This is a genomic window from Agrobacterium sp. ST15.13.015, from assembly GCF_027871645.1.
Taxonomy (GTDB): domain Bacteria; phylum Pseudomonadota; class Alphaproteobacteria; order Rhizobiales; family Rhizobiaceae; genus Agrobacterium; species Agrobacterium leguminum.
The window spans coordinates 114,747-213,799 of sequence record NZ_JAQAHF010000011.1; the positions used below are offsets into that span (position 1 = coordinate 114,747).

A 99,053-nucleotide genomic window follows, 5' to 3' on the forward strand; every position below is an offset into this window, starting at 1 on the left:
GTGCGGAATATTCGAAAGCCTTCGCGCCTTCCCAGGAGCGGCCCATCTTCTTCAGGCCGTCCTGAAGGTCGCGGCGGGTCATGTCTATGCCGACGGCGTAACCCCAGACATGGTCCAGCGCCTCGGAAGCCGGGATATCGGCACCGCCGCTTTTCAGAACCACGACACACTCGACTTCGTAGTGCACATTCGACGACAGCGGCGGGTAGGGGAAATCCTGACCGGCGGGCAGCAGATTGTCCGGGTTTTTCTGGAAATAAAAGGGCGGCTCGCGCGAGGGATCGTGGCCCATCTCAATGGCGTGATCGGCATAATTGCGGCCGACGCAATAGACCCGCCGTACGGGGAAGAGGTCGTCCGTGCCTTCAACGGGCAGCAGAACGGGTTTCGGAGCGGGGATGACGGTGGCGGCCATGTCGATTTCCTGTCGTCTTTTTCGGTGCAATTCTTGTCCCGCGATTCCGGGCCGATTTCCAGTTCAAAATGACCCTGGCTGCAAAACTGGCTTTTTACGGTCCTTTGCTGTAGAAGCCGGCGCAAAGAGGTAAATCCATGTACAGACAAGCGCTTGCAAGCGGCGAAAAAATCTTCGCCGTGGCCCCCATGATCGACTGGTCCCGCGAACGGAAATAACGTAGCAATCGCACTGGCTTGTCCTTCTCGCAAAATCGCGCGTAGCAAAAATGTAGCAATAAGCACCTCACCTGTTTCGATTGTGCAAACACTTTTGGCTGCGCTATCATGGCTCCCGAGGCTGAAACGTCGGCCTCAAATCCCTCCAGTGAACGGGCTCTGATCCACGGCAAAGTGGCTGCACCAGCGGCCAGCCAGACACCCCGGCGCTGTTTCCATATCCGAGGAAACAGCAATGATCCTAAACGGCCCGAAACAAGATAAAACCGGCATATTGCGAGCTGATTCAATGGCTTGCTACAAATCCACCATGGATATTGCAGCAGGTGACTATGAATGAGTTGGCTCTTTTCGCGGGCGCTGGTGGAGGAATTCTTGCAGGGCATCTGCTTGGATGGCGGACAGTGTGCGCAGTTGAGCGCGACATCGACGCAGCGCTTGTTTTGGCGCAAAGACAAACCGATCGAATTCTGCCGCCTTTCCCGATCTGGTCAGACGTTGAAACTTTTGACGGGCGCCCATGGCGAGGCCTTGTTGACGTGGTATCGGGCGGCTTCCCCTGCACGAACATCGCAATCTGTGGAGATGGCGCCGGCCTTGACGGCCTGGACAGCCGATTGTGGGTGGAGCAGCGAAGAATCATCGATGAAGTACGACCCCGTTTCGCGTACATGGAAAACTCGCCAATGCTTACTTCACGGGGGCTTGGACGAATTCTCGGGGACTTGGCCGAAATGGGGTTCGATGCACGATGGGGAGTGCTTGGAGCATACGACGCCGGCTTGGATCACCAGCGAGATCGCATCTGGATTGTGGCCGACTCCAACGGCTTCGGACGAAAAGGGCAGCGTCTCACCGGAGACCGCCAAACGGCGAGCAGAAAAGTCATCTCGCGGAGTTCGTCTCCCAGAGTATCTGACCCTGAAGGGATTGCTGCCTGGCGGGCGTCACAACCCGGAATTCAGCGAGTGGTTGATGGGGTGGCCGCAGCAATGGACCGCCACAGAGCCATTGGGAATGGACAAGTTCCTAGAGTGGCAGCAACAGCATTCCGCATTCTCTCTCGCTCAGAATGATAACTCGCCTGACGCCAAGGCCATTACTGCTTGAATTCTTTCGCCTATCCTCGACTCTTCTTCCCTCATTTGCTACATGACCGGTCAAAATCCCACCAAACCGCTCATGTAGCAAAATTTGTAGCAGCGCCGCCGACAAAAGGCGTCGGTACAATTATCCTCTAATATAAAATGGCGTCTAAGTGACTGAATTCAAGAAGGTTTTTGCAGTAGCGCCGATGATCGACTGGACCGACACGAGGTGCAGATTTCTGCACCGGCAATTGTCGAAGCGCGCGCTGCTTTATACCGAAATGATCGTTGCCGACGCCATCATCCATGGCCAGCGAGACAGACTGCTCGGTTATCACCCTGACGAACATCCCGTCGCGCTGCAGCTTGGCGGGTCTGATCCGACCAAACTTGCCGAGGCGGTGCGGATCGCTAGCGATTACGGATATGACGAGATCAACCTCAATGTCGGCTGTCCGTCGGATCGGGTGCAGTCCGGCACCTTCGGCGCTTGCCTGATGCGCGAGCCGGAGGTGGTGGCGCAATGTATCACCGCAATGAAGGCTGTCAGCAGCGTGCCGGTTACGGTAAAGTGCCGGATCGGGGTGGACGATCAGCAGCCGGAAGCGGTCCTGCCGGACTTTCTGAAGCGGGTTGTTGCGGCAGGCGCGGACGCCGTCTGGGTTCATGCGCGAAAAGCCTGGCTGCAGGGGCTTTCGCCGAAGGAAAACCGCGAAGTGCCGCCGCTCGATTACGATCTCGTCTATCGCATGAAGCGGGAAAACCCTGATGTCTTTATCGGCATCAATGGCGGTATCGCCGATCTCGATCAGGCGAGCGAACATCTCCAGCATATGGATGGTGTGATGCTCGGCCGTGCCGCCTATCACAACACGTCCATTCTTGCCGATGTCGACCATCGCATCTATGGCGAAGAGGCTCACCAGCCAGACTGGATGGCGCTGCGCGACGCGATGATGGCCTATGCCGCCGACTATATCGCCGCAGGCGGACGTCTCAACCACGTCACCCGCCACATGGTCGGGCTGTTTCAGGGCATGCCCGGCGCGCGCCGTTTTCGGCAAATCCTCTCCAGCGACGCCACCCGGCCGGGCGCAGGCCCGGAGGTGATCGAGGCCGCTTTCGCGGCCATCGATTTCAGCCCGACGAAAGAAATGGCGGGCTGAAAGCGCTCAGACCACCTTTTGCAGTTCCTGTGCACCAACAGGCGCATTCACCTTGCCGCCGGTGATGAAGAAGGCAAAGACATCGCGCGGTGTCTTTTCGACCTTCCGATCCGGCGCTATCAGCGGCAGATCGTCCGGCACGCCGCCCTTTGCATAGGTCTTTACCCGCTCGGCCCAGTGGTCGATCTCTTTTTTCGGGTAACAGGTCTTGATATCGCCCTCGCCCTTCTGCAGGCGGCAATAGACGAAATCGGCGGTCACGTCAGGCAGCATCGGATAATCGTGATGATCGGCGCAGACGACGGCGACCTTGTGCCTGGCGAGAAGATCGATGAATTCCGGAACCTGAAATGTCTCGTTGCGTACCTCAACGACATGGCGAAGACGGATGCCGTCCTGCTTCTCGGGCAACAGGGACAGAAATGCGCCAAAATCCTCCGCGTCGAATTTTTTCGTCGGCGCGAATTGCCAGAGGATCGGACCGAGGTGGGACCCGAGTTCCGTCAGCCCCTGCGTCAGAAACTTCGTCATCGATTCACCAGCCTCGGCCAGAACCCTGCGGTTGGTGACGAAACGGCTCGCCTTTAGCGAGAAGATGAAATCCTCGGGCACTTCGGAAGCCCATTTTGCAAAAGTTTCCGGCTTCTGGCTGCTGTAATAGGTGCCGTTCACCTCGATGGCCGTGAGCTGCCGGCTCGCATGCTCCAACTGGCGCTTCTTCGGCAATTTTTCGGGATAAAACGTGCCTTCCCATGGCTCAAAGGTCCAGCCGCCGATACCGGTGCGGATCGTGCCTGATGTCGACATATGCTGTTCCTCCTCCGGCCTTTGGCCTATCGAACCCTTGCGACGAAAGCTGCGGATTACTCCGCAGCCTCCCGTTTTCCAGCCGGCCGGCGCTCCAGAAGCTCCTTCAGGAAGTGACCGGTATAGGAACGCTCGACCTTCACGATGTCCTCCGGTGTGCCGGTCGCCACCACTTCACCGCCGCCCGTGCCGCCTTCAGGCCCGATATCGATGATCCAGTCAGCCGTCTTGATGACTTCGAGATTATGCTCGATCACCACGACGGAATTGCCCTGCTCGACCAGCGCATGCAGCATTTCCAGGAGCTTGTTGACGTCGTGGAAATGCAGGCCGGTCGTCGGTTCGTCGAGAATATAGAGCGTGCGACCCGTCGAGCGTTTCGACAGTTCCTTGGCGAGCTTGACGCGCTGCGCTTCGCCGCCGGAGAGCGTATTGGCCTGCTGGCCGACCTTGATATAACCGAGGCCGACATCGAACAGCGATTGCAGCTTGTCGCGCACGGCCGGGACGGCGGCGAAGAACTCCACGCCTTCCTCCACCGTCATATCCAGCACATCGGCAATGGATTTGCCCTTGAAGGTGACATCGAGCGTCTCTCGATTGTAACGCTTGCCGTGACAGACATCGCAGGTGACGTAAACATCAGGCAGGAAGTGCATCTCGATCTTGATGACGCCATCACCCTGGCAGGCCTCGCAGCGGCCGCCCTTGACGTTGAAGGAGAAACGGCCCGGCGCATAACCGCGCGCCTTCGCTTCCGGCAAGCCGGCGAACCAGTCGCGGATCGGCGTGAAGGCGCCGGTATAGGTGGCCGGGTTGGAACGCGGCGTGCGGCCAATCGGCGACTGGTCGATATCGATGACCTTGTCGATGAATTCGAAACCGTCGATGCGGTCGTGTTCGGCCGGGATTTCGCGCGCACCCATCACCCGACGCGCCGCCGACTTGTAGAGCGTCTCGATCAGGAAGGTGGATTTGCCGCCGCCCGATACGCCGGTTACGGCAGTAAAGACACCGAGCGGCACAGCCGCGGTGACATTCTTCAGATTGTTGCCGCGTGCGCCAAAAACCTTGATCTCGCGACCCTTCTTGGGCTTGCGGCGCTCCGCCGGCACGGCGACGCCGAGTTCGCCGGAGAGATATTTGCCGGTCAGCGATTTCGGATTGGCCATCACCTCCTGCGGTGAGCCTTCAGCGATCACCTGACCGCCATGAATGCCGGCGGCTGGGCCGATATCGACCACATAATCCGCCGTCAGAATGGCGTCCTCGTCATGTTCGACCACGATGACGGTATTGCCGATATCGCGCAGATGTTTCAGCGTATCCAGCAGGCGGGCATTGTCGCGCTGGTGCAGGCCGATCGACGGTTCGTCGAGAACATAGAGAACGCCGGTGAGGCCCGAACCGATCTGCGAGGCCAGCCGGATGCGCTGGCTTTCACCGCCGGAAAGCGTGCCGGAATTGCGCGACAGGCTGAGATAATCCAGCCCGACATCGTTGAGGAAGCGCAGGCGTTCGCGGATTTCCTTGAGGATGCGGACTGCGATCTCGTTCTGCTTGGCGTTGAGGCTTTCCGGCAGTACCTCGAACCAGTCGCGCGCGGTGCGGATCGACATTTCGGTGACTTCACCGATATGCAGCTTGTTGATCTTCACGGCGAGCGCTTCCGGCTTCAGGCGATAACCGGCGCAGGCCGGGCAGGGGGCCGCCGACATGTAGCGTTCGATTTCCTCGCGCGCCCAGGCGCTGTCGGTCTCTTTCCAGCGACGCTCCAGATTGGGCACGATGCCTTCGAAATTCTTCACTGTCTTGTAGGAGCGGGCGCCGTCCTGATAGTTGAATTCGATCTTGTCATCGGTGCCCTGCAGGATGGCGTGCTGCGCCTCTTTCGAAAGATCCGACCACTTGCTCGACAGCTTGAAACCGAAAGCTTTGCCGAGTGCTTCCAGCGTCTGGTTGTAATAGGGCGAGGAGGATTTGGCCCAGGGAGCGATGGCGCCGTCACGCAGGGTGCGGGCTGGCTCCGGTACGATCAGGTTTTCATCCACCTTCTGCTGCGAGCCGAGGCCATCGCAGCTTGGGCAGGCGCCGAAGGGATTGTTGAAAGAGAACAGCCGCGGCTCGATTTCCGGAATGGTGAAACCGGAAACGGGGCAGGCGAATTTTTCCGAAAACAGCACCCGCTCATGGGTCTCGTTGAGCGACTTGTTGGCCGAACCGCCAGCGGCGGTTTCTTCCGGCGGCAGAGGCTTGTCGGCAAATTCGGCGATTGCCAAGCCATCGGCAAGCTTGAGGCAGGTCTCGAGACTGTCGGCCAGGCGTGCGGCCATATCCGGGCGCACGACGGCGCGGTCAACGACCACGTCGATATCGTGTTTGTATTTCTTGTCGAGGGCGGGCACGTCGGCGATTTCGTAGAACTGGCCATCCACCTTGACGCGCTGGAAGCCCTTCTTCATCAGCTCGGCAAGTTCCTTCTTGTATTCGCCTTTGCGGCCGCGCACCATCGGCGCGAGGATGTAAAGACGCGTGCCTTCCTCAAAAGCGAGGATGCGGTCGACCATCTGGCTCACCGTCTGGCTTTCGATCGGCAGGCCCGTGGCCGGCGAATAGGGCACGCCGACACGCGCGAAGAGGAGGCGCATATAGTCGTAGATTTCGGTGACCGTGCCGACCGTGGAACGCGGATTGCGCGATGTGGTCTTCTGCTCGATGGAGATCGCCGGCGAGAGGCCGTCGATCTGGTCGACATCCGGTTTCTGCATCATTTCCAGGAACTGGCGCGCATAGGCCGACAGGCTCTCGACATAACGGCGCTGGCCTTCGGCATAGATCGTATCGAAGGCAAGCGAGGACTTGCCCGAACCGGAAAGGCCGGTCATGACGATCAGCTTGTTGCGCGGCAGGTCCAGATCGATGCCCTTGAGGTTGTGCTCGCGGGCGCCACGGATGGAAATCGTCTTCAGTTCACTCATGACAAGGCTCGGACAAAAATAACAGGCTTGATGGCAGCGCGTCCTTATGTAGTGACGCAGCCGGATGTGTCGAGGTCTATTCCCACTCGGTCGCAGCTTTTCGGAATGCTTGACTCGAAATCTGCGATTTAATAGAACAAAAAAGGAACGAATTGCAAGCGCGAATGTCTGCTCCCGCAGCTTAAGATTATTCTTTGTGGATAGTTCCATGCTTGCGGTGCCCTTTGCGGGCGGCGGCAGCTATTGTGTGTCGAATTTTTTGAAATGCAATTGCCGGTCATGATGGCCGGCGGACAGGATGACGAGATGGCTGGTAGCGTAAACAAGGTAATTCTGATCGGGAACGTGGGCGCCGATCCCGAAATCCGCCGGACGCAGGACGGCCGCCCCATCGCCAATCTGCGCATTGCCACCTCGGAGACCTGGCGGGACCGCAACAGCGGCGAGCGCCGCGAGAAGACCGAATGGCACACCGTCGTCGTCTTCAACGAAGGCCTGTGCAAGGTCGTCGAGCAATATGTCAAGAAGGGCGCCAAGCTCTATATTGAAGGCCAGCTGCAGACGCGCAAATGGCAGGACCAGACCGGTAACGACCGTTATTCAACTGAAATCGTGCTGCAGGGCTTCAACTCCACGCTGACGATGCTCGATGGTCGCGGTGAGGGCGGTGGCCGCAGCAGCGGCGATTTCGGCGGCGGCAACGATTATGGCAGTGGCGGCGGCTCCAGCTATGGCGGCGGTTACGACCAGCAGTCCTCGTCGCGCGGCGGCTCTTCCCGTGGCGGCGGCCAGCCTTCCGGCGGCTTCTCCAACGATATGGATGACGATATTCCGTTCTGAGCGGCTGGCGAATTCGGGAAAGCGTAACGGGAGACAGGTATGAGTGATGCGCCCGCACCGAAACAGCCGGCAACCTGGCGCATCGTTCTTGCCTTCTTCCTCGATTTCTGGACGGCGTTTTTCGCCGCCGGATTTCTCGTGGCGGCGGTTGCAGGCGGGCGCACGCCACAGGGGTTTGCCTTGAACGGTGTGCCTGCCTTTATCGCCTTTGTGCTTATCATCGCATATTTTGTCGTGCTCGGCCGGTTCTTCGGCGGCACGCTATGGCAGCGTCTTCTGAAGGCGAGGCGCTAACATCCGGCTTTGCCGGTTCCAGGGGCGTCGCGGCAGACTATGCCGCCACCTTGTCCGCCAGCATCGCCACCATGACATCGGATTGCGACACGATTCCCACCATCTTGCCTCTGGCGTCGATGACCGGCAGGTAGTGCAGTCCTTCTTCGGCAAAGCGGATGATGGCCTCCTCGATTGCCGTTTCAGGCCGTACGGTTCTGACCGGCGATGTCATGATGTCCTTGACGGTATCGTTGGGGGCGCTTGCGCCGGAGAGGATGAGGCGCAGCCGCTGCAGGAAACCAATGGAGGGGCGGCCGTTTCTCCAGCTCGCCTTTTCCAGAAAATCCGTCTGGGTGACGATGCCGACGATCTCCGCTTTATCGTTGGTGACCGGCAATGCCTTGAAATGGTGGCTGTGCATCAGCGCGTGGGCATGACGCAGACTGTCATCAGGCGCAACACCGACGACATCGCGCGACATGACGCTGGCGCAATCGAGATGCAGCGCACGGCGACGCCAGGAGCGCAGTTCGGTCTTGCGTAAAATGGTTTCGAGCTCGTCACGGTCGATATCCAGTACCTGGTCATATTCCTTCAGCACCTCGTCGAGGTCGTTGGAGGAAAAGCCGATTTTCTGGATGGGGGTCGGATCGGTGGTGCCGTGGGCGGCCTTGCCGAGCTTCAGGCCGTGTGGGTAGGCGCGGCCGGTGGCATTGTTATAGGCGAGGGCCAAGGCAAGAAGGATCAGCGAATTTCCGGCGACGGGCCAAAGCAGGAAACCATAACCGAGGCTGTGAACGGCAGGGCCGCCGAGAACGGCGGTGAGCGCCACCGCTCCGCTTGGCGGGTGCAGGCAGCGCAAGGCCATCATCGCGGCAATGGCGAGGCTGATGGCGAGCGCGCTGGCAAGGAATAGATCCGGAACCAGCAGCGCCACCGTCACGCCCACGAAGGCCGAAACGAGGTTGCCGCAGAGGATCGACCAGGGCTGCGCCAGCGGGCTGGAGGGCACGGCGAACAAAAGCACCGCGGAAGCGCCCATCGGCGCGATCATGGCGGGCAGGGTGGGATCGAAACGCAGAGCGAGACTTCCCAGAAGGCCGGTCAGCAGAATGCCGACAAAGGCGCCGGTTGCGGAGCGCAGCCTTTCCCTGTTGCTGACGGGTGCGGCATCCGGGATGAGGCGACGCAGCGTGGAACGCATGGAGATAACTTTCGAATCCGAAAAAACATGCGTCTTTTAGCCGAAGCGGCGGTCGGATTTAAAGGGAGGATTTTCCGGCATTTCAGCGGTTGGCGGGAATTTATTGCGCAGGCACCGCCAAGGGTTGGCCTTTCAAAATGCGAAGGCCGATTTTATGCCATCGACCACGAACTGTACGGAAAGGGCGGCAAGCAGCACGCCGAGCAGTCGGGTCAGGATCGCGCGGCCCGTATTGCCGAGAAAACGGTCCATCCGTTCCGAGACGATCAGCGCGGCATAAACGAGGGCCATGGCGAAAGCGAGGATCAGGATGAGCACCAGCATCTCGACGGTGGTTTTCATCGAGCCGGCAAGTAGCACGGTTGCGGAAATGGCGCCCGGCCCGGCGATCAGGGGCAGCGCCAGCGGAAAGACCGCCAGATTGTGAAGGTGGTCCTTGGTGATGGCGATCTCAGAGGTCTTTTCCTTGCGCTCCTGGCGCTTTTCGAAAATCATCTCGAACGAAATCCAGAACAGCAACAGGCCGCCGGCGATGCGGAAAGCGCCGAGCGAGATGCCGAGAAGATTGAGGATGGCGAGGCCGAAGAGCGCGAAGACGGCGAGAATGCCAAAGGCGATGATGGAGCCGCGCAGCGCCACCTGGCTGCGCTGGTCGCGCGTCATGCCGGCGGTCAGCGCCAGAAAGACGGGGGCAAGGCCCGGCGGATCGAGCGTGACCAGAAGTGTGGTAAGCGCGTTGATGAGCGTTTCGCTGCTGGCCATTCTTTCCCCGTCTTATCTGTTTTTAGGGCGGAGCCTACGCAAGTCGCCGGCACTTTGAAAGGGAGCGGCGGCGCTTTTGCCGGGCTAAATCGTGAAAAGCGGCGTTCGTCTTGCAAATGACGCAAAAGCCTGTTCAAAACTCGCCGGGAAATTGGCTTAACGTGGCTGTTTCCGCTATAAAAATCCATCCGATTCTTAACAGAGAATGTGATCCGTTTTGACTGACCAGAGCCCCCCCGGCGGCGGAAAACTTCCGCCAGGCATTGAACCGATTTCCATCATGGAGGAAATGCAGCGGTCGTATCTCGATTACGCCATGAGCGTCATCGTGTCCCGCGCGCTTCCCGATGTGCGAGACGGCCTGAAGCCGGTTCATCGCCGTATTCTTTACGGCATGTCCGAACTCGGCATCGACTGGAACAAGAAATACGTCAAATGCGCCCGCGTTACCGGGGACGTGATGGGTAAATTCCATCCGCACGGCAATGCGGCGATCTATGACGCTTTGGCACGTATGGCGCAGGACTGGTCGCTCCGCCTGCCGCTGATCGACGGGCAGGGCAATTTCGGCTCCATCGACGGCGATCCGCCGGCGGCAGAACGTTATACCGAATGCCGTCTGGAAAAGGCCGCCCATTCGCTGCTCGACGATCTCGACAAGGAAACGGTCGATTTCCGCGACAACTATGACGGCACCCTGCAGGAGCCGGTCGTCATTCCGGCGAAGTTCCCGAACCTTCTGGTCAACGGGGCAGGCGGCATCGCGGTCGGCATGGCCACCAATATTCCGCCGCACAATCTCTCGGAAGTCATCGACGGCTGTATCGCCATGATCGACAATCCGGCGATCGAGCTGCCGGAGCTGATGCAGATCATTCCCGGCCCGGATTTCCCGACCGGCGCGCTGATCATGGGCCGTTCCGGCATCCGTTCGGCCTATGAGACCGGCCGCGGCTCGGTTATCATGCGCGGCCGCGCCACCATCGAGCCGATGCGCGGCGACCGCGAGCAGATCATCATCACCGAGGTTCCCTATCAGGTGAACAAGGCGAACATGATCGAAAAGATGGCCGAACTGGTCAAGGAAAAGCGCATCGAGGGTATTTCCGACCTGCGCGACGAATCCGACCGTCAGGGCTATCGCGTCGTCATCGAATTGAAGCGCGACGCCAATGCCGAAGTCATCCTGAACCAGCTTTACCGCTATACGCCGCTGCAGACCTCCTTCGGCTGCAACATGGTGGCGCTGAACGGCGGCAAGCCGGAGCAGATGACGCTCATCGACATGCTGCGCGCCTTTGTGGCCTTCCGTGAAGATGTCGTCAGCCGTCGTACGAAATATCTGCTGCGCAAGGCGCGCGAGCGTGCGCATGTGTTGGTTGGTCTGGCGATTGCGGTTGCCAATATCGACGAGGTCATCCGGGTTATCCGTCATGCGCCCGATCCCGCTTCGGCCCGCGAAGAGCTGATGACGCGGCGCTGGCCGGCGCAGGATGTGGAAAGCCTGATCCGTCTGATCGACGATCCGCGCCACCGCATCAATGAAGATGGCACCTATAACCTCTCGGAAGAGCAGGCCCGCGCCATTCTCGAACTGCGCCTTGCCCGCCTCACGGCGCTTGGCCGCGATGAAATCGGCGACGAGCTGAACAAGATCGGCGCGGAAATTTCCGAGTACCTCGAAATCCTGTCGTCGCGCCTGCGCATCCAGCAGATCGTCAAGGACGAGCTTGTCGCCATCCGCGACGAGTTCGGCACGCCGCGCCGGTCCGAGATCGTCGAGGGCGGTCCCGATATGGACGATGAAGACCTCATCGCCCGCGAGGACATGGTCGTCACCGTTTCGCATCTCGGCTATATCAAGCGCGTGCCGCTGACCACCTACCGGGCGCAGCGCCGCGGCGGCAAGGGCCGTTCCGGCATGGCGACGCGCGACGAGGATTTCGTCAACCGTCTCTTCGTCGCCAATACCCATACGCCGGTGCTGTTCTTCTCCTCGCGTGGCATCGTCTACAAGGAAAAGGTCTGGCGTCTGCCGATCGGTACGCCGCAGTCCAAGGGCAAGGCCCTCATTAACATGCTGCCGCTGGAGCCCGGCGAGCGCATCACCACCATCATGCCGTTGCCCGAGGACGAAACGACCTGGGAAACGCTGGATGTGATGTTCTCGACGACGCGCGGCACGGTTCGCCGCAACAAGCTCGGCGATTTCGTGCAGGTCAACCGCAATGGCAAGATCGCCATGAAGCTGGACGAGGAGGGCGATGAAATCCTCTCCGTCGAAACCTGTACGGACCGCGACGACGTGTTGCTGACGACCGCGCTCGGCCAGTGCATCCGCTTCCCCGTGGACGATGTGCGCGTCTTTGCCGGCCGCAACTCCGTCGGTGTACGCGGCATAAACATGGCCGAGGGCGACCGCATCATCTCCATGACCATTGTGGGCCATGTGGAAGCTGAACCGTGGGAGCGTGCGGCCTATCTGAAGCGCTCGGCTACCGAACGGCGTGCCGCAGGCGTGGATGAGGACGATATAGCGCTCGTCGGCGAGGAAGTGACGGAAGAGGGCGAACTCAGTGAAGAGCGCTATCAGGAACTGAAGGCACGCGAAGAGTTCGTGCTGACGGTTTCCGTGAAGGGCTTCGGCAAGCGTTCCTCTTCTTACGACTTCCGCACCTCTGGTCGCGGCGGCAAGGGCATCCGCGCCACCGATACCTCGAAGACCAACGAGATCGGCGAACTCGTCGCGGCCTTCCCCGTGGAAGAAGGCGACCAGATCATGCTGGTTTCCGATGGCGGTCAGCTCATCCGCGTGCCGGTCAACGGCATCCGCATCGCCAGCCGCGCCACCAAGGGTGTGACGATCTTCTCGACCGCCAAGGATGAGAAGGTGGTTTCCGTGGAGCGCATCAACGAGCCGGAAGGCGACGACGAAGCAGAGAACGGCAATGGCGAAGATGCCGCCGACGATCTGCCGGATACGCCGGAGGCACCGGACAGCGAGGCGTAAGCCGCCTCGTTATCTTCGGTTACCAATCAAGAAAAACCCCGCGGCGCTCAGGCTCCGCGGGGTTTTTGTTTTTGTCTTGTCGACTGCGTTTGATTTTCAGCGAATGCGAATATGGACCGGAGCGCGACCCGAGCGGCTCGCGACATGAAGGTGGATGTTCGCTTCCGGCTGGTTGGAGCGCCAGGCGCGGGCGCCATGCGACAGAAGCAGCGCCACGAGATCGCGTGTCTTCGCCTTGGAACGATTAAGACCGAGATCGGCGATACGCATCGCCGCCTCGTGAATGGGATGCAGAACCGACAGGCTGCCATGCCCGTTGCCAGACGCAATGTCCGAATAATTCTCGTTGACTGCCATCTTGGAAAGCCTCGCTACACATTACAAACTTCGAGGAGACAGGCGATGTTTCGACCATGAACCACCGCCTGCGGAAACGTCTGTTACTGGAGTGACGCCCAGCAGCTGACGCCTTTCTTTTTCAATGCATTGCATGCATTCACCGCGGCGTTCTGGCCATCGAAGCCGCCGAAACGGGCGCGGTAGATCTGGGAGCCGTCCTTGCTGAAGGCGACCGTGAAGGGTTTTGCGGAGCGCAGTGCCGCGCCGCCCTTTTCCTGCGCGTTCTGCAACAGGCCGCGCGCAGAATTCTCATCGGGAGATGCACCGATCTGGATCACCCAGCCACCCTGCGGAGCCTCGGACCTGGCCGAAACCGAAGGGGCGGAGAGGACAGGCGCCGTGGTGGAGGCGGTAACGATATTGTCCACCTTGGTCGAGTTGGTGATCAACTTGCGGTCCGGTGCAGCGGGCGCCTGATTGATTGGATCCTTGCCCTTCTGCCAGGTGGCGGCTTCCATGGCCTTGACGGCTGCATTGGAAGAGGAGCCTGCAAAGGCAGTGACCGGGGCTTCTTCGTAACGGGTCTGCGGCACCGGACCGGAATTGGGCAGGCCGGCTGCGGTTGCTGCAACTGCGACGGACGGAACAGCAGCCGCTACGGCGACGGGCTCTTCGACTGGCGCTGAGCGGGTCTGCGCGATCAGGTTGCTGTTGCCGCCACGCGATGCCTGCGGCAGGTAGGTTGCAACAAGCTTGCGCATGGTGGCGTCACGGGCAGCGCTGGAGCGGCCGCCGAGAACGACGGCGACGATGGAGCGACCGTCCAGCTGAGCCGATGTAGCAAGGTTGCTGCCGGCTGCACGGGTATAACCGGTCTTGATGCCATCCACACCCTTCACGGTTCCGACGAGGCGGTTATGGTTGCCGATAACCTGCTTGCCGAAATTGAAGGTGCGGGTGGAGAAATAGCCGTAATATTGCGGGAAATGCTGGCGAAGCGCGACGCCGAGACGGGCCTGGTCGCGTGCCGTCGTCATCTGCGCCGTGTTGGGCAGGCCGTTGGCGTTGCGATAGGTCGTGCGGGTCATGCCGAGTGCGCGGGCCTTGGCGGTCATCATTCTGGCGAAACGGTCTTCCGAGCCGCCGAGATATTCGCCGAGCGCGGTTGCCATGTCATTTGCGGACCGGGTGACGAGTGCAAGGATAGCCTGTTCCACAGTGATGCTGCCGCCGGCGCGCACGCCGAGCTTGGATGGCGGCTCCTTGGCGGCGTTGGCTGACACCGGCACCTTGGAATCGAGTGAGATACGTCCGGTATTGAGCGCTTCGAATGTCAGATAAAGCGTCATCATCTTCGTCAGCGAAGCCGGATAACGCAGCCCGTCCGGATCCTCTCCATAGAGGACCTTGCCGGTCTTGGCATCGATGACGATACCCGCATATTTCGGATCGGCCTTTGCGGTCTGAACGGATGTTGCGGTTATGAACGCCGCAGCAAGGGTTAGCGCAATAAACCTTACGAAAGACGTCGCACCCGCTTTGCGCGAATGTGCCCCAGATAGACTTTTCAACACTGCTGAACTCTTCAATCGCATATTTCTGTTCCGCTCGGACACGCCCCGCCCGATGCTCCGGGAAGAAACTTTATCGGGATGGCGTTACCAAGTGGTTTATGAAAGGTATCTGCCTTCCATAAAATGCGACTTTTCGCACGCAATCTGTGCCGTGCTGTTTCACCGATTTCCGTCTTTTACGAGGCGGCGCTCGATATAGTTTTTTACATCCGCGTCGAGCTTTTGCCATTGTGGCAGCAGGGCGGAGGAGAAACGGTAGAACAGGCTGAGGTCCTGTCCGGCGTGAATATCCCTCTGGCAATCGCTGCCGGTGGCCGCCTGCGGCGTTTGCGGCAGCAGGCAGCGCACCACATAGGCGCTTTGGCCTTCGCGCTCGCCGGTCAATATCACTTCCTTGCCGTAACCGGAATCGGCGCGCAGGCGGTGCAGCAGCAAGCCGTGCTTCAGCGGCACGGGCTCTCCCTCCGTCAGCCTCGAATAGATCGGCCCGAAACGACCGGACATGTCCTCGGACATGGTGCTTTGCGAAAGCTGGATGAAGATCAGCCCTGCCGCCTGCGCCGGATCGTCGAAGACGGCGCGATTCGCCTCCTCATAACCCTTGAGGTCAGGCCAGCTCAGATAAAGGTCGACGCGCTCGCGCTCTCCGCCGAGTCGCTCCGAAGGCGCCCGCAGGGTGTTTTTTGCAAGCTTCAGCCGGTCGTTGCCGATGACGATCTCAACCTCCTCGGTGGCCGTCGTATGGCCCGCCTGAAGAATCCGCTCGCCATACCATTTGATGCCGACATTGAGGGCGCCGAGAAAGACGAGAAGAATTCCGGCGATGAGAGCGGCCCGGAGCATGAGTGACGATGAAAGCAGGGGTTTCTGGTCGTTCATGGGCTTCCATATTCATTCCGGCCGCCGGATGGGTTTCCGGCCGGGAAATAGCCGTGCAAAGCTTTAACCCGGGGCGATCGGCATTGAAATGATGTTTTGCCGCTGCTACCTGATAACCACCAAGCAAAGGACGGCATATGGCAGCGCGCGACAGATATTCCCGGAAGCTCGAATGTTCCAGATGTGGTCATCAGGGTTTTGCCGAAGCGTCGGAATCGGATGACAAGAGCCGCCGGGACGTCGATTTTCGCATCGATGAAATGCCGCGCGGATTTCGCGCCGAGCGCGCCTCGGGCGATCCGACGGATTTCATGATCCGCTGCGCCCAGTGCGGCAATATATTCCGTTTCCTGCAGAAAACCGCCTATGCGCCCGGAGGCGAGCCGCGCGTGAAGGCCTGAAGGGAAGGTGCCAGCATGACTTTACCGCAACAACCAAACGGAGCGCCGCAAAGGCGCAAGCCGATCTGGCCGTGGATCGTGCTTCTGGTGCTGACGCTCTCAGCCATCTACTCCTATAATCGCGCCAACGAAATCATCGCCGAATTGTCCGAGACCTTGCCGCCGGCGCTGCTGAACCTGTTCGAAGATATCCTCAGGGGTGACGGCCGGCATGGCAATGGCGGGCCGAGCATCGGCGTCTGAGGCGAGGGCGGTATGGAGAACCGCTGGCCTTTTTGGCCGCGATTCTTCTTCTGGCCAAAAAAGAAAAAAGCCCCGCAAAGAGGCGGGGCAGGTTGATCGCTCGGGGAAAGTTGGGCAATGCCCGGGAGCGATGGGTTGATATAAGTGACAACAGTGCTGACGCGATAGGCCATTTCCGTCCCAAACAGTACGCCTATGCATAAATTTCGCTCAATCAGCAGATTTTTAAACGATGAGTTCGTAAAATCTGTAAGACAACTTGACAGACTTTCGCTTTATTCTTCGCATTGCCTCGAATTGCACATATTCGCCTTTAACATAACGTGACATGAGCAGACGCATGGATAAATCGGGAATCCTTTTCGTGGCGCTTTTGTTGGTGCTTGTCGCAATCGTTTTGAGCCTGACGCTATTCGATACGGCTCAGCAGGTGCCCTCGATACCTTCAGGCGACGGATCCCTGCTGCCGCCGGCAACGACCCCGGGGCAATGATCTGCCAACCGCAAGAGAAGGGCGACACGGCTCGCCCGGGCGGGATTGACGGCCTTTTTCAAACCGCTATAAAGCCTCACCACCGATGGATGGGTGTCCGAGTGGTTTAAGGAACCGGTCTTGAAAACCGGCGTGCGTGAGAGCGTACCGTGGGTTCGAATCCCACCCCATCTGCCATTTCTCAACAAAATCATATATTTGCAGAGAAAATTCTCCGCTTGCCATAACTTGACGGTTTGTTGGTCTTTCTTTTGCATAGAATGGTTCAGGGCATTATAGAACCCCGGTGACTATGCGCTCAAATTTCAAAATCGATTCATGAGGATGGCGATGCCGATTCCGTTAGAGAAAATCGTAGAGGCTGCCGAAAAAGCAGGATTTGCAACGGAGTTGAGAGCCGCGTCCGCTTTGGCTAACGCCAACTGGAAATCCTTTCAGAGTGTTTATTTCATCGATAAGGATGAAGGAAAGGGACGTGAGCTAGACATTCGAGCCCATAGGATATTCGGAAGTTTGGATGTGAAGCCCGAAGTGACGTGTATGATCACGCTTTGTATCGAGGTCAAAAAGACGGCTGATCCATTCATTTTTTACACCAACAAAAAAGGCAAGCTTGATGGCTCAGCAGGATATGGAATTTTTCATTGGAAGAACAAGGTAAATCGATATGTTCTAAGCTACGAAGACATTGAGCGAAAACGTCCAATGGCAAGGGTAGAACGTCTTGCAAGATCATATTCTTGTTTCAAGACTGGACAGACCCAGCATATCCAATCCGGCATAATTTCAGCGTTCAAAGCTGCCATACATCAGCGGGACAACTGCAACGAAATTTACTCTGACACGTCGGGAGATGTTTGTTTTTTTGTACCCATGATGGTGGTGGATGGGCCTATTTATGAATGTTACTTTGAGGAAGGTGATCAAAACCTAACCGCTCGTGAGATTAACGAGGTTGTTTATTGTCAAAACTATCATTCGGGTAAATACGGGCGGGTATCGAACAATGTTTACGTGATGAACTTGAAAACATTCGAACAGAGGCTACCAGATTTTTCCGCATGGGGGGAAGATATGTTGGTAACAATGGCAAAGAAGCGGGCCGCCGTAGAGACGGCTGATACAATCGAATGAACTAGTAAGTGGAAAAGCCCCACGGGGTCAACCGTGGGGCTCTGGTTAGGCCGCCTTATAGAGCGCCTTGAGTTCTTCCAAGTCTTCAGCAAGCATGGCGCTGTAAGCTGTTGCTGCTGCTTCCGTCAGACCTTTGGCAAAAGGCGAGTTTCGCACCCATTGGAGCGTTGACTGCCCTTCTTTGGGTTTGACGTGCGCCACAGCGAACCCGTGTTCGTGGTCGTGCGTCAAGACTACATCGCGGATCGTCATCTGCATGTCGGGAAGGAAGAACTGCACCTTCGCCAGCTTGCGGAAACCCGTTTCCCGGTCATGGCCCTTACTGATAGGCTCAATGCTGATAGTCTTTACCTTCACGGCTTTCCCTCCTCTGCTCGAAATGTAATGAAATCCCCTTTCTCTGAAGGCGTCATTAGCTTGATGTTGTATCTGCGGTTATCGCGGGTATCGCGCATGAACCATGTTGTGTTAACCGTCTTTGACTTCGGCTGCATTCTGATCGTGACTTCCACCATCCTTGTGCCGCTCACCACGCCGTTAAGGTAAATCTCGTCACCATTCAGGACGCGGAACCGGCCAGCCGTGGTGAATTGCAAAGCTGGCGGGCCAGCGCCGGGAATGACGGTCCCGAAACCGTCATTCGAGTCAGTTGGTTTCCAGAAGCCGAAGGAACGGCGAAGATCGCCGCCCCCGGTCACTGCTGCACCTCCGATGCCTGGGCATTTTGTGACACGCCTAGACGGGCCATGTTCAACGGCTCCATGTACGTATCACCGCCCGAAACCTTGCTCATGTTTTCAAAGCCGCGAATCTCATCCACCGACAGGAATCCAGCTTCACGGCCAATCTTATAAGCCGCGTAGCGGGTAGCCAAATCACCACGAAGCAGGCCGGAAAGATCGTGCTCGATGTAGTGCGTCTTTCGAGCCTCCGGCGAAAGCAGCGTGACGTTGTAGACGCTTTCGATTCGCTTGGCCCACGGCGCAAGGACTCGAGTCACAAGGGCGCGACTTTCCTCGCCAATGTTGCTGTAGGTCGCATCGTCGGTGATGCCCACGGCAGACGGCGGAACGCCATAGACGCGGCAGATATCCAGATTTGACAGCTTGCGGCTTTCGAGAAATTCGGAGTCTCGGCTGTTGAACTGGAAAGTTTCGAACTTCGCCCCACCATCCAGCACCATGACTTCGTTCGCCTTGAGTTGCCCGACAAATCGATCCTTGAATTTCTTGATTGCCTCGTCTTTACCAGCGCCGCCGAGCTTTTCAGGAAACACCAGAGCGCCAGCCGGTCGAAATGCATTCTCAGCCGCTGTGCCTGCCGTGTCCTGTTGAGCCAAGGCAAGGCCGAAGGTGGCGCTTGCGATCTGGATAGGCGACAGACCTAGAACGCCGTCTTTCGTCCGGTAGCGCACGTGCAAGATTTCGTCTTGCGTGTAGGTTTCCGTTCCGCCGTTCGCCAAAGCGACCTTATAGCGAAGGCGTCCGGTTGACAGTCGTTCCACCGTGACCGAAGGCGACGGAATTGGATGCAGCGCGGTAATCTGGCTGCGGCCATTCCGTTCAATCCGGGCGTAAGCATTGCCGTACATTAGCGCCGAAACATTCATCCATTCCCGGCCTTCAAAGGCCGTCAGGAGTGGCGAGAACGTATCTTTCAGCACTGGGTATAGCGCATGATCAGAGGCCGCTTCCCGGCCACCGTCATCCGTTCTCCGGTAGACCTTCAGCGGCACGGCTGCCAGTTGTTCCGCGATTAGCTGAATACACCGATGGGCGACGGCATGGCCGCTGGCCTTCTCAATGTCGGCACGGGCCTGCCAGCGCGCACGAAGGAATTCGCCTAGGAACGGATCGCTTGAAGAGACAGCGCGCGTTTCCTTTGCCTTAAACGGCCACATATGCACCTCCTTCCAATTCCAAGATTCGAATGCGGCGCTGTGCGTCGGTCATTGGCTTGCGCGACCGGACGGCAAGAGACGTGCCAGAATATGCCGGGAACGCCTGCACAACGCTGATTTCGCGAAGGTCAACGGCCTTCAGGGTCCGCTTTTCGCCGTGCCATTCGTCGCCGCCTTCCGGGACGTTGAAACCGAACGACATGCCGCCGATATCATGGCGGGCAGCAAGTGAAGCGATATCGCGGCCCAGCTGTGTGTCTGGCAAATCTAGTTCGAAACGGAGTCCTTTCTGATCCTCTTCGAGGATCAGGCTGCCCGACGCGCTATCAGCCATTCCTCCAACTCCTTCAGGCCGCCTTTTTCCGCCGTAGGTATCTGGATTTGGAAATCCAGCGCATCGGTGAATGATTCCGCGCCTTCGATTTCCTGCTTTCCCAAGCGGTCCTGAAGGCGAATGAATCCGTCTTCCAGCGCCAAATAAAGAACGTCACCTTGTTCGGTTCGATGCCCCATGAACGGGATTCCGGCTTCCACGCAACGGGCCAATTGTAGAGAGAGCCAAGATTTCCCTTGCTTCGGAGGACCCACAAGAAGAAGGCAACCGGCAGGGAACAAGCCCTCCACAATCTGGCGCGGCCTCTCAAATCTCCGCCGCATCAACTGCCTTGCTGTCAGTCTGACTTCTTCAGCCTCGTCTTCCGGTTCCGGCTTTGGCTTTGATTTCCGCGCTGGCGCGCTAAAGGCTGCCCGCCGTCTACCAATCTTCTCAAAATTGAACTTTCCGCCCCAACCGGGGGAGTCGTCTTCTGCATGCGGTTCCATCTTTAATGCGTGGTGCGCGATGCAATGCGCTCATCAAGCCAAGCCGTCACTTCGGAACGAACGTAAGCGATGCGGCGCGCCGATAGTTGGACTGGCTTCGGGAAGTGGCCCGTAGCGCTCAAAATGCCAAGCTGCATCGCGGAAAATGTGGTTTCGGCGGCAGCCTCCTTTGGCGACATGAGGCGAGGTAGAGATTTTTCGGACATGGATGCTCCTCTGCTGTTTCGTAAGACATTCCTTTCGTCAGCGATGACAGTGCGGGCAGCTGCAAGCCCGTGAGGGCGCGCAGAAATCCAGCCGGTCAAGCCGTGACAAGGTTCAAATTGTTAGGATTTGTTAGGGTCGGCGCATAATGCAGGCAACGTTCTCGACGTGCAGGGCTTCCGCGCTTCAGGTAACAATCAGTCTCCTACACGCAAGATTATTACGCGTCAACTCCCTTTTTGCACATTTTACGAAAAGGGGCCTCGTCGCGATATTAATCAAGATAAGCACTCCAATCGTCCATTAACTTGCGCCGCTTCGCCAGCGCGTCGGACCGACGATAAGCGGCCTCCGTCTTGTCTTTGAGCGTGTGCGCCAAAGCTGTTTCAATGACCTCGCGGGGGTGATGTGTCTCGTCACCGGCCCAGTCTCGGAACGAGGATCGCAAGCCGTGCAACGTCTCCGTGCCGCCCGTAGCTGCGCGCAACGCCTTAACCATGGCCGTGTCTGATATCGCCTTGCCTTCGCTCTCACCTTCGAAAACAAGCGCCCCTGTGGCCATTTCCTGCCGCTCTTTAAGGATTTCCAAGGCACGGGCCGACAGCGGGACTCTGTGTTCCTTGCCTGCCTTCATCCGTTCCGCTGGAATGATCCATAGCGCGTTGTCTAGATCGATTTCAGACCAAACCGCGCCCCGTGCCTCGCCAGAGCGGGCCGCAGTCAAACATGCGAATTCTGCTGCGAAAGACGACACGCCTTTAGCCGCCCGAAGCTTCTTGATGACAGCGGGCAAGGCCTTATAGTCGATGGCCTCATGATGACCGCGATACAGCTTTTGGCGGGCAGGGAGCAATTCCTTGAGGCCACCGCGCCAGTCGGCAGGATTGTCTCCGGTATATAGACCGCGCGCCTTGGCATGGTCGATAACGGCTGCAATGCGCATGCGGGTCCGGTCGGCGGTTTCGGGCTTCTCTGTCCAGATAGGTTTGAGCGTCTCAACCACGTCATCACGTGTAATGTCGGCCACGGCCTTCTTGTGCAGCGGTGCGGCGTACTTGTCGAGCGTCATGCGCCATGCAGCTTTATGGCCCTTGCTCTTGGACTCGGTCATCTTCTTTTGGATCACGTCTTCCATAATCGCAGCGAAGGTCGGTCGCACCGCCAGTTCCTCACCACGCGCCAGACGCTGCCGGATGCCTTCGGCTTTCTCTCTGGCAAGATCAAGAGAAACGGGCGCAGTCCCTTGGCCGTATCCGCCAAGTCCTATCTCGGTACGCTTGCCGTCTCTCTTATAAATGAAGAACCATTGCTTTGAGCCGCCCGCCCTGACACGTAAATACAGACCGTCACCGTCGCTATAAATGCCAGCGGTGGAAAGCTTCTTGATCTTCGTTTCCGTGAGCTTGTTCCGCGCCATCGTCATTTCCCGTTGCCATAACCTAGGCATGGAAAATACGCAAAATACGACGATTTACAAGGCTAATGAACACGTAATTTCAATGTGTTACGAGGATCGGCGGACACCCCATCTGCCATAAAGCGCAAAAATCATTCAAACAACGCTGCGACGAGGGATGCCTCGATCGCGTTAATCAGCTTTGGAATGGCTTGAATTCAGCGCAAATGAGAAACCCGCCTTGCGGCGGGTTCCATGTGTTCATTCAATCAGATTTCAGGGCAGCCCCGTTCGTTGGCGAAGGTGATGCGATCCGGTCCCCGGCGCGTGAAGCCTTCAACGACGACACGACCAGGCGTGACGCGCACGACCTCGGGATCGCGCAGACCTGCCTCACGGGCGGCGGCGCGGGCTTCGCGTTCGCTGCAGCCGCGCATGCGGGGCGGGCCGCGGCGGTCTGCGTCCCGGTCACGATCGCGGATGACGGGGCGAACGCCGTCGGGGCCGATTCTGAGTTCCATGTCCTGCGCACCTGCGGGGATCGGCGCGGCGAAGGATACCAGGGCGATGCCCATCGCAAGAGCTGTGGTTTTCATAAGCTTGATCATGTTTCCTCCCTCAGCCGAAACCGGCGGAAAGCTCGTTTGTTTGCGGGGAGAGAACGCGGTTGCCGTCCGTTTGTTCCTTGCAGACGCGGTGAGCGGGAGATGTTGAGGCGGGCAAATCCGGCCCGATGGGTGGGCTCAAAAGATAGAAATCATTAACCACGTTCGTTACAATTTTATCGAATTTGCAGAAGTCGTTCGCATTTTCGCCACGTTATGCACAAGATTAAGCGACTGTTAGGTGCTTCGATGGCAGGGGCAAATAATCGAGGCAAGTGAGGGTGCGGTTCTCCGAGCCAATAGCAGCGTGGGGCAGACGATTTGAATTCTACGGTCAAGAAACTCGGCATCAACGCCAGGTCGGGCGTGAAGTGGCTTGCAATTTCCGTGCTTTGCGCCGCAACCGCATCGTGTTCCACGACATCCGAGACCAAGCCTAAGCCCAAGCGCAGCAAGGAATATTTTTCCGAATCCGAATATGGCGTCAAAGCCAGCCCGCGTGTGGCCGATGGCAAGGCCATTCCCAAGGGCGGCGGGCGAGAGCTGATCGGCAATGCCTATACCGTCAAGGGCCGCCGCTATTTCCCGAAGGAAGAGCCGGGTTACAACAAGACCGGCCTTGCTTCCTGGTACGGTTCCGCCTTCCATGGCCGCCTGACCGCCAATGGCGAAGTCTACGACAAAGAACATCTTTCTGCCGCACATCCGACATTTCCCCTGCCGAGCTACGCGCGCATCACCAACATGGAAAATGGCGCTTCGGTTCTGGTGCGCGTCAACGATCGCGGACCGTTCCACGAAGGCCGCCTGATCGACGTTTCCAGCAAAACGGCCGATCTTCTCGACATGAAGGCCACCGGCACGGCCAATGTGCGGGTGCAATATGCCGGTCGCGCACCGCTCGATGGTCACGACATGCCTTATCTGATGGCATCCTATATTCCGAAGGGTTCGCGTTCGCCGGGTGTAGCACCCGAAGGGCAGATCGCGACGGGCGTGATGGTGGCTTCGGCCTCGCCGAATTTCGTTCCGGCTCCTGCGTCCAACCCGAATTATGGTGGCTCCGCACAGACGGCGCTCGTCGGTTCCAAGAAGAATGCGGCGCTTCAGGCCATGCCGCTGGTCAACGGCCCGGCGCCGGCTTTCGAGCAGTTCGCGATCCTGCCGGAAATCGGTCCTATCCTGGCGGAGCGCCCGGAAGGCAATTTCATGCGTGAGCCGGCGGCGCCTGGCGGCAATTATCTGCGCGTGCCGACGCCTTCCTCCAAATTTGCCGCGGCCTATTCCGAAGAATCGGCTACGGTCTCCAGGACCGCGAGCGCCTTCGATAGCGTTCTCGTCGACCGTGGCGCGCTCAACGAGCAATCGATACTCGCCCATGTGAAGCGTCAGCAGGCGAAGTCGCGCTGACGGGTTGAAGGATACGGCTGGCCTCTCGCCTTTATCGCGGGCAGCCGGTTACGGCAGGCAGGACTGGGCGGTTTCATGCGCAAGGCCATTCATCGCTCCTATTGTTCGGTCGCCGTAGCGGCAGCGTTTGCGTTTTTCAGTGCAGGCCCGGTGCAATCGCAGACCGGCCCCTTCATCGCAAAGGCTGAACAGGCTTACATGATCGATGCCGAAACCGGCACGGTGCTTCTTTCGCAAAACGAGAATCAACCTTTTCCGCCCGCGTCGCTTGCCAAGCTGATGACGGTGGAAGTGGTGCTGGATGCGTTGTCAAAGGGGCAGGTGACGGCAGAGACGGCTTATCCGGTCTCCGAATATGCCTGGCGCACGGGCGGCGCGCCCTCGCGCACCTCGACCATGTTCGCGGCGCTGAAATCCTCCGTCAGCATCAACGATCTTTTGACCGGCATCATTGTGCAGAACGCCAATGACGGCTGCATCGTCGTTGCCGAAGGCATGGCGGGTTCGGATGCCGCTTTCGCCAAGCGCATGACGGCGCGGGCGGGCGAACTGGGCATGAGCAGCAGCACCTTCACCAATTCGACCGGGCTTCCCGACCCCGGCAACCGGACGACCGCGAGGGACATGGTGCGTCTCGCGCAGCATCTGCGCGATACCTATCCGGAGCGTTACGGGCTTTTCACCAAACCGGATTTCGAATGGAACCGGATTTTCCAGCGCAACAAGAATACGCTGCTGATGCCCGGCAGCGGTATCGACGGTCTCGGTCTCGGTTTTGCGGAAGGCAGCGGTTTTGCCGCTGTCGTTTCGGCCGAGCGGGACGGCCGCCGGGTCTATCTGGCGCTTGCCGGCATCGTGGACGACAAGACGCGGCAGGAGGAGGCCCGCCGGGTGGTGGACTGGGGCCTGACCGCCTTTGAAAAACGCCATCTCTTCAGCAAGGACGAAGCCGTCGGGTCTGTCAGCGTTTATGGCGGCGATGTTTCGCATATCGATCTTTCGCCGAAGGAAGATGTCAGCGTGCTTGTACCGGTCAATAATCCGGATCGTATTTCCGGCCGCATCGTCTATCGCTGGCCCCTGAATGCACCGCTGGACGTCGGGGCGAATGCCGGAACGCTTAAGATTTTTTCGGGCGAGCGCCTGTTGCGGGAAGTACCGCTTTATACGAAGGCGGCAGTCGGCAAGGGGTCGCTCACCCAGAATGCGACAGGCGCGCTGAAGGAACTGCTGCTGTTCTGGCTCTGAAAGCCTGTTCCACGGCAGCCTTGTTCCTATGCTTTTGTTCAGCCACCGGATTTTCTGAAAAGCGCTTCACACTTTTCCGTTCGATGCTGTAAACAGGCATTTCAACATTGACGTGAATTCCTCGCAGGACGTGACATTGGCCGAAAAGACCGGATTGTTCATCAGCTTCGAAGGCGGCGAAGGCGCCGGCAAGTCGACGCAGATTCGCACGCTTGCCGAGGCGCTTCTCGGCCGTGGTTTCGAGGTGGTCGTGACGCGTGAGCCGGGCGGCTCTCCGGGTGCGGAGGCCGTTCGGCATGTTCTGCTCTCGGGTGCTGCCGAATCCTTTGGGGTGCGCATGGAAGCGATCCTGTTTGCGGCGGCGCGCAACGACCATGTCGAAGAGGTCATTCGCCCGGCGCTCGCTCGCGGTGAGATCGTGCTCTGCGACCGGTTCCTCGATTCGTCCCGCGTCTATCAGGGCACGACCGGCAATCTGGAGCCGGATTTCATCGAGACGTTGCAACGCATCGCGATTGACGGTGTCGTGCCGGAACTGACGTTGATTTTCGATATTGCCGCCGAAAAGGGCCTCGCCCGCGCCAGAAAGCGTGCGGATGAAGGCGCTGCGCCGGACCGGTTCGAAAAAGAGGAAATCGAGACCCACGAGAAGCGGCGTGAGGCCTATCTCGACATCGCGCTCGCCGAGCCGCGTCGTTGCCGGATCGTCAACGCCGACCAGCCGGAAGAAAAAGTGGCGGAGGATGTCATGTCCTTTGTCGAACCCTTGCTCGAACAGCTGAAAACAGCAGCGGGCGCGGCGCATGAGTGAGGTCCAGGGCGTTCTCGACGGTGCGATTGCGCCGCAGCAGAACACGAGGCTTTTCGGGCATGAGGAAGCGGAAGCCTTCCTCGCGCAGTCCTATCGCTCCGGCAAGGGCCATCATGCCATTCTGATCGAAGGGCCGGAGGGGATTGGCAAGGCGACGCTTGCCTTCCGTTTCGCCAATCACGTGCTCAACCATCCCGATCCCTCGCTGGCGCCGGATTTTCTCGCCGATCCCGATCCGCAATCTCTCGTCAGCCGGCAGATCACGGCGGGCGCTTCGCATAATCTGCTGCATCTGACCCGTCCTGTAGATGAAAAGACCGGCCGCGTGAAATCCGCCATTACGGTGGACGAGGTGCGGCGGGCAGGGCACTTCTTTTCGCAGACCTCCGGCACCAGCAACTGGCGTATCGTCATCATCGATCCCGCCGACGATCTCAATCGCAACGCCGCGAATGCGATCCTCAAAATACTGGAGGAGCCGCCGAAACGGGCGATGTTCCTCGTTCTCTCCCATGCGCCGGGAAAATTGCTGCCGACCATCCGTTCGCGCTGCATGCCGTTGAGGCTCCTGCCGCTTTCCGATGCGGCCATGGTGCAGTCCCTCGATCATCTCGGCATCAGCCCGGAAGGCGAAAAGCGCGACGCCCTGCTTGCCGCCTCCAAGGGCAGCGTGGCGCAGGCGTTGAAGCTGATGAATTACGGCGGCTCCGACATTGTCGAGGTCTTTGCGCAGGTCATGGCTTCCGAAGGGCCCGGCGTGCGCAAGCAGATGCACAAGCTTGCCGAGGTTCTGGCACAGAAGGACGGCGACATCGTTCTCGGCTTCTTCATGGAGCATGTGACGGAAGAGCTCATGAAGCGCGCAAGGGCGGCGGCGATGGCGGGCGATATAGCGGCGGCGGAAAAACATGCACGGCTTTCCTCGACGCTCTCCGAACGCATTACTGTGGCGCAGGCCTATAATCTCGACAAGAAGCAGATGGTGCTTTCCATTCTGGAGGATATTCGCGGCGTTTGAAGACGAGGGATCGTACGGAATGTACGATTCGACGGTGCATAAATTCTGTTCCGTCATGCCGGACTGGATCCGGCATCCAGCCACGGCGCGTCCGCGCCGTGAAGAGAGTCTTTTGCGATCAAGGACTTGATCGCCCTGGACCTCGGATCCAGTCCGGGGTGACGGAATGCGGAGCCAAGCGCTCGCCAAATCCGCTTTGTCTGCAAGCGGTCGTACAAAACTTACGCTCTGCCTTTCGCTGCTGCGAACAATGGTTTAAGAGCGGTCTATCAAAAAAACAGCCTGTAAAGTCGATAGACCGTCATGACAGACAAGACACCATTCTACATCACCACCGCGATCTCCTATCCTAACGGCAAGCCGCATATCGGCCATGCCTATGAGTTGATTGCGACGGACGCCATGGCACGCTTTCAGCGCCTGGATGGAATGGATGTGTTCTTCCTGACGGGCACCGATGAACACGGCCAGAAGATGCAGCAGACGGCGCGGGCGGAAGGCATTTCGCCGGAAGAACTGGCTGCGCGCAATTCCGACCAGTTCCGCGCGATGGGTAAGCTGCTCAACGCCTCGAACGACGATTTCATCCGCACCACGGAAGAGCGTCACCACGAGACCTCGCGCAATATCTGGAACCTGATGGCCGACAGCGGCGACATCTACAAGGACAGCTATGCCGGCTGGTATTCCGTGCGCGACGAGGCCTATTACGCCGAGGACGAGACGGAAGTGCGCGCTGACGGCGTTCGTTACGGGCCGCAGGGCACGCCGGTCGAATGGGTGGAGGAGGAAAGCTACTTCTTCAAGCTCTCCGAATATCAGGACAAGCTGCTGAAGCTCTATCAGGAGAACCCGGAGTTCATCGGCCCGGCAGAACGCCGCAACGAAATCATCTCCTTCGTCAAATCCGGCCTCAAGGACCTGTCGATTTCGCGCACCACCTTCGACTGGGGCATCAAGGTTCCGAACGATCCGAAACACGTCATGTATGTCTGGGTCGATGCGCTGACCAACTACATAACCGCGACTGGTTACATCGAGGATAAAAACGGCCCGCGTGCGAAATATTGGCCGGCCGACGTGCATATCATCGGCAAGGACATTATCCGCTTCCACGCGGTCTATTGGCCGGCTTTCCTGATGAGCGCGAAGCTGCCGCTGCCCAAGCGGGTCTATGCGCATGGCTTCCTGCTCAACAAGGGCGAGAAGATGTCGAAGTCGCTCGGCAATGTCGTCGATCCGGCCAATCTGGTGAACCATTTCGGTCTCGATCAGGTCCGTTATTTCTTCCTGCGCGAAGTCTCCTTCGGCCAGGACGGCAGCTATAGCGAAGAGGGCATCGCCACCCGCATCAATGCCGATCTTGCCAATGGTATCGGCAATCTCGCCAGCCGTTCGCTGTCGATGATCGTCAAGAATTGCGACGGCCAGATTCCGACGCCCGGTGAGTTCACCGAAGAAGACAAGGCGATGCTGGCTTCCGCCGATGGGCTGCTGGCGCTCTGCCGCGAGGAAATGGGCAAGCAGCTCATCCACCGCGCGCTTGCGGCCATCATCGCCGTCGTCTCGGAGACCGACCGCTATTTTGCCTCTCAGGAGCCGTGGGCACTGAAGAAGACCGATCCCGAGCGCATGGGCACCGTGCTTTACGTCACGGCAGAAGTGGTGCGCCAGATCGGCATTCTTCTGCAGCCGTTCATGCCGGAATCCTGCGAGAAGCTGCTGGATCTCGTTGCTGCCCCTGCCGACAAACGTGATTTTGCAGCACTCGGCAAAGCGGGCCGTCTGGTTCCGGGCACGCCGCTGGAAGCACCGAAGCCGGTCTTCCCGCGTTACGTCGCACCGGAAGCGTGAAGGCCAGACCCATGCTGATCGATACACATTGCCATCTGGATTTTCCCGATTTCGAGGCTGAGCGCGACGATATCATCGCCCGCGCCCATGCTTCTGGTGTGAGCCAGATGGTGACGATCTCGACCCGGGTGCGCCGGCTGCCCGAACTCTTGAAGATCACGGAAAAATATCCGTCGGTCTTCTGTTCGGTTGGCACGCATCCGAACAATGCCGATGAGGAACTGGATATTTCCGCCGATGAGCTCGTGCGGCTGGCGGAGAGCCGTGACAAGATCGTGGCAATCGGCGAGGCGGGTCTGGATTATTTCTACGATACGCAGAAGCCGGAAGACCAGAAGACCGGCCTCATTCGCCACATCGAGGCCGCAAGACGAACGAAGCTTCCGCTTGTCATCCACAGCCGTAGCGCCGATGACGATATGGCCGCTATTTTGCGCGCCGAAAGCGACAAGGGACCATTCCCCTTCATTCTCCACTGCTTTTCCGCTGGTCCCGAGCTGGCGAAAACCGGTGTCGAGCTTGGCGGTTATGTGTCCTTTTCCGGCATTCTGACCTTCCCGAAATCGCAGGACATCCGCGATATCGCCGCCACCGTGCCGCTGGACCGGCTGCTGGTGGAAACGGATGCGCCCTATCTTGCGCCGAAGCGCTGGCGGGGAAAGCGCAACGAGCCGTCCTACGTGGTCAATACCGCTGAGGTTCTGGCCGAGGTGCATGGCATTTCCTATGAGCGCATGGCCGAAATCACCACCGAAAACGCCTTCCGCTGCTTTTCCAAGATGACAAGGGTGTAGGTGTGGCAATCTACCGTCGTCGCTTTACGGTTCTCGGTTGCGCGTCGTCGCCCGGCGTGCCGCGCATCAACGGCGACTGGGGCGCCTGCGATCCCGAAAACCCGAAGAACCGACGCACGCGAACGGCCTTCATGGTTGAGCAGATCGGCCCGGATGGCGGCAGGACGACTGTCGTCATAGACACCGGTCCGGATTTTCGCGAACAGATGATCGCGGCCAAGGTGGAGGCGGTGGATGCGGTGCTTTACACCCACGCTCATGCCGACCATCTGCACGGTATCGACGATCTGCGCATCTATTTCGCCCTTCAGCAAAACCGCATTCCGATCTATGCCGATCCCATTACCATGGCGCGGATAAAGGACGGTTTCGCCTATTGCCTGGAGACCCCGCCGGGCAGCAGCTATCCGCCCATCGTCGAACCGCGGATCATCGCCGATATCGACGCGGCGCTGGTCATCGATGGGGCAGGCGGGCCGATCCCGTTCAACGTGCACATGCAGCAGCATGGCGATGTGCATTCGCTGGGCTTCCGCATTGGTGACGTCGCCTATTGCACCGATGTCAGCGATTTTCCGGCAGAAAGCCTGCCGAAGCTTGCCGGTCTCGATGTCCTCGTCATCGACGCGCTGCAGCACCGTTATCACCCCAGCCATCTTTCACTGGAACAGGCGCTTGGCTGGATCGAGAGATTCGCACCCAAAAGGGCGATCTTGACCCACATGCATATTCCGCTCGATTATGAGACGGTGATGCGGGAAACGCCTGATCATGTCGAACCGGCCTATGACCAGATGCGTTTCGAGATCGAGATCGAAGCAGCCTGACGCCGCCTGAAAAGGAACAGCATGTCGACCAAGCCTTTCCGTGCACCCAGTATGGCGAGCTTCTTCGACAATCTGCGCGCCAGTCGGCTGCGCGCGATGTTTCGGCGGGGCGAGCTGGGACTGGTGCTCCTTGCCGTCTTCATCGGCATTGCGGCAGGCCTTCTGGTGGCGCTGATCGGCGCCTTGAGCACGGCGTTGCATCTGCTGGTTTTCGGCGTCGAGCGGCTGAGCAGCAGCGATCTTTCCGGACGGATCGTGCTTGTCGGCCCGATCATCGGCGGCATCGTGCTCGGGCTGATCATCTTCATCCTTTCGAAGACCCGCAAGAAACCCATGGTCGACCCCATCGAGGCGAATGCGCTGCATGGCGGCCGGCTGTCGCTGACGGACAGCATCATCGTCTGCGTGCAGAATATCGTCTCCAACGGTTTTGGCGCGTCCGTTGGGCTGGAGGCCGGTTACACCCAGATCGCCAGCGGCGTCGCCTCGAAGATCGGCATCAAGCTGAAGCTGCGGCGAGGGGACATGCGTATCCTTGTCGGCTGCGGCGCTGCGGGCGCGATTGCTGCTGCCTTCAATGCGCCTCTGACCGGGGCGTTCTACGCCATCGAACTCATCATCGGCACCTATACCGTGGTGACGCTTGCGCCGCTCATCGTCTCGGCACTGGTGGCGACGACGGTCATAGGGATTATCGGCGGCCATGGTATCTCGATCGATATTGTCGATGCCAGCCGTGTAACACCGGCGGATTATGTGCCCGCCGTCTTTCTCGGCGTCGTGTGTGCGGCCATCGGCATCGTGCTGATGCAGGCGGTGTCCTTCATCGAAGAAACCGCACGCAAAAGCGCCATTCCGGGCTGGCTGCGTCCTGCCATCGGCGGCGTGGCGGTGGGCGGGCTCGCGCTGATTTCACCGCAGGTGCTGTCGAGCGGCCATGGGGCGCTGCATCTCAATATCGATGCGGAACTGACGATATACGGGGTGGCCGGGCTGTTCCTGCTGAAGGCGGCGGCGAGCGCCATTTCCATCGGTTCGAATTTCCGTGGCGGCCTGTTTTTCGCGTCGCTGTTCATGGGCTCGCTGCTGGGCAAGATTTTCGCGCTCTGCGCACCCTATATCGGCTATGGCTCGACGGCGCCCATCGTCTATGCCGTGATCGGCATGAGCGCCTTTGCCGCAGCCATCATCGGCGGTCCGCTGACGATGACGTTTCTGGCGCTGGAACTGACAGGCGACTTCCAGATCACGGCGCTGGTGCTTGCCGCCGTCATCACCACTTCGCTGGTGGTGCGCACGACCTTCGGTTACTCCTTCGCCACCTGGCGTTTTCACCTGCGGGGCGAGAGCATTCGCAGCGCCCATGATATTGGCTGGATCCGCGACCTGACGGTCGGCAGGATGATGCGCGCCGATATCCGCAAGGCCAATGTCAGCATGGGCCTCCCGGCCTTCAAGGAGAAGTTCCCGCTCGGTTCGACGCAACGGGTAATCATGACCCATGATGACGGGCGTTATGCGGGCATCGTCCTCGTGCCGGAAATTTACGCGGACCCGATGGATCGCGACCCCAGCAAGATCAGCCTCGAAACCTATCTGCAATACAAGAACGATGTGCTGCTGCCGACCATGAATGCCCGCCAGGCGGCGGCAGCCTTCGATGCGGCGGAGAGCGAAGCGCTGGTTGTCGTCAATGACAAGATCGAAAATCGGCCTGTCGGATTGCTTACCGAAAGCCATACGCTGAGGCGCTATAGCGAAGAACTGGACTTAAGACGCCGGGAGGCATCAGGTGAGTTTTGATGTTACATTAGATTGTCAGTTTTAATTATTGATATAATTATTTTTTTTATATCTAAATTCACCTCAGTTATTTGCGGAAAAGAGTTTTGTCCACGCAAACACGCCTCGGCTAAATCCCTGTGACAAGCACGGAAACGAGGGTCGAGGGCTGGCTCCGGCCCGGGGAGCCAATTTGTCGCGTATGGGCGCAGAAAAAGCTGCCCCAATGTCCAGTCTTCACCCATCGCCTGACATCGCCTGCACATGCGACCCCAAACGACATTTCCCGTCACCCTGTCATTTTCTCGAGCCCCGCTTGACAAAAAAACATTCGCCATAATAAATAGACTGACTACTTAATTAATGAAATGAATGGCTGAGATGAGCCGGGCAGGCGAGGTGTGAGGATCGTTCATACGCGTCCGCTTCGGGAACCTGTGCGGCCGGATATTTACCGCCTTCATCCTTACCGGCAGCGCCGGGAGCCGATGAAACTTGGAGAGTGCGATGCCTTCAGACAGCAGCACGGTTGAGACGATGCCTCTTGCGATGTCCTGTGGTGAACTCGAAACGGTTTCGGGGGCCGGGTTTCGCGGGCTTAGTCTTCCGCGTCGTCGTGCGCCGCTTTATGGCGTCATCCTTGCCGGAGGCCTGTCGCTTTTCGGCAATGCGGTGGCGGCCGCTGCGTTGCCGTGGATCGTGCTGTCCCTGACCGGCAATGCCGCCTGGACGGGAATAGCGGCGGCGGCGGGCATGATACCGCTGGTTATCGGCGCTTTCTGCGGCGGCCCCATCGTCGACCGTTTCGGTTCGCGCATCGTTGCGGTTACCGCCGATCTTGCCAGCGCCCTGAGTGTCGCCGCCATTCCCTTTCTCATGATGGCGGGGCAGATGGATATCGGCTTTCTGCTCGGCCTGATCGTGGTCGGGGCGCTGCTCGACGGCCCGGGCATGATCGCCCATGATGCAAGGGTGCCGGAACTTGCCCGCATCGCCCGGATGCCGATCGAGCGGGTCACCTCGATAGATGAATTGCTCGAAAATGCGGCGATGATTTTCGGCCCGCCGGTCGCGGGCATCGCCATTGCCGCTTTCGGGATGGAATATGCCTTGATGATCACGGCGGCCTGTTCGCTGCTCGCCGCCATGATCGGCGCGATCTGTTTGCCGCGTCATAGGCGCAAGTCCGCCGGTGCGGAGAGCGGCGATGCGACATTTGCGGGTCTGCGCTTTCTGCTGACGGAGCCGCTTCTGCGTCTTCTGCTTATCGTCGCCATGGTGATGCTGGCGGTTTTCGGGGCGCTCAACGCCGTTGTCCTGCCGGTGCTGTTCAAGGCCAGCGGCGCGGATGTCCTCGATCTCGGGCTGTTTCTTTCGGTCTCCGGGGCAGGGGCGGCTTTGTCGGCGGTGGTTTTCGCCATTCGCGGTCATTCCTGGAACGGACGGGCCGTGCTGCTCGCCGGCATATCAGGCGCGACGTTTTCCATCGGTCTCATCGCTTTCCTTCAGAGCGGTCCCTTGCTGCTCATCGCGGCCGCCATGATCGGCCTTTCCACCGGGGCGCTCGGCCCGCTCGCCAATGCGATGTTTCTGAAGCGCGCGCCGGCCGCGATCCGCGGCAGCGTGCTTGGAACCACGGCGGCGATTGCGATGATGGCGACCCCTCTTGCCGTGCTGATCGCCGGTTTCGGCCTCGAAGCCGCCGGCGCCGCCTGGTTCTTGTGGGGGCTCAGCGCCACGCTCTGCCTGCTGCTGCTCTGGGTTTTACTCAGCCCGGCCGCACGCGCACTGGCGAAATCGCCACCATGAGCGGGCGGCCACCTGTTCCTTCGAGATGCAATCAAGCCACCCGTGCGCCGCAGCTTTTGCCGCACCCGATGTTCAAATCCGGACCCGTCCTGCCATGAACGAGCTGAATTCCTCTTTCCCAAATCCCCAGCCTGCAAACCCTCGACCACTACCCGGCGAAACGACAGGACGACGGCCTTCCAGACGCCTGCTCTGGTGGGCGCTGCTCGCCATTGGACTTGCGGGCGGCGTTGTCTGGATGATGCTGCCGGTTGAGGAGGCGCCCGCAGAGGCGCAGACCGTGGCGCCCGTCAAGGTGCGGCCGCATGTGTCCGTCGTCACCTCAGCGCCTTATGGTTTCAACGCCGGTCAGGATGTTGCCGGCCTTCTCGCCGCCCGCAACGATATTTCCATCGGTACGGCCGTGACCGGCCAGCGCATCGTCGAGGTTTTCGTCGATGTCGGCGACACGGTTGCGGCCGGGCAACTGCTGGCGCGGCTGGAAAGCAAGACACTCGCGGCCCAGGTCGAACAGACGGAGGCGACCGTCGCCCGCGCCCGTGCCACACTCGCCGAGGCCGAGGCGGCGGAGATAGAGGCGAGCGAGAATCTGCGCCGCGCCGAAGGGCTTTCCGGCTCCAGCGTCAGCAAGGAACAGCTTGGCCAGCGCCGCGCCGCAGCGGCCATGGCGCAGGCAAAGATAGAGGGCGCCCGTGCCGAACTGGCGGGCGCGCAGGCGCAATTGACCCAGCACCGTCTCGAACTGGAGCGGACCGAGATCCTTTCGCCGAAACCCGGCCTCATCACGAAGCGCCATGCCCGTATCGGCGCGATGCCGGACAGCACGGAGCCGCTGTTTCGCCTGTTGCAGGATGGCGAACTGGAATTTCTGGCCGAAGCGCCGGAACGGGTGCTGCCGTCGCTGCAGACCGGTCAATCCGTAGCGATCGCGGTCAATGGCGTCGGCCGGGCCATTCAGGGGACCATCCGTGTCGTCGAACCGGCGGTTAATACCCAGAACCGTCTCGGCATCGTGCGCATCGCCGTTCAACCGGCCGCCGATCTGAGGGCAGGCGCCTTCGCGCGCGGCAAGGTCGATCTCGGCGAGCGCCGTTTTCTCGTTTCTGTTCCCGAAGCCGCGCTGCGGCTGCGCCGCGAAGGTGCGGCCCAGCTTGTGGTGGTCGATGGTGAGAACAGGGTGGCGCGCCGCGCCGTTCGTGTGGGGCAGGCGCAAAACGGCATCGTTGAAATCCTCGAAGGGTTGAGCGCGGGCGAGCGCGTCGTGGAAAGCGCCAGCGCCTTCCTGCGCGACGGCGATGAGATCGTCGGCGTCAGCGAAGTCGCGCAGAAGGAGGCGGATAGCCGATGACCAATATTTCCTCATGGGCCATCCGCCGCCCCATTCCCACCATCGTCCTGTTCCTGCTTTTGACGCTTATCGGCATCCAGTCCTTCATGAAGCTGCCGGTCAACGCCAATCCGCGCGTCGATTTTCCGATTGTCACGGTTTCCGTCGTTCAGGCGGGCGCGGCCCCGGCGGAGCTTGAAACGCAGGTAACGCGGCGTGTCGAAGGTGCGATTTCGGGTCTTGCCGGCATAAGACACATACAGTCGACTATCGGCGACGGACTTTCCACCACGACGGTCGAGTTCCAGCTCGGCATCGATACGGCTCGCGCCACCAACGATGTGCGCCAGGCCGTTTCGCAGATACGCTCCGAAATGCCGCGCGATATCGAGGAACCGATTATCGCCAGCGTCGATGTCGAGGGTGGGGCGATCCTCTATTTCGCGGTTCGCGCCCCGCAAATGTCGCCCGTCGATCTCTCCTGGTTCGTCGACGAGACCATCGGCCGCGAATTGCTGACGACCAAGGGTGTGCAGCGGGTGCAGCGCATCGGCGGCGTCAGCCGGGAAATCACCGTCCAGCTCGATCCGGACCAGCTGATCGCCTTCGGCATCAATGCCGAGGATATCAACAATCAGGTTCAGGCCTTCAACACCAATGTGCCCGGCGGCAGAAGCCGGCTCAACGAGAAGGAACAGTCGATCCGCGCGGTTGGCGGCGCGATTACCGCCGGCGAGCTGGCGGAACGGCCGATCAGCCTGCCGAACGGTCAATGGACGACGCTCGCCACGCTCGGCAAGGTGGCGGATGGCGCGGCCGAACCGCGAGAACTGTCGCGCCTCGATGGCGAACCGGTGGTCGGCTTTTCGGTGTTCCGCGCCAAGGGGTCGAGCGACACGGCGGTTGAAGACGCCGTCAATGCCACGATTGCGCGGTTGGTCGACATCTATCCGGGTGTCGAGATCGACCGGGTGCTCTCGACCGTCGACTATACCCGGGCGAGCTATCAGGTCGCCATGGAGACGCTGATCGAAGGTGCTGCGCTGACCGTCGTTGTCGTCTTCCTCTTCCTGCGCGACTGGCGGGCGACGTTGATCGCGGCCGTCGCCATGCCGTTTTCGATCCTGCCCACCTTCGCGGTGATGTTGTGGTTCGATTTCACCCTCAACAGCATCACCCTTCTGGCGCTGACGCTGGTGATCGGCATTCTCGTGGATGACGCCATTGTCGAGGTGGAGAATATCGACCGGCATCTGCATATGGGCAAGCGCCCGTTTCAGGCGTCTATCGATGCGGCGGACCAGATCGGTTTTGCGGTTCTCGCCATCACCGCCACTATCGTCGCGGTGTTCCTGCCGGTCAGCTTCATCGGCGGCGTCATCGGCCAATATTTCAAGCAGTTCGGACTGACCGTCTCCGTCGCCGTGCTTGCCAGCATGCTGGTGGCGCGTCTCGTGACGCCGTTGATGGCCGCCTATATTCTCGTGCCGAAGGGGGTGAAGCATGAAGATCACGGCGCGCCGAAATCCCGTATGGGTCGGAGTTATGTGGCGCTTCTGGAGCTTGCGCTTCGCCATCGGCTGAAAACCTGCGGCATCGGCGCTCTGGTGCTCGTCGGCTCCTTCCTGCTGGTGCCGCTTCTGCCCTCGGGCTTTCTGCCGAGCGATGATCGCAGCCTGTCGCGTATTTTGATCGAGCTGCCGCCGGATTCGACGCTGCGCGATACCGACAATGCCGTGCAGTCCGTTACCACGGCGCTCCGGGAAAGGCCGGAAGTCAAAAGCGTCTTCGCTTCCATCGGCAGGACGGATGACGGCCCCGATGTCGCGCGCGCCTCGCTGCTGGTCACTCTCGTGCCGGCTTCGGAGCGTACGCTTTCCCAACGTCAGTTCGAGCTCGGCGCCGCAAGCCTCATCGCCCGCACACCCAATATCCGCTTCGCCTTCCAGAATGAAAATGCGGCGCGCGATATTTCCATCATCCTCGTGGGTGATGAGCCGGAGAAGCTCGCCGCTGCGGCTCTTGCCGTGGAAACCGGCATGCGCGGCATCGAGGGCATCGCCAATGTGCAGACCACTGAACCCCTGCCGCGGGCGGAATTGCAGATCCGGCCGCGCTTTGACGAGGCGGCCCGGCTCGGCGTTTCCACGCAATCCATCGCCGCCGTCACGCGTGTCGCCACGACGGGCGATACGGACGCCAATTCCGCCAAGTTCAACATCGGCGACCGGCAGGTGCCGATCCGTGTCATGATCGACCGGGGGGCGCAGAGCAATCTCGATACGCTCGGCATGCTCCGGGTGTCGGTGGCAAATGGCAGCCTGCCGCTGATGTCGGTCGCCGATCTTTCGGTTTCGGAGGGGCCGGGGCAGCTCAACCGCTTCGACCGCCAGCGCCGGGTGACCGTCAGCGCCGATCTCGCAGGCATTCCGCTTGGCGTCGCGCTGGAGCGTATCAATGCGCTCGAAGCCGTGGCCTCGCTTCCGGCCGGCGTGCGGCAGGTGCAATATGGCGATGCCGAATATATCGGCGAGATGTTCCAGAGCTTCAGTGCCGCCATGCTGTTCGGCCTGATGATGGTTCTGGCCGTGCTGATCGTTCTCTTCAAGGATTTTCTGCAGCCGATCACCATCCTCGTGGCACTGCCGCTTTCGGTGGGGGGCGCGATCGTCGGCCTGCTGCTTTATGGCGGCGCGCTCGATCTGCCGGCGGTTATCGGCCTGCTGATGCTGATGGGTATCGTCACCAAGAACTCCATTCTGCTGGTGGAATTCGCCATCGAGAAGCGCAATGGCGGGCTGAGCCGCCAACGGGCGCTGGTGGAGTCCGGCGTCGAGCGCGCCCGTCCGATCATGATGACCACGCTTGCCATGGTTGCCGGCATGATGCCGGCGGCGCTGGGGGTGGGGGCGGATGCCGGTTTCCGCGCGCCCATGGCGATTGCCGTGATCGGCGGCCTGATTACATCCACCCTGCTGAGCCTCGTTTTCGTGCCCGTGGTCTTCACCTATATGGACGATCTGCGCGGCTGGCTCGGCCGCAGGTTGCAGAATCTCACTTCCGTGACCGCCGCAGACCGGGCAGGGGCGGAGCGTCAGATAGCCGCCGGCGAGGCCGCAACGGTGCAGGGGCAGGGATGATGGCGGATTATCCGGTCTCAGGCCTGAAGACGCCCGCCATGCACGAGCATATCGCCGCCGCCGTCGGGCGATCCGAGGGTTTCCTCTCTGGTCCAGTTTTTCTCGATACCGGATCGGAAAACGTCATCGCGCTCGAGGTGCAATATCACCTGCCGTTCTACAGGACGGCCCTGTTCGACCGGCTGGACGTGGCGATGCCGAAGCTGCTGGCGGAAGCGGTTCCCAAGCGGCAGGCCGAGTTTCTCGCGGGCCGTTTTCTGGGGCAGGCGGCGCTCGCGCTTTTCGGGCATGACCCTCAGCCGATCGGCATCGGCAACAAGCGCGAGCCGGTATGGCCTTCAGGCATAAGCGGCTCGATCAGCCATTCCCACGGCATCTGCGTCTGCATGGTAACGCAGGACTGCGATGTGAGGGTCGGTGTCGATATCGAAAAAATCGAGCCGGGAGCGGTAACGGAGGTCATCCTGAAGCGCGCCCTCGAACCGCTGGAGCGCCGGCTGATTGCCGACCGGGAGGAATGTGACGCAGGCATACTGCCTTTTCTGGTGTTTTCCGCCAAGGAGACGCTGTTCAAGGCGCTTTATCCGGTGGTTGGACGCCATTTCGATTTCCAGGCGGCGCGTCTTTTCGAGAAACCCGGCCGCGATGAATTGCGGCTGGAACTGACGCGCCCGCTGCATCGCTCGCTTCCGGCGGGACGCCGTTTTTCCATCCGCTTTTCGGTGACGGGCAGTTTTGTCCGCACCTGGCTTGTTTGTCGTTAAACCCATATTTTCAGGGAGATATTGATGAGTGACAAGGATCTTCGCGTAACGCTCGTGCAGGCCGATCTGGCCTGGGAAAATATCGAGCGGAATTTGCAGCAATTCGACCGGCACCTCGATGGGATCGAGGCGACGGATCTGATCGTCCTGCCGGAGATGTTCACCACGGGTTTCAGCATGAACCCGAAGGCCGTGGCGGAACCCATGGATGGGCAGGCAGTAAACTGGCTGCTGGAGACCGCGCGCCGACATGACGCGGATATCGTCGGCAGCGTGGCGATTGCCGAAGACGGCCGTTATTTCAATCGGCTGATCTGGGCGCGTCCGGACGGCACGCTCATTCATTACGACAAGCGGCATCTGTTCACCTATGCGGGCGAGCACGAGCATTATACGCCGGGGCAGGCGCAGCAGTTGATCGAGCTGAAGGGCTGGAGCATCGCTCCCTTCATCTGCTTCGATCTGCGCTTTCCGGTCTGGTCGCGCAATCGCGGCCAATATGATGCGGCGATCTATATAGCGAGCTGGCCCGCCCGCCGGGCTTCCCACTGGAAAACGCTGCTGCCGGCCCGGGCCATCGAAAACCAGTCCTATGTCATCGGCGTCAACCGCATCGGTATCGATGGCAACGATCTCTCCTATGACGGCGACAGCATGGTCATCGACCCCTTGGGCGAGATATGTTTTCACGCCAATGTGAAGGCAACCGTGCATCAGCAGCGACTCTCCCGCCAATTGCTGGATGAAACGCGGGCAAAACTGCCTTTTCTTCGCGAATGCGAGCGGTTTGAATTGACCGCCTGATACCTCTGCCAGCCGAAAATCCGGCCGGGGCGGGTGCTTCTCCGCCCCCCCTTCGCCTTTTACGGGTAAGGGCGGGTTGACAGGCGGCCGCGATATAATTAATGGACTAAGTGCTCAATTAATTTATGGGAGCAATCATGGCCCGCAAGCTGGATCCAGCCAAGCATGAAGCCAAGCGGCAGCAGATTCTCGAAGCCGCCATTACCTGCTTCGCGCAAAACGGCTTTCACCAGACCACCACGGCGCAGATTTGCGCAGCGGTCGGCATGAGCTCCGGCAATCTCTTCCATTATTTCGATAGCAAGGAAGCGATCATCGAAACGATCGTTGCCGAAGAGCGACGGGAAACCGCCGACTATTTCGCCGAACTCGGCGCGGCGGACGATCAGTTCGGTGCGATTTTGGGTTTCGTCGACGCCTCGCTGGAGCTTGCGACCGATCCGACCTATGCCCGGCTGGTACTGGAAATCGCTTCCGAAGCCATTCGAAATCCAGCCATTCATGCGCTTGTACGCACCGCCGACCAGGAAATTCGCGCAGGCATCGCCGATCTCGTGCGCAAGGGAATGGAGCGGGGACAGATCGACGCCAATCTCGACGCCGAGCGCGCCGCCACCTGGATCGCCGCATTGATAGACGGTGTTTTCTCGCGTCTGGCGGTCGATCCCGATTTCCAGCCCCTGAATGAGGCCGAGATGATGCATCTGATCATCGGCCGATTCCTGTCGGCGCGGCAATATTCCAATGCAGCGGATGAAGCCGGACGATGTCCGACGCCGGCAACGGCTGGGGCATAGGCCCGTACCGAATAGTCCCGGAAAACCGGACTGCGGTCTCAAGGACGGTCGTGTCGCGGCTTTACGACGCGAAGCTGGTTTAAGCGCGTTCAGAGGCAGGGCGAGGGGAATTCCTTCGCCCGGCCTGTCGACCATGACGATATCCGGTACTTGACACACCCAATATATCCATTATTCTGGATATATGGATAACAGTAGTGCAATAACCGCGCTCGGCGCGCTCGCCCAATCTACCCGACTGGAGACCTTCCGGCTTCTCGTGCGCCACGAGCCGGATGGCATTCCGGCCGGTGAGCTTGCGCGTCTTCTTGACGTTCCCCAGAACACGATGTCGGCACATCTCGCCACGCTTTCCCGGGCCGGTCTGGTCAAGAGTGAGCGGCAGAGCCGGTCTATCATCTATCGCGCCGATCTTGACGGGTTGCGTCTGCTGACCCTGTTTCTGCTGAAGGATTGCTGCGGTGGTTCGACCGAGCTTTGCGCGCCTTTGATTGCCGAGCTGACACCCTGCTGCAGCCCGCAGGCAAAGCCGTCTTGAACGCCGCCGGGCTGGTGTCCACCATCTCTTCTGCTTCGATCGCGGGGCTTGCGAGACCACCGATCTAACCACGGAACGAAACCATGACCGACAAGATCTATAACGTGCTCTTTTTGTGCACGGGCAATTCCGCTCGCTCCATTCTTGCCGAATCCATTCTCGCCAAGGAAGGTGAGGGGAGGTTCAATGCCTATTCGGCCGGCAGCCGGCCGAAGGGAGAAGTAAATCCTCACGCCCTGAAGGAACTGGCGGTGCTGGGGTATCCCACCAGCGGGCTCACCTCGAAAAGCTGGGACGTGTTTGCCGGACCTGATGCGCCAGGGATGGATTTCATCTTCACGGTTTGCGACAGCGCCGCCGGCGAAGCCTGTCCGGTCTGGATCGGCCATCCGATGACGGCCCATTGGGGGATAGAGGATCCCGCCGCTGCGGTCGGCTCGGAGATCGAGGTTCAGCGCGCTTTCGCGCAGGCTGCGCGTTTCCTCAAGAACAGGATTGCGGCTTTCGTCAGCCTGCCCCTGCAATCCATCGATCGAATGGCGCTGGAAACGCAGCTTCGGCAGATCGGTGCATTGGATGGAACCACCAATCCTGAAGGAAAGTCGGCCTGATGTCTGCCTTCGAACGATATCTGACCGTCTGGGTGTTTCTGTGCATCGTCGCCGGTGTCGCGCTCGGTCATTTGATGCCCGGCGTCTTTCAGCTCATCGCTACGGCCGAGATCGCCAAAGTGAATATTCCGGTCGCGATCCTGATCTGGCTGATGATCATTCCGATGCTGCTCAAGATCGATTTCCGGTCTCTTTCGCAGGTCGGCATGTTCTGGCGCGGCATTGGCGTGACGTTGTTCATCAACTGGGCCGTCAAGCCGTTCTCGATGGCGCTGCTCGGCTGGTTTTTCATCGGCTGGCTGTTCCGCCCTTATCTTCCGGCTGGTGAGATCGATTCCTATATCGCCGGGTTGATCATTCTTGCCGCTGCTCCATGCACCGCCATGGTCTTCGTCTGGAGCAACCTTACACGCGGCGAGCCGCTGTTTACGCTGTCGCAGGTCGCGCTCAACGATGCGATCATGGTCGTGGCCTTTGCTCCCGTGGTCGGCCTGCTGCTCGGCCTTTCCGCCATTACCGTGCCCTGGGATACGCTTGTTCTCTCCGTTGCGCTCTATATTGTCGTTCCGGTCATCCTTGCGCAGCTGATCAGGCATCGGCTCATGACTGACGGCACCTCACGGATGCTGGATTGCGTTCTCGCAAAGCTGCAGCCGGTTTCTCTCGTGGCGCTGCTCGCGACACTCATTCTTCTCTTTGCCTTCCAGGGCGAGCAAATCATCGCCCAGCCCGCCATCATCGGCCTGCTCGCCATTCCCATCCTCATCCAGGTCTATCTGAATTCGGGGCTTGCCTACCTCCTGAACCGCATGACGGGTGAGCGCCATTGCGTCGCCGGGCCTTCCGCACTCATTGGCGCCAGCAACTTCTTCGAGCTCGCGGTCGCGGCGGCCATCAGCCTGTTCGGCTTTCAGTCAGGTGCTGCGCTGGCAACCGTTGTCGGCGTCCTCATCGAAGTTCCGGTCATGCTTTCGGTCGTCTGGATCGTGAACCGCTCAAAGGGCTGGTATGAGGCCGCACCCGCCGTTTCCCGAACCACAATGACCGAAAGGCAGTGACCATGGACGCCACCATCTATCACAACCCGTCCTGCGGGACGTCGCGCAACACGCTGGCGCTGATCCGCGCGGCAGGAATCGAGCCGACCGTAATCGAATATCTGCGGGAACCGCCGACACGCGAGAATCTCGCAAGAATGATTGCGGATGCGGGCCTGTCGGTGCGCGAGGCCATGCGCGGGAAGGGGACGCCCTATACCCAGCTCGGTCTCGATAATCCGGACCTGACTGACGACCAGTTGCTCGATGCGATGATGGAAACGCCGATCCTCATCAATCGCCCCTTTGTCGTAACACCGCTCGGCACCAGGCTCGCCCGTCCTTCAGAGGTCGTGCTGGATATTCTGCCGGACGCTTTCAAAGGGCCATTCTTCAAGGAGGATGGCGAGCAGGTTCTCGATAATGAAGGAAAGCGCATTGTCTGACAGATTTCCCGCGTTACAGGCGCATCACCTGCACAGCATTGACCCGGAGGCTCTGCGTCCGGCGTTTTCGACCCATAAACCACGCATCCTGATCCTTTATGGCTCGCTGCGCGAGGTGTCCTATAGCCGTCTGCTGGCATTCGAGGCTGGGCGGCTGCTCGAACGGCTCGGTTGCGAGGTTCGAATATTCGATCCGAAGGGCCTGCCTTTGCCCGATGAAGCGCCGGCCAGCCATGCCAAGGTGCAGGAACTGCGTGAACTTTCAGAATGGTCGGAAGGACAGGTCTGGGTAAGCCCGGAACGTCATGGCGCAATGACCGGCATCATGAAGTCGCAGATCGACTGGATTCCTCTTGCAATCGGTTCTGTACGGCCGACACAGGGCAAGACGCTCGCCGTCATGGAAGTGTCCGGCGGCAGCCAGTCCTTCAACGCCGTGAACCAGATGCGAATTCTCGGCCGATGGATGCGGATGATCACCATTCCCAACCAGTCCTCGGTGGCAAGGGCGTATCAGGAGTTCGACGCGGAAGGCCGGATGAAGCCGTCATCCTATTATGACCGTGTCGTGGATGTCTGTGAGGAACTGGTAAAATTCACGCTGCTGACGCGTGACGCTTCCAGCTATCTCACAGATCGATATAGCGAACGCAAAGAGTTGGCAGATGAACTTGAGAAACGTGTTTCGCTAAAATCAATCTGACAGGGTGAGTTCAGTTCAACGTTTCGTGCTTTTCAATTCCGGAACCATATGATCAGTTCGATTGTGGTGGGAAAAGATATACGCAGGGTTTCGAGGCGTTGAACCAGCCATGGCTCGATTTTTCGGCGACATATGTAATGAGCAAGAGCCGTAAAAATCCGGTACTACATCATCGAATAAGTTCCATAATCTATCTTATGCGATCTAAATGGGGAATTTCGTGAACATCTGAAAGGGATCGTTCATGAAAGGTATCGTTTCCGTTCTCGTGAAACCGATTGGAGCGCGTCTTGGCGCTCTCGCCGCTGGCGCGGTTTCCGGCCTTGCAATCACTGACCCGGTGATTGCTTCCCGCGTTGAAGCGTGGGTTTTGGCCGGTGTCCTGTTGGCTGCTGATCTCGTTGGCAGCTATTTCAGGTCCAAGACACAGGAGGGTCGTTAATTCATTTCAGCGCTTATTGGCGGCGCGTTATCTCTTTTCGGCGCTAGCTCGAAAAAGAAAGCCGCTCAGCGTCAAGCGCAGCAGCAGTTCGAGAACGAAATTGCTGCAATGGAGCTTCAACGAAAATGGGATTTGGAAGATCGCGATGAAGCGCGGGAGTATTCCCGTGATGTCTACAAAAATCTCGTGATCGATGCGGAGGAAGCAGGGTTTAACCCCCTGACGGCTCTCCGCAATGGCGGCGGCGCAAATTACAATGCTGCTGCTGCCTTCGCTCCCCTCTCCCGCAAGGCTCCTGTCAAGCAAGCCGTTGGCGGCTCTGTTGCGGGTGACGCGTTTGACGCGCTCGGGGACTTCATCACCGACTTTGATCCGTTCAAGGATCAGAAACGCGAGCAGGAATATCGGCTGATTGAAAGCCAGATTTCCGCGCTCAATGCGTCGGCGCTCTCTGGCGCTCCCCGTGGTACCGCCTCGTATGCAACGGGCGGTCTTGAGCGGCGTGTGTCCGGTCAAGGCGGTGCTCTTGCGCAACGCAAGGGTAATGCCCCGGGTGAAGGCACCATTGTTGGTGGTGATGATCCTTCTGTTTCATCGTTCGGTTGGAACGATGGAAAGTATGGCTATTTCCATGCGCCATGGATGCCAGACGCGGAAGTGAATGAGAAGATTAACGGCGATAACGAAGCGGTATCGCTGCTCTATTCAGTCGGGAAAGTCGCGAACGATTGGGGGTATTCCCTCTATCGCAATGCCAAGTCTGGTTGGGGTGACGCGTCTGATGCTTGGCAAAGAGCCAAGCGGAAAGCGGAGCGTACTGCGGCACCGCAGACGCGGCATCAGGCGGACCCCGGTTCGTGGATGGATTTCGCGCCTAAGGCGCCGAAAGTCAGGTGGTGAGAATGCCGCCTATTATTCCGGTGAGTAGGCTTACCGCGAAAATCGTTCCGACAATCCGCACTGTCCAGATGAAGAGCCATGCGGCGAGGTCAAGTGCCTTCGACTGAATAGGGGTCATTTAATGCCTTCTCCAAAGAAACGTTGTCGCACCTGTAGGCGTGCGGCGGTGACGGTAAAGAAAGTTTTCAAAAGGTTCAAGAAAGGAACCCGGAAATGACAGGACCAAATTCTATTGCGAATAACCGGACGCGGACGCAACCGCTTGTTGCTCCCCGCACTATGCGCCGTCAGGGCGCTCCGGTTCTGACGTCCCTCCCCGCTGGCAAGATGGTGCCGATTTCGGCCTATCCGATCCTGCGCGAAGATGCGATCCGTTCCGGTCGCCTCCGCTTTTCCTTCGAACAGATGGAAACAGCGGAAGTCCTCATGAACGCGACGAAAGTCCGGGTCATGGCCTATTTTGTCCCGATGCTGGCGCTCGACCGGTTCAACGGGTCGATTGACCAGCTCAACCTTTCCTATGAAGGAAAACCGCCGTTGGACGGCGCGCCGCTCGTCCCCTATATCGAGCGGCAGGCCTTTGGCGCCCATGGCGCCAATCAGGTTTACAAGTATCTCGGCCTGCATGGTCAGCCGACGCAACTGGTGAACACGGCCTATCTTGAGGCCTATAACCAAATCTGGAATTTCCGGGCGAAGAACCGGTCGCCGGATTTGACGTTGCGCAACCGTCTGGATACGTCCCTCGCCCCGGCCTTCTGGGCGCATGAGCGGTTTTCGCACATGGTGCCGGACTTCGATCAGGCCGTCATTGACGGCGAAGTGCCGCTCAATATCGTTGCGTCCCACCTCCCCCTCGTGACCGGCCAGCCTGGCAACAATGTCCCGGTTGGCGCTTATGGCGTTCCGAAGGTTCAGCTTCGGATGAACGGCGGTGCGAACCATGACCTCGTGACGACGCCGACAAACGATTTCCTCTTGGCTGGTGGCGCTGGCCCCGGTCAGACGGTGGTCGATTTCGTCGGCCTCAAGGCCAGCCTCGCCGGTGTCTTTGCGGAGATGCAGGAAAACGGCGTTACGGTGTCGCTCTCGAATATCGAGATGGCCCGCAAAACACAGGCCTTTGCGAAACTGCGACAGCAGTACAACCAGCATGAGGAATGGGTCGTCAATCTTCTGATGGACGCGATTTCCATTCCCGATCAGGCGTTTAAGCAACCCATGCTTCTGGCGGATCGGCAGACGATCTTCGGGCAGTCTAAACGCTATGCGTCGGACGCCGGCAACCTTACGGAGAGCGTCGTCAACGGTATGACCGGTGTCGATATGTCGATCCAGCTTCCGCGTGTCGGTGTCGGCGGTATCGTCATGATCGTGGCGGAAATTACGCCCGATCAGCTTTTCGAGCGGCAGGAGGACCCCTTCCTGTCTGCGGCGTCGGTGGATGATCTGCCGCAGTACCTGCGCGACACACTCGATCCTGAAAAGGTCGATGTTGTTAAGAACAGCCGTATCGATGCGTCGCACGCAAACCCGAATGGTACGTTTGCGTATGAGCCGCTCAACGCCAAGTGGAATATCGATGCGCCGCGCGTCGGCGGCGATTTTTATCGCCCCACGGTGAATACCGGCTTCGATGAAAAGCGTCAGCGTATTTGGGCCGTCGAAACGCTCAACCCGACGCTTTCGACGGACTTCTATCTGTGCACGAACATGCACACGAAGCCGTTCGTTATGACCAATCAGGACCCCTTCGAAGTCGTCCAGCAGGGCGATCTTTATATCGAGGGCAACACTGTGTTGGGCGGCCATCTCATCGAGGCCACGGACGATTACGAAAAAGTCATGGCCGTTGCTCCGCAAGGCCGCATTGAGAAGGGCGCATAATATGGTTGTGAAACTCAACAGTCTTTCGCGTTGGTTGTCGCTGGACAGCACGAAAGCCATTCTTTTCAGCGGCACGGCGGATGCCGAAAGGTGTGTGCGCATTCAGTTTAATCTGGAGGCCGTCACGACCTTTTACATCGGCAAAGATGAGGCAGATGCGGACCTGCTCTGCACCATCGGGCCGGGACAGGAGACGGTGGAGTTCTACGCCCGTGGCGATTTCTACGTGTTCGCGGAGAAGGACGCCGGAATGGTCAAGTACCAGTCGGCGGATCTCGAACCCACCTTCTCTGAGGTGGTCGATCCGGTGATTTTCACCAAGATCGCCAACCGCCGCCATCGCAATCCGGAACTTGAAGAAATGATGTTCCGAATGAACCAGAACCTCGAACGTCGCCTTGCTGCGCAGGCGCACGAGTTCGAAGCCGCGCTGGAGCGTCGGCGTATGGAGGAAGAAAATGGCAGACCTGCAGAAACCGTCATCTCCAACGCTCCGGGAGCGGCTTCTAGCGCTGCTAGCGGAGAAGTACCAGCACAAGGCGCAGGCGGTGAAAAATCCGGCGAAACTGCCCCTGGCCCGGATGCAGGCGAACAGTCGAGCGGTTCCACAGGTGGACAGGCCGGAGTTAACGCCGCATCTTGAGAGCGGCGGTTTCGCCACTGAACTGAGGGGGATGGTCGACAGACCATTCCTTTCCTCGGAACGGTACAAGGAACAACAGGCCCGCGCTGTTCGCAAGGGTGCTGACGTTGATATCCTTGAGTTTGAGCGGAAGCTTATATTGCGTTTCGCCAAGCTTGGCGTTCCTCTGTTCGCGCATGGTGTTATGCGGGACGACGCTGAGCAAAACCGGCTTTTTGTCAAAGGCTTGAGCAAGGCGAAAGCGGGTCAAAGTCCTCATGGCTTCGGTTATGCTGTGGACATTATCCACAGCACGAAGGCTTGGGACCTTACCCGTAAGCAATGGGAGCTTATCGCGCACGTAGCCGATGAAGTGGCTCGTGCGATGGGTATCATGCTCAAATGGGGCGGTGAATGGGATGGCGACGTTGAAACGTCCGCCGACCGATGGGACCCCGCCCATTTTGAAATAATGAACTGGAAGGCCCGTAGGGTCTGCGAACATTCATATGTTCGTTACAACCGCGAGGTTGACGGGACTGTTAACCCCGTCACAACCAAACGGTGTGTTCATTGTGGGTTTCAGGGCTTTCAGTCCTGAGCGTTTAAGCCTCTTTGGCGTTTGAAAAGCGTGTCCGCCGCTAGCTCGGCGGGCGCGTAGCCGTGCCTACCTACCTCCCGGAATGGGTCAATGCTTGGAGGGAGGTAGGTAGGCGCGGCGTTTCACCTTCCCTTGGTAATAGGTGCATTTAGTGACAGGACACGAAAACTCATGTGTTTGAACCCCGTAAAAATCAGCGATGTCGGCGTCGTGGCCTGTCGCGAATGCTGGCAATGCCGGGAGACCAAAGTTGATGATTGGGTCGGACGGAACATTGCCGAAAGTAAGACTGCAACAGCCTCGCATGTCGTAACCCTGACCTATGGGCAGGATCGCACAACGGGCGATATCGATCATATCCGCGCTGCTGTGCTGACTTACTCCGATGTGCAAAAGTACCTGAAGTATCTTCGCACCGATGGGTTTCCCGTTCGGTATTTCGTCGTCGGCGAATATGGCTCCATGAAGGGCCGCGCTCATTGGCACATTATCTTGTACTGGCAAGGGCCTGTCCCTGACCATGTACTCAGAGAAAACTTCATGCAAAAGCACTGGCCTCATGGCTGGTCCTATTGGGACAAGTGCTCACCGGAAGCAATCCGGTATGCATGTAAGTATCTTCTCAAAGACCCTGCGGACGAAGAACAGCAGGGTTGGGGGCCTATGCCCTCCAAAAAACCGCCGCTAGGCCATTATTACTTTCGGCAGTTGGCGGAGCAATATCTCGAACAAGGTCTCTCTCCGCAGAACCTGTTCTATAGCTTCCCCGATGTGCGCCGCGTCCCTAGGACCACGCGCGCCAAAACGCAAAAGCAGTTTCGGGAAGCGGCCAAGCCGGTTCAGTTTCACATGACCGGGAAAACGGCGGAAAACTTCCTGCAATATTTCATCGACATTTGGGATGAAAAGCATGGTGATCTCCCTCCTCGGAGTGAGATCATTTGGGATTTCCTCGATACCGGCGCGACGCCGGTTTACGATGAATTTCTTTATTCGGAGCATCGCTCCAAGGGGCCTGTCCCCGTCGCCCCGCCATTTGAAGGGGCAATTGTGCAGTTTTGCGAGAAAGCAAACTGCTACTTCACCGCCACGGCGGGTGTCCGGCTGTGGTTCTCGATCGATGAAGAGGGAGATGCCGGATGGCACGTAAAAATAAAGCCAAAAAGTCACAACCCGTACGAGACAGAACGCCTTTGGCGTCTCGCAGGGTTTCAAACCCACGTCCCGACAGTCCCCGATCTGTAGGGCCTGCTCTCGCCGTTACGGTGAGGCGTGTAGCGGAACCAGCCCTTCGGGCTTCGGTGAAGCTGAAAACGCCCAGGACGAAATATGTCGATGTGAAACCGTCGATATCGGACCGTCCACCATCTGGCTATGCTGCGCCCGTCGCTGCTAAGGCCAAAAAACCAGTCATCACGGAGAAACACCGCCAGCAATCAAAACTTAATCTGTCGCCTACACCTGAGCCTGACGCAAGGAAGTCGTCTGAAAAGGCGCGCGAAAACAATGTGTGTAAGAAGCGACCAGATAGCAAAAAAGCTGCCCGCTCTAAGGGCGGCGGCGGTGGTCGAAAACAGTTCGTTCCGTGGTGTTAATAAAGTGTTTGAAAGTTCATTATAATGGTTGACGAGTTACCCCAAATCAGTTCACACAGATTATGTAACGTGGGTTACTCAAGTGTATGAAAATACACTGTCACTAAACTACTGAAATTCCCTATTCTATCTTATGCGATCATTCTTTGTAGCCGCAAAGTTAGAATGTCCTGTTTCTGCAAAGTTGGAATGTCACACTCCCCGGGTCTGATTGGCATCTGGGAGATTGCGGATGGGATTGATTACGATGAGCGCGCGCGACCTGCAAAGAATCGAGGTGCTGTCCAAAGTCGTGGATGGCCGCATGAGCATTGTTGCAGCAGCCCATGTACTGGCGATCAGCACGCGCCACGTCCAAAGGTTGGTCGATCGAATTGAGCATACCGGCGCTGGCTCGATCAGACATAAAGCGATCGGTCGACCGTCCAACAATAAAATAGCCAGCGGCGTCCGTGATTACGTTTTGATGCTGGTGCGTGAACGCTACCTTGATTTCGGACCTACGTTCGCGGCCGAGAAGCTTCAGGAAGAGCATGGCGTCACAGTCTCGCGTGAGACGCTGCGCAAATGGATGCAGGATGCCGGCATATGGCTTTCGAGAAAGCAGCGGCGAACGTTTCATCAGCCGCGGTTGCGGCGTGAGGCCTATGGCGAGTTGGTGCAGATCGACGGGTCGGAGCATCGCTGGTTCGAGGATCGTGGTCCGGCCTGCTCTCTACTGGTATTCGTTGACGACGCGACCGGTAAGCTGATGCAGCTCCGGTTTGTTCGATCTGAGAGCGCCTTTACCTACTTCGAGGCATTGGCGCTTTACCTCAAAGAGCATGGCGCACCGATTGCCTTCTATTCCGACAAGCATTCGGTCTTTCGGGTGGCAAAGAAAGACCCCAAGGGCGGCCAAGGCATGACGCAGTTCGGCCGAGCGTTATCAGAGCTGCACATCGAGATCCTCTGCGCCAATTCCAGCCAGGCCAAGGGCCGCGTCGAGCGCATGAACCGAACGCTTCAAGATCGACTCGTCAAAGAATTACGGCTGGCCAAGATCAGCGGCATGGAAGCCGGGAATGCCTTCCTGCCGACATTCATCTCCCAATATAATGATCGTTTTGCGGTGGCCCCTGCCCGTTCCGACAACCTTCATCAACCTGTCAACATGACAGCAAGCAGGTTGAAGGATGTTCTCTGCAAACGTGAGGAGAGATATGTCGGCGCGCAGCTGACATTCTCTTACGAACGTAAACGCATCATACTCGAAGATAACGACGTCACGCGCGGCTTAGTCGGAAAGTATGTCGAGACGTATGCCTACGCCGATGGTCGCCTGGATATCAGATGGAAAGGTCACTCATTACTTTACAGGACCTTCGACAAGGACCAGAGCGTGACGCATGCGGCGGTCGTAGAGAACAAGCGTCTCGGTGATGTGCTGGCGTACATAAAAGAGCAGCAGGATAAACACCACGTCAGGAAGCCGAAGACCAACAGCACCAAGAATAACTATAAGCCAACAGGTCGCAAACCCGGTCGGCGGACGGATTTCATGAACGATCCCGAAGTCATAGCGAGACGGCAAAACGCTCTCGCCAGAATGGACGCGGCTGAATAAGGGCCGCTATTGGCCCCAAGCGGACTTTAGACCTCGAATGGCATCGGCTGCCATGATCCTCGAAACGGAAAATCGGGTGGGTCAAGTCGCCAAGTTTCGCCGTTCTGAAACTGAATTTCGCGGCAACCGTATTTCAACTGATCGACAGTCAGGCTCTGCGGCTTCTCAATACAGCCGCCGCTGGCGATGACGGCATCCAGCCAGCTACTGAAACGTTCATACTCACTTGGACTTCCGAAGCCGTGAATCTCGAACAGTTCGACGCTCAGGACCGATTGTGTCATGCCCAACATCCTTCTTCCTGTTCTGGATGTTACATCCCGTAACACGGCGTCTGGAAAATAAAAGAAATTTCCGCGAATTGGTCAATGTCTCCTGTTGGCGCGAAGCAGCCGTGATGCTGAGAAAGCTAAAGCCGAAGGGGAGTGTCATCACCCGCCCCCTCCCTGACCTTGCAACCCGGCCCAGCCGGTCCGGTCGGGGGCTGACCGTCAGAGCAAGGAGGCGGTCAGTGTCGCATTTCTAACGGGCTGCGAGAGCGGCAGACGACATTTTAACTTTGCGCAATGCGCGACATTCCAACCTTGCTGCCACAGTTATTGTAAGGGGGTACATTCTATTTCCAAGTGCGACATGCCAATGATTTCAATGGCTTCACTTTGGAGATTTTGGCATGTCCCGATGCTATACGCAGATCACCCTTGCCGATCGCCGCCGTCTTCATCATCTGGTGGCGGCAAAGGTTCCCGTCAACGAGATGGCGCGTCAGCTTGGCCGTCATCGCTCGACCATTTACCGTGAGATCAAGCGCAACACGTTTCATGACCGTGAACTGCCAGATTATGACGGCTACTACAGCACGGTTGCTCACGACAAGCGAGACCATTTATTCACGCACTTAAAAGCTTGCGTGCATGTGCCGTTGCTTGATCGAGGCGGATGCGGCTCTTTCCTTGACCCAGTTCATGTCGATACGTAGCAAGCGAAAAGCTAGAGAATTCGGAAACAGCTTTCATCTTTGTCGTTCGTGGAACTTCGAATTCAACAACCAAACTGTCGTCCACCAGCACCGTATAAAGGTCCTCACCTTGTTCCGGTATGTGCCTCAAAATCTGAAAAACAAAACCGCGCACGCCGTGCTCAGACATGAGAGCAACTAACTCGGCATCGCTCATCTCTCGGTCTGGCTGCAAAACGTAGGTGCTATACCTATCATTGAGGCGCTGCGGTGACATATCGTTCCCTCGGTGTAGTGAAGATATAGCAGCATTCAGTTCGCGACGACAACGACGAGTTTTTCAACACTATCGGCGCAAAGGTGCCCTCGCGACTGAGGAAGCTAAAGCCGAAGAGGAGCTTCATCACCCGCCCCCTCCCTACCCTTGCAACCCCGGCCAGCCGGTCCGGTCGGGGGCTGATTGTCGGAGCCAGTGTCGCGTTTCTAACGGGCCAGCGGCGTCGCATCTCTAACCAGCTTTGACAGTTATAACATTACTTTGCGCTTTGTCTTCACCTAGTGCTACGGCTACTTTTGGCCCGTTGCGGACATCCTGGTCCTGCCCTGAGACTCAGCCTTCTTCTACCTGCATCAACTCGATCCGATTCCCAAACGGATCGTTGACGTATCGACGGAGGAAGCCGTCAAGCGGCTGGTCCTGCACGGTCTGGTATCCTGCAGCCTCTAACACGGCACACAGGGCCTCAAGGTCATCGACGATAAAGGCAGGGTGAGCCTTTTTCGCCGGAACGAACGCTGGATCGATGCCAAGATGCACACGTATCTCGTTGCACTCGAACCAACAGCCCCCTCGTGCAGCCAGTTGAGCTGGCTTGACGACTTCGGCCATCCCGAGCAGGTCACCGTAGAAACGCCGTGCATTGTTTTCCTGTCCGGCTGGGATAGCAAGCTGTATGTGGTCGATCTTTCTCAGCGTCATTTCTTCGCGTCCAGCCCTAGCACATTCATTAGGTAGCATGCGCCTGCGCAATTGTCAGCATTGACGCAAACCTACCGAGGTGGGTGGCGCAAAGCAGTCGCTGCGACTGAGGAAGCTAAAGCCGAAGGAGTAATCCGTCACCCGCCCCCGCCCTTCCGTAGCAACCGGGAGAGCCGGTCCGGTCGGGGGCTGATCCGTGGTGCCAGTGTCGCATTTCTAACGGGCCAGCGGCGTCGCATCTCTAATCAGCTTTGACATTCTTCTGGATTGAAACCGTCCCCCCTTAAGGATGTTTGCCCTGCGCATAGTCACTGGTATCCTCCGTTTCCGATAGCCGCTAACAGGCGCAAAATCCGTCCGTCGACGTCGGTGGAAACGGAAAGAATGGGCGGGTCACCAGACGTTGCAGAAAAGTCGCATCGTAACGGCTTTCGGCCTTTTCGGCGCGCTGGATGACTCTGCCTCGGAACGATCATTTGTTATTGTCGCGGCCGAAGAGCATTGGCGCATCGAGGTAGACTTTGCCTAAGTAAATACCGGTCTCAATCCAGTTTCACCCGTATTGCCGGATGGCCGCAGGCTGTCGGCGTATGATCATGTTCATCGGGTGGTGGCAAGAGACCGGTTTGGCATTGTTACAATGTGCCCTGCGCAGCGCCGCTGTCTCAGCTCTTCACCACCCCAGAACACCGCCATGCCGTTCCCGTAAGGGTTTTCTCCTGCACCATCTTGGTGGACTTCCGAATGGAAGACCAAGAGAGTATGTGCAATTTACTTCGGGTCCAATGGACCATTACGCCACGAACGGCGCCCCAGCCCTGGCTTGCATGCATCGGATGCGGTGGCCTAAGGGCATTTCAGGCAAGCGGCAAGATCCGGCTCAATGCCAATGGCCGCAAGCTGGACGCCTGGCTTATCTATAGATGCATAATCTGCGACAAGAGCTGGAACAGGCCGATTTTCGAGCGGCAGAATGTCCGGGACATAAGCCCTGCGGTTCTCGAAGCGCTGCAGTCCAACGATCCGCAATGGATAAGGGCGGAGACCTTCAACCTCGAAGCCTTGAGACGTAAATCGCAGCGCGTCGACGAGTTTCCCGAATTCAATATCGCGAAACAGATAAGGGATGAACCTCCCGACTGGGCCATGGCGGAGATTGATCTCACGGTTCCTTTTCAGGCCGGCATACGCCTTGATCGTCTGCTGGCGTCTGAACTCGGGCTTTCGCGGTCGATGCTGCAGAAGCTTCAGGATGATGGTTCGCTTCGGGCGCAGTCCGAACATTCCGATCTTTTGCGGCGGCGGGTTAAAAACGGCACCCGGATTGTGATCGCGCGCTGCGGCGGCTTCGATCCGGTGCATTTGTGGAAACCCGTCACGGCGGATTTCTAACGGCATGGCAAGGGCCTTAAGGTTCAGGCCCTCGCTTGCGGCATCGTTAAAACCGAAGAACCTCTGCTCCGCCTCAGGCGAGCGCCTCCTTCACCGCGGCGAGACCGCGGCGCAGGAACGGATCGGAATGGATGTAGAAGAATTGCACGCCACGCTTCCGCCAGTGCGGCATTTCTTCCAATGTCGCGAGCGTCCCCACGATTTTTCCGGCTGCGCGTATCTTGTCGACAGCAATGGCGACCTTCTGCATCACCACCTCCGGCGCGGCTCGCCGAATGGCGGCGCGGAACGTCGTCGTGTTTTCGGTAGAGGCTCAGGCGGCGGCGCTCTTTCGACGGGACACCCAGATCAACACCGTCAATGCGGTAAAAGACAGTGCGGCGCCTGCCAGGAAGGTGCCGAAGGAACCGTGGAGGTCCCACAGCAAGCCGGCGATGACATTGCCGACCAGTACCGCGAGACCCGTCATCAGATTGAAAACGCCGAAGGCCGTTCCCTTGAGATGTGGCGGCGCCGTTTCCGCAATCAGGGCTGCAAGCAGACCCTGCGACAGACCCATATGCAAGCCCCACAGAAGAATGCCGAACAGGAACAGCGGAATGGAATTGGCAAAAGCGAGCGTCAGATAGGAGGCCACCAGCACGACCATGCTCGCCGCGATAATCCCTGAGCGGCCGATCCTGTCCGAAAGCCGGCCGGCGGGATAGGCTGTCAGGCCATAGACGGCATGCATGATGACCATCGTGATCGGTATCCATGCCGGCCGGAAGCCTGCCTCTTCGGATTTCAGCAACAGGAATGCTTCGCTGAAACGGGCGAAGGTCAGGAGCGACGCCGCGATGATGACGATCCAGACCGCCCGATTGAGTTTCGCAAAATCGGCGAGCCGGAATGGCTTTTCGGCTTTCGGTCTTGCGGGCGCATCCGGTTCCGTCACACCGGCGATGAGAATGAACACCGCAAGGAAAGCGGGAATGACCGCGATCCAGAAAATGGCGAGTACATTTTCGCTGAGCGCGAACATCAGCCCGATGGCCGCCAGCGGCCCGAGGAAGCCGCCGACCGTATCGAGCGACTTTCTAAGCCCGAATGCGGCGCCACGAATTTCAGGCGGCGTCACATCGGCAATAAGGGCATCGCGCGGCGTTCCGCGAATGCCCTTTCCGACCCGGTCCACCGCCTTGGCGGCGACGATCCAGCCAAGCGAGGTGGCAAAGGGAAAAGCGAGTTTCGAGATTGCGCCGAGACCGTATCCAACCACGGCGAGCATTTTCCGCCGCCTCGTCCAGTCCGCGATAATCCCGGAAAACAGCTTGGTCGTGGTGGCGATGGCAACCGACATTCCCTCGATGAAACCGACAGTGACCGCGGAAGCGCCGAGACCGGAAACGAGATAATAGGGCAGCAGCGTCTGCACCATTTCCGAAGAAATATCCATCAGAAGGCTAACGATGCCGAGCACCCAGACCGTCGCTGGAATGCGTGCCCGAACCGTCGCGGAAACAGGCGCAGAAGAAGTCGTCATGATGGCCCCCCGATCGTCTCTGGAATAATCATGTCCTCCTGAAACAATCAACCGGGCCGATATCGCGCAACCGCGACAAACAGGGGAAATCAGGGCCATCAAATCTCTGTGGGGCTGAAGCAAATACCGCCGAAGCCCGATGAAAGGGCTGGCCATTTCATGCAAAAACTCTAAGCTCCAGCGCCGGACACGGATTGCCGAGAACCATCAGTTTTCAGTTCAAATCATTAGGGAGAAAACATCAGATGAGCCTGCGTATCAACGACATAGCACCAGACTTCACCGCCGAGACCACCCATGGTCCGGTGAGCTTTCACGACTGGATCGGCGACGGCTGGGCGGTCCTGTTTTCGCATCCGAAGAACTTCACCCCCGTCTGCACGACGGAACTCGGCGCGATGGGTGGCCTGCAGCCGGAATTCGAAAAGCGTGGCGTCAAGATCATCGGTATTTCGGTCGATCCGGTCGAAAGCCATGAAAAATGGAAGAACGATATTCGCACCGCGACCGGTTTCAACGTCGATTATCCGCTGATCGGCGACAAGGACCTGAAGGTAGCAAAGCTTTACGACATGCTGCCGGCCGGCGCTGGCGACAGTTCCGAAGGCCGCACGCCTGCCGATAACGCCACCGTGCGCTCCGTCTTCGTCATCGGTCCCGACAAGAAGATCAAGCTGGTCCTCACCTACCCCATGACCACCGGACGCAACTTCGAGGAAATTCTTCGCGCGATCGATTCCATCCAGCTCACCTCCAAACATCAGGTGGCGACACCGGCCAACTGGAAGCAGGGTGAAGATGTCATCATCACCGCCGCCGTTTCCAATGAAGATGCGATTGCCCGTTTCGGCTCCTACGACACGGTTCTTCCCTATCTGCGCAAGACCAAGCAGCCCGGCTGATTTGAAGCCTATGATGGGGCGGTGAAACATCATCGTCCCATCCCGCCGCATCTCTCATGGCTTTATGATCCCGCCGTGATAATCAAGCCGGTACGTCTCGACATGGCCTCGGTAAATGCGCTCGATCCCGGTGAAGGACCGGAATTCGCCTTCATTCGTATCGACATAGACCAGATTTTCCACCGGGTTGGTGAAGCCGCCAAGGAACCGGCCCTGACGATAGAGCGTGGAAAGCGACCGCTGAATGACCATGCCGGCCGTGGAGCCGTCGATCATGTCGGGCCGGAGGATGCGACCGTAATAACTCATCGTCCACACCGCCGTTCCCTGATGCCAGACAACCTCCTGGCCGATGAAATCGGCTCCCCCGAAATAGCTGTCGATATAGTGCAAGTCGCCGCTCTGATACCCGAGATCGTGCGATCCCTTGAGGGTGGGCGTCGCGGATTTGCTGCCGCCGCCGACATAGGTGGCGGACTTCGCCTGCACGATGAACTCTTCCAGCATGGGAAACCTTTCGGGATAAGAACATAAAGGGAACATATGCGATTTTCAGGGTGGTCGCAAGTGCCGCCCCTACCCGGCATCGACCCCGCATTTCAGCAATGATAGGCTTGGTAATCGCGGCATTTACGCTTAGAAGCGTGACAGGAATTATCTCAAAAAGAGTGCTCATGCCGCAAAACCCGCAAATCTATGTCGATGCCGATGCCTGCCCCGTGAAGCCGGAGATTCTCAAGGTGGCGGAGCGGCATGGGCTGGAAGTGACCTTCGTTGCCAATTCCGGTCTGCGCCCGTCGCGCGATCCCATGGTGAAAAACGTCATTGTTTCCGCCGGTTTCGACGCGGCGGACGACTGGATCGCCGATCATGCGGCCGAAAACGACATTGTCATCACCGCCGATGTGCCGCTGGCAGGCCGCTGCGTCGCCAAGGGTGCGCTGGTGACCGGGCCGACGGGCCGCGTTTTTGACCAGTCGAATATCGGGATGGCGACGGCGATGCGCGATCTTGGCGCGCATCTGCGCGAAACCGGTGAAAGCAAGGGATATAATGCGGCTTTTTCACCGCGTGACCGCTCCGCCTTTCTGGAGACGCTTGACCGTTTCTGCCGCCGTGTCAAAAAATGACGGCGCCAACGGAAAGGTGCCGCCCATGACCCCGGCCAATATGAAAAGCAACAGCTATCGCCGCCATCAACCTTTCGTCATTGCCTTTTTGGTCGGCGCCGTGAGCCTTGGCCTGGCGCTGGTTTTTGCGCCGCCGCTGGCGATCGAGATCGCGGCTGTTCTGTTCTTCCTGACCTATCTCACCCTGATTGCCTTTCGCCTGTCGGGCCTGACGGCGCAGCACCTTAAGGCCCATGCCGATAGCGACGATCTGCCTGCGGTCGCCATCATCGCCGTTACGCTGCTAGCCGTTGCCGTCGCGGTGGTATCGCTGTTTCAAGCTCTCAACCATACGGGCGAGACTGTCTGGACGCTGCTCATCGCCTTCGCGTCGGTTATCTTCGGCTGGCTGACCATCCACACCATGACCGCCCTGCATTACGCCCATCTTTACTGGCGGCCCGCCATGGTGGACGGCAAACGCCAGCATCGCGGCGGCATGGATTTTCCGGGCACGAAGGAACCCTGCGGTTACGACTTTCTCTATTTCGCCGTGGTGATCGGCATGACGGCGCAGACGTCGGATGTGGGGATAACCACGACCGCCATGCGCAAGGTCACGCTGCTGCACTCCATCGTTTCTTTCTTCTTCAATACGGTTCTTGTGGCGGCGGCGGTCAATGCAGCCGTTTCGCTTGCAGGCTAAACCGCAGAATTTCACAAGGAATGGCTTCATGAACATTATTTCGCAGAATACGGCCTTTGGCGGCATGCAGGGCGTATTTTCGCACACATCGGAAACCCTGAAATCTGAGATGAGCTTTGCGGTTTATGTGCCGCCGAAGGCGATCCATGAGCCCTGCCCTGTCCTGTGGTATCTTTCCGGCCTCACCTGCACCCATGCCAATGTCATGGAAAAGGGCGAATATCGCCGGATGGCCTCGGAACTCGGGCTGATCGTCGTCTGCCCGGATACCAGCCCGCGCGGCAATGACGTGCCAGATGAGCTGACCAACTGGCAGATGGGCAAGGGCGCCGGATTTTATCTCGATGCCACAGAAGAGCCCTGGTCCGAGCACTATCGGATGTACAGCTATGTGACGGAAGAACTGCCCGCACTCATCCGCCAGCATTTCCGTGCGGATATGAGCCGCCAGGGCATTTTTGGCCATTCGATGGGCGGCCATGGCGCTATGACCATTGCGCTCAAGAACCCCGAGCGTTTCAAGAGCTGCTCCGCCTTTGCGCCGATCGTGGCTCCCTCTTCGGCCGACTGGTCCGAGCCGGCGCTGGAAAAATACCTCGGTGCAGATAAGGCTGCATGGCGTCAATACGACGCCTGTGCGCTGGTCGAGGACGGCGCGCGTTTTCCCGAGTTCCTGATCGATCAGGGCAAAGCCGATAGTTTTCTCGAAAAGGGCCTGCGCCCCTGGCTGTTCGAGGAAGCGATCAAGGGCACGGATATCGGCCTGACGCTGCGCATGCATGAGCGCTACGACCACTCCTATTATTTCATTTCCACCTTCATGGATGACCATTTGAAGTGGCATGCGGAGCGGCTGGGATAAGGATGGAGAAGCGGGCTGGCGGCGCCCTGTAAGCGCCGCCGCTGCCGATTTAACCTGACATTACGGGATGCGGGCAATGACCTTGATCTCGAAATCGAAGCCGGCAAGCCAGTTGACGCCGACGGCCGTCCAGTTCGGGTAAGGCTTTTGGCTGAAAATCTCCTGCTTGACGGCCATGATCGTTCCGAACTGGTTTTGTGGGTCCGTGTGGAACGTCGTCACATCCACAATATCATCGAAGGTGCAGCCCGCCGCTGCAAGCGTGGCCTTGAGGTTTTCAAAGGCCAGCCGGACCTGACGTTCAAAATCAGGTTCGGGCGTTCCATCGGCACGGCTGCCGACCTGGCCGGAAACGAAAAGAAGATCACCGGATCGGATAGCTGCGGAATAGCCATGCTCCTCGTAAAGCGCATGCCTGTTAGCGGGGAAAATTGCTTCGCGTGCGGTCATTATGCATCTCTCTTTTGGCTGAGTGGTCATGGATGCCGAGAAGCGTTGCTCTTTTTAAAAGAGGCTTCGGACGCCCATTTACATACGTTGCGTATGTCAGATAGTTACATACGCGCCGCATGTCAATTCCATATACGCGACGTATGTAAATTGCACCGAAGATGCGCCTGATTGAAGCTTGAAATATTTCGGAAACTGAAATGCGGACGAATAGACGTCGCGCGTTCGCCTTTTGTGTCCTGCTTACGGAAACAGCGCCGTCGCCAGCGTTGTCGGGCCGGGCCGGCTGAGCCTGAATTCGCGGATCACGCGTTCGGCGACGCCATAGGCAAGTTCCTGCTCTATCGACTGATTGTCGAAGCTGACGACGGTGGCGGTGAATTTGGCCTCTGCGATCACCTCTCCCGTCGCGACGGCTGCGGCGCGGACGATGACCTTGGCTGACGCCCTTTCCCCGAACAGGAACGGGCCGCGTGCAACGGATGCGAGACGGATGGTCAGTACCACGCGCGGCCGCGTTTCTCCACGCGCCGTTGTTTTGATCGCATTCTGCACCTGCGCATGAATGGACTGCATCAGCGCCGGAGCGACATCCGGGCGTGCGGCGACGAATGCGCCGCGCACATCGTACAGCAGCCGGTCAGTATGGGTCGCTTCCGGTTCCAGCCTGAAAGACATGAGCGTGAAACACGCCAGCACAAGAATGCCAAGGCGTTTCAACGAGGTGGTCATGATCAGCGGCTCCCCTAACGTGAGGTAACCGCATATTCGGCCATCAGGGTTAGAAAAGCGTTAAGACGCGCTCTTGAGCGACTCCAGAACATTGAGTGCCGCGCGCATATCGACAAGCCTGACGGCGCGGCGCTCAAGCGCCTCCTCGTCCTCGCGCCATTGCTCGGCGGTCCAGTCCTCGTCCAGATGGGCGAGCGCCCAGGCTTCCTCCAGCGTCAACTCCCCTTCCGCCAGCGACAGCGCCAAAATGGCGGAGCCGGTCAGCGATGTCATGGTGTGGAGAGCGGCAAGCGCAATCGGCGTATCGTATTTCTTCAGCGTTACCGCAAAGGCCGCGATGGCTTCGCGCGGCTGGTCCTGATGCATCACGCCTTCAACGAGAATGAAGCGCGCTCCGAGCACATTGGCCGCCCAGTCCAGAACCGGATCCCAATGGTCCGTCTGCCGCGCAACCAGCGCTTCCGGATCGCCGGCGCGATAGCAGAGGAGATCGGAAGAGGAAAAACGAAGTATGTCCTCAAAAACAGCCTGGGTATCATTGGCGACGCCATCAATGGCCGTGTTCACATGCCGAGAAACGGGCATGACCACCGGATTCACCACTTCTTTCTGGGCATCCCACTCGTCGCGAAGCAGTTCCGCCAGCGGACGCGTCGGGACGGTCAGCGGCTTCTTGGCAGGAGTGCGCAGCGGCTTGCCATCGAGAAGGATGGTAAAGCCGCCCTCCTCCGCCTCGCCGACGGTGACATCTTTATAGAACCGCTTCGGCAGAGGTTTCTGCATCTGGATCTGCGCGCGCAGGATCGGGTCGGGATGGCTCAGGCCCTCCGAAAGGTCGTTCAGGAGATCACGCATGGCACGTCCTCGTCAGTCGGATAGAAAGGTTATTCAAGAATATCGGCCGGAACATAGGCCGGAATTTCGCGCGGGTGGCTGACGACCGCATCGGCGCCTGCCTTCCAGAGATCGTCGACCGAGGCATAACCCCAGGCAACGCCGATTGCTTTCGCGCCGGCGGCCTTGGCCATCTGCATGTCGTAGATCGCATCGCCGATAACGACAGTATCGGCCGGAACCATGCCGGTTTCATGGCAGCATTCCATCACCATGGCCGGATGCGGCTTTGAGGGGCAATCATCCGCCGTGCGCGAAACGATGAAGTGATCGGCAAGGCCGTGGGTCTGCAGGATATGGGTAAGACCGCGACGACCCTTGCCTGTCACCGCGCCGATCAGCACATCGTCGCGTTTCGAAAGCGTATCGATCAGCGTGGCGATACCGTCGAAAAGCGGTACGGTCATTTCCGGCCGCTCCCGCAGGGGATGATAGAGTTCCCTGTAACGTTCCGTCATCGCCTTCGCTTCATCATCCACATGCGCCTTGCCCAGCATGCGGGCGATGGCGATATCCAGCGTCAGGCCAATGATCGCCTTGGTTTCGGAGATATCGGGGCGCGGTTTGCCGAAATCAGCGAAAGTATCTGACATGACGGCATGGATCAGGCCGGCGCTATCCACCAGCGTTCCGTCGCAATCGAAAAGAACCAGTTTCATGGGCTGTCAGTCTTCCCTGTCGCCATCGGCCACGTCGAGACCGAGCAGGTTCCAGGTCTGGACCATATGCGGCGGCAAGGGTGCGCTGACCCGAAGCCGGCCGCCATTCGGATGCGGAATGTCGATATGGCGCGCATGCAGATGCAGGCGCTTCTGGATGCCGCCCGGGAAATCCCAGTTCGGATCGTCGATGTAATATTTGGGATCGCCGATGATCGGGTGACCCATATGCAGGGCGTGCACGCGAAGCTGATGGGTGCGGCCGGTATAGGGTTCCATCTCCAGCCAGGCGAGGTTCTGCGCGGCGGTATCGATGACGCGGTAATAGGAAACGGCGTGATCGGCCCCCTCCTCGCCGTGCTTGGCGATACGCATGCGATCGCCATCCATGGTCTGTTCCTTGACCAGCCAGGTGGAAATCTTGTCCTGGTGCTTGCGCGGCACGCCCTTGACCAGCGCCCAATAGGTCTTCTTGGTATCGCGTTCGCGGAAGGCGGCAGTCAGCTTCTGTGCAGCACCGCGGGTGCGTGCAACCACAAGCACGCCCGACGTATCGCGGTCGAGGCGGTGCACCAGACGCGGCTTTTCGCCCTTCTGATTGGTCCAGGCTTCCAGCAGCCCGTCAATATGGCGGGTAACGCCGGAGCCGCCCTGCACGGCAATGCCGGCCGGCTTGTTGAAAACGAAGACCTTGTCGTCCTCATGCAGGAGCATGCGCGCCAGGAGCTCGCCGTCTTCGGAATGTTTGAGGTCTTTCGATCCGATCGGGCCACTCTTGACCTTGAGATCGGAATCGACCGGCGGTACGCGCACCATCTGTCCCGGCTGCACGCGTGCATCCGTCTTCACCCGGCCGCCATCCACACGCACCTGGCCGGAGCGCAGAAGCTTCTGCAACTGCCCGAAACCAAGTCCCGGATAATGAATCTTGAACCAGCGATCGAGGCGCATACCGGCCTCGTCGGCCCCGACCTTGATATGCTCGATACCTGCCATGAAATTTCCAGTCTTTCTGTCCTGATCGCGCGCCCTATTCGTCGGCGCGCCGTTTGGACCAAGCCTTTAGAACAAACTGCGGCCCAAGGCCAGCCCGGCGAAAACAGCCGCGATGGAAACAGCAAGGCTTGCAAGCACGTAAACCGCCGATAGCCCGAGCGCGCCGCGTTCGAACAGCGCGACCGCATCGAGCGAGAAGGACGAGAATGTGGTGAACCCGCCGAGCACGCCGGTGACGAGAAACAGGCGCATTTCCATCGAGGCGTTCAGCCGGCGCGCCACAAGCTCGACCAGCAGACCGATCAGGAAAGATCCGACCACATTGACGGCAAGGGTTCCCCAAGGAAAATTCGGTCCGGCCAACCGCATGCTCCAGACCCCGACCAGATAACGGAACACGGAACCGATTGCGCCGCCTGCAGCGACAAGGGCGATATTGATCATGGGGAATGTGTCTCCGGAAGAAATCGTCGGACCGGACGGTCCAGGACATTTTTAGACCATGGGAACCGCTGGCGAAACCCCTTTGCCCGGCGCTTTGGGCTGTTAAAATACGATTAAATTGCAGCTGTGCGATTTAGCCTTCCAACAATGGGCAACTGTTAATCTCCGGTTTTTCAGGGTCGGCGAAGATGGCCGGAGGTTCGATGACACAGGTTCTTTCTGTTTCCGCAAATACTGCGGCCTATGCGCTGGAGGCCATGAAGCCGCCGCAACGCGTGCCGCGCAAGAGCGAGGTTGAAGAGGCCATTCACGAACTGGCGCGCAAGGCCGAAAACGGCGACGATTTCCAGCTCAGGGGCCTGATGACGACGATCAAGCCGCCGGCCCTCACCCTCTATTTCCTGATAGCAAGCAGCCAGCGCCAGGAGCCACAGGCGACACTCGAGCAGGCCGTGGAGGCCTACGAGGAAAACAGCTTCACATCAAAATCTGAAAGTAATTTATAGATCAAGTGGATATATATATATTTTAATGTAATTTATTCAGTTTTTCGCCATATAGGCGGAGCCTTCGCATTCAGCCTGGTGTCAGACTGATCTTCTAGAGATTTGCGACCGAGTTCCGGAAAATCACGTGGGCAGATGTACCCTGCTTTTCCGCCACGGCGCTGAAGAACAAACACGACAGATGAAAATTTGCGGCTACCGGACCTGTCACGCGTTCCGGTAGCCGTTTTTCATCGGTCAATTATGCTGGTGGTCGCCGCCGCCCTTGGCTGCGCCTGCGGACAGCACGATCTCCACCTTGCCCGCCTTTTCGAAGATGAGCGTTACCGGCACCTTGTCGCCTTCGGCAAAGGGCTTCTTCACATCGAAGAACATCATGTGCAGGCCGCCGGGCTTCAGCTCCACCGTCTGGCCGGCGGGAATGACGATGCCGTCATCCAACTTGCGCATTTTCATGACGTCATTGACCATAGCCATCTCGTGGATTTCAGCACGTCCGGCGGACGACGATTCAACGCCGATCAGCTTGTCGTCGCTATCGCCGGTATTCTTGATCGTCACGTATCCACCGCCCACCGGCTGGCCCGGCAGCATGGCCTTGGTCGTTCCCTCCGACACTTCGAGGCTGCCGGCCTTCACGACATCCATATCCATGGCGGAGTGATCATGGCCGCCGGCATGTGCAGCCTTTGCGGCAACGCGAATGGTGGGAGCGGGACTTTTCAGGGAATGCGGATCGACGCCGGCCGCTGCCACTTCGTCCCAGGCAACCTTGCCCTTGTCGCCGCAGAGCTGTGTTACCTTGAATGGCAGGTCCTGCCCCGCCTCAATACCGGAGATTTTTCCCTGCACGGAGAAGGTGTCGTAGAATTCATCCGGCAGGTTGCCGCCCTTCCAGCGGATTTCGACCGGTCCGCTTTTAATCTCCTTGCCGTGGTTCTTGTAGGCCTTCTGGTAGTCTCCCTTGATGACCTCCAGTTCCCAGCCGGCCTTGGGCTGGGGCTTCGCGGCAATGAATCCTTCCGGCAGCTTGATCTGAACTTCGGTGGTGGCGAGCCCGCCTTCGCAGCCATGCGGAACCTGGAGGGCGGCAACGACGGTGCTTTCCTGTTCGGCCGAACCGTCAACGAATGTGGCATGGGCGAAAGCCTGCGAGGTCGAAACCGAGGCGACGAAAAGGCTGCAGGTGATGATCTTGGTGGTTTTCATTTGCTTGTCCCTGCGGCTGCTATCCCTCTGGGTCCGCGCAGCCGCTCCGTGCCGCCAAAGGCGGCGATGATCCCGTAAAACGAAAAATCAGGCGGACAGGGACGGCGGGCCGCGCGCGGCGGGCTTCTGGATCGTCAGCACGGAGCGGAAGCTCCATTCCGCAGGCAGGCGGTTGTCGAGCCAGGCAAATTCCGTCTTCAGCCAGCCAGCCGTATCGGGCATCGGCAGAAGAATGGACGAGGCGAGCAGGCAGGCCTCGCAAAAAAGGATGGCGTCGCCGGAATGGGCGGGGCCTTCCTTGTTATGGGAAGCATTGACGCCGTTGCCATGGCCAAGGCAGATTTCCGCGAAGGTGCCGTCCGGCAGCCGGTAACTCTCATCCAGCGCAACGGCGGGTGCTGCGGCAAGTGCCGGCTTGTGGGCAAAACCGAGGGACAACATCAGGGTCGCGCAGAAAATGCGAAGCATTTTCTCCATCCCCATCAATCGTCGTGTTCGATTTGCATCCATGTTCTAGGCGATATCCCTGTTTCTCTCCGATTTCAAAGGGGAATTTTGCCGCAGGCCAGACCGTCGCAAGGGAACAATAGATGCCAGGCGGCATTTTCCTTCGGCAACCATCATTTCAATGGAGGCCCGACAATGCCAGCGAAATCGAAGGCCCAGCAGAAAGCGGCGGGCGCCGCACTGGCGGCCAAACGCGGAGAAACGAAGAAATCCAGTTTAAAAGGTGCTTCAAAAAGCATGGAGAAGTCCATGACAGAAAAGGAGCTTGAGGATTTCGCATCGACGAAACGCAAGGGCCTGCCTGAGAAAAAATCCGACTGAAGAAAGCCGCCAAGACCATCTGTCGTCCCAGATCGCTACGCCGATGGCGCAGATGGAGCAAGAATCTGTTCAGATGCGTCATTTGGTCCTTGCCAATAACGGGTCTTCGAAGATAATGAGCGTCGCATCACCGTTGGGAGAAACCGCTTCATTGCGGTGCCGAAGGAGCAACCGCCCCGGAAACTCTCAGGCAAAAGGACCAGCGGTGACGACGGAACTCTGGAGAGAAGCCACCTTTCATAAGGACGGCTCGCCGAAGGGATAACAATCTCAGGCGACAAGGACAGAGGGGGCTCTTGAACCGGTGCTTTGCGCCATGACCTGAGCCCGCGCGATATCTCGCGCAACCCTGGAGGCGTCCTTGGACGATACCGCCGCGCTGAAAACCACGCCGCTCCACTCCCTGCACATATCGCTTGGCGCCCGCATGGTGCCCTTTGCCGGTTACGACATGCCCGTGCAATATCCGGCGGGCGTTCTGAAGGAGCATCTCCAGACCCGCACCTCCGCCGGCCTCTTCGACGTGTCCCATATGGGCCAGGTGATCGTGAAGGCGAAGTCCGGCAACAATGAAGATGCCGCACGCGCGCTCGAAAAGCTGGTGCCGGTTGACATTCTCGGCCTCAAGGAAGGCCGCCAGCGCTACGGTTTCTTCACCGACGAAAATGGTGGCATTCTGGATGATCTGATGATCACCAATCGCGGCGATCATCTTTTTGTCGTCGTCAACGCCGCCTGTAAGGATGCCGATGTCGCCCATATGAAGGCGCATCTTTCCGATGCCTGCGAGATAACGCTTCTCGATGACCGGGCGCTTATCGCGCTTCAGGGCCCGCGCGCTGAGGCCGTTCTGGCTGAACTCTGGGCCGGCGTCTCGGAAATGAAATTCATGGATGTGCAGGAAGTGCCGCTGCATGACGTGCCGTGCATCGTCTCGCGCTCCGGTTATTCCGGTGAAGACGGCTTTGAGATTTCCGTACCGGCCGACAAGGCCGAAGAAATTGCCAAAGCCCTGCTCGAACATCCCGATTGCGATGCCATCGGGCTTGGTGCGCGCGACAGCCTGCGCCTCGAAGCCGGCCTTTGTCTCTACGGCAACGATATCGACACTACGACCTCCCCCATCGAAGCCTCGCTCGAATGGGCGATCCAGAAAGCGCGCCGCGCCGGTGGAGACCGCGAGGGCGGTTTTCCTGGCGCGGAGCGTATTCTCGGCGAACTGAAAGACGGCACATCGCGCCGCCGCGTCGGCCTGAAGCCAGAAGGCAAGGCGCCGGTGCGCGGCCATTCGAAGCTGTTTGCGGATGCCGAAGGCAAGACGGAGATCGGTGAAGTGACCTCGGGCGGTTTCGGTCCCTCGGTCGAAGGTCCCGTCGCCATGGGTTACGTGCCTGTTTCCCACGCTGCTCCCGGTACGGCGATTTTCGCGGAAGTGCGCGGCAAATATCTGCCCGTCACCGTCGCCGCCCTGCCCTTCATCAAGCCCACCTATAAACGATAATCTTCATCCCATCTCCGGAGAGAATACGATGCTGAAATTTACCGCAGAACACGAATGGCTGAAGTTCGAAGGCGATATCGCCACCGTTGGCATCACCAGCCACGCCGCTGAACAGCTTGGCGATCTCGTTTTCGTCGAATTGCCGGAAGTGGGCGCCACCTTCTCCAAGAATGGCGACGCGGCGACCGTGGAATCCGTCAAGGCGGCTTCCGATGTCTATTGTCCGCTGGATGGCGAAGTGGTGGAAATCAACCAGGCCATCGTTGATGATCCCTCGCTCGTCAATTCCGACCCGCAGGGCGCCGGCTGGTTCTTCAAGCTGAAACTCTCCAATCCGGCCGATGCCGAGACGCTGCTCGATGAAGCAGCCTACAAGGAGCTGATCGCGTAATGACGACGCCCACCGAATTCCATTTCACCGACTATCAGCCCTATGATTTCGCCAACCGGCGTCACATCGGGCCGTCGCCGTCGGAAATGGCCGAGATGCTGAAGGTCGTCGGCTATAAGAGCCTCGATGCCCTGATCGACGCCACCGTTCCCTCCTCCATCCGCCAGAAGGTGCCGCTGACCTGGGGTGCCGCGCTGACCGAACGCGAGGCGCTCGACCGCCTGCGTGAGACGGCCAACAAGAACCAGGTTCTGACCTCGCTGATCGGCCAGGGCTATTACGGCACCATCACGCCGCCGGTCATCCAGCGCAATATTCTGGAAAACCCGGCCTGGTACACGGCCTATACGCCCTATCAGCCGGAAATCAGCCAGGGCCGTCTTGAGGCGCTGCTGAACTACCAGACCATGGTCTGCGATCTGACCGGTCTCGATGTTGCCAACGCATCGCTGCTCGATGAAGCGACGGCGGCTGCCGAAGCCATGGCGATGTGCCAGCGCGTCGCCAAATCCAAGGCGACCGCCTTCTTCGTTGACGCCAATTGCCATCCGCAGACCATTGCGCTGATCGAGACCCGCGCGGCCCCGCTCGGCTGGAAGGTGATTGTCGGCAACCCCTTTACTGATCTCGACCCGGTCGATGTGTTCGGTGCGATCTTCCAGTATCCGGGCACCCACGGCCATGTCAGCGATTTCTCCGGCCTGATTTCCCGCCTGCACCAGACGGGCGCGATTGCCGCCGTCGCTGCCGATCTTCTGGCGCTGACGCTTCTGAAGTCGCCCGGTGAAATGGGCGCTGACATCGCCATCGGCACCTCGCAGCGCTTCGGCGTTCCGGTTGGTTACGGCGGTCCGCACGCGGCTTACATGGCCGTCAAGGATGCGCATAAGCGCTCCATGCCCGGCCGTCTGGTCGGCGTTTCGGTCGATGCGCGCGGCAACCGCTCCTATCGCCTGTCGCTGCAGACACGCGAACAGCATATCCGCCGCGAAAAGGCGACGTCGAACATCTGCACGGCGCAGGTGCTGCTGGCCGTCATGGCCTCCATGTACGGCGTCTTCCACGGCCCGCAGGGCATCAAGGCGATCGCCCAGCAGACCCACCAGAAGGCCGTTCTGATGGCCAAGGGGCTGGAAAAGCTCGGCTACACCATCGAGCCGGAAACCTTCTTCGACACCATCACCGTTGAAGTCGGCCATATGCAGGGCGTCATCCTGCGCTCGGCCGTTGCGGAAGGCGTGAACCTTCGCAAGGTCGGTGCGACCAAGATCGGCATGAGCCTTGACGAGCGCACGCGCCCGGCAACGCTTGAGGCGGTCTGGCGCGCTTTCGGCGGCAATTTCTCGATCTCGGATTTCGAGCCGGAATATCGTCTGCCGAAGGAACTGCTGCGCACCAGCCAGTACATGACGCATCCGATCTTCCACATGAACCGTGCCGAAAGCGAGATGACCCGTTACATCCGCCGTCTTTCGGACCGTGATCTGGCGCTCGACCGCTCGATGATCCCGCTCGGTTCCTGCACCATGAAGCTGAACGCAACTGCGGAAATGCTGCCGATCACCTGGCCGGAATTTTCCGACATCCATCCCTTCGTGCCGGCCAATCAGGCGCTCGGTTACAAGGAGATGATCGACGATCTCTCGGAAAAACTGTGCTCGGTCACCGGCTACGATGCCTTCTCCATGCAACCGAATTCCGGCGCGCAGGGGGAATATGCCGGGCTTCTGACCATCCGCAACTATCACCTTGCCAATGGCGGCACACACCGTGACGTCTGCCTCATTCCGACGTCGGCGCATGGCACCAATCCTGCCTCGGCGCAGATGGTCGGCATGAAAGTGGTGCCCGTCAAAGTGCGGGACAATGGTGACATCGATATCGATGATTTCCGTGCAAAAGCAGAGCAGTATCAAGAAAACCTCTCGTGCTGCATGATCACGTACCCATCCACCCACGGCGTGTTCGAGGAGACGGTTCGCGAGATTTGCGAAATCACCCATAAGCATGGTGGACAGGTCTATCTGGACGGTGCCAACATGAACGCCATGGTCGGTCTCGCCCGCCCCGGCGATATCGGTTCGGACGTTTCGCATCTCAACCTGCACAAGACCTTCTGCATTCCGCATGGCGGCGGTGGCCCCGGCATGGGACCGATCGGTGTCAAGGCGCATCTTGCTCCCTATCTGCCCGGCCATCCGGCGACGGACGGTCGTGAGGGTGCGGTGTCTGCTGCCCCGTTCGGCTCGCCATCGATCCTGCCGATTTCGTGGAGCTATTGCCTGATGATGGGCGGCGAAGGGCTGACGCAGGCGACCAAGGTGGCGATCCTCAACGCCAACTATATCGCCGAGCGGCTGAAGGGTGCGTACGACGTGCTCTACAAGTCCGAAACCGGCCGCGTGGCGCATGAGTGCATTATAGATACCCGCCCGCTGGCAGATAGCTGCGGCGTGACGGTGGACGATGTCGCAAAGCGCCTCATCGACTGCGGTTTCCACGCGCCGACCATGAGCTGGCCGGTTGCCGGCACGCTGATGATCGAGCCGACGGAATCCGAAACCAAGGCGGAAATCGACCGTTTCTGCGATGCCATGCTGGCGATCCGCGAGGAAGCCCGCGACATCGAGGAAGGCCGCGCGGACAAGACCAACAACCCGCTGAAGAACGCACCGCACACGGTGGAAGACCTCGTTGGTGAATGGGATCGTCCCTATAGCCGCGAAAAGGGCTGCTTCCCGCCCGGCGCGTTCCGCATCGACAAATACTGGTCGCCGGTCAACCGCATCGACAATGTCTATGGCGACCGCAACCTCATCTGCACCTGCCCGCCGATGGAGGCTTATGCCGAAGCGGCTGAGTAAACTTCGTTTCGCTCAAGACAAAAGCCCGGATCGCTCCGGGCTTTTTTATGTCGACACATAGATAATCATTCTTGAAATCAATTATTTATCATTTTTCCTGGCTCGCCTCGAAACTTCGAGGAGCCGGCTTCCGTCTCTTGTGTCGCTACGGATCACCGATAGCGGCCACCGAAAGAAGTGCCTTTCGGGGTTTGGAAGTCACCAAGGAGGAATAACGATGTACAACGTTTCTGTTCGCGTCCTGACGCTGGCCGCAGCTCTTTCCATCGGCATGGTTTCCGCTTATGCCGCGAACCCCAAAGTTGGCGGCGCCGCAATGTTCGAGGACAAGAACATCGTTGAAAATGCGATGAACTCGAAAGACCATACAACGCTTGTCGCAGCGGTCAAGGCTGCCGGGCTTGTCGAAACACTTCAGGGAAAGGGCCCGTTCACGGTGTTCGCACCAACCAACGAGGCTTTTGCGGCCCTTCCGAAGGGTGCGGTCGATGATCTTCTGAAGCCCGAGAACAAGGAGAAGCTGGTCAAGGTGCTGACCTGCCATGTGGTTGCCGCCAATGCACTGTCACCCGCCATCGAAAAGATGATCAAGGACGACAAAGGTGAGCATGACGTTAAGACCGTCGGCGGCTGCGTTCTCAAGGCCAAGGAGAGCATGGGAAAAATCACGTTGACGGACGAGAATGGTACGGTTGCCCACGTCACCATCGCCGACGTCAAACAATCCAATGGCGTCATTCATGTCATCGACAAGGTGTTGCTGCCGAAGATGTAATATAACGAAACGGCAGGCGACTGGCACATGCAGAGGCCCGGATCGCTCCGGGCCTTTTCCGTTACAGCAGCAACGTTTCGCGGCCTCTTCACACACGATTGATCGTCACGCCTTCCATGCTAGAACGGATACCACAATCAAGCGGCGATGGAGTGGGAATGCGTGTGATTTGCCTGAATGGTTGGGGCGGAAAGCTTCATGACGAGATTGTTCCCTATATCTCCTCATCCGATCCCGATATTCTTTGCCTGCAGGAGGTGGTGCACACGCCGACTGCCTTTGAGGACTGGCTGAGCTACCGCGATCACGGCATCGACCTGCCGCAAAGGGCAAACTTCTTCCACGAAATCGCCGAGGCCTTGCCGGATCACCTGGCGATCTTCTGTCCGGCGGCGCAGGGTGATCTCTGGCACGGCGAGATTAGATATCCTTCCCAATGGGGGCTGGCGACCTTTGTGCGCAAATCCATGGCCGTCGTTGCGCAGGCGCAAGGGTTCGTGCACGGGACTTTTTCCGCAGACGGATATGGTGATCATCCACGGTCGCGCACTGGCCACGCCGTCAGGGTTTTCGACTTCACCACCGGTCAGCCGGCCGTCATCGCCCATATGCACGGATTGCGCGACCTCAGCGGCAAACACAATATCCCCGCCCGTCTAGCGCAGGCGAAACGCCTCGTACAACTTGTCAAAAACATTGCTGAGGATGGCGACCGGATCATCGTCTGCGGTGATTTTAATGTCCTGCCTGACAGCGAGACCTTCACTGTGCTGAAGGAACTGGATCTCACCGAACTCGTCACGACACGCGGCTTTACTGACACCCGGACCTCACATTATGCCAAAGCGAACCGTTATGCGGATTACATGCTGGTCAATCCAGCCGTGCAGATCGATCGTTTCGATGTGGTGAGGCAGCCGGAAGTTTCGGACCATTGCCCCCTGCTGCTCGAATTCCACTAGAAACCCGAGCCGCCCATCCGTCATTGTCTCACCGCTGACTTAGCGAACGAGCCGGATATCGCTCGTCACCACCGTCTTGCCGGTCCTGCCGTCCTTATCGGTGGTGCGCAGCCGCAGACCGTTGGCTCCAATCTTTTCAATGGTCATGGCAGCAATGCGATCGCCGTTGATATCCCGGTTCCATCGCACTGTCAGATTTATGGCGTTTCCCTGTCTTGTGCCGGAAAGTGCGGATGGGCGCCCGGAAGGCCCGGTATAGGCGCCACTGTAGCGTCCGCCCTTCTCCGACAGATCGGCAGCGATTGCCCGCCTGACCACGAGAAGACCGCGGCAAGTGCCTGACATGTTGAGCGACGATGCCCCCGCATTGGAGTTCAGTGTGCAACTCACATTGATCGGCGGCGTGCCTATCCGGGTAATCACGGTTCCCTTGCCTGCCCATGTGCCTTTCAGCGATGAGAGAAATGCGCGTTCGTCCGCATGTGCGGGCTGCGTGCCGAGCAATGCGGCCGAAAATAAAACTGCAAAAACCTTGATCTTCATGGCGCGTATCCGTTTTTCCACGAAGACTAACTCACGAGTACCGTTAAACGTTCCTCCAGCCGACTTTGCAGCGACCAAAAACATCTAGGATTTATCGTCATGTCGTGCCAATGCAACCAAATGCGGGCACAGATGTTTTTCGCCAGCCTCAATTAATTCCCATTCCCTCTTGCATATTTTTCGGAGCATATTTCATGACGACAATCGGCGTTTCGGCACCACCCGGCGGACTTCCTTCCGGTGGCTTGCCGCGTAGCGGTGGTATCTCAGACCGCACGCTTTTTGCCCTTGCAGCGCTGAATTTTTTCCTTGCCGATGCCCGTGACGGCCTCGGGCCGTTTCTGGATGCATTTCTGGCGACACAGGGCTGGTCTTCGCTTTCGTTGGGCATGATCGCCACGGTCGGTGGCCTCGTCGGTCTGCTTGCCACACCGCTCTGCGGCGCGCTGGTGGATGGCACGACGTGGAAACGAACGCTGATTGCCATCCCCGTTGTTCTCGTGACAGTCGGGGCGTTGATCACGCTGATCTTTCCGGATGTTTGGATCGTCTGGACAGGCCAGATCATGACGGCGGTGGTTGGCGCAGTTGTCGGTCCCGCGCTTGCCGGCCTCACACTCGGCCTTGTCGGCGAGCGACTGTTTTCCCACCAGATTTCGCGTAATGAATTCTGGAACCACGGTGGTAATTTTGCGTCGCTTTTCGCGACTTATGTGGTCGTAACGTTCTTCGGCATGCACGGGATCATCGGTCTGATGCTGCTGACTGCTGCAGGCGCCCTGCTCGCTACGGCGGCCATTGATCCCGGTATGATTGATCACAAGGTTGCGCGTGGCCTTGCCGAAGACAAGGGAGAGCCGGGACCGTCCGGCATCAGGGTGCTGCTGCACGAACGCGGGCTGATCTTTCTCGCCATCATTCTGCTCGTTTTCCACTTCGGCAACGCGCCGATGGGCAGGTTGATCGCGCAGGATTTCGCCATCGAACTGCAGACGCCCTTCCGCACCACCGCCATCATTACCGGCGTCGCGCAATTCGCGATGATCTTCGTCGCCGCAATGGCCCCATGGCTGATACGCCGTTTCGGTCTCTCGACCGTTTTCATCATCGCGCTGATCGCGTTGCCGATACGCGGTCTCCTCGCCTCGGCCTTTTCGGATTTCTGGGTGATCTTCCCGGTGCAGTTTCTCGATGGCGTTGGCGCGGGCCTGCTCGGCATCGTCACCCCGGTTGCTGTGGAGAGGATTTTGAAAGGCACCGGTCGTTTTAATGTCGGCCTTGCCAGCGTCATGATGGTTCAGGGTATCGGCGCATCGTTCAGCAATGTCGTCGCAGGCTGGCTGGTGACGAAGGGCGGTTATTCGCTGTCGCATCTCGTCGGCGGCGGCATTGCCGCTATCGCCATCGGGCTTTTTCTTCTCTATCGCAACGAAATAGCCCCGAAACAGGATGACGACGCCGCCTCTCAACACCGGCACTGAAGGCGCAAACAAAAAGGAGGCCTGACGGCCTCCTGAAATCTCGTAGCTTTTTATGGGATCAACCGACGAAAGCGCGCTCGATCACGAATTCGGCGGGCTTGTTGTTGGCGCCTTCGTTCAGGCCGGCTTTTTCCAGAAGCTCCTTGGTGTCCTTCAGCATTGCCGAGGAGCCGCAGATCATGCCGCGATCGATTTCGGGATCGAGCGCCGGGACGCCGAGATCCGCAAACAGCTTGCCGTTCTCGATCAGCGTGGTGATGCGGCCCTTGAAGGGGTAATCTTCGCGGGTGACGGTCGCATAGTGCTTCAGCTTGTCGCCGACGATCTCGTTCAGGAATTCGTGGTTACGGATTTCCTCGACCAGATCGAAGCCGTATTTCAGCTCTGCAACATCACGGCAGGTATGGGTGAGGATGACCTCTTCAAACTTCTCATAGGTCTCCGGGTCACGGATCAGGCTCGCGAAAGGCGCGATGCCGGTGCCGGTGGAGAACATGTAAAGCCGTCTGCCGGGCGTCAGCGCATCCAGAACCAGCGTGCCTGTCGGCTTCTTGCGCATCAGCACGGTGTCGCCGGGCTTGATCGCCTGAAGATGCGACGTCAGCGGACCGTTCGGAACCTTGATCGAGAAGAATTCCAGTTCCTCGTCCCAGGCAGGGCTGGCGATGGAATAGGCGCGGTAGATCGGCTTGTCGCCGACCATCAGGCCGATCATGGCGAATTCGCCGGAACGGAAACGGAAGCCGGCCGGGCGCGTCATACGGAAACGGAACAGGTGGTCGGTATAGTGCTCCACCGATAAAACCGTCTCGGCGTAAACACCGTCAGGTATCTTGATCGCGAAATCTTCCGTCTTGGCTGGCGCGTTCATTTCAGGTTCCGTCCATTCTTATTCGATGCGACATTCTCCGACCGGGCAATTATACCATTTTTGCTCCGGTTTGAAGGCATGAGAATGTCAATACTGCCATGTGCGTAGGAAATATGTATCAAAAACTCATATTTCCACGCAACGTGTCATACAGACGCACGACGACGCCAGCTATAGGCCTCACCGCCGCTCGCCGGCTTGGCCGTCGGCTGGTAATAAACCGGAATTTCCGGCAGGCGATTTTCGGACAGGCGGCGGATGGCCGTGCCGTTCGTCACTGCAAAGCTGGTGAAGCCGGTACGAAGCATCAGCGGCACCTGATCGATCAGGACGTCGCCAACCGCCCTCACCTCGCCCGCAAAACCGAGACGGCTGCGCAGCAGCGAAGCGTGGCTGAAACCGCGACCGTCATTGAAGGCCGGGAAGCTTATGGCGACAAGGTCGATACGGTCGAGATAGGGTCCGAGCCGCGTCACATCGTCGGCGGGCGTGATCAGAACGCCGAGGCCGATATCGTTGCTTTCGGCGGCACGAACCAGAAAATCGGCGAGCGGCAGCACGGGCTTCTGCTCCGCCGTCGCTTTCACTTCTTCCGTTTCGATCAGCCAGGGATCGTTTTCCACGAAGCCGTCGCGGTTCCAGATTTTCGTCATGGCATTCTCCTCAGGCGGCTTCTGCAGCGGAACCGTAGAGCGCATCCTTGAATGGCTGCGGTCCGACGCGGCGATAGGCTTCGAGGAAAATTTCTTCCTTCGAAAGGCGAAGCCCGAGATAGGTGTCAACGATGGTTTCGATGGCGTCGGTGACTTTTTCCGGCTCGAAGCCACGGCCGATGATTTCACCGATCGAGGTGTTCTCATCGCCCGATCCGCCAAGGGTGATCTGGTAAAGTTCCGCGCCCTTCTTTTCCACGCCCAGCAGGCCGATATGGCCGACATGGTGGTGGCCGCAGGCATTGATGCAGCCGGAAATCTTGATCTTCAGCTCACCGATTTCCGCCTGACGCTCCGGCGAACCGAAGCGGGTGGAAATTTCCTGCGCCACCGGAATAGAGCGCGCATTTGCGAGCGCGCAATAGTCCAGCCCGGGACAGGCAATGATATCGGTGATCAGCCCGGCATTGGCGGTCGCGAGGCCCGCACCCACCAGCGCGCGATAAACCGGCTCGAGATCGGCCAGGGCCACATGCGGCAGGATGATGTTCTGCTCATGGCTGATACGGATTTCATCGAAAGCATATTCCGCGGCGATATCGGCGACGAGTTCCATCTGCTCATCGGTCGCATCGCCCGGAATGCCGCCGATCGGCTTCAGCGAGATCGTCACCATGCCGTAATCGGGATGCTTGTGCGGCGCGACGTTCTGCTCGACAAAACGGGCAAAACCTTCATCGGCCCGCTTCCAGCGCGCCAGGCTTTCCCAGCCTTCCGGCCGATCCTTCAGCGCCGGCGGCGCGAAATAAGCGGTGATTGCCGCAATATCGGTATCCGGAAGCTTCAACTCGGTGTTCTTGAGTTCAGCGAATTCAACCTCGACCTGGCGGGCCAGTTCTTCCGCACCGGTTTCGTGCACGAGGATCTTGATTCGCGCCTTGTATTTATTGTCGCGGCGGCCGTGCAGGTTATAAACGCGCATGATTGCCGTCGTATAGGAAAGCAAGTCCTCTTCCGGCAGGAAGTCGCGGATTTTCTTGGCGATCATCGGCGTGCGGCCCTGCCCGCCGCCGACATAGACGGCGAAACCGATCTCACCCTTGTCGTTCTTTTTCAGGTGCAGGCCGATATCGTGCACCTGAATGGCGGCACGGTCGCGCTCGGCGCCGGTGACGGCGATCTTGAACTTGCGCGGCAGGAAGGAGAATTCCGGGTGAACGGAAGACCACTGGCGCAGGATTTCCGCATAGGGACGCGGATCGGCGACCTCATCGGCGGCCGCACCGGCGAAATGATCGGCGGTGACGTTGCGAATGCAGTTGCCGGACGTCTGAAGCGCGTGCATTTCCACGCTCACCAGTTCGGACAGGATATCCGGTGTGTCGGAAAGACGCGGCCAGTTGTACTGGATGTTCTGGCGGGTGGTGAAGTGGCCATAACCCCGGTCATATTTGCGAGCGATGTGGGCCAGCATCCGCATCTGCTTCGAATTCAGCGTGCCGTAAGGAATGGCGACGCGCAGCATATAGGCATGCAGCTGAAGATAGACGCCGTTCATCAGGCGCAGCGGCTTGAACGCATCCTCGGCCAGTTCGCCGGAAAGGCGGCGCTCGACCTGATCGCGAAACTGCGCCACGCGGCCTTCAACAAATGCGTGATCGAACTCGTCGTAACGGTACATATTATTCCTCAGACTGCGATAAATGCTGCATCGGCCGGCTTGAAGCCGGTGGCATAGTGCACGGTGGGGCCGGCGGCGCGAATGCGTTCGCGAAGACGCGTCGGCCAAAGCTTGCCGTTCTCTTCGATGACATCGATGACGGCCACATCGACGACCTTGTTGGCGGAGAAATCCCGCTTGCCGATTTCCTCGAACGAGGCGACGGCCTCCGCATGGCGGGCAACGATTGCGCCCTGCAGGTTCTCCGTCCACTCCCCGTTGGCATCGAGCCAAACGGCGATGCCATCGCTCAGGCGGTTGGCGGTCAAAACCTTGTCAGCCATTTACATACTCCCGTTTGAAATCCGCCGGCCGCACTGACAATGCAAGCGCCTCGGACCTGTCAAAATTGGCGCCCGCCACCGCATCGCCGATGATGACCATGACCGGTCCGGTCAGTTCATCGCGATGTTCAAGTTCGGGCAGATCGTTCAGTGTGCCATGCAGCAGGCGGCGATCCGCGCGGCTGGCGTTTTCGATGACGGCAACCGTGGTTTCCACACCCAATCCCGCGTCGATCAGCCGCTTCGCGACCGAAGCAGCAACACTGCGGCCCATATAGACGGCAATGGTGGCGCCGGAAACCGCAAGCCTTGCCCAATCGGGCAGGACATCGCCAGCCAGATCGTGGCCGGTGGTGAAAATCAGCGATGAAGCGACACCGCGCAGCGTCAGGGGCAATTCGAAATCCGCAGCGGCGGCGAAGGCCGACGTGATGCCGGGCACGATCTCATAGGCAATACCGGCTTCGCGCAGCGCCGCCATTTCTTCGCCTGCCCGGCCATAGACCAGCGGATCGCCGGATTTGAGGCGCACGACGCGCTTGCCATCTTTGCCGAGGCGCACCAGCAGGCGGTTAATCTCGTCCTGCGACTTGCTGTGGCAGCCCTTGCGCTTGCCGACGGAGAGGCGTTCGGCATCGCGGCGGCCCATATCGACAATCGCCTGCGGCACAAGCGCATCGTAAACGATCACATCGGCTTCCATCAGCACGCGCTGCGCGCGCAGCGTCAGCAGATCTTCAGCGCCCGGTCCTGCGCCGACGAGCCAGATACGGCCTTCGCTGCGTTCGGGCGATTGCAGCAGGCGGTCGACGGCCTGACGGGCGGAGAGCGTGTCGCCAACGGCGACGGCATCCGCCACTGCACCTGAAAAGAACCGTCGCCAGAAATTGCGCCGCAAGGCGCCCTTCGGCACGTTCTCCTCGGCCGCATCACGATACTGCACGGCAAGGCGCGCAAGCTTGCCAAGCGACGGCGACAGCATCTGGTCGATGCGGGCGCGGATCATCTGGGCGAGAACCGGCCCTGCCCCTTCCGTGCCGATAGCCACGGCGACGGGCGCGCGGGCGACGAGCGCGGGGGTAAAGAAATCGCAGAATTCCGGCTGATCCACCGCATTGGCGGGGATTTTCGCGGCGCGCGCGAGGGTGACGATCTCACGGTCCAGCGCCTCATCGCCGGTAGCGGCGAAGACCAGCGTGGCGCCTTCGATCAATTCGCCGGCGAAAGCCAAAGCTCGATGATCAATGCCGTTTTCGCTGATATAACGGGCAAAATCGGCTTCCGGCTGGTCGGCATAGGCAATGATATGCGCGTTGGTGTTGGCGAGAAGCCTTACCTTCGCGAAGGCTTCATCGCCATTTCCGAAAACAGCGACCTGCCGCCCCTCGACCCGGAAGAAAGCGGGGAAGGTTGAAAGGCGGTCGCCAGCAGCGGAAAAATCATGTTCGTTGTGCATTGGACATATATCCCGCATTGCGGTGCAAGATTGAAGAAACAGAAATTCAAGCCTTTCCGGCACCTGGATTTTTATTTCTCGAAGACCCCGGTTTTGGAGGAAAACAAACCGGCGATGCTTTTCCGCACCTGCGCAAGCCCTGAGAATCCCCTTGCAATCCCTTGACAAAGCGGGTCCTCGCGCCGAACAAGGAGCGACCATCGACTGTCGATTTCCCCATGCGAAGACCGCTTTTCCTTAAAGCGGCACGAAGGACCAGACCCTTGACCAGCTCCACCCTCGCCGCCCGCCTTCTCGATGTCATCGAACACGATATCCTGCCCTTGACGGCGCGGGGCGTCAGCCTTGGCAACAAGGTTTTCGGTGCGGCGATACTGCGCAAGTCGGACCTGTCGCTGGTGGTTGCCGAGACCAATAACGAGCTGGAAAATCCGCTCTGGCATGGCGAAGTGCATACGCTGAAGCGGTTTTACGAGCTGGGCGAAAAGCCGAACACGAAGGAGCTGATTTTTCTCTCTACCCACGAACCATGCACCATGTGCATGTCCGCCATCACCTGGGCGGGCTTCGATAATTTCTACTCCTTCTTCAGCCACGAGGATTCCCGCGACGCTTTCGCGATCCCTCACGACCTGAAAATCCTCAAGGAAGTTTTCGGACTGGAACCGGGCGGGTATCGCCGCAACAATGCCTTCTGGAATTCGTATTTCATTGCCGATCTGGTGGAGGGTGAAGACGATCCGCGGAAGACCACGTTGAAGGCGCAGACGGCCCGCATCAAGGCCGCTTATGACGATCTTTCCACCAGCTACCAGTCATCGAAGATCGGCAACGACATTCCGTTGAACTAGGGCATTTCCGCAGGACGTGCGTGACGGTTTTACGTCCCGGCGATGCGCAGAAACAAAGAACGAAGGTTTGAGACATTATGGAAGCCTCGAAGGATATTTCCCGCCTGATCGAGATCATGGAAGCCCTGCGGCAGCCGGAAACCGGTTGCCCATGGGATGTCGTGCAGACCTTCGAGACGATCAAGCCCTATACCATTGAAGAGGCTTATGAAGTCGCCGACGCTATCGAGCGAAAGGACATGGACGATCTTTGCGAGGAACTGGGCGACCTTCTGCTGCAGGTGGTTTTCCATGCTCGTATTGCCGAAGAGATGGGCGAATTCGCCTTCGGCGACGTAGTGCATGCCGTGACCTCGAAGATGATCCGCCGTCATCCCCATGTCTTCGCCGTATCCGACGCCGACACGCCGGACGGCGTCAAACTACAATGGGATCGTATCAAGGCGGAAGAAAAACGCGAGCGTGCAGAGCGACGCGCGCGACGTGGTATCACCGAGGATTTCAAGGCCGGCTTTCTGGGCGGCGTACAGCGCAGCCAGCCGGCGCTGACCGAAGCCCTGAAGCTGCAGGAACAGGCAGCGCGTGCCGGTTTCGACTGGTCGAACCCCGCTCCCATTCTCGACAAGATCGAGGAGGAAATCGCCGAACTGCGTGAGGCGCTGGCGAAAGGAAAACCGGAAAAGGTCTCGGACGAGCTCGGCGATCTCATTTTTGCCCTCGTCAACATCGGCCGGCATGTCAAAGCCGATCCGGAAGATGCGCTGCGCGGTACGAACACGAAATTCCGCAGGCGTTTCAATCACATCGAAACGTCGCTCACTCAAAATGGCGAAACGCTGGAAGAAGCGAGTCTCGAGAGAATGGAAGATCTCTGGCAGGCGGCGAAACGCATCGAACGTTCGCTTGATACGGTTTCGTCCTAGCCCACCGTCACCCCGGATTTAGTCCGGGGTCCAGTGCGATCAAGTCCTTGATCGCAAAAGACTCGTTTTTCACGACGCAGACGCGTCGTGGCTGGATTCCGGCTCAAGGCCGGAATGACGGGGAGAGGTTTTCGCGCCTTATAATCGTCCCAGGAACGCTTAGCGCTCCCAGTCCTCGCGTTCGCGGACAGTCGCTTTACCAAGCTTCCGTTCCAGTTCGGCCGCTTGCGCTTCCGAAAGGCGCACATCAAGCGCAACCGATCCATCCTCATGGTCTTCACGACCGTCGACAATGGAATTGCTATAGACCCACGAGATCAGCGGCAATTGTTCGATAGAGAGCACAACGGTCGTTTCCGTCAGAACACCGGAAAGACGCTTTGAAATCTCGTCCATCAGGGCATCGACGCCCTCACCCGTGATGGCCGAAACGGCGCGGATATCCGAACGGCCCTCGGCACGCTGCATGATGGCGTCATGCGCTTCCGGCTCGAGACGGTCGACCTTGTTCCAGACCTCGATGATGCGCTTTTCCGCCTCCTTCTCGTCAATGCCGAGGTCACCAAGAATACGCAGCACATCCGCAGACTGGGCGGCATTGTCCGGATCGGACATATCGCGCACATGCAGAACGAGATCGGCTTCCAGCACCTCTTCCAGAGTGGCGCGGAAAGCGGCGACCAGATGCGTCGGAAGATCGGAAATGAAACCGACCGTATCGGACAGGATGACGGTGCGACCATGCGGCAATTTCATGCGGCGCAAGGTCGGGTCGAGCGTGGCGAACAGCATATCCTCCGCCAGAACGCCTGCGCCGGTGATGCGGTTGAACAGCGTGGATTTGCCGGCATTGGTGTAACCGACCAGCGCGACGATCGGATGCGGCACCTTGCGGCGCTTGGCGCGGTGTAGCTGGCGCGTGCGCACGACCTGCTCCAGTTCGCGCTCCAGCTTGACGATGCGTTCCTGCAAAAGTCGGCGGTCCGCTTCGATCTGGGTTTCACCCGGACCGCCCATGAAGCCCGCACCGCCGCGCTGGCGTTCAAGGTGGGTCCAGCTTCGGACGAGGCGGCCCTTCTGGTAGTTCAGATGCGCAAGATCGACCTGCAGCGTGCCTTCCTTTGTGGAGGCGCGGCGGCCGAAGATTTCAAGGATCAGGCCCGTGCGGTCGATGACCTTGCAATTCCACTGCTTTTCGAGATTGCGCTGCTGCACTGGGGTCAACGGATGATCGACGATCACCAGGCCGGAATCGGTCTCGTCGAGAAGATGACCGATTTCTTCGATCTTGCCGGTTCCGAACAGCGTGGCCGGGCGCGGCTGGTTCACCGGAACGATGAGACCCTGCGTCACTTCCAGATCGATGGCGAGCGCCAGTCCTTTTGCTTCCTCAAGCTTGGCTTCGACCGAACGGCCGGGGGCAGCCGGGCCGGCAGCCGCGTCGCGCGTTTCGCGCTGCTTGAGGACCGGCACGAGAACAACCGCACGCATGTCGTCGCGGCGCTTTTCCTGCTCCGGAATAATCGATTCGTTCGAGGTGTCGCGCGTTGAAATGGGTTCAGCCTTGTCCAGAAAGAGGATTGCGGCCGACCGCATCCGCGCGGGCGGCCATGGGGATTAACCTGACGGCACGGGAAATGTTCCCGGTCCGGGTCAGTCTATGTCGAATATCCGTCGAGGGAGCCCGATCAGGCCGCGCCTTCTTCGCTTTCGAACATCTGCATCGGCTGACCGGGCATGATGGTGGAGATCGCATGCTTGTAAACAAGCTGCGAATGACCGTCACGGCGCAGAAGCACGCAGAAATTGTCGAAGGAGGTGACAACGCCCGTCAGCTTGACGCCGTTGATCAGGAAAATCGTGAGCGAAATCTTTTGCTTACGAACGGTATTGAGGAAGAGATCCTGAAGGTTTTGAGAACGTTCCGCCATGGCGCCGCTTCTTTCTTTTTTGCCGGCAGGGATACCGGAAAATAATCAATCAATAATAAGCCGGCCGAGTCTTGTCCCCCGCTTGGCCGACCTCAAACTCTGGTATCAAATCGTGTTCCGTTCCGCAACGGTCAAAACAGCCGAATGAGTACGAGTATTGACCCACATTTTCAATTCGGGACAGTCAAAAATATTGTATCGAAACACGGAAAAATTGTTCCACGTCGCGCACCGCATCGGCGGATGCGAACAGCACGACCCGGTCCTTCGCCTTGATTTTCGTGCTGCCATCCGGGCGGATCACCACGCCGTCGCGATAGATCGCCCCGATGCGCACACCCTCCGGCATATCGATGTCGCGGAAGGACTGGCCGACCAGCGGCGACGTCTCCAGCGCTTCCGCCTCGATCACCTCCGCCGAGCCGCGCTGGACGGCATAGACTGAGCGGATGCGGCCCTTGCGCACATGCTGAAGCACGCGGGAGATCGTCACGGCCCGCGGGTTGATATAGGCATCGAGCCCAAGAGAGCGGGCGACGTCGTGGAACGACGTACTATTCAAAAGCGCCAGATTCGATTTGCAGCCGAGCTGCTTGGCAATCACCGCGGCCAGAATATTGGTCTGATCGTTATTGGTGAGCGTCACGATCAAATCGGCATCCTGAATATCGGCCTGCATCAGGATTTTCTGGTCGAGCGCCGAGCCGTGCATGACGATGGTATTGCTGAGCTGTTCGGATGCGGCGACCGCCCTGTCTCGGTCCGCCTCGATGATCTTCACCCGCGTTTTCGGCTGCATTTCCTCGATCTTGTGGGCGACGAAGTGGCCGATATTGCCGGCGCCGGCAATCACGATGCGCTGCGCTTCCTGCTCCTCATGGCCGAAAAGGCTTAAGGTGCGGCGGGCGTGCTGGCGCTGGCAGATGACATAGGCAAGGTCGCCCACCCGCAACTGTTCCGAAGAATGCGCCACCTTGAGGATACCATCCCGATACACCCCCACCACGGTGGCGATGAGGTCTGGAAAGAGGCTGGAAAGCTGCTGCAGCGGCGTGTTGATGACCGGGCAATCCTCCATGCATTCGATGGCCAGCATGTAGATCGTGTCGTCGGCGAAACGCACCACATCCGTTGCGCCCGGAAAGGCGATGCGCCGGAGCACCATCTTGCCGACTTCGACTTCAGGCGAAATCGTCACGTCGATGGACATGTTCTCGCGGCTGAAGAGATCGGCATATTCCGGCTTCAGATAGCTCTGGTCGCGGATGCGGGCGATCTTGGTCGGCACGCTGAACAGGGCATGCGCCACCTCGCAGGCGACGATATTGATCTCGTCATGCAAGGTCACGGCGATGATCATGTCGGCCTGGTCGGCGCCGGCCTTGGCCAGCATGTCGGGATGCGCGCCATGGCCGACATAACCGCGCACATCCAGCGTCTCGGTAATGGCGGTGATGAGCGGCGCGGCGGTATCGATCACCGATACTTCATTATCTTCCCGCGACAATTGTTCGGCGATGCCGTAACCCACCTGCCCTGCGCCGCAAATGATGACTTTCATGCTGTCTCTCTGACGGAATAATCGGTTACGGCGAAGCGCCTTCTTTCCTTATACGCCGAGAGATTTCAGTTTGCGATGCAGTGCAGACCGTTCCATGCCGACAAATTCCGCCGTTCGCGAAATATTGCCCCCGAAGCGGTTGATCTGCGCCATGAGATAGTCGCGCTCGAACATTTCACGCGCTTCGCGGAGCGGCAGGGTCATGATGTGCTGATCGCCCTGCGCCGAAATCTTCGGCAGCATGTCGCCAATATCCGACGGCAGCATGTCGGCCGAGATCGGCGCTTCGCCGCCTTCCGGACGGGCGAGAATCATCAGCCGCTCGATATTGTTGCGCAGCTGGCGGATATTGCCCGGCCAGTCATGCGTCTGGAGAACGGCCATGGCGTCGTCGCCGATCTTGCGCGGACGGATGCCGGCCTGCTCGGAAATCTGGCGCATGAACATATCAACGAGGAAAGGAATATCCTCGCGCCGTTCAGAGAGCGCCGGCACCTTCACCGGCACCACGGCGAGGCGATGATAGAGATCTTCGCGGAACTGGCCTTCGGCAATCAGGCTTTCGAGGTGATGGGCGGTCGAGGAAATGATGCGCACATCCACCTTCACCCGCTTCCCGCCACCAACGCGCTCGAACTGCTGATCGACCAGCACGCGCAGGATCTTGTTCTGCGTCTCGCGCGGCATTTCGCCGACTTCATCGAGATAAAGCACGCCGCGATGGGCTTCTTCCAGAGCGCCGACCTTGCGCGGCTGCCCAGGCAGGCCCTCCGTGCCGAACAGCGCGATTTCCATGCGGTCCGGCGTGATCGTCGCGGCGTTGAGCGCCACGAAGGGTCCACTCGCACGCGAGGACTTCTTGTGCACCATGCGCGCCACAAGTTCCTTGCCGGAACCGGAGGGACCGAGGATCATGATGCGGCTGTTGGTGGGCGCAACCCGGTCGATGGTCTGGCGAAGCTGCGACACCGCAAGCGATGCGCCAACGAGTTCAACCGCGTCACCGGTGCGCTTCTTGAGTTCCTGAACCTCGCGCTTCAGCTTGGAGTTTTCCAGCGCCCGCTCGGCGATCAGAATGAGGCGGTCGGCCTTGAACGGCTTCTCGATAAAGTCGAAAGCGCCGCGCTTGATGGCGTTGACGGCGGTTTCGATATTGCCGTGACCGGAAATCATGACCACCGGGATTTCGGGATGGCGGCTCTTGATCTCATCCAGCAGCGCCAGACCGTCGAGCTTCGAACCCTGCATCCAGATGTCGAGAAAGATCAGACGCGGCACGCGCTCCGAAATAGCCGCCAGCGCGCTGTCGCTGTCGAACGCCATGCGGGTCTCGTGGCCCTCGTCGGAAAGAATGCCCGCTACGATTTCGCGAATGTCCGCCTCGTCATCCACGACCAGAATATCAGACGCCATATGCTGCTTCCTTGTTATTTTCGCCGCCGACCGCCTCGATATAGGGCAGCAGCACTCTGATCATGGCGCCGTGGCCGTGATCGAACTCCGGCGGGGCATCGTGGAGCTCCAGATACCCGCCATGCTCTTCGATGATTTTCTTGACGATGGCGAGGCCGAGGCCCGTGCCCTTGTCCCGCATTGTCATATAGGGTTCGAGAATGCGGTGACGGTTCTCCACGGGAAGGCCGCGGCCATTGTCGATGATATCAGCCACGAAACGCGAATTGGCTTCGTCAAAAGCGGCGCGCACCAGAATCTTACCCGGCCGCTTTTCGCCTTCCACCGCCTCGATGGCTTCCGTCGCATTCTTGATGAGATTGCCGAAGGCCTGACCCAGCATGCGGGCATCGAACATGCCCTCGAGCGGGATATCGCCCAGTTCGGTTGAGAATTTCGTATCGGCGGCGCTGATCTCGCGCAGGAATGCGGCGTCCTTCAGGATCGCCCGCAGGTCCGACTTTTCTTTCGTCGGCTTCGGCATGCGCGCAAAAGCGGAGAATTCATCCACCATCCGGCCGATATCGCCGACCTGCCGGACAATGGTGTCCGTACACTGGTCGAAGACGGCGCGGTCGCTCTCGTCGATCTGCTTGCCGAAACGGCGCTTGATGCGCTCGGCGGAAAGCTGGATCGGCGTCAACGGGTTCTTGATCTCATGCGCGATGCGGCGCGCCACATCCGACCATGCGGTCGAGCGCTGGGCGATAACGAGATCGGTGATGTCGTCGAGGGTGATGACGTAGCTGTCACGGCTGTCGCGGGCGTCCTCACGGGTCACCTGCACATTGAGCGTCCGTTCCTTGCCGCGCCGCATGATGTTGATCTGCTTGCGGAAATTGCCGCGTGACCAGGTATTGGCCTCGTTGACCACCTGTTCGATTTCGGGCGCGATCTCCGAGAGTTGCGCGCCGATAAGCTGCTCGGATGTCTGCGCCAGAAATTCTTCGCCCGACGGATTGACGATGGTGATCCTGCGGTTCTCATCGACACCGATGACGGCGGCGGTGACGCCTGACAGCACGGCCTCGATGAAGCGGCGGCGGTCGTCGATATCGTCCTTGGCCTCGATGATCTGTTCCTGCTGGCTGCGCAGTTCCGAGACCATCTTGTTGAAGGTGCGCGACAGTCGCCCGACGTCGCCATCGACCGCGCGGACGGGAACCAGCACATGCATGTTGCCGGTGGCAACACTGTCTGCCGCACTGATGAGGAGACGGATCGGCCGCACGATACGGTCGGCCACCGCAATCGCCGTCCAGATGGCGGCGAGAAGCACGATCAGCGCGAAACCGAGATAGAGGATCGCAAAGGCGATCTGCAGCGGCGCGCGGCCCGCCTCCATCGCCTTGTATTCGGCGCGGTTCTCTTCCATCAGCCGCATCGCGCTCATCACCTTGGGATCGACGGCGCGCACCGTGTAGAGGAAGGTGCCGCTGATGCCTTCGAGCTTGATAATGGCGCCGACGAGGTTGGTGATACCGGGCGGTATCAGCGTCGGCTGGCCGGCGGCCGCCTTTTCAAGCGCGTCATGCGGTATGGCGGGAAGCGGTTTTTCGGTCTTGATGTCGGCCTGAGCAACGGCGTCGCCGTCCTCCTGCACCAGAAACGCGCCGAGAAGGCCGCGTCCCTTGGCCTGACGGGTCATCAGGTCGACGAAGCCGGTGCGATCCAGATAAAAAAGCGCACGGTTGCGGTCGAGGTCGGTTGCCATCGACAGGGTCTGACCCTGAAGATAACCGGCATTCTCCATCATATAGGCCTGGGCGATATTGCTCGATGAATCGACGATCGACTGCGTGCGCAGCGAAAACCAGCGGTCGAGGCCTACATTCAGCGTCAGACTGGCGAAGATGGCGACGAGCACCGCGGGCGTAATCGCCACGATGGAGAAAAGCACGACGATGCGCACGTGCAGACGCGCCGCCGCCCTGCCCTTTTTACGCGCTTTCAGCAGCCGGTTGATTTCGCGCCCGATGAGGAAGATCAGGCCGATCACGAAGATCGAATTGATGACGACGGAGGCGATGACGACGTTCGATGTCGGCGCGATTGGCGTGACGCCCAGAAGTACGAACAGGGTGAGGATGGCGCAAACGAGAGCGACGCCGGCGAGCACCAGCCCCGGCAAAGCGAAAGACATCCTGCGATCGGCAACCACCATGCCCGCTGCTTCATCGGCAACGGCGTTTTCGGCGGCGGGTTTCCGCATGCACTACTCCCAATCGCTGGCCAGCCAGCACCACATTTCTGAAGTCAGGCGAGACGCGCATCAGACCGGCGAATCTCTTTCCTTCCTAGTGTTTTTCAAGCAACACAATGTGGCGAAAGTGCAACGACAAATGCGACCTTGTCAACATTCTCAGGTTGGGCGGGAGCTGCGATAAACGGAAACACCAAGCTCACGGATTTTCTTGCGCAGCGTATTGCGGTTCAGGCCGAGAAGATCGGCGGCCTTGATCTGGTTGCCGCGCGTCGCAGTCAAAGCCGCGAGAATCAGCGGATATTCGAGTTCGCGCAGAACGCGGTCGTAAAGGCCGGGCGGCGGTAGGCCATCGCCGAAACTGGCGAAATAATCCCGCATATTTTCTTCCACCGCCTGCGAAATGGTGAGCGAACCGGTGCGCACCGCCATCTTGTCGAGCGGGCTGTCGGGAACATCCGATTGCAGTTCCTGCTCGATGATCTCGCGGGTGATGACTTCCTGCGGGTAAAGCGCCATCAGGCGGCGGATCAGGTTTTCCAGCTCGCGCACGTTGCCAGGCCAGGCATAGGCCTTCATGACCTCCAGCGCCTCGCTCTCGAAACGCTTGCCTTCCAGACCCTCCTTTTCGCCCTGCTGGATGAAGTGGCGCACCAGATCGGGAATATCCTCGGCGCGGTCACGCAGCGGCGGCAGCCGCAGCGGCACGACGTTCAGGCGATAATAGAGGTCTTCGCGGAAAAGGCCCTGATTGATTGACTGCTTCAGGTCCTTGTTGGTCGCAGCAACGATGCGGACATCCGTGCGGATCGGCGTACGGCCGCCCACCGTCGTATATTCGCCCTGCTGCAACACGCGCAGCAGGCGTGTCTGGGCGTCCATCGGCATGTCACCGATTTCGTCGAGGAACAGCGTGCCGCCCTCGGCCTGTTCGAAACGGCCGGTGGAGCGGTTCTGCGCGCCGGTGAAGGCGCCCTTCTCATGGCCGAAGAGTTCGGATTCGATCAGGTCGCGCGGGATTGCGGCCATGTTGATGGCGACGAAGGGACCGTTGCGGCGCTTGCCGTAATCATGCAGCGCGCGCGCCACCAGCTCCTTGCCGGTGCCGGATTCGCCGGTGATCATCAGCGTCAGGTCGGTCTGCATCAGGCGGGCGAGAACGCGGTAGATTTCCTGCATCGCCGCCGAGCGGCCGACGAGCGGCATGCCGTCCTGCATGTCGTCATCGAGTTTGGCCGGCTTGCGCTTCGGCTCAGACAAAGCGCGGCCGATGATGGCGATCAGCTCCGTCAGGTCGAAGGGCTTCGGCAGATAGTCGTAAGCGCCTTTTTCCGAGGCCTTGATGGCCGTCATGAAGGTGTTCTGCGCACTCATGACCAGAACCGGCAGGTCCGGGCGGGCCTTCTTGATGCGCGGCAGCAGGTCAAAGGCGTTTTCATCCGGCATCACGACATCGGTTACGACAAGATCGCCCTCACCCGCCGAAACCCAGCGCCAGAGCGTGGCGGCATTGGAGGTGATGCGCACGTCGTAACCGGCGCGGCTCAGCGCCTGGTTCAGCACCGTGCGGATTGCGGCATCATCATCGGCGACGAGGATCGTAGCTGTCATTGGTCATTTCCTGTCGTGTTCGGCAAAGAGCGGTCGTCGAGCGCCACTTCCGGCGAGACGGGCATCAATACGCGGAAAGTCGTGCGATGGTTCTGGCTGTCGCATTCCACAATGCCGCCATGGGCGCCGATCAGCTTGGCGACAAGCGCCAGCCCGAGGCCCGAACCATTCGTCTTGGTGGTGATGAAGGGATCGAAAAGATGCGGCAAAAGATCGGCCGGAACGCCCGGGCCATTATCATGCACGCAGAATTCGAGCGGCAGCGAGATGCGCTCCCGGCTGCCGGCGACCGAAAGCCGCATGCCGGGGCGATAGGCGGTGGTAAGGATGATCTCGCCGTCCGGCTGGTTGCCCACGGCTTCCGCCGCATTCTTCACCAGATTGAGAAAGACCTGCACCAGCTGGTCGCGATTGGCATAAACAGGCGGCAACGAGGGGTCGTAGTTTTCCGAAATCTTGATATTGCGGGCAAAGCCGGCCTTGGCGATGGCCTTCACATGATCGAGCACGGAATGGATGTTGACCGGTACGCGATCCACCGGCCGCTCGTCGGAAAACACTTCCATGCGATCAACCAGCGAGACGATGCGGTCGGTCTCGTCGCAGATCAGCCGCGTCAGCGCCCGGTCTTCATCGGCAACCGATGTCTCCAGCAGCTGGGCAGCGCCGCGAATGCCGGACAGCGGGTTCTTGATCTCATGAGCAAGCATGGAGGCAAGGCCGGTAACGGAGCGCGCCGCCGCCCGGTGGGTCAATTGCCGGTCGATCTTGTCGGCCATCGACCTTTCCTGGAAGACGACGACCACCGATCCCGGTTCGCTGACAACGGGCGCGACATAAAGATCGACCAGCTTGTCCTGGCCTAGACGCGGCGAACTCAGATCGACGCGATATTCGTTGACCGGCGCGCGGCGCTCCCGCACCTGATCGATCAGTGCTAGCAACGGGCTGCCGAAGGGAATGAAGGTGGAAACGCGGTAGCGCGCGAGATGGGAGGCGCTCGCCCCGAAAAAGGCTTCGGCTTCCCAGTTGGCGAAGGCGATGAAACCTTCGGCATCCACCAGAATAACCGGGTTCTGCACCGCGTTCAGAACCGCCATGGCAAGCGGGTTTGCATCTGCCGGGCTGTGTTTGTCAGCGCTCATGCGGCCTTCCTTGCGGCGTCTTCGCCCGCATTTTCGCTAAGGGCAGAGCGCAGCAGATCCGCCACTTCCGCCGTGTCACGCGATGTCATGATTTCAGCCTTGTCAGTCGTGGCGATCTCCGGCGCGAAACGGTCGAGATACCAGCCGAGGTGTTTGCGGGCATGCCGGAGACCGGCTTCCCTTCCATAAAATTCCAGCATCATCTCGTAATGTTCGATGGCGATGGCGGGAATATCGTCGCGGTGCGGCGCTGAATGTCCGGCAAGCACCGCCGGCAGCCAGGGTTGCCCCTGCGCGCCGCGCCCGACCATGACGGCATCCGCACCCGAACGGCGCAGGATTTCGCGCGCATCTCCGGCCGTTTCAACGTCGCCATTGGCGATCAGCGGCACGGAAATCACCTCACGCACGGCGCGGATGGCATCCCAGTCCGCCCGTCCCTCGTAAAACTGCATGCGGGTGCGGCCGTGAATGGTGATCAGCTGAACACCTGCGGCTTCGGCACGGCGGGCGATCTCCGGCGCATTGATGGTGTTCTCGTCCCAGCCGAGCCGCATCTTCAGCGTCACAGGCACGTTGACTGCATTGACCGTTGCCTCAATGAGCGAGAGTGCATGATCCGGATCGCGCATCAAAGCCGAGCCGGAATAACCGCCCGTCACCTTCTTGGCTGGACAGCCCATATTGATGTCGATGATGCCGGCGCCATTGTCGGCTGCGATCTTCGCTGCCTCGGCCATGAAATGCGCCTCGCGTCCTGCGAGCTGCACCATATGCGGAACCATGCCGGCATTTTTCAGCCGCGCCCAGGATTCGCCGCGGTTGGCGACGAGCTCACGGCTTGCCACCATTTCCGTAACGACAAGGCCCGCGCCATAACGCCAGGCAAGCTGCCGGAACGGCAGATCCGTCACGCCCGACATGGGCGCCAGCACGGCACGATTACGGATCGTGACTGAGCCGATGCTGAACGGTTCTGACAACTCCGGAAGATGCAATTGATGATCTTTCATGCAGAAGGGTTATTTGCATTATTTTTAGACAGTGTTTGAGCAGTTGCCAAGCACTTTTAGAGGGTTGCACCTTTTATTTGCTGGACGACTGCCTGCCTGTTTTGCTGTCGGCAGGAATTTGTGCAGGGTCAAAGGCGCAATGACGCTCGATCCTGCGACATGCAGGGGCGAATGCGCGTCGTATCGGGCTGGCCATCCGGGTTTTGAAACGCTAGAGCAGGACTGTCAACCGCTAAGGGTTGCGCGCAAAGCATAAGACCAATGCAGGAAAGTACCATGAAACTCGGCATCGTCATCGTCGCCGCCGGACGCGGAGAAAGAGCGGGCTCTCCCGAGGAAGGGCCGAAACAATATCGCCCTATCGGAGGCAGGGCCGTGATCGAGCATACATTGTCGACCTTCCTCGACTGGAATCATGCCTCCCCCATCGTGATCGTCAGCCATGCAGACGATGCGGCACTGCTGTCGCCGATCCTCCAGCGGCTTGGTGCCGGCGAGCGGATCGTTACCGTCACGGGCGGCGCAACACGCCAGCAATCGGTGCTTGCCGGGCTGGAAGCGCTCTCTTCGGAAGAGCTGACGCATGTGATGATCCATGATGCCGTGCGGCCTTTCGTTCCCGTGGACATGCTGGAACGCATCGTCGCCCTGCACCGGGCCGGCGCCAGCGGCGTTTTGCCTGCCCTCTCCGTCACCGACACGCTGAAGCGCGGCTCGGATGGTCGCGTCGTGGAAACGGTTTCCCGGCAGGGGCTTTATGCCGCTCAAACACCGCAGAGTTTCAGCTACGGCGATATTCTCACCGCGCACCGCGCCGCTGCCGCCTCCGGAAAGTCCGATTTTACCGATGACGCTTCGATTGCCGAATGGGCGGGGCTGACGGTGACGCTGACCGAAGGTTCGGTCGATAATGTAAAACTCACTCTCAAGCGGGATATCGCGATGGCCGATGAAAAGCTCTCCCACGGATTGCCGGACGTGCGCACCGGCAATGGTTACGACGTGCATCAGCTGGAGGCCGGCGACGGCGTGACGTTGTGCGGCGTCTTCATCGAACACGACCAGAGATTGAAAGGTCATTCGGATGCCGATGTGGCTTTGCATGCGCTGACGGATGCGCTGCTCGCCACCTGTGGCGCCGGCGATATCGGCGATCACTTCCCGCCTTCCGATCCGCAATGGAAGGGAGCGGCCTCGCGCATCTTCCTCGAACATGCGGCCAAAGTGGTTCGCGACAATGGCGGCACGATCATGAATGCCGATGTCTCGCTGATTGCGGAAGCGCCGCGCATCGGCCCGCACCGTCAGGCCATGCGCGAAGCACTGTCGGACATGCTGGGCATCGCGCTGGAGCGCTGCTCGGTGAAGGCGACGACCAATGAGACCATCGGTTTCGTCGGCCGCCGGGAAGGCATCGCTGCAATCGCCACCGCTACCGTCGTCTACAGGGGCAGACCTTTATGAGCCTTTTTCCCGCTGACATAGAAGACCTGGCGCGGCGGATCATTGCCGATTTCACCGCGCATGGTTTCATGGTCTCGACCGCGGAAAGCTGCACGGGCGGCCTGATCGCCGGTGCCCTGACGGAGATTGCCGGCTCCTCCGCTGTCGTCGATCGTGGTTTTGTCACCTATACCAATGAAGCCAAGATGGACATGCTGGGCGTTGGCGCCGAGACGCTGGCGAATTTCGGCGCGGTATCCCGACAGACAGCGCTGCAGATGGCGCATGGCGCCCTCTTCCGTTCACGGGCGGGTTTTGCCGTGGCGGTAACTGGCATCGCTGGTCCGGGTGGCGGTTCCGCCGACAAGCCGGTGGGGCTCGTGCATCTGGCCGCAAAGGCGCGCAGCGGTAAAATCCTGCATCGGGAAATGCGTTACGGCGAGATCGGCCGCACAGAAATCCGGCTTGCTACGGTGAGGACGGCGCTCCAGATGCTGATAGCCCTCAATCAGGCCGGGTCCGTATAAATTTTATCGGCACGCGTCTCGAAGGCTTCCGCGAACATGCGAAAGGCCCGGTCGAACATCGACCCCATGACCGCGCCGAGCAGACGGTTCTTGAATTCATAATCGATGAAAAAATGAATGGCTGAGCCGCCCTCGTCGGCAGGCTCGAAACGCCAGCGATTGTCGAGATATTTAAACGGTCCGTCGATATATTTCACGTCGATGGCGCGCTCGGCCGGGTTCAGCAGCACCTGCGTGGTGAAGGTTTCGCGAATGGCCTTGTAGCCCACCGTCATATCCGCCACCAGCAGCACCTTGCCATCGCGCTCCTTGCGCGAACGGACGGTGAGCGCCTCGCAAAGGGGCAGAAACTGCGGATATTTCTCCACATCGGCGACGAGGTCGTACATGCGGTCGGGCGAGTGTTTGACGTGGCGATGCGTTTCGAACTGTGGCATGAGCGGCAGTTAATCCTCGATACGCAGAAGATCAAGAAGGCGGCGAAACTGTTTTCGGCTTTTCAGCTGGAATACCGGCACATCAGGACCATAAAGCGCGAAATTCTGCTCGAAAATCGGGGCATGGCGGCGTTCGAAATTCCAGATATAGCGCAGGAAATCGATGTCTATCCTTTCGGGACACCCCTCCGCCATTTCCGGGCGGGCCTTGCCATAACCCTTGATCGCCCGGCTGAGCGCGCCCCACAGGCAGAGCCAGCGCGGCATGCGCACCCACAAAACGATGTGGGATCGCGGCAGCCGTATATCGAACGACGACGGATTGCTGCCGTCCATCAGCCAGCGTTCCTCGGTAATGATGGGGGCTATCCTCTGTCGCTGCTCCTCGCGCGGGCGCGCCTGCCAGCCGGGCAGCCAGAAAACATCGCGATCCATGGAGATGTAGCGAAGTCCGAAATTGCGCGCGAGCTTCTGCGAAAGCGTCGTCTTGCCGCCGCCGGAGCAGCCCACGACCATGATTCGCTGCGCCCCGGCGATGATCGCAGCCGCATCTTCCACCCTGTGAAGATAGTTTGGCATTTCAGAAACCTCATCTGACTGCTGGATTTTTCTGCCATCACCCCGCACCGATATCTTCGCCGTGCATGACAGTTACGGAAAATTGACTATTGTAACCCCGTCGCAGGGATTGCTATTTATTTGCGACTAATATTACACCCATTGGATGCAACGGCGCTGGAAGCTCCCGATTTCACCCAGCGTATTCATCCTTGGGTTCAGACCCGACATATAACCGCTTTGAGCCACTGAGTGAGCCGATGGACGATTTTTCCAACATCATCAACCTTCTCGAATCCGCCAAGCAACTCGCATCGATGAACGGCATGCCGGTGCTTGCCTATCTGATCGACGTCGCGAAATGCGAGGCGAGAGAGAACAAGCCGGTTCTGCGCAAGCGCAAACGCGGCGAATCGACCGCCAAGGAAGACTGTTAATTGCCGGCGCGCAGAGCCGATCGATAAAGCCGACTGGCCCAATCTTCAAGACGATGTCATAATCAAACAATGAAACTGGCCGCTTTTTCGAGGCGGCCATTTCTTTGCACAATGGAAACGACAGCGTCATGACAGCCGCATCCGCCGATATCAGAACTTACAGGGAAGAAAGACCGAAGGAACGGCATGGCTTCGTTCAGATCGTTCTTCCGGTTTCCGGGCGTTTGCTGATCGATGTGGCGGGACGGCAGGACGAATTGTCGGCAGGACGCGGCGTGTTCATCCATCGCGATGCGCCGCATACGCAGGAAGCGACGGCAAGCAACCACTCGCTGGTGGTCGATATCGATGAAGGCGCCCTTCCCGAGCAAACGCTCGAGAAATTCGCCCATTCACCGTTTCTCGATATCGCGCAGGATACGCGGCAATTGATCGCCTATATGCGCGGCGTCATCGGAACAGAGGGGCGACGCGACGATATTGCCGGTCTGTGGGCACCGCTCCTGATCGACAGCCTTGCCAATGAGAAAGCCGACATCCGCCAACGCCTGCACAGGCTTGTTGCACTTATCAGGGCGGAACCGTTCTTCCCCTGGACCATCGAGATGCTCGCCTCCTGCGTGACGATCAGCGACAGCCGCCTGCATGCGCTGTTTCTCGAAGAATTCGGCCTTCCGCCTCACCGCTGGCTGGCCGGGCTGCGCATGGACAAGGTCTGCGCATTGCTCAGCAATTCCACCCTGCCGATTGCCGAGATCGCCTTGCGGGCCGGTTTTTCCGACCAGACTGCACTGACGCGCGCCATGCGCAATGCAGTGGGTGAAACGCCCGCAGCCTACCGTCGGACCTGCGGGCTTCATTAAAACCGCCAGCACATTCGATCAGGAGTTTTTGTCAAGACAGCCGCAAAGGGCTGTGGCACATCGCAGGCAGATGTGAATGCGGATGTGACATGACATGAACAGAACAGGTCTCGGTGTTTTTTTCGGCATGCTGGCGGGTGCGCTTTGGGGTGGGATTTTTCTCGCTCCCAAACTCGTGCCGGATTTTTCCGCCCTGCAACTCTCGACGGCGCGTTATCTCACCTATGGGCTGATTTCCCTCATCATCATCGGGCCGCGTCTGAAACGCATCTCGGCCCATTTTGGCGCGCGGGAATGGATAGCACTCGGCTGGCTGAGCATGATCGGCAATATCGCCTATTATGTCTTCATATCGACCGCGGTAAAATTGAGCGGCGTCGCCTTCACCTCCATTATCATCGGTTTCCTGCCCGTCGCTGTCACCATCATCGGCAGCCGCGATCACGGCGCGGTGTCGCTGAAGCGGCTGTGGCCGTCGCTCGCCTTCGGCGCGATGGGGATTATCGGCATTTCCTGGCAGTCGCTGACGGAAAACGATGCGGGGCTCGATGTCTCTCGCGTCATCGGGCTGGCCTGTGCGCTCGGTGCGCTGGCGTCTTGGACAGCCTTTGCCGTCGGTAACGCCCGCTGGCTCTCCCGCCTTCACGATGTCAGCGCCGACGACTGGAACATGATGACCGGCGTGGTGACCGGCGGGCTTGCGCTGCTGCTTGCTATCCCGGCCTTTGGCTTTGGCGGCGAAAGCCATAGTTCGGGCGACTGGCTGCATTTTGTGGCTGTTGCAGCCGGGCTGGGTTTCACCGCTTCCATTCTCGGCAATGCCTTATGGAACCGCATGAGCCGCCTTCTGCCGCTCACCATGGTCGGGCAGATGATCCTGTTCGAAACGCTGTTTGCGCTGCTTTACGGTTTTCTCTGGGAAGGGCGTGGCCCGACACTGATTGAGGTCGTGGCAATATGTGCGGTGGTGCTGAGCGTCGTGCTGTGCATGCGGGCGCATCGGCCGGAGAGGGTTGTGGTGTGATCGGTTGAAGGCCGGGAACAGGCGGCGGAGCCATTTCACAAGCCTCGCCTCCTACTCACGTCATCCTCCGGCCCGAGGATCCAATCACGTATCGTACAATCGATAGTCTGCAGATGCTCGGGACAAGCCCACTACTGTCCGGTTTAAATTTGCGGCCATTGGAAGGCCATCTGGATTTGGTTTCTGGGTTTGTCTGGTGGCGGGTCGAGAAGCCGATCGGTGCGTCGCCGGTGCATGAGGTTTGCGCGTACCAGCCTGGCGAAGGCGAGTGGGCTTGGCACGGTCTTCTGGTCAG

Annotated in this window: 100 protein-coding genes, 1 tRNA gene, 3 pseudogenes and 1 riboswitch (1 of these 105 only partly in view); of the genes and pseudogenes, 56 read left to right on the forward strand and 48 right to left on the reverse strand. The window is 59.1% G+C overall.

All coding sequences use genetic code 11. From position 1 onward, the window contains the following. Positions 1-415, reverse strand: partial view of a fumarylacetoacetate hydrolase family protein gene (locus PIB16_RS17900; RefSeq protein WP_078052997.1) — the 5' portion only. 275 nt of this gene lie to the left of the window's left edge; 415 of the gene's 690 nt are visible here — the first part of the coding sequence; the start codon lies at positions 413-415; the stop codon falls past the left edge of the window. A gap of 550 nt (positions 416-965) precedes the next feature. On the opposite strand from PIB16_RS17900, the gene PIB16_RS17905 reads away from it, so the two are divergent. Together PIB16_RS17905 and dusA are read left to right on the forward strand one after the other, a co-directional pair. Then, positions 966-1,709 carry a DNA cytosine methyltransferase gene (locus tag PIB16_RS17905; protein ID WP_442866787.1) on the forward strand — a complete coding sequence of 248 codons (744 nt, stop codon included), beginning with the start codon at positions 966-968 and terminating at the stop codon, positions 1,707-1,709. Between the two features lie 182 nt (positions 1,710-1,891). Continuing rightward, a complete protein-coding gene (dusA, locus tag PIB16_RS17910; RefSeq protein ID WP_271046080.1) occupies positions 1,892-2,887 on the forward strand; it encodes a tRNA dihydrouridine(20/20a) synthase DusA in 996 nt (331 codons plus the stop codon). Positions 2,888-2,893: 6 nt separating this feature from the next. Here the strand turns inward: dusA and PIB16_RS17915 are convergent, their stop codons facing one another. After that, the gene (locus PIB16_RS17915; RefSeq protein ID WP_271046081.1) at positions 2,894-3,694 is read right to left on the reverse strand and encodes a DUF72 domain-containing protein; all 801 of its coding nucleotides are present in this window, start codon (positions 3,692-3,694) and stop codon (positions 2,894-2,896) included. A 56-nt stretch (positions 3,695-3,750) separates the two neighbouring features. Continuing rightward, the gene (gene uvrA, locus PIB16_RS17920; RefSeq protein ID WP_271046082.1) at positions 3,751-6,672 is read right to left on the reverse strand and encodes an excinuclease ABC subunit UvrA; all 2,922 of its coding nucleotides are present in this window, start codon (positions 6,670-6,672) and stop codon (positions 3,751-3,753) included. A 264-nt stretch (positions 6,673-6,936) separates the two neighbouring features. Between uvrA and PIB16_RS17925 the strand changes: the two genes are divergently transcribed. Both PIB16_RS17925 and PIB16_RS17930 read left to right on the forward strand, forming a co-directional pair. Then, a complete protein-coding gene (locus tag PIB16_RS17925; RefSeq protein ID WP_174039148.1) occupies positions 6,937-7,512 on the forward strand; it encodes a single-stranded DNA-binding protein in 576 nt (191 codons plus the stop codon). A 39-nt stretch (positions 7,513-7,551) separates the two neighbouring features. Then, entirely contained in the window at positions 7,552-7,806 is a 255-nt protein-coding gene (locus PIB16_RS17930; RefSeq protein ID WP_174039147.1) for a hypothetical protein, read from the forward strand. 37 nt (positions 7,807-7,843) lie between these two features. Here the strand turns inward: PIB16_RS17930 and PIB16_RS17935 are convergent, their stop codons facing one another. Beyond that, positions 7,844-8,992, reverse strand: a complete 1,149-nt coding sequence (locus tag PIB16_RS17935; RefSeq protein WP_065655438.1) for a CBS domain-containing protein — start codon at positions 8,990-8,992, stop codon at positions 7,844-7,846. A gap of 132 nt (positions 8,993-9,124) precedes the next feature. Continuing rightward, positions 9,125-9,754 (reverse strand): MarC family protein, encoded by a 630-nt coding sequence (locus PIB16_RS17940; RefSeq protein ID WP_003525062.1) that lies wholly within the window; start codon positions 9,752-9,754, stop codon positions 9,125-9,127. A 217-nt stretch (positions 9,755-9,971) separates the two neighbouring features. On the opposite strand from PIB16_RS17940, the gene gyrA reads away from it, so the two are divergent. Further along, on the forward strand, positions 9,972-12,764 hold the full coding sequence (gene gyrA, locus PIB16_RS17945) for a DNA gyrase subunit A (protein ID WP_271046083.1): 2,793 nt from the start codon (positions 9,972-9,974) through the stop codon (positions 12,762-12,764). A 96-nt stretch (positions 12,765-12,860) separates the two neighbouring features. Here gyrA and PIB16_RS17950 read toward each other — a convergent pair whose 3' ends face one another. The 3 genes from PIB16_RS17950 to PIB16_RS17960 form a co-directional block, all read right to left on the reverse strand. Continuing rightward, a complete protein-coding gene (locus PIB16_RS17950) occupies positions 12,861-13,121 on the reverse strand; it encodes a hypothetical protein (protein ID WP_003502750.1) in 261 nt (86 codons plus the stop codon). 83 nt (positions 13,122-13,204) lie between these two features. Continuing rightward, positions 13,205-14,698, reverse strand: a complete 1,494-nt coding sequence (locus PIB16_RS17955; protein WP_082710415.1) for a D-alanyl-D-alanine carboxypeptidase family protein — start codon at positions 14,696-14,698, stop codon at positions 13,205-13,207. A gap of 138 nt (positions 14,699-14,836) precedes the next feature. Beyond that, entirely contained in the window at positions 14,837-15,556 is a 720-nt protein-coding gene (locus PIB16_RS17960; RefSeq protein WP_271046084.1) for a hypothetical protein, read from the reverse strand. Positions 15,557-15,693: 137 nt separating this feature from the next. Between PIB16_RS17960 and PIB16_RS17965 the strand changes: the two genes are divergently transcribed. From PIB16_RS17965 to PIB16_RS17980, 4 genes are all read left to right on the forward strand, one after another. After that, entirely contained in the window at positions 15,694-15,957 is a 264-nt protein-coding gene (locus PIB16_RS17965; protein WP_035261275.1) for a hypothetical protein, read from the forward strand. A 15-nt stretch (positions 15,958-15,972) separates the two neighbouring features. Then, the gene (locus tag PIB16_RS17970; RefSeq protein WP_080856353.1) at positions 15,973-16,200 is read left to right on the forward strand and encodes a hypothetical protein; all 228 of its coding nucleotides are present in this window, start codon (positions 15,973-15,975) and stop codon (positions 16,198-16,200) included. A gap of 580 nt (positions 16,201-16,780) precedes the next feature. Next, positions 16,781-16,870, forward strand: a tRNA-Ser gene (locus PIB16_RS17975). Between the two features lie 147 nt (positions 16,871-17,017). Beyond that, positions 17,018-17,827 (forward strand): hypothetical protein, encoded by an 810-nt coding sequence (locus PIB16_RS17980; protein ID WP_271046085.1) that lies wholly within the window; start codon positions 17,018-17,020, stop codon positions 17,825-17,827. Positions 17,828-17,872: 45 nt separating this feature from the next. Here the strand turns inward: PIB16_RS17980 and PIB16_RS17985 are convergent, their stop codons facing one another. The 8 genes from PIB16_RS17985 to PIB16_RS18020 all read right to left on the reverse strand — a co-directional run bounded on the left by PIB16_RS17985 (position 17,873) and on the right by PIB16_RS18020 (position 22,757). Beyond that, a complete protein-coding gene (locus PIB16_RS17985; protein ID WP_271046086.1) occupies positions 17,873-18,184 on the reverse strand; it encodes a hypothetical protein in 312 nt (103 codons plus the stop codon). Continuing rightward, positions 18,181-18,525 carry a phage head completion protein gene (locus tag PIB16_RS17990; RefSeq protein ID WP_162696678.1) on the reverse strand — a complete coding sequence of 115 codons (345 nt, stop codon included), beginning with the start codon at positions 18,523-18,525 and terminating at the stop codon, positions 18,181-18,183. Before PIB16_RS17990 ends, PIB16_RS17985 begins: the two co-directional genes overlap by 4 nt. Then, positions 18,522-19,727 (reverse strand): phage portal protein, encoded by a 1,206-nt coding sequence (locus tag PIB16_RS17995; RefSeq protein ID WP_271046087.1) that lies wholly within the window; start codon positions 19,725-19,727, stop codon positions 18,522-18,524. The genes PIB16_RS17990 and PIB16_RS17995 overlap by 4 nt, the downstream gene beginning before the upstream one ends. Then, entirely contained in the window at positions 19,714-20,061 is a 348-nt protein-coding gene (locus tag PIB16_RS18000; protein ID WP_271046088.1) for an HK97 family phage prohead protease, read from the reverse strand. Before PIB16_RS18000 ends, PIB16_RS17995 begins: the two co-directional genes overlap by 14 nt. Next, positions 20,034-20,549: an AAA family ATPase gene (locus tag PIB16_RS18005; RefSeq protein WP_271046089.1), complete on the reverse strand. Its 516-nt coding sequence runs from the start codon at positions 20,547-20,549 to the stop codon at positions 20,034-20,036. Before PIB16_RS18005 ends, PIB16_RS18000 begins: the two co-directional genes overlap by 28 nt. Positions 20,550-20,551: 2 nt before the next feature. Beyond that, complete coding sequence (locus tag PIB16_RS18010) at positions 20,552-20,755, reverse strand: helix-turn-helix transcriptional regulator (RefSeq protein WP_135396801.1); 204 nt, start codon at positions 20,753-20,755, stop codon at positions 20,552-20,554. Between the two features lie 272 nt (positions 20,756-21,027). Next, the gene (locus tag PIB16_RS18015; protein WP_271046090.1) at positions 21,028-22,170 is read right to left on the reverse strand and encodes a tyrosine-type recombinase/integrase; all 1,143 of its coding nucleotides are present in this window, start codon (positions 22,168-22,170) and stop codon (positions 21,028-21,030) included. Between the two features lie 248 nt (positions 22,171-22,418). Continuing rightward, positions 22,419-22,757 (reverse strand): hypothetical protein, encoded by a 339-nt coding sequence (locus PIB16_RS18020; protein WP_080856352.1) that lies wholly within the window; start codon positions 22,755-22,757, stop codon positions 22,419-22,421. Between the two features lie 318 nt (positions 22,758-23,075). Here PIB16_RS18020 and PIB16_RS18025 point away from each other — a divergent pair, with 318 nt between their 5' ends. The 21 genes from PIB16_RS18025 (at position 23,076) to PIB16_RS18125 (ending at position 45,816) form a co-directional block, all read left to right on the forward strand. Next, a complete protein-coding gene (locus PIB16_RS18025; protein ID WP_121490272.1) occupies positions 23,076-24,164 on the forward strand; it encodes a septal ring lytic transglycosylase RlpA family protein in 1,089 nt (362 codons plus the stop codon). A 75-nt stretch (positions 24,165-24,239) separates the two neighbouring features. Further along, a complete protein-coding gene (locus PIB16_RS18030) occupies positions 24,240-25,412 on the forward strand; it encodes a D-alanyl-D-alanine carboxypeptidase family protein (protein ID WP_271046091.1) in 1,173 nt (390 codons plus the stop codon). A gap of 136 nt (positions 25,413-25,548) precedes the next feature. Further along, complete coding sequence (gene tmk, locus PIB16_RS18035; protein ID WP_271046092.1) at positions 25,549-26,223, forward strand: dTMP kinase; 675 nt, start codon at positions 25,549-25,551, stop codon at positions 26,221-26,223. After that, a complete protein-coding gene (locus PIB16_RS18040; protein WP_271046093.1) occupies positions 26,216-27,241 on the forward strand; it encodes a DNA polymerase III subunit delta' in 1,026 nt (341 codons plus the stop codon). The genes tmk and PIB16_RS18040 overlap by 8 nt, the downstream gene beginning before the upstream one ends. A gap of 303 nt (positions 27,242-27,544) precedes the next feature. Beyond that, positions 27,545-29,095, forward strand: a complete 1,551-nt coding sequence (gene metG / locus PIB16_RS18045) for a methionine--tRNA ligase (RefSeq protein ID WP_271046094.1) — start codon at positions 27,545-27,547, stop codon at positions 29,093-29,095. Positions 29,096-29,106: 11 nt separating this feature from the next. Continuing rightward, complete coding sequence (locus tag PIB16_RS18050) at positions 29,107-29,889, forward strand: TatD family hydrolase (protein WP_125145702.1); 783 nt, start codon at positions 29,107-29,109, stop codon at positions 29,887-29,889. Between the two features lie 2 nt (positions 29,890-29,891). Beyond that, positions 29,892-30,716 carry an MBL fold metallo-hydrolase gene (locus tag PIB16_RS18055; protein WP_080856348.1) on the forward strand — a complete coding sequence of 275 codons (825 nt, stop codon included), beginning with the start codon at positions 29,892-29,894 and terminating at the stop codon, positions 30,714-30,716. A gap of 21 nt (positions 30,717-30,737) precedes the next feature. Then, positions 30,738-32,519 (forward strand): chloride channel protein, encoded by a 1,782-nt coding sequence (locus PIB16_RS18060; RefSeq protein WP_271046095.1) that lies wholly within the window; start codon positions 30,738-30,740, stop codon positions 32,517-32,519. Positions 32,520-33,005: 486 nt separating this feature from the next. Beyond that, complete coding sequence (locus tag PIB16_RS18065) at positions 33,006-34,307, forward strand: MFS transporter (protein WP_271046096.1); 1,302 nt, start codon at positions 33,006-33,008, stop codon at positions 34,305-34,307. A 94-nt stretch (positions 34,308-34,401) separates the two neighbouring features. Further along, positions 34,402-35,655, forward strand: a complete 1,254-nt coding sequence (locus tag PIB16_RS18070; protein WP_271046097.1) for an efflux RND transporter periplasmic adaptor subunit — start codon at positions 34,402-34,404, stop codon at positions 35,653-35,655. Continuing rightward, complete coding sequence (locus PIB16_RS18075; RefSeq protein ID WP_271046098.1) at positions 35,652-38,774, forward strand: efflux RND transporter permease subunit; 3,123 nt, start codon at positions 35,652-35,654, stop codon at positions 38,772-38,774. The genes PIB16_RS18070 and PIB16_RS18075 overlap by 4 nt, the downstream gene beginning before the upstream one ends. Then, positions 38,774-39,538, forward strand: a complete 765-nt coding sequence (locus PIB16_RS18080; protein ID WP_271046099.1) for a 4'-phosphopantetheinyl transferase family protein — start codon at positions 38,774-38,776, stop codon at positions 39,536-39,538. Before PIB16_RS18075 ends, PIB16_RS18080 begins: the two co-directional genes overlap by 1 nt. Before the next feature lie 24 nt (positions 39,539-39,562). Beyond that, entirely contained in the window at positions 39,563-40,342 is a 780-nt protein-coding gene (locus tag PIB16_RS18085) for an amidohydrolase (RefSeq protein WP_271046100.1), read from the forward strand. Positions 40,343-40,479: 137 nt separating this feature from the next. Continuing rightward, complete coding sequence (locus PIB16_RS18090; protein ID WP_271046101.1) at positions 40,480-41,139, forward strand: TetR/AcrR family transcriptional regulator; 660 nt, start codon at positions 40,480-40,482, stop codon at positions 41,137-41,139. Positions 41,140-41,323: 184 nt separating this feature from the next. Beyond that, on the forward strand, positions 41,324-41,677 hold the full coding sequence (locus PIB16_RS18095) for an ArsR/SmtB family transcription factor (protein ID WP_059752994.1): 354 nt from the start codon (positions 41,324-41,326) through the stop codon (positions 41,675-41,677). An 83-nt stretch (positions 41,678-41,760) separates the two neighbouring features. Next, positions 41,761-42,288, forward strand: coding sequence for an arsenate reductase ArsC (locus PIB16_RS18100; RefSeq protein WP_271046102.1), 528 nt, complete (start codon positions 41,761-41,763; stop codon positions 42,286-42,288). Then, positions 42,288-43,346, forward strand: coding sequence for an ACR3 family arsenite efflux transporter (gene arsB, locus PIB16_RS18105; RefSeq protein WP_271046103.1), 1,059 nt, complete (start codon positions 42,288-42,290; stop codon positions 43,344-43,346). The genes PIB16_RS18100 and arsB overlap by 1 nt, the downstream gene beginning before the upstream one ends. 2 nt (positions 43,347-43,348) lie before the next feature. After that, positions 43,349-43,771: an arsenate reductase (glutaredoxin) gene (gene arsC / locus PIB16_RS18110; RefSeq protein ID WP_271046104.1), complete on the forward strand. Its 423-nt coding sequence runs from the start codon at positions 43,349-43,351 to the stop codon at positions 43,769-43,771. Continuing rightward, a complete protein-coding gene (arsH, locus tag PIB16_RS18115; protein WP_246666974.1) occupies positions 43,746-44,474 on the forward strand; it encodes an arsenical resistance protein ArsH in 729 nt (242 codons plus the stop codon). Before arsC ends, arsH begins: the two co-directional genes overlap by 26 nt. 244 nt (positions 44,475-44,718) lie before the next feature. Then, complete coding sequence (locus tag PIB16_RS18120; protein WP_271046105.1) at positions 44,719-44,916, forward strand: hypothetical protein; 198 nt, start codon at positions 44,719-44,721, stop codon at positions 44,914-44,916. Positions 44,917-45,024: 108 nt separating this feature from the next. Then, positions 45,025-45,816: a hypothetical protein gene (locus PIB16_RS18125; protein ID WP_271046106.1), complete on the forward strand. Its 792-nt coding sequence runs from the start codon at positions 45,025-45,027 to the stop codon at positions 45,814-45,816. Here the strand turns inward: PIB16_RS18125 and PIB16_RS18130 are convergent. Continuing rightward, positions 45,806-45,934, reverse strand: a complete 129-nt coding sequence (locus PIB16_RS18130; RefSeq protein ID WP_271046107.1) for a hypothetical protein — start codon at positions 45,932-45,934, stop codon at positions 45,806-45,808. The genes PIB16_RS18125 and PIB16_RS18130 overlap by 11 nt on opposite strands. 95 nt (positions 45,935-46,029) lie before the next feature. On the opposite strand from PIB16_RS18130, the gene PIB16_RS18135 reads away from it, so the two are divergent. The 5 genes from PIB16_RS18135 (at position 46,030) to PIB16_RS18155 (ending at position 52,127) form a co-directional block, all read left to right on the forward strand. Next, complete coding sequence (locus tag PIB16_RS18135) at positions 46,030-47,703, forward strand: hypothetical protein (protein ID WP_271046108.1); 1,674 nt, start codon at positions 46,030-46,032, stop codon at positions 47,701-47,703. 1 nt (position 47,704) lies between these two features. After that, positions 47,705-48,346, forward strand: a complete 642-nt coding sequence (locus tag PIB16_RS18140; protein ID WP_271046109.1) for a hypothetical protein — start codon at positions 47,705-47,707, stop codon at positions 48,344-48,346. A gap of 184 nt (positions 48,347-48,530) precedes the next feature. Further along, positions 48,531-48,926 carry a M15 family metallopeptidase gene (locus PIB16_RS26780; RefSeq protein ID WP_442866789.1) on the forward strand — a complete coding sequence of 132 codons (396 nt, stop codon included), beginning with the start codon at positions 48,531-48,533 and terminating at the stop codon, positions 48,924-48,926. 171 nt (positions 48,927-49,097) lie between these two features. Continuing rightward, positions 49,098-50,171 (forward strand): rolling circle replication-associated protein, encoded by a 1,074-nt coding sequence (locus PIB16_RS18150; protein ID WP_271046111.1) that lies wholly within the window; start codon positions 49,098-49,100, stop codon positions 50,169-50,171. A 582-nt stretch (positions 50,172-50,753) separates the two neighbouring features. Then, on the forward strand, positions 50,754-52,127 hold the full coding sequence (locus tag PIB16_RS18155) for an ISNCY family transposase (RefSeq protein ID WP_271046112.1): 1,374 nt from the start codon (positions 50,754-50,756) through the stop codon (positions 52,125-52,127). A gap of 26 nt (positions 52,128-52,153) precedes the next feature. Here PIB16_RS18155 and PIB16_RS18160 read toward each other — a convergent pair whose 3' ends face one another. Beyond that, a complete protein-coding gene (locus PIB16_RS18160) occupies positions 52,154-52,411 on the reverse strand; it encodes a hypothetical protein (RefSeq protein ID WP_142845890.1) in 258 nt (85 codons plus the stop codon). 389 nt (positions 52,412-52,800) lie between these two features. Between PIB16_RS18160 and PIB16_RS18165 the strand changes: the two are divergent. Beyond that, a pseudogene (locus PIB16_RS18165) lies at positions 52,801-53,001 on the forward strand (helix-turn-helix domain-containing protein); the annotation flags it as partial. A 16-nt stretch (positions 53,002-53,017) separates the two neighbouring features. Here PIB16_RS18165 and PIB16_RS18170 read toward each other — a convergent pair. Beyond that, positions 53,018-53,302 carry a hypothetical protein gene (locus PIB16_RS18170; protein WP_271046139.1) on the reverse strand — a complete coding sequence of 95 codons (285 nt, stop codon included), beginning with the start codon at positions 53,300-53,302 and terminating at the stop codon, positions 53,018-53,020. Positions 53,303-53,695: 393 nt separating this feature from the next. Then, on the reverse strand, positions 53,696-54,064 hold the full coding sequence (locus tag PIB16_RS18175) for a VOC family protein (RefSeq protein ID WP_271046113.1): 369 nt from the start codon (positions 54,062-54,064) through the stop codon (positions 53,696-53,698). 762 nt (positions 54,065-54,826) lie between these two features. On the opposite strand from PIB16_RS18175, the gene PIB16_RS18180 reads away from it, so the two are divergent. Next, on the forward strand, positions 54,827-55,456 hold the full coding sequence (locus tag PIB16_RS18180; RefSeq protein ID WP_271046114.1) for a DUF1062 domain-containing protein: 630 nt from the start codon (positions 54,827-54,829) through the stop codon (positions 55,454-55,456). Between the two features lie 73 nt (positions 55,457-55,529). On the opposite strand, the pseudogene PIB16_RS18185 reads toward PIB16_RS18180, so the two are convergent. Both PIB16_RS18185 and PIB16_RS18190 read right to left on the reverse strand, forming a co-directional pair. Then, positions 55,530-55,741: pseudogene (locus tag PIB16_RS18185) on the reverse strand (HpcH/HpaI aldolase family protein); the annotation flags it as partial. 28 nt (positions 55,742-55,769) lie between these two features. Next, positions 55,770-56,981, reverse strand: a complete 1,212-nt coding sequence (locus PIB16_RS18190) for an MFS transporter (RefSeq protein ID WP_271046115.1) — start codon at positions 56,979-56,981, stop codon at positions 55,770-55,772. Positions 56,982-57,226: 245 nt separating this feature from the next. Here PIB16_RS18190 and PIB16_RS18195 point away from each other — a divergent pair, with 245 nt between their 5' ends. Then, positions 57,227-57,883 (forward strand): peroxiredoxin, encoded by a 657-nt coding sequence (locus tag PIB16_RS18195; RefSeq protein ID WP_035217366.1) that lies wholly within the window; start codon positions 57,227-57,229, stop codon positions 57,881-57,883. 54 nt (positions 57,884-57,937) lie between these two features. Here PIB16_RS18195 and PIB16_RS18200 read toward each other — a convergent pair whose 3' ends face one another. After that, positions 57,938-58,390: a DUF5680 domain-containing protein gene (locus PIB16_RS18200; RefSeq protein ID WP_271046116.1), complete on the reverse strand. Its 453-nt coding sequence runs from the start codon at positions 58,388-58,390 to the stop codon at positions 57,938-57,940. Between the two features lie 167 nt (positions 58,391-58,557). Here PIB16_RS18200 and PIB16_RS18205 point away from each other — a divergent pair, with 167 nt between their 5' ends. Genes PIB16_RS18205 through fghA form a run of 3 tightly spaced genes read left to right on the forward strand, consistent with a single transcriptional unit; the run spans position 58,558 to position 60,560 of the window. Next, the gene (locus PIB16_RS18205; protein WP_080852077.1) at positions 58,558-59,013 is read left to right on the forward strand and encodes a YaiI/YqxD family protein; all 456 of its coding nucleotides are present in this window, start codon (positions 58,558-58,560) and stop codon (positions 59,011-59,013) included. Positions 59,014-59,038: 25 nt separating this feature from the next. Beyond that, positions 59,039-59,698 carry a DUF1345 domain-containing protein gene (locus tag PIB16_RS18210; protein ID WP_003523623.1) on the forward strand — a complete coding sequence of 220 codons (660 nt, stop codon included), beginning with the start codon at positions 59,039-59,041 and terminating at the stop codon, positions 59,696-59,698. A gap of 28 nt (positions 59,699-59,726) precedes the next feature. Next, positions 59,727-60,560 carry an S-formylglutathione hydrolase gene (fghA, locus tag PIB16_RS18215; protein WP_271046117.1) on the forward strand — a complete coding sequence of 278 codons (834 nt, stop codon included), beginning with the start codon at positions 59,727-59,729 and terminating at the stop codon, positions 60,558-60,560. Between the two features lie 60 nt (positions 60,561-60,620). Here fghA and PIB16_RS18220 read toward each other — a convergent pair whose 3' ends face one another. From PIB16_RS18220 to crcB, 6 genes are all read right to left on the reverse strand, one after another. After that, on the reverse strand, positions 60,621-61,010 hold the full coding sequence (locus tag PIB16_RS18220) for a RidA family protein (RefSeq protein WP_065655414.1): 390 nt from the start codon (positions 61,008-61,010) through the stop codon (positions 60,621-60,623). Positions 61,011-61,253: 243 nt separating this feature from the next. Continuing rightward, entirely contained in the window at positions 61,254-61,742 is a 489-nt protein-coding gene (locus PIB16_RS18225; protein WP_271046118.1) for a hypothetical protein, read from the reverse strand. Between the two features lie 60 nt (positions 61,743-61,802). Next, positions 61,803-62,597: an ATP12 family chaperone protein gene (locus PIB16_RS18230; RefSeq protein ID WP_271046119.1), complete on the reverse strand. Its 795-nt coding sequence runs from the start codon at positions 62,595-62,597 to the stop codon at positions 61,803-61,805. 29 nt (positions 62,598-62,626) lie between these two features. Beyond that, positions 62,627-63,295 (reverse strand): HAD family hydrolase, encoded by a 669-nt coding sequence (locus tag PIB16_RS18235; RefSeq protein WP_065655411.1) that lies wholly within the window; start codon positions 63,293-63,295, stop codon positions 62,627-62,629. A gap of 6 nt (positions 63,296-63,301) precedes the next feature. After that, entirely contained in the window at positions 63,302-64,291 is a 990-nt protein-coding gene (locus PIB16_RS18240) for an RluA family pseudouridine synthase (RefSeq protein ID WP_035264040.1), read from the reverse strand. Between the two features lie 66 nt (positions 64,292-64,357). Then, on the reverse strand, positions 64,358-64,735 hold the full coding sequence (crcB, locus tag PIB16_RS18245; protein ID WP_003523608.1) for a fluoride efflux transporter CrcB: 378 nt from the start codon (positions 64,733-64,735) through the stop codon (positions 64,358-64,360). A 203-nt stretch (positions 64,736-64,938) separates the two neighbouring features. Between crcB and PIB16_RS18250 the strand changes: the two genes are divergently transcribed. After that, positions 64,939-65,241 (forward strand): hypothetical protein, encoded by a 303-nt coding sequence (locus PIB16_RS18250; protein WP_065655458.1) that lies wholly within the window; start codon positions 64,939-64,941, stop codon positions 65,239-65,241. Positions 65,242-65,478: 237 nt separating this feature from the next. Here the strand turns inward: PIB16_RS18250 and PIB16_RS18255 are convergent, their stop codons facing one another. Then, positions 65,479-66,450, reverse strand: coding sequence for a copper chaperone PCu(A)C (locus tag PIB16_RS18255; RefSeq protein ID WP_080856335.1), 972 nt, complete (start codon positions 66,448-66,450; stop codon positions 65,479-65,481). An 87-nt stretch (positions 66,451-66,537) separates the two neighbouring features. Further along, positions 66,538-66,918 carry a hypothetical protein gene (locus PIB16_RS18260; protein ID WP_080857013.1) on the reverse strand — a complete coding sequence of 127 codons (381 nt, stop codon included), beginning with the start codon at positions 66,916-66,918 and terminating at the stop codon, positions 66,538-66,540. A 174-nt stretch (positions 66,919-67,092) separates the two neighbouring features. On the opposite strand from PIB16_RS18260, the gene PIB16_RS18265 reads away from it, so the two are divergent. The 6 genes from PIB16_RS18265 to PIB16_RS18290 all read left to right on the forward strand — a co-directional run bounded on the left by PIB16_RS18265 (position 67,093) and on the right by PIB16_RS18290 (position 73,771). Beyond that, positions 67,093-67,278 (forward strand): DUF3008 family protein, encoded by a 186-nt coding sequence (locus PIB16_RS18265; protein WP_065655407.1) that lies wholly within the window; start codon positions 67,093-67,095, stop codon positions 67,276-67,278. A gap of 124 nt (positions 67,279-67,402) precedes the next feature. Then, a riboswitch (glycine riboswitch) is annotated at positions 67,403-67,490 on the forward strand. Between the two features lie 149 nt (positions 67,491-67,639). Continuing rightward, positions 67,640-68,779, forward strand: coding sequence for a glycine cleavage system aminomethyltransferase GcvT (gene gcvT, locus PIB16_RS18270; protein WP_271046120.1), 1,140 nt, complete (start codon positions 67,640-67,642; stop codon positions 68,777-68,779). A 28-nt stretch (positions 68,780-68,807) separates the two neighbouring features. Further along, entirely contained in the window at positions 68,808-69,170 is a 363-nt protein-coding gene (gene gcvH / locus PIB16_RS18275) for a glycine cleavage system protein GcvH (protein WP_271046121.1), read from the forward strand. After that, the gene (gene gcvP, locus PIB16_RS18280; RefSeq protein WP_271046122.1) at positions 69,170-72,034 is read left to right on the forward strand and encodes an aminomethyl-transferring glycine dehydrogenase; all 2,865 of its coding nucleotides are present in this window, start codon (positions 69,170-69,172) and stop codon (positions 72,032-72,034) included. The genes gcvH and gcvP overlap by 1 nt, the downstream gene beginning before the upstream one ends. A gap of 217 nt (positions 72,035-72,251) precedes the next feature. After that, a complete protein-coding gene (locus PIB16_RS18285) occupies positions 72,252-72,809 on the forward strand; it encodes a fasciclin domain-containing protein (RefSeq protein WP_065655403.1) in 558 nt (185 codons plus the stop codon). Positions 72,810-72,967: 158 nt separating this feature from the next. After that, complete coding sequence (locus PIB16_RS18290) at positions 72,968-73,771, forward strand: endonuclease/exonuclease/phosphatase family protein (protein ID WP_271046123.1); 804 nt, start codon at positions 72,968-72,970, stop codon at positions 73,769-73,771. Positions 73,772-73,810: 39 nt separating this feature from the next. Here PIB16_RS18290 and PIB16_RS18295 read toward each other — a convergent pair whose 3' ends face one another. Continuing rightward, complete coding sequence (locus PIB16_RS18295) at positions 73,811-74,314, reverse strand: hypothetical protein (protein ID WP_080856330.1); 504 nt, start codon at positions 74,312-74,314, stop codon at positions 73,811-73,813. Positions 74,315-74,508: 194 nt separating this feature from the next. Between PIB16_RS18295 and PIB16_RS18300 the strand changes: the two genes are divergently transcribed. After that, entirely contained in the window at positions 74,509-75,795 is a 1,287-nt protein-coding gene (locus PIB16_RS18300; protein WP_271046124.1) for an MFS transporter, read from the forward strand. A 58-nt stretch (positions 75,796-75,853) separates the two neighbouring features. Here PIB16_RS18300 and PIB16_RS18305 read toward each other — a convergent pair whose 3' ends face one another. The 5 genes from PIB16_RS18305 to cysG form a co-directional block, all read right to left on the reverse strand. After that, positions 75,854-76,666, reverse strand: coding sequence for a ferredoxin--NADP reductase (locus PIB16_RS18305; protein WP_035264028.1), 813 nt, complete (start codon positions 76,664-76,666; stop codon positions 75,854-75,856). Between the two features lie 146 nt (positions 76,667-76,812). Beyond that, positions 76,813-77,319, reverse strand: coding sequence for a DUF934 domain-containing protein (locus PIB16_RS18310; protein ID WP_271046125.1), 507 nt, complete (start codon positions 77,317-77,319; stop codon positions 76,813-76,815). Between the two features lie 10 nt (positions 77,320-77,329). Then, positions 77,330-79,000, reverse strand: a complete 1,671-nt coding sequence (locus PIB16_RS18315) for a nitrite/sulfite reductase (protein WP_271046126.1) — start codon at positions 78,998-79,000, stop codon at positions 77,330-77,332. A gap of 8 nt (positions 79,001-79,008) precedes the next feature. Continuing rightward, positions 79,009-79,323: a DUF2849 domain-containing protein gene (locus tag PIB16_RS18320; protein WP_003521341.1), complete on the reverse strand. Its 315-nt coding sequence runs from the start codon at positions 79,321-79,323 to the stop codon at positions 79,009-79,011. Further along, positions 79,316-80,779 (reverse strand): siroheme synthase CysG, encoded by a 1,464-nt coding sequence (gene cysG, locus PIB16_RS18325; protein ID WP_065655397.1) that lies wholly within the window; start codon positions 80,777-80,779, stop codon positions 79,316-79,318. The genes PIB16_RS18320 and cysG overlap by 8 nt, the downstream gene beginning before the upstream one ends. Before the next feature lie 218 nt (positions 80,780-80,997). Here cysG and PIB16_RS18330 point away from each other — a divergent pair, with 218 nt between their 5' ends. Both PIB16_RS18330 and mazG read left to right on the forward strand, forming a co-directional pair. Beyond that, a complete protein-coding gene (locus PIB16_RS18330) occupies positions 80,998-81,630 on the forward strand; it encodes a deaminase (protein ID WP_442866788.1) in 633 nt (210 codons plus the stop codon). A 77-nt stretch (positions 81,631-81,707) separates the two neighbouring features. Beyond that, complete coding sequence (mazG, locus tag PIB16_RS18335) at positions 81,708-82,553, forward strand: nucleoside triphosphate pyrophosphohydrolase (protein ID WP_271046128.1); 846 nt, start codon at positions 81,708-81,710, stop codon at positions 82,551-82,553. Between the two features lie 159 nt (positions 82,554-82,712). Here mazG and hflX read toward each other — a convergent pair whose 3' ends face one another. The 8 genes from hflX to dusB form a co-directional block, all read right to left on the reverse strand. Continuing rightward, positions 82,713-84,149: a GTPase HflX gene (gene hflX / locus PIB16_RS18340; protein ID WP_173999839.1), complete on the reverse strand. Its 1,437-nt coding sequence runs from the start codon at positions 84,147-84,149 to the stop codon at positions 82,713-82,715. A gap of 92 nt (positions 84,150-84,241) precedes the next feature. After that, a complete protein-coding gene (gene hfq, locus PIB16_RS18345) occupies positions 84,242-84,484 on the reverse strand; it encodes an RNA chaperone Hfq (RefSeq protein ID WP_003496145.1) in 243 nt (80 codons plus the stop codon). Between the two features lie 184 nt (positions 84,485-84,668). Further along, positions 84,669-86,045 (reverse strand): Trk system potassium transporter TrkA, encoded by a 1,377-nt coding sequence (gene trkA, locus PIB16_RS18350; RefSeq protein ID WP_333780001.1) that lies wholly within the window; start codon positions 86,043-86,045, stop codon positions 84,669-84,671. Positions 86,046-86,093: 48 nt separating this feature from the next. Then, a complete protein-coding gene (gene ntrX, locus PIB16_RS18355) occupies positions 86,094-87,458 on the reverse strand; it encodes a nitrogen assimilation response regulator NtrX (protein ID WP_003521348.1) in 1,365 nt (454 codons plus the stop codon). Beyond that, positions 87,448-89,709, reverse strand: a complete 2,262-nt coding sequence (locus PIB16_RS18360) for a sensor histidine kinase NtrY-like (protein WP_059752857.1) — start codon at positions 89,707-89,709, stop codon at positions 87,448-87,450. Before PIB16_RS18360 ends, ntrX begins: the two co-directional genes overlap by 11 nt. 150 nt (positions 89,710-89,859) lie before the next feature. Continuing rightward, positions 89,860-91,311 (reverse strand): nitrogen regulation protein NR(I), encoded by a 1,452-nt coding sequence (gene ntrC / locus PIB16_RS18365; RefSeq protein ID WP_003521350.1) that lies wholly within the window; start codon positions 91,309-91,311, stop codon positions 89,860-89,862. Continuing rightward, positions 91,308-92,456: a two-component system sensor histidine kinase NtrB gene (locus tag PIB16_RS18370; protein ID WP_035264009.1), complete on the reverse strand. Its 1,149-nt coding sequence runs from the start codon at positions 92,454-92,456 to the stop codon at positions 91,308-91,310. The genes ntrC and PIB16_RS18370 overlap by 4 nt, the downstream gene beginning before the upstream one ends. Next, positions 92,453-93,469 carry a tRNA dihydrouridine synthase DusB gene (gene dusB, locus PIB16_RS18375; RefSeq protein WP_271046129.1) on the reverse strand — a complete coding sequence of 339 codons (1,017 nt, stop codon included), beginning with the start codon at positions 93,467-93,469 and terminating at the stop codon, positions 92,453-92,455. Before dusB ends, PIB16_RS18370 begins: the two co-directional genes overlap by 4 nt. Positions 93,470-93,745: 276 nt before the next feature. Here dusB and PIB16_RS18380 point away from each other — a divergent pair, with 276 nt between their 5' ends. Next, positions 93,746-94,933, forward strand: a complete 1,188-nt coding sequence (locus PIB16_RS18380; protein ID WP_271046130.1) for a bifunctional 2-C-methyl-D-erythritol 4-phosphate cytidylyltransferase/2-C-methyl-D-erythritol 2,4-cyclodiphosphate synthase — start codon at positions 93,746-93,748, stop codon at positions 94,931-94,933. Then, complete coding sequence (locus PIB16_RS18385; protein ID WP_271046131.1) at positions 94,930-95,439, forward strand: CinA family protein; 510 nt, start codon at positions 94,930-94,932, stop codon at positions 95,437-95,439. The genes PIB16_RS18380 and PIB16_RS18385 overlap by 4 nt, the downstream gene beginning before the upstream one ends. Here the strand turns inward: PIB16_RS18385 and PIB16_RS18390 are convergent. Both PIB16_RS18390 and PIB16_RS18395 read right to left on the reverse strand, forming a co-directional pair. After that, positions 95,421-95,876: a type II toxin-antitoxin system RatA family toxin gene (locus PIB16_RS18390; protein ID WP_065655387.1), complete on the reverse strand. Its 456-nt coding sequence runs from the start codon at positions 95,874-95,876 to the stop codon at positions 95,421-95,423. The two genes, PIB16_RS18385 and PIB16_RS18390, sit on opposite strands and share 19 nt — an antisense overlap. 9 nt (positions 95,877-95,885) lie before the next feature. Next, positions 95,886-96,455 carry an AAA family ATPase gene (locus PIB16_RS18395; RefSeq protein ID WP_271046132.1) on the reverse strand — a complete coding sequence of 190 codons (570 nt, stop codon included), beginning with the start codon at positions 96,453-96,455 and terminating at the stop codon, positions 95,886-95,888. 239 nt (positions 96,456-96,694) lie between these two features. Here PIB16_RS18395 and PIB16_RS18400 point away from each other — a divergent pair, with 239 nt between their 5' ends. The 3 genes from PIB16_RS18400 to PIB16_RS18410 all read left to right on the forward strand — a co-directional run bounded on the left by PIB16_RS18400 (position 96,695) and on the right by PIB16_RS18410 (position 98,758). Beyond that, positions 96,695-96,871, forward strand: coding sequence for a hypothetical protein (locus tag PIB16_RS18400; protein ID WP_003496171.1), 177 nt, complete (start codon positions 96,695-96,697; stop codon positions 96,869-96,871). A gap of 128 nt (positions 96,872-96,999) precedes the next feature. After that, on the forward strand, positions 97,000-97,734 hold the full coding sequence (locus PIB16_RS18405) for a helix-turn-helix transcriptional regulator (protein WP_173999827.1): 735 nt from the start codon (positions 97,000-97,002) through the stop codon (positions 97,732-97,734). A 94-nt stretch (positions 97,735-97,828) separates the two neighbouring features. Next, a complete protein-coding gene (locus PIB16_RS18410) occupies positions 97,829-98,758 on the forward strand; it encodes a DMT family transporter (RefSeq protein WP_271046133.1) in 930 nt (309 codons plus the stop codon). Positions 98,759-98,901: 143 nt separating this feature from the next. Here PIB16_RS18410 and PIB16_RS18415 read toward each other — a convergent pair. Further along, positions 98,902-99,053 (reverse strand): annotated as a pseudogene (locus PIB16_RS18415) (IS4 family transposase); the annotation flags it as partial.

Coding starts and splice junctions, on each gene's coding strand:
- PIB16_RS17905 (WP_442866787.1), top strand. CDS start 966: ATGAATGAGTTGGCTCTTTTCGCGGGCGCTGGTGGAGGAATTCTTGCA.
- PIB16_RS17915 (WP_271046081.1), bottom strand. CDS start 3,694: ATGTCGACATCAGGCACGATCCGCACCGGTATCGGCGGCTGGACCTTT.
- uvrA (WP_271046082.1), bottom strand. CDS start 6,672: ATGAGTGAACTGAAGACGATTTCCATCCGTGGCGCCCGCGAGCACAAC.
- PIB16_RS17925 (WP_174039148.1), top strand. CDS start 6,937: ATGCAATTGCCGGTCATGATGGCCGGCGGACAGGATGACGAGATGGCT.
- PIB16_RS17930 (WP_174039147.1), top strand. CDS start 7,552: ATGAGTGATGCGCCCGCACCGAAACAGCCGGCAACCTGGCGCATCGTT.
- PIB16_RS17935 (WP_065655438.1), bottom strand. CDS start 8,992: ATGCGTTCCACGCTGCGTCGCCTCATCCCGGATGCCGCACCCGTCAGC.
- PIB16_RS17940 (WP_003525062.1), bottom strand. CDS start 9,754: ATGGCCAGCAGCGAAACGCTCATCAACGCGCTTACCACACTTCTGGTC.
- PIB16_RS17950 (WP_003502750.1), bottom strand. CDS start 13,121: ATGGCAGTCAACGAGAATTATTCGGACATTGCGTCTGGCAACGGGCAT.
- PIB16_RS17955 (WP_082710415.1), bottom strand. CDS start 14,698: ATGCGATTGAAGAGTTCAGCAGTGTTGAAAAGTCTATCTGGGGCACAT.
- PIB16_RS17960 (WP_271046084.1), bottom strand. CDS start 15,556: ATGAACGACCAGAAACCCCTGCTTTCATCGTCACTCATGCTCCGGGCC.
- PIB16_RS17965 (WP_035261275.1), top strand. CDS start 15,694: ATGGCAGCGCGCGACAGATATTCCCGGAAGCTCGAATGTTCCAGATGT.
- PIB16_RS17970 (WP_080856353.1), top strand. CDS start 15,973: ATGACTTTACCGCAACAACCAAACGGAGCGCCGCAAAGGCGCAAGCCG.
- PIB16_RS17980 (WP_271046085.1), top strand. CDS start 17,018: ATGGCGATGCCGATTCCGTTAGAGAAAATCGTAGAGGCTGCCGAAAAA.
- PIB16_RS17995 (WP_271046087.1), bottom strand. CDS start 19,727: ATGTGGCCGTTTAAGGCAAAGGAAACGCGCGCTGTCTCTTCAAGCGAT.
- PIB16_RS18000 (WP_271046088.1), bottom strand. CDS start 20,061: ATGGCTGATAGCGCGTCGGGCAGCCTGATCCTCGAAGAGGATCAGAAA.
- PIB16_RS18005 (WP_271046089.1), bottom strand. CDS start 20,549: ATGGAACCGCATGCAGAAGACGACTCCCCCGGTTGGGGCGGAAAGTTC.
- PIB16_RS18010 (WP_135396801.1), bottom strand. CDS start 20,755: ATGTCCGAAAAATCTCTACCTCGCCTCATGTCGCCAAAGGAGGCTGCC.
- PIB16_RS18015 (WP_271046090.1), bottom strand. CDS start 22,170: ATGGCGCGGAACAAGCTCACGGAAACGAAGATCAAGAAGCTTTCCACC.
- PIB16_RS18020 (WP_080856352.1), bottom strand. CDS start 22,757: ATGATCAAGCTTATGAAAACCACAGCTCTTGCGATGGGCATCGCCCTG.
- PIB16_RS18030 (WP_271046091.1), top strand. CDS start 24,240: ATGCGCAAGGCCATTCATCGCTCCTATTGTTCGGTCGCCGTAGCGGCA.
- PIB16_RS18040 (WP_271046093.1), top strand. CDS start 26,216: ATGAGTGAGGTCCAGGGCGTTCTCGACGGTGCGATTGCGCCGCAGCAG.
- metG (WP_271046094.1), top strand. CDS start 27,545: ATGACAGACAAGACACCATTCTACATCACCACCGCGATCTCCTATCCT.
- PIB16_RS18050 (WP_125145702.1), top strand. CDS start 29,107: ATGCTGATCGATACACATTGCCATCTGGATTTTCCCGATTTCGAGGCT.
- PIB16_RS18060 (WP_271046095.1), top strand. CDS start 30,738: ATGTCGACCAAGCCTTTCCGTGCACCCAGTATGGCGAGCTTCTTCGAC.
- PIB16_RS18065 (WP_271046096.1), top strand. CDS start 33,006: ATGCCTTCAGACAGCAGCACGGTTGAGACGATGCCTCTTGCGATGTCC.
- PIB16_RS18070 (WP_271046097.1), top strand. CDS start 34,402: ATGAACGAGCTGAATTCCTCTTTCCCAAATCCCCAGCCTGCAAACCCT.
- PIB16_RS18075 (WP_271046098.1), top strand. CDS start 35,652: ATGACCAATATTTCCTCATGGGCCATCCGCCGCCCCATTCCCACCATC.
- PIB16_RS18080 (WP_271046099.1), top strand. CDS start 38,774: ATGGCGGATTATCCGGTCTCAGGCCTGAAGACGCCCGCCATGCACGAG.
- PIB16_RS18085 (WP_271046100.1), top strand. CDS start 39,563: ATGAGTGACAAGGATCTTCGCGTAACGCTCGTGCAGGCCGATCTGGCC.
- PIB16_RS18090 (WP_271046101.1), top strand. CDS start 40,480: ATGGCCCGCAAGCTGGATCCAGCCAAGCATGAAGCCAAGCGGCAGCAG.
- PIB16_RS18095 (WP_059752994.1), top strand. CDS start 41,324: ATGGATAACAGTAGTGCAATAACCGCGCTCGGCGCGCTCGCCCAATCT.
- PIB16_RS18100 (WP_271046102.1), top strand. CDS start 41,761: ATGACCGACAAGATCTATAACGTGCTCTTTTTGTGCACGGGCAATTCC.
- arsB (WP_271046103.1), top strand. CDS start 42,288: ATGTCTGCCTTCGAACGATATCTGACCGTCTGGGTGTTTCTGTGCATC.
- arsC (WP_271046104.1), top strand. CDS start 43,349: ATGGACGCCACCATCTATCACAACCCGTCCTGCGGGACGTCGCGCAAC.
- PIB16_RS18120 (WP_271046105.1), top strand. CDS start 44,719: ATGAAAGGTATCGTTTCCGTTCTCGTGAAACCGATTGGAGCGCGTCTT.
- PIB16_RS18125 (WP_271046106.1), top strand. CDS start 45,025: ATGGAGCTTCAACGAAAATGGGATTTGGAAGATCGCGATGAAGCGCGG.
- PIB16_RS18130 (WP_271046107.1), bottom strand. CDS start 45,934: ATGACCCCTATTCAGTCGAAGGCACTTGACCTCGCCGCATGGCTCTTC.
- PIB16_RS18135 (WP_271046108.1), top strand. CDS start 46,030: ATGACAGGACCAAATTCTATTGCGAATAACCGGACGCGGACGCAACCG.
- PIB16_RS18140 (WP_271046109.1), top strand. CDS start 47,705: ATGGTTGTGAAACTCAACAGTCTTTCGCGTTGGTTGTCGCTGGACAGC.
- PIB16_RS26780 (WP_442866789.1), top strand. CDS start 48,531: ATGCGGGACGACGCTGAGCAAAACCGGCTTTTTGTCAAAGGCTTGAGC.
- PIB16_RS18150 (WP_271046111.1), top strand. CDS start 49,098: ATGTGTTTGAACCCCGTAAAAATCAGCGATGTCGGCGTCGTGGCCTGT.
- PIB16_RS18155 (WP_271046112.1), top strand. CDS start 50,754: ATGGGATTGATTACGATGAGCGCGCGCGACCTGCAAAGAATCGAGGTG.
- PIB16_RS18160 (WP_142845890.1), bottom strand. CDS start 52,411: ATGACACAATCGGTCCTGAGCGTCGAACTGTTCGAGATTCACGGCTTC.
- PIB16_RS18170 (WP_271046139.1), bottom strand. CDS start 53,302: ATGAGCGATGCCGAGTTAGTTGCTCTCATGTCTGAGCACGGCGTGCGC.
- PIB16_RS18175 (WP_271046113.1), bottom strand. CDS start 54,064: ATGACGCTGAGAAAGATCGACCACATACAGCTTGCTATCCCAGCCGGA.
- PIB16_RS18180 (WP_271046114.1), top strand. CDS start 54,827: ATGTGCAATTTACTTCGGGTCCAATGGACCATTACGCCACGAACGGCG.
- PIB16_RS18190 (WP_271046115.1), bottom strand. CDS start 56,981: ATGACGACTTCTTCTGCGCCTGTTTCCGCGACGGTTCGGGCACGCATT.
- PIB16_RS18195 (WP_035217366.1), top strand. CDS start 57,227: ATGAGCCTGCGTATCAACGACATAGCACCAGACTTCACCGCCGAGACC.
- PIB16_RS18200 (WP_271046116.1), bottom strand. CDS start 58,390: ATGCTGGAAGAGTTCATCGTGCAGGCGAAGTCCGCCACCTATGTCGGC.
- PIB16_RS18205 (WP_080852077.1), top strand. CDS start 58,558: ATGCCGCAAAACCCGCAAATCTATGTCGATGCCGATGCCTGCCCCGTG.
- PIB16_RS18210 (WP_003523623.1), top strand. CDS start 59,039: ATGACCCCGGCCAATATGAAAAGCAACAGCTATCGCCGCCATCAACCT.
- fghA (WP_271046117.1), top strand. CDS start 59,727: ATGAACATTATTTCGCAGAATACGGCCTTTGGCGGCATGCAGGGCGTA.
- PIB16_RS18220 (WP_065655414.1), bottom strand. CDS start 61,010: ATGACCGCACGCGAAGCAATTTTCCCCGCTAACAGGCATGCGCTTTAC.
- PIB16_RS18225 (WP_271046118.1), bottom strand. CDS start 61,742: ATGACCACCTCGTTGAAACGCCTTGGCATTCTTGTGCTGGCGTGTTTC.
- PIB16_RS18230 (WP_271046119.1), bottom strand. CDS start 62,597: ATGCGTGATCTCCTGAACGACCTTTCGGAGGGCCTGAGCCATCCCGAC.
- PIB16_RS18235 (WP_065655411.1), bottom strand. CDS start 63,295: ATGAAACTGGTTCTTTTCGATTGCGACGGAACGCTGGTGGATAGCGCC.
- PIB16_RS18240 (WP_035264040.1), bottom strand. CDS start 64,291: ATGGCAGGTATCGAGCATATCAAGGTCGGGGCCGACGAGGCCGGTATG.
- crcB (WP_003523608.1), bottom strand. CDS start 64,735: ATGATCAATATCGCCCTTGTCGCTGCAGGCGGCGCAATCGGTTCCGTG.
- PIB16_RS18250 (WP_065655458.1), top strand. CDS start 64,939: ATGACACAGGTTCTTTCTGTTTCCGCAAATACTGCGGCCTATGCGCTG.
- PIB16_RS18255 (WP_080856335.1), bottom strand. CDS start 66,450: ATGAAAACCACCAAGATCATCACCTGCAGCCTTTTCGTCGCCTCGGTT.
- PIB16_RS18260 (WP_080857013.1), bottom strand. CDS start 66,918: ATGCTTCGCATTTTCTGCGCGACCCTGATGTTGTCCCTCGGTTTTGCC.
- PIB16_RS18265 (WP_065655407.1), top strand. CDS start 67,093: ATGCCAGCGAAATCGAAGGCCCAGCAGAAAGCGGCGGGCGCCGCACTG.
- gcvH (WP_271046121.1), top strand. CDS start 68,808: ATGCTGAAATTTACCGCAGAACACGAATGGCTGAAGTTCGAAGGCGAT.
- gcvP (WP_271046122.1), top strand. CDS start 69,170: ATGACGACGCCCACCGAATTCCATTTCACCGACTATCAGCCCTATGAT.
- PIB16_RS18285 (WP_065655403.1), top strand. CDS start 72,252: ATGTACAACGTTTCTGTTCGCGTCCTGACGCTGGCCGCAGCTCTTTCC.
- PIB16_RS18290 (WP_271046123.1), top strand. CDS start 72,968: ATGCGTGTGATTTGCCTGAATGGTTGGGGCGGAAAGCTTCATGACGAG.
- PIB16_RS18295 (WP_080856330.1), bottom strand. CDS start 74,314: ATGAAGATCAAGGTTTTTGCAGTTTTATTTTCGGCCGCATTGCTCGGC.
- PIB16_RS18300 (WP_271046124.1), top strand. CDS start 74,509: ATGACGACAATCGGCGTTTCGGCACCACCCGGCGGACTTCCTTCCGGT.
- PIB16_RS18305 (WP_035264028.1), bottom strand. CDS start 76,666: ATGAACGCGCCAGCCAAGACGGAAGATTTCGCGATCAAGATACCTGAC.
- PIB16_RS18310 (WP_271046125.1), bottom strand. CDS start 77,319: ATGACGAAAATCTGGAACCGCGACGGCTTCGTGGAAAACGATCCCTGG.
- PIB16_RS18315 (WP_271046126.1), bottom strand. CDS start 79,000: ATGTACCGTTACGACGAGTTCGATCACGCATTTGTTGAAGGCCGCGTG.
- PIB16_RS18320 (WP_003521341.1), bottom strand. CDS start 79,323: ATGGCTGACAAGGTTTTGACCGCCAACCGCCTGAGCGATGGCATCGCC.
- cysG (WP_065655397.1), bottom strand. CDS start 80,779: ATGCACAACGAACATGATTTTTCCGCTGCTGGCGACCGCCTTTCAACC.
- PIB16_RS18330 (WP_442866788.1), top strand. CDS start 80,998: ATGCGAAGACCGCTTTTCCTTAAAGCGGCACGAAGGACCAGACCCTTG.
- mazG (WP_271046128.1), top strand. CDS start 81,708: ATGGAAGCCTCGAAGGATATTTCCCGCCTGATCGAGATCATGGAAGCC.
- hflX (WP_173999839.1), bottom strand. CDS start 84,149: ATGCGGTCGGCCGCAATCCTCTTTCTGGACAAGGCTGAACCCATTTCA.
- hfq (WP_003496145.1), bottom strand. CDS start 84,484: ATGGCGGAACGTTCTCAAAACCTTCAGGATCTCTTCCTCAATACCGTT.
- trkA (WP_333780001.1), bottom strand. CDS start 86,045: ATGAAAGTCATCATTTGCGGCGCAGGGCAGGTGGGTTACGGCATCGCC.
- ntrX (WP_003521348.1), bottom strand. CDS start 87,458: ATGGCGTCTGATATTCTGGTCGTGGATGACGAGGCGGACATTCGCGAA.
- PIB16_RS18360 (WP_059752857.1), bottom strand. CDS start 89,709: ATGCGGAAACCCGCCGCCGAAAACGCCGTTGCCGATGAAGCAGCGGGC.
- ntrC (WP_003521350.1), bottom strand. CDS start 91,311: ATGACAGCTACGATCCTCGTCGCCGATGATGATGCCGCAATCCGCACG.
- PIB16_RS18370 (WP_035264009.1), bottom strand. CDS start 92,456: ATGAGCGCTGACAAACACAGCCCGGCAGATGCAAACCCGCTTGCCATG.
- dusB (WP_271046129.1), bottom strand. CDS start 93,469: ATGAAAGATCATCAATTGCATCTTCCGGAGTTGTCAGAACCGTTCAGC.
- PIB16_RS18380 (WP_271046130.1), top strand. CDS start 93,746: ATGAAACTCGGCATCGTCATCGTCGCCGCCGGACGCGGAGAAAGAGCG.
- PIB16_RS18385 (WP_271046131.1), top strand. CDS start 94,930: ATGAGCCTTTTTCCCGCTGACATAGAAGACCTGGCGCGGCGGATCATT.
- PIB16_RS18390 (WP_065655387.1), bottom strand. CDS start 95,876: ATGCCACAGTTCGAAACGCATCGCCACGTCAAACACTCGCCCGACCGC.
- PIB16_RS18395 (WP_271046132.1), bottom strand. CDS start 96,455: ATGCCAAACTATCTTCACAGGGTGGAAGATGCGGCTGCGATCATCGCC.
- PIB16_RS18400 (WP_003496171.1), top strand. CDS start 96,695: ATGGACGATTTTTCCAACATCATCAACCTTCTCGAATCCGCCAAGCAA.
- PIB16_RS18405 (WP_173999827.1), top strand. CDS start 97,000: ATGACAGCCGCATCCGCCGATATCAGAACTTACAGGGAAGAAAGACCG.
- PIB16_RS18410 (WP_271046133.1), top strand. CDS start 97,829: ATGAACAGAACAGGTCTCGGTGTTTTTTTCGGCATGCTGGCGGGTGCG.